Source organism: Streptomyces sp. NPDC020807 (assembly GCF_040641575.1).
In the GTDB taxonomy this organism is placed as follows: domain Bacteria; phylum Actinomycetota; class Actinomycetes; order Streptomycetales; family Streptomycetaceae; genus Streptomyces.
Genome location: NZ_JBFADU010000026.1, coordinates 1 through 90,147 on the forward strand (window position 1 = coordinate 1; position 90,147 = coordinate 90,147).

Sequence of the window (90,147 nt, forward strand, 5' to 3'; positions counted from 1 at the left end):
GGCGCCTGCCCTCCGGGCAGACGACGCCACTTTCGACACACTCCCTAGGGCCCCGCCGCACGGAAAGGCGTGGCCGCGCGTCCGGCGCGGTGCGAGAATCGTGCGCTTCCCGATCCACGTCCGCGTCCCGGAGGTCCCATGGACATCGTCCCGCTGCTGCCGCTGACCACGCCCCGGTTGTCGCTGCGGCGGTTCACCCCCGGCGACGCCGACGACCTGTACGCCTACCAGGGCCTGCCGAGCGTGGCGCGCTACCTGTACCGGCCCGCGCACACGCGCGAGCGCAGCGAGCAGGTCGCCGCCGAGCGCGCGACGCAGGGGGCCTGGCGCGCCGACGGGGACAAGCTGGCGCTCGCCGTGTGCCGGCGCGGCGAGCCCGGCCTCCTCGGGGAGGTGTCGCTCTCCCTGGCCGACGCCCGCGCCGCCCAGGCCGAGATCGGCTGGACCCTCGACCCGCGCCACGAGGGACACGGCTACGCGACCGAGGCGGCCCTGACCCTGGCCCGGTTCGCCTTCGCCGAGCTGGGCGTGCACCGCCTCTACGCGCGCCTCGACGTGGAGAACACCGGATCCGTGGGGGTCTGCGAACGCCTCGGCATGCGCCGGGAGGCGCACCTGGTCGAGAACGACCTGGACGGCGACCGCTGGGGCAGCGAGTACATCTACGCGGCCCTGGCCTCGGACCTCGACGGACGCGGCCGCGATCCGCGAGCGACGGCCCGGCGAACCGTGCACGGCGCATGAAGAACGTGTGACACGGTCGCCGGGCCGCCCGGCGCCCCCCCTTCACCCCTCCCCCGGGTCAGTCGAGCCAGATCGCGCGGACCCGGCCGAGCGGGTCCTCGGAGACGGCGGACTCCGTGTTCCAGACCATCGTGGAGCGCTTCTCCGCCGTGTAGCGCGGCCAGTCGGCGCCGGGGTCCTGATCCGTCACGAAGGCGACCCAGGCCCGGTGCACGGCGTCGGCGAGGGCCTGCGGCGGCGCCTCCCCGGCGGCGGCCGTGACGCCCTCGGTGCCGAGCACGTCGAAGGCGAAGGGGACGTCGAGGCAGTGGAACGAGATGCCCGTGGCCGGGGACCGCCAGGCGAACTCGTACAGCCAGGTGGGCTGCCGCCGGGCGGCGCGGGCGTCCGCGAGGGCCAGGTTCGGGGCGCGGAAGGTGACGTCGGTGAGCGCCTGGCCGAAGAGCAGGGCCTCGTCGGTCTCCGCGTACGCCTTCGTGAACGCGTCGATCCGCTCCGAGCCGAGGCCGAGCCCGCCGAGCACCAGCGGCACCGGCACGCCCTCGGGCGCGGGGATCATCGCGAACTCGTGCTCGGTGAAGCCGAGCATGACCGGGACGCCGTCGCCCGCGCCGCCGGTGGCGAGGGCCTCCGCGACCGGCTCGGGGATGAGGTCGCCGTCGGCGAAGGGGGCGAGGGCCAGCATCGGCGGCAGGCCCTCGCGGTCGGGGCCGTCCTCGGCCAGGCGGTCCTGGAGCGCGAGGACCTCCTCGTCGCTCAGGTCCCGCAGCGCGGCCGCGGTCGCGGGAACGCCGGTCCGGGAGGTGAGGAGCCGGGAGGCGGCGAGGGCGACCTCGGGGCCGTCGGGGCGGAGGATCGCGCCGGAGACGGAGATGACGCCGCGGAAGAGGTCGCGGGCGGAGGGGACGGCGAGGAGGGTCTGCACGGCGCCGCCGCCGGCCGACTGGCCCGCGATGGTGACCTTGGCGGGGTCGCCGCCGAAGGCCGCGATGTTGTCGCGGACCCATTCCAGGGCGGCGATCCAGTCGCGCACGCCGCGGTTGTCGGGGGCGTCCTCCAGGTGCAGGAAGCCCTCGATGCCGAGCCGGTAGCCGAGCGAGACGACGATGACGCCGTCCCGGTTGAAGGCGGCGCCGTCGTACCAGGGGCTGGCGGCGGAGCCGGCCACGTAGCCGCCGCCGTGGATCCACACGAGGACGGGGAGCGGGACCCGCGGCGCGGTGTCCGGGGTGAAGACGTTGAGGTTGAGGACGCCGTCGCCCGGGATGGTCGGCTCGGGGATGATCACGACCTCGCCGAAGGGGCGGCGCTGGGCGGTCGGGCCGTACGCGGTGGCGTCGAGCGGCTCGGTCCACGGCTCCGGCGCAACGGGCGCGGCGAACCGGAGGTCGCCGACGGGCGGCTGCGCGTACGGGATGCCCAGGAAGCGGAGACTGCCGTCGGCACGGCGTTCGCCGCGGACGGGCCCTCGGGTGGTGGTGACGGTGGTGCTCATGGGCGCTGCTCCTTCTGGGCGGGCGGGGCGGCACGCGGCCGGGCCGGACAGGAGCGTGTCACCCGTCGCTGACACGTGTCAATCCTCGTCGTCACCGACCCGGTCACAGCCCCGGCCGCGGCCCGGTCACCCGCCCTGTCGCCGGCCCTGTCGCTCCTGGCGGCGCCAGGGCAGGAGTAGCGGCGTGACCAGCAGCAGACCCCCCGCGAGGCCGATCGCACCCCGGAGACCGACGAGCCCCGCGAGACCTCCCCACAGGGCGGTCAGCCCCGCCGTGGCCGCCTTGCCCGAGACGGACCAGGCGGTGAGGGTGCGGGCGACGAGACCGGCCTCGGTGAGACGCAGGCGGTGGGCGGCGAAGACCGGGTTGAAGACGCCGATGCAGGTGACCAGCGCGAACTGGACGCCCATGACGAGGAGGAGACCGGCGGGGCCGGGCCGGACGAGGACCAGCCCGACCGGCCAGCACACGCGCAGCGCCCCCGCGACGAGGAGCACCCGCCGTCGCCCGAACCTCTCGACGAGCCCCGGTGCGAGGCGCGCTCCGAGGAGCCCGCCGAGACAGGGGACCGCGAAGGCGAGCCCGTACAGCCACGGCGCGAAGCCGAGGGGCCCGAGCATGAGGACGGCGAGCAGCGGGGCGGTGGCCATGATCAGGCCGTTGACGAGGAGGGTGTGGAGGAAGAGGGGCCGGAGAAGGGGGTGGCGGAGGATGTGCCGCCATCCCTCGGAGAGGGGGCGGGGGCGGACGGGTCCGCGGACGGGCGCGGGCGCGTGTACGGCCACGGGCGCGTGTACGGCCACGGGCACGGGCCGTGGCTCCCGGTGGCGTACCGCTCGCAGGCTCGCCGCCGACAGCAGGTAGCTCACGGCGTCGGCGGTCACCGTGGCGACGGGGCCGAGGAGCTGGATCAGGACGCCGCCCAGCGGCGGCCCGACGACGGTCGCGGTCCAGGTCGTCGACTCCAGGCGGGCCTGGGCGGTGACCATGGCCTCCGGCCTGACGAGGCCCTTCAGGTACGCGCCGGTCGCCGCGCCGAAGGTGATGTCGGCGGCCGCGACGACCACCGAGACGACGAGGAGCTGCGCGAGCCCGAGCCGGCCGAAGGCGTACGCGGCGGGGACGCTCACCAGCGCCGCACACCGCACCAGATCCGCCGCGATCATCACCGGCCGCTTGCGGCGGAACTCCACCCACGGCCCGAGCGGCACCGCGACCGCCGCGCCGACCGCCGCGCCCGCGGCTGCAAGCGAGGCGACCTCGGGGGCGCCCGCGTGGAGGACGGTGATCGCGAGGAGCGGGAAGGCGCTGAACGCGAGTCCCGTGCCGAGCGCGCTCGCCGCGCAGGCCGCCCAGACCCACCCGAAGTCACGCCCCGGGGACGGCCGTCCGCCGCGCGCCATGTCCGTACTCCTTCTCCGCCGCTCCCCCGCCCGCCACGGCGACCACCGCCACGACCCCGCCCGCACGACGGCGACGCGCGGAACAACCGCGCGTCGCCTCCTCCATCCAAGCGACTGCTGCACACCGGGAGCAAACAACCGAAAGTCACCGGTCCGACAACCATCAGTTGTGGGACTACGCTCGGCGTCGTGGACCCAGAAGCCGTACGCACCTTCCTCGCCGTCCTCGAGTCGGGCCGCTTCCGGGACGCGGCCGACGAGCTGGGGATCACCCAGCAGGCCGTGTCCAAGCGCGTCGCCGCACTGGAGAAGGAGCTCGGGGTACGCCTCCTCGCCCGCAGCCCGCGGCACGCGGAGGCGACGATCGACGGGCAGGCCTTCCTGCCGCACGCCCGCGCCTTCCTCCAGGCCGAGGCGCGGGCGCTCGCCTCCGTACGGCCCGGGAGCCGGGCGCTGCGGGTGGACGTGATCGGGCGGCGGCTCGCGACGGCCACGCTGCTCCGGGGGTTCCACCAGGCACACCCCGAGACGGAGCTCGACGTCGTGACGCTCTTCGACGCCGACACGGCCGTCGCCGCGCTGCGCGCCGGGACGATCGACGCGTCCTTCCGCGCGGTCACCATGCCGGGGCGACGGCTTCCCGAGGACATCGGGGTCCTCCCCGTCCTCGACGAACCCCTCCACCTCCTCACCGGCCCCGGCCACGCGCTGGCGTCGGCCCGCTCCGTCCCCCTCGCCCGGCTCGCGGGCCACCGGATCTGGGTGCCGGGGATCGCGAGCGGCACGGAGTGGGCGGCCTACTACGCCGACCTGTCCGACGAGTTCGGTTTGACGATCGAGGTGACGGGCCCGGACTTCGGCACCGAACCGCTCCTCGACACCGTCGCGGACTCCCCCGACCTCGCGACGCTCGTCGGCGAGGGAACCCGTCTGGTCTGGCCCGACTCCCACGGCCTGCGGCGCGTCCCCGTGACCGACCCGACGCCGGTCTACCCGCACTCGCTGCTCTGGTCGACCGGCAACCCGCACCCGGGCCTCCTCGCCCTCCGCGAGCACCTCGCCGCCACGGCGGCGCCCCCGGCCCCGGGCACCTGGGCGCCGTCCTGGTCGCGCCCTAGACTCGGGGACACCGACGGCTTCGGGGCAGGAGGCACCGCATGAGGTGGAACGGGGACACCGCGGTGGGCGTACTCGTCGTGCTCACCAGCGTGGGCCTCATCGTGACGGGCATCGTCGACAAGGGCCGCGGCGTACGCCCCTTCGCGGCGAAACGCGCGCGGGCCGCCACGGCGCGCGCCTACGCCCGTGACCTCCGGCGCGCCGCCGACACCGCCATCGCGACCGCCCGTCGCGCGGCGGGCGAGGGCGAGCCGGCGATCGTGACGGTCGACGCGGTGGTCCGGCTGACGCGCGAGCGCTACGGCCACGACGACGTCGACCCCGCCCACGCGGCCGCCGCCCTCCGCCGCAGCTTCGTCCACGGCGACTGCGCCGCCGACTGCGTGACGGACGCCTTCGCCGCAGGGCCGTCCGGCTCCTGACCCGCGATCCCTCCCGACCTGGGGGAACGCGGGAAACCAGTTATCGTCCGCCGATGTCAACGATCAAGCATTTCCAAGTGACCTTCGACTGCGCGGAGCCCGCGCGGCTCGCCGCCTTCTGGTGCGAGGTGCTGGGGTACGTCCTGCCTCCGGTCCCGGAGCGCTTCGCCTCGTGGGAGGAGTACCACGCCACGCTGCCGCCCGAGGACGAGGTCTACTTCGCCTGCACCGACCCCTCGGGCGTGGCCCCGCGTCTGCTCTTCCAGCGCGTTCCCGAGGGCAAGGTCGTCAAGAACCGGGTGCATCTCGACGTGCGCGCCGCCACCGGGCTCGTGGGCGACGAGCGCCTCGCCACCCTGGAGGCCGAGTGCGCACGGCTGACGGCGCTCGGCGGGAAGCACGTGCTGACGCAGCGCGCCGACGGCGTGAACGAGTCGTGCATCACGATGCAGGACATCGAGGGCAACGAGTTCTGCCTCGCCTGATCCCCCGACGAGGCGGCGGAACCGCCCGGCGGGGAGAGAGGCGGAGTCGTCTCCGCCCTCCCCGCCTCGCCCGTCCCTCACTCGTTCAGGGCGACCTCACGGATCAGCGGCTCGAACTCCCGCCGCACGTAGGTGTCGTACGGTGCCGTCAGGGCGCCGTCGATCACGCGGCGGACCCGGCGTTCCGCCGCGAAGCCCTTGAGCGCCGCACGCGTCTCCCGGTCCACGCCGCCTCCGATGATCAGCACCGCGAACTCCTCGGCTTCCAGCAGCCGCCGGGCCTCCTCGTCGCTGTGCACCCCCTCCGCGTCGAAGCCGTCCGCGCGCAGCGTGGCCACCACGTCCGTCACCCTGGCGGGCGTCCTTCCCAGCACCAGCGTCCTCATGACCGTTCCTTCCGAGTACGTCGCCATCGGCACACCCGAACCTAGAAGCTCAACCGGACTTGAGGTCAACCCGGCTCGGCCCGGCCCGGCCCGGCTCGGCCCGGCCCGGCTCAGCCGCGCTCCTCCAGATCGGCCCCGTCGCGGAACCGGAAGCCGAGGGCGTCGACGAGGGTCAGGACGAGGTCTTCCGCCAGCGGGTCGGCCCGCGCGGTGAGTGCCGCTCGCAGCGCCTCCGGGTCCGGGGCCACGCCGGCCTGCCGGCACCAGGCCGTCGCCCGTGCCGTCACCTCCGTCGGGTCGCCGATCCACTCCTCGGGGAGGCCGTAGTCGCGGGCCGTCCCCGGGGGCAGGGCGCACTGCCAGGACGGGGCGCCGTCGGGAGTCGCCGCCTGGATCGTGGCGAAGTCGCTGTCCACCACGTGGGCGACCAGGGCGGGGGCGCCCGTCTCCCGGAGGAGCGAGGACGGCGGGTCCGAGAGCGGGTACGCGCGGAGGAGTTGCCAGTCCCCGTCGCGCGCCCACCAGGTCGGCACGGCCTCCCAGGCCCGTACCGCCGCGAGCTCCGTCAGCGGTCGGTCCGCCCGTGCCACGAGGAAGGTTCCCGAGAATCCCACGCCCGTCACCGTATCCGGGGCGGGGTCGTGCGCCCTGGACCGGCCCGGTGACACGGGCGGCGCCGAACGAGTGGAATCGGCGCGGCCGGAGGCGTAGGCGAGCGGGCAGCGGGGGTCCGGGTGGTGGTCTGGCCGCCGCCACCCGCACCCCCACCTCCCCGGCCCCACCCCCGTACCGGAAGGCGCGTCTCCGCATGCGACGTATCCCCACCCGACGACTTTTCGCCGCGACGCTCCTCCTGGCGTCCGTCCTCGCCCCGACGGCCGTAGCCCCCGCCCCGGCGGTGCACGCGGCGGCTGTCGGAGCGGGCCTCGCCCGGGCCGGCGACGACGACTGTCCGCCCGGCGGCCTCGGGGCCGAGACGGAGGCCAGGCTCGACCGGACCGTCGAGGAGGTGCGCGCCCAGGCCGGCATCCCCGGTCTCGTCGTCGGCATCTGGATGCCGGGCAGGGGGAGTTACGTCCGGGCGGCCGGCGTCGCCGACAAGGCGACCGGCGAGCCGATGGACGCCGGCTCGTACGTGCGGATCGGCAGCGAGACCAAGACGTTCACCGTGACCGCGCTGCTCCAGCTCGTCGACGACGGGCGGGTCGGGCTCGACGACCCGATCGCGAAGTACGTGCACGGCGTCCGCGACGGGCACCACATCACGCTCCGGCACCTCGCCGAGATGCGCAGCGGCCTCTTCCCGTACACCTCCGACCCCGGCTTCATCCACGACCTCCTCAGCGACCCCCGGCGGTCCTTCGAGCCGGAGGAGCTGATCGCGTACGGCATGAAGCACCGGAACACCTTCAAGCCGGGCGCGAAGTTCGAGTACTCCAACTCCAACCTCGTCCTGCTCGGCATGGTGATCGAGCGGGTGACGGGGCAGCGGCTCCAGGACGTCATCCGCAACCGGGTGCTCCGCCCGTCGCACCTCTTCCACACGCTGTTCCCCGAGGGATCGGAGTTCCCCGAGCCGCACCCGCGCGGTTACACCAAGCAGACGCTCAGCGGCGCGGTCGCGGACTCCACCGACTGGAACCCCAGCTGGGCCTGGGCCGCCGGGGCGATGATCTCCGACCTCCAGGACCTGCGGCACTGGGCGAAGGTCCTCGCCACCGGCGAGCTCCTCAGCCCCGAGACCCAGGAGCAGCGCCTCAGGACGCTGCCGACCGGCATCCCCGGAACGAGCTACGGCCTCGGGATCTTCGAGACGGAGGGCTGGATCGGGCACAACGGCTCGCTGCCCGGGTACGAGACGGTGACCGTCTACCTGCCCTCGCAGAAGGCCACCCTGGTCGTCATGCTCAACACGGACATCCCCACCGCGACCACCCCGGAGCCGTCGACGCTCGTCGCCCGGGCCGTCACCCGGATCATCACCCCGGACAACGTCTACGACGGCCGCACCACCTCGTGAGATCATCCGACGATGAGCGACGACGGTGAGACGGCCAGGGGCGGCGACGGCGACGGCGAGCTCGATGTCAGTGCTCTCGCCATCAACGTGACGATCCCGCAGGAGCTCCGCTGGACGGACACCCGCCGCGGTGAGGTCTTCGAGCTGCTGACGCTCAACGTGCGTCTCCTTCCCGACGGCCGTCTCGCCACCAAGGCGTACGGCCGTCCGGTCGGCAGCGGACGGGGCGGGTACGTCTCCTTCCCCGTGCCCGACGCCCCGGAGCTCGCCGCCCTCGTCGAGGGGGCGGCCACCCGGGCCGCCGCGCTGTGGGCGGCCCATCGCGGCCTCGCCTGAGGGCCGTTACGCGCTCCGCTCCTCGCCGGGTCTCAGCGACAGCTGCGCGCCGAGTTCCTCGAAGCCCAGCGCGGCGGCGACCCGGCGGGAGGCCGGAGGGCGGGCCCGCCACTGCGGGAGCAGGTCGGCCGCAAGGGCGTGGGCGACGGCCGCCGACGCCACCGTCCGCGCCAGTCCGCGGCCCCGCGCCGCCGGGGCGGTCAGCACGCTGAGGTGGGCGGTCCGCCGCGGCCACAGCCGGTAACCGGCGGCGGCCACCGGCTCGCCGTCCTCGCGGAGGACGAAGGCCGGTGACGTGATGTCGTCCAGGGCGGCCTCTCCCGCGTCGTCCGGGCCCGCCGCTCGTTCGAGTGCCCTCAGGGAGGGATGGCCGGCCGGTACGTGCTCCACGGCCGCGGCCGCGGCCGCCGACGCCGGGCGGAAGCCCTCCGGGGAGGCGTACGCCAGCGTCGCCGGCCCGAGCACCTCCGTCACGGACAGCCGCCCCGCGTACAGCGCGGCGTCCACCGCCGCCTCCGCCGGGCGGCCCCGCAGGGCCTCGCGCACGCGCGCCGCCGTGCGCGCGTCCGGCGCCGTGACCAGGGCGGTCCCGCCGAGGGTCACCGCGCCGATCCATCCGGGCGGGCACAGCCGTGACGCCGCCGCGACCACGACGGTCGCCCCGTCGCGCGGCGGGAACCTCCCGGTGAGCCCGGCCAGCTCCTCCCACAGCCGCCGGGCCTCCGGCAGGGGCGAGGTCACCGGAGGTCGTCCGGCACCGGCGTCCCCTGGTGGTAGTACATGCGCAGCGGTCCGTCGGCCGGGCCGTCCGGATCCCGCCGCCAGATCGAGCTGCGGCGGACCAGACGGCCGTCCTTGACCGTCTCGAACCGGACGTGCACGAGGCCGGGCGCGAGCAGGACGCCGGTGACCGGGCCGGGCTCGTACCGGGTGCCCTCCGCCGCGTCTCCGGCGATCGCGGGGAGGACGTCGAGCATGGCCCCGTACGTCCAGTGGCGGCCCGAGGCTCCGACCTCCTCGAACTCCGGGTCGAAGAGCGGCAGCGCGAGCTCGCGGGAGGCGCGCACCGCCGGCTCCAGGAGGCGCAGTTCGCCCGCGACGGCCTCGGCGACGTCGGGGTGAAGGGTCTCGTCCTGTGCGTTCATGGACCTTTCATACATGACCGATCAGAGGCCTGACCAGGGATTATCTGTCAGGTCCGCGCGTCTCTCCTCCCCTCGTTCGGCGGCCCCGGTACGGAACGAGCGGTGGCGTCCGGGGCGCGGCGGGCGTTCACGCGGACACCGCCCCGGCGGGCAGCGGGTCGGGCCGGGTCCGGCGCCGTACGGGCACGGGTACGGGGTCGGGCGCGGCGGCGAGCAGCGCGCGGGTGTACGGATTCCGGGGGTTCTCGCACACCTCGTCCGCCGTGCCGGTCTCCACGATCCTGCCGTCGTGCATGACGGCGATCCGGTGGCTGACCTGTCGGACGACGGCCAGGTCGTGGGCGATGAAGACGAGCGCGAGACCCAGGTCGCGCTGGAGGTCGGTGAGCAGGCCGACGATCTGCGCCTGCACGGAGACGTCGAGCGCCGAGACGGGTTCGTCCCAGACGAGGACGGACGGCCGGCCCGCGCCACCGCCGCCCCCCGGCGAGGGGCGGCGGGGCACGGGCCGGGGGTCACGTCCCGGTCGTCACGAGCCGGGGGCCTGGGCGTAGTCCCCGAAACCGACCCAGTCGAGGGCCACGCACCGCTCGTCGCCGAGCACCCAGGCGTCATGGCCGGGCTGGACCTCCATGAAGTCGCCCGCGCCGAACTCGACGGTCTCCCCGTCGTCCATGACGACCTTCATCCGGCCGCTGACGACGTACCCGACGTGCGAGGCCTGGCAGCTGTCCGTGCCGACGATCGGTTTCACGTGCTTGGACCACTGCCAGCCCGGTTCGAACACCGCGCGGCCGACCGCGCCGCGCGCGCCGTTGAGCAGGTCGAGCCTGCCCTTTCCGTCCTCGAAGGGACGGGTCTCGTCCGCTGAATCGAAGCTCTTTCTGACGATGCCGGCCATCATGCTCTCCCGGCGTGGAGGAGTCGGGCCCCGAGTCCTCTTCCAGGCTACGCCGAACGGGGCGAGCGGTCCGCCCGAGCGCGAGGGGAAGATCCCTTTTCCTTTTGGCGGGTCCCCGCATATCCGCGCGATGATTTCTGTCAGTTTCGACCATGGGACAGACCTACACATAAAGGCCAGATAAGCGCACAATGAAGCAGCGGTACCGGAATACCGCACTGCGGTCGCATACGCATGACGCCAGAAGGAGGCGAGTCGTATGGCCGACGTCTCTCACCGTCCTGGTGATATCGCGGGACACCCCGACGCGTCGGAAATGCGGGACCGTTACGCCCGCGTTCTCCAGACCCGAGGCGTGGCGGCGGTCGAGGAACTCGTGATCCTCGCCGGACTGTACGCCGCGATCTCCGCGTGGACGGTTCACTTCTCCGCAGCCCGCCCCGAACTCGCCCTCACCAACCTGGTCGTCGGACTCTCGATCGCGGCCCTCGGGTTGTGCATGTCGATGGCTCCGGAGCGGTCTCAGGACCTGAACTTCGTCGTGCTGCTCCTGGGCGCCTGGCTCATCGTCGCCCCGTGGGTGGTCTCGCGGAACCCCGACACCGGAACGATCCTGAGCAACGTGATCACCGGCGCGTGCGTCTGCCTGTTCTCCCTCACGGCCGGCGGACTGCTCATGAGCAAGAGAAGGACGTGACGTTCTGATCCCTCCCGCAACAGCGGCATCTCCCATCCCTGGGATGCCGCTGTTCGCCGTCGCGCGTCGAAGAACGGCCGCCGCCGCACAACTGTTGCCCTCGCGGCGGTTTCGGCGGTCCGGTTCTGCGCAAAACTCCCTCCACGGGACCTCACGGAACAAGATCCCGCGCAAGGGCCGCTCGCTGACCATTCCCATTCCTCGGGGGGAAAAGTGAACTGGTACTTCGACGTTCTCAGGAGATACGCCGACTTCGGCGGACGCGCGCGCCGCAAAGAGTACTGGATGTACGCCCTCTTCACCTTCATCGTGACGCTCGTCCTCGGAATCATCGATTTCGCACTCGAGACGTACCCGCTGCTCGTCGGGATCTACTCCCTGGCGACCTTCCTGCCGACCCTCGGCGTGACGGTCCGCCGCCTGCACGACACCGGCCGCTCGGGCTGGTGGTACCTGATCTCCCTCGTCCCCTTCGTGGGCTTCATCGTCCTGCTCGTCCTCACGGTCCTGGAGGGCGACTCGCACGTGAACGCGTACGGCCCCGACCCCAAGGCCGCGTGACGCGTAGCCGATCCAGGCGGGAGCTCGCATAGAGCCGGTACGGCGCATTTCGCCGTACCGGCTTGTGCGTGGCGGCGCACGACCGCCTTCCCCGGCCGCCCCTAGCCTCGGCCCGAACGGCACCAACGAGGGGCGGTACCACCCGTGAACTGGCACATCCACGACTACCGCGAGAGCGATCTCGCCGCCGTCGTCCATCTCATCGACACCACGGCCGAGCTCGGCCAGGAGTCCGTCTTCTCGCTCGCCGAGTGCATCGGGGCCCTCACCACCCGTCAGCCGGCGGTCGTCGCCGTCCACCAGGGCGCCCCGATCGGCGCCGCGCTCGCCTGCGTCTCCGGCGAGCGGGCCTGGGTGATGCGGGTCGCGATCTCGTCGGCGTGGCGCGGCCGCGGCCTCGCCAGCGCGCTGCTGGTGGAGTTGGAGCGCCGGCTCGTGGCCGCCCGGGTCGGCCGGATCGCGTACGTCCTGCCGGAGGAGGAGCTGCTCGGCGAGGGCCTGCTCAACGCCGGGTACACCCGCCGGCCGGCGGTCGCCTACTTCGAGAAGGTGGAGCCGCTGCACGGTCCCGCGGCCGGGCTCCTCGACGACCTCGGCGGGCGGCTCCTGCCGGGCGACCTGTGGGCGAAGGTCGCCGGGATGGAACGCGAGAAGGACCTCATCGAGCGCCGGGTGGTCCTTCCGCTGGCCGAGCCCGAGCGGGCCACCCGGCACGGTGTGCGTCCGCCGCGCGCCGTCTGCCTCTTCGGCCCGCCCGGCACCGGCAAGACGACCTTCGCGCGGGGCATCGCCTCCCGCCTGGGCTGGCCGTTCGTGGAGATCCTGCCGTCCCGCCTCGCCGACGAGGGGAACCTCGCCGCCGCCCTGCGGTCCGCGTTCGCCAGGATCGCCGAGCTGGAGCGGGTCCTCGTCTTCATCGACGAGGTCGAGGAGATCGCGCCCGTCCGCACGGAGCCCGCGCAGCCCGGCGGGATGCACGGCGTGACCAACGAACTCCTCAAGCTGATACCGGGGTTCAGGGAGCGGGACGAGCGGCTGCTCGTCTGCGCGACGAACTCGATCCGCTCCCTCGACCCGGCGTTCCTGCGCCCGGGCCGCTTCGACTACCTCATCCCGATCGGCACGCCGGACAAGGCCGCCCGCGCGGCGATCTGGGCCCGCTACACGGAGGGACGCCCGGAGGTGGACATCGACGAACTCGTGCTGGCGAGCGACCAGTTCACTCCGGCGGACATCGAGCACGCGGCCCGCATCGCGGCCCAGGCGTCCTTCGAACGCGACCTGGTCGCGGTGGGCGGCCGGGGCGCCGACGACCCCACGCCCGGCGCGAGCACGGCCGACTACCTGGCGGCCATCGGCCAGTGCCGGCCGACGGTGACCCCCGAGATGGTCGAGCAGTTCGCCTCGGACATCACCACGCACGCCCGGACCTGAGGGCGAACTCCGCGCGCGCGGAGTCCAGTTCGGCCAGGTCGGGAGGCTGGGCTCCGGCACGGGAGACGGTGACGGCGGCCGCCGCTCCCGCCCGCCGCAGTACTTCCGCGAGGCAGGCGCCCCCGAGCTCTCCGAGTTCCGCCCTCCCCCGCCCTGCGAGGGTGTCGAGTACGGCCGACATGAACGAGTCGCCCGCCCCGACGGTGTCCGCGACCGTGACGGCCGGCGCGTCCGCGCGCACGGTCTCCCGCCGGGTGACGGCCAGCGACCCGTCCCCGCCCCGGGTGACCAGGACGAGTGCGGGACCGAGCCCGAGCCAGTGCTCCGCGACCGCGTCCGGGCTCTCCCCCGGGTACAGCCAGGCGAGGTCCTCGTCGCTCGCCTTCACCAGGTCACTGAGGGCGACGCACCGCTCGACACGTGCGACCGCCGCCCCGTGCTCGCCCATGAGCGCGGGCCGCACGTTGGGGTCGTAGCTGACCGTGGCCCGGTCGCGCAGCGTCTCGGTCACGGCGAGCACGGCCGTGGCGCCGGGCTCGGTGACGGCCGCGACCGACCCGATGTGGACGTGGGCCGGGGCGGGGGCGTAGGGCGTCGGGCCCACTTCCCACGTCCAGGCGATGTCGAAGGTGTACGTGGCCTGGCCCCGCTCGTCGAGGCCCACGACCGCCGACGGGGTGCGCGCGGGCACGCCCCCGACCTCCACCCGTACGCCCGCGCCCTCCAGGTGGTCGGCGATGAGCCGTCCCGTCGGGTCGTCGGCGAGCTGGGTGAGCAGGGTGACGTCCCGGCCGAGGCGGGCGAGGCCGTAGGCCACGTTGGCGGGGCTGCCGCCGGCGTGGACGCGGTCGGCGGCACCGGACCCGGCGGGGGCGCGGACGATGTCGGCGACGCACTCGCCGATCACCAGGAAGGACATGGGCCAGCACTCCTCGGCAGGGCGGTCGACCGGAAGATCGTACGCCGGGCCCGCGTCGGCCCCCGTCAGGTCCGGTGCCCCCGTCAGGTCCGGTGCCCCCGGTAGAGCACCTGGCGGGCCTCGTACTCCACGAACGAGTCGGCGTGGTCCAGGCCGACGGCCTCCAGGAGGCGGCGCGAGCGGGTGTTCGCCTCCTGGGTGACGGCGACGACGCTCGGTACGTCCTCCAGGACGCGGGCCACGACGGCGGCGACGGCCTCGCGGGCGTAGCCGCTCCCCCAGTGTTCGGGCAGGAACTGGTACGAGACCTCCGTCTCGCCGTTCCGGGCCTCCGGTTCGGCGGAGACGAGGCCGAGCAGGACGCCGTCGCCGGCCCGGGTCACGGCGTGGAATCCGGGGGCCCCGACGATGCGGCGCCGCCGGATGCGGATGACGGACTCGATGACCGGGCCGCCGAGGTGGCGGCGCACCTCGGGGTCGGTCCACAGCCGGGTGACGGCGTCGAGGTCGGCGCTCCGGACGGGCCGCAGGAGGAGGCGCGCGGTCTCGATCGACGCGGTCTGGGCGGGGGGTACGGGCACGCCCCCGATCATCTCAGGCACGAGGACGGGGCGTGCGCCGGTGCGGTCGCCCCTGTGTCGCGCGGGGTCAGTGGCGCCGCGGACCGCCGCCGCGGGCGACTCCGGCCAGGCTGCGCAGGGCGAGGCCCGCGGCGATCAGGGTCATCGTGGCGACGACGAGGCAGAGGACGGTGAGGGGGGACATGCCGCCCCCGGTCGAGGCGAGGGTGGCTCCGGTGCCGCCGACCGCTGCGGCTCCGACGGGCTTGCCGTACATGGCGTTCTTCCTTCCGGTGAAAAGGCGTGGGGGTGGGGGTGGGGGGGCGGGCGCTCAGGTGGCGACCCAGCGCTCCTGGCGTCGCAGGACGAGGTCGACGAGCGACTTGACGAAGACCAGCTGCCGGAAGATGTCGTACAGGAGCTCCGGTACGAGCGGGGCGGCGAGCAGGACGGCCTTGCGGCCCGCCCTGCGGACGGTCAGCGTCCGTTCCGTGACGAAGATCAGGGTGATGGCGGTCCAGAAGAGCGAGAAGCCCGTCCAGCCGATGGTGACGAGGACGATCGTGGTGACGGTGATGAAGAGGCTCAGGGCGAGGAAGCCGATCCCGAGCATCAGCTGCTGGCCGAAGTACGGCAGGGTGACGCGGGTCAGCCCGTAGTCGCGCAGGTTCTCCAGGGCTCCGCGCTGCCAGCGCATGCGCTGGTGCCAGAGCTTGGGGAGGGTCGGCATGACCTCGGTGACGAGCCAGCAGCCGTCGGGAGAGACCGTGCGGTGGCCGAGGGTCTTGACGGCCTTGGTGATCTCGTCGTCCTCGGTGAGGGAGGCGAGGCTGTAGTAGCCGTCGCCGCCGCCGATCCGCCCGGCCCTGCGCGCCTCGCGGACCTCGCGGAGGACACCGGTGCGGAAGACGGTTCCGGTGCCGGTGAGGACGACGGCCTTGTTGCCCTTGCGGTGGATCTCCAGGGCGTAGCGCTCGTACTCCATGCGCTGGAGGAGGCCGAGGAGGCCGCCGCCCTCCTCGCCGAAGAAGATCCCGCCGACGGCGCCGACGGTCCCGTCCTCGTCGAGGGCGTTCACGGCGCAGCGGACGAAGCCCGGGTTGAGGACGGTGTCGGCGTCCTGGACGAGGAGCAGGGCGTCGCCGGGGAGCTCGTCGAGGAGCTGGGGCAGGGCCTGGTTGAGCGCCCCGGCCTTCTTGTCGCTGTTGCCGGTGGTCACGAAGACCTCGACGCCGACGCGCTCCGCGATCTCTGCGGTGAGGTCCGTGCAGTTGTCGGCGACGACGACGATGCGGTCGGGACGGAGGGTCTGGCGGTAGAGCCCGGCCAGGGTGGCGACGATCCCCTGCTGCTCGTTGTGGGCCGGTACGACCGCCACCAGTTCCATCGCCGTGTCCCTCCGCCGATTCCGATTGCCTCGGTCCCGACGGTCCCGCCGCTGCGTTGCGGGGCCGGTGCGGGACGGGTGCGGCGGCGTTGCAGGTGGGGAGAGCGCGGCTTTCGCCGGAGGGCGGGGTGGCGAACGGCGGCGGGAGCCCAGGACCAAGGTCCCGGGCTCCCCGGGACCGAGGTCAGTCCTCGATGGGGCGGTACCGGTAGCCGACCCCCCGGATGCTGGAGATGCCGGTCCGGCCGCCGGTGACGGCGGCGATCTTGCGGCGCAGGCGCAGGACCGTGTACTTCACCCGGCGCGGGTCCGCGTTCTCGTTCTCGCCCCACACGAGGCCGAGCAGCTGCCCGTGGGTGAAGACCTGCCCGGGGCGCGAGACGAGGGTGGTGAGGAGGTCGAACTCCAGCGGCGAGAGGTCCAGCGGCCGGCCGTCCGCGTACGCCCGGTGGGCCGTGCGGTCGACGGAGACCCGCTGCGGCTCGGCGTCTCCGGGCCTGTCGGCGACGCGTGCCCCGTCAGGAGGCAGGAGGCGGCGGAAGCGGGCGGCGACGCGGGGCATCCCCTGTTCGCGGGAGAGGGCGTACGTGAGGTAGTCGTCGGCCCCCGACCGGTAGGCGCGGGCCGCGTCGACCTCGATGTAGACGGGGGCGGTCACGACGATGGGCATGTGGTGGGCCTCGGCGCGGAGGTTCCGGAGCAGCTGCCAGGAGTCGCAGTCGGGCAGTTCCAGGCTGAGGACCACCCCCTGCGGCTCGCGCTCGCGCAGCGCGCGGTACGTGGAGGGGCCGTCGACGGTCTGCCGCACCTCGTACCCGCGCTCCCGCAGCATGCCGCCGACCTCGTCCACGACCCGGGGGTCCGTGAGGGCGAAGAGGATGAGAGGCCGGGTGCGACCACCCGCACCCGGCACGACAGAGAGCGACATATCTGGACAATAGGTCCTGATGGTCCGCGGTGGCGGTTACCCGCAGGTTCTACCGGTCACCGGGACGGCCGGTCGCGCCCCGCGGTCGCGCCCCGCGGTCGCGCCCCGCGGTCGCGCCCCGCGGTCGCGCCCTGGCGTCACGTGGCCGCGAGCGCCTCCCTGACCGACGCCCAGTCCGGGGCCGTCGGCGCGAAGGACTCCCGCGCCGTGCCGACGTCCTTGTAGCCGCTCGACGTCATCACGCACACCACCGGACCGTCGGTCTCGCGCGGGCCGTGGGCCCGCAGGCCGGCGAGGCCGGCCGCCGAGGAGGTCTCGCACCAGAGGCCGCGGGCCGCCAGCTCCTCGCGCGCCGCGCGCATCTGCTCGTCGGTGACCGTACGGGCCGCGCCCCCGGTCGACCGGACGGCGACGACGCCCCGGTAGCTGTTCACGGCGCAGTCGATGGCGTAGGCGGTGGTCGGCGCGACGGGGACCCGCGCGGCGGGCCGGCCCGTACGGAGGGCCTCGGTGAGCGCTCCCGCCGCGGCGGGCTCGGCCGCGTACATCCGGGGCACCGCGTCGGTCACGCCGAGCCGCGCCAGCTCCTGGAAGCCCTTGGCGACACCGAAGAGCAACTCGCCGTATCCCGTGGGCAGATGGACGGCGGCGGGCGCCCGGCCGAGCGTGAGGGCGATCTCGTACGCGAGGGTCTTGTACCCCTCGGGGCCGAAGGGGTGCCCCGTGTGGGCGCTGTCGGTGACGCTGCTGACGGCCTGGTATCCGAGCTCGGCGACGATCCGGCGCATGAGCGGGCGGACGGCCTCCTGCGGCACGGTCAGCACGGTCGCCCCGTACGCGCGCAGGTGGGAGGCGACGGCCGGCGGGGCGTCCGGGGAGGTGAAGACCGCGCAGGGCAGTCCGGCGCGGGCCGCGTAGGCGGCGGCCGCGGCTCCGTGGTTGCCGGAGGAGGAGACGACGACGCCGCGCGCGCCGGAGGCGACGGCGGCGCTGACGGCGACCCTGTTGAGCCGGTCCTTGTGGCTCCACGTGGGGTTGCGGGACTCGTCCTTGACCCAGACGCCGTCGCCGAGCTCGACGAGCGGCGTGTTCCCCTCGCCGAGGCCGGGGGCCGCGAGCGGCGGGAGCAGCGGCGCCCAGCGGTCGAGCCCGTGCGCGGCGGGGCGCGCGAAGAGGTCGGCGGGGACCTCGTCGTAGGCGTAGTCGACGTCGAGGGGGTAGGCGACGGCCCCGGTGGAGGTGACGGGGCAGCCCTCGGTGAGCGGTGGCCAGAGGGGGTGGCGCACGGAGGGATCGGCGAGCGAACGCTGGGCCGTGGCGAGCGAACGCGGGGCTGCGGCAGGCGGGGTCACCCCCGAACCGTAACGCGACGCGCCACGCCCTGTCCGATAATCGCCGCGCCCAAGGCATATGCCAGAAGCACCACCGGATCGAGTGTTGCCAAACCTCTTACGGCCCGTCCCGGGCTGTGCGACAGTCGTACGCGGGGCATCCTTTCCCATCAGGCCGCGCCTCGCCCGTATCGGAGTACGCCATGCCGTCCCACCCGTTCGCGGACCATCCCGCCCAGCCGCCGGAACCCGGCGCCGTGGACGCGTTGATCACGCAGACCCGCCGCCTGCGCGGCGAGGTGGACGCCGTGCGCCGCGACACGTCGGCACACGAGGACGACCCCCAGCGACGCTGGCAGCGCGCCCTCTGCGACCTCGCCGTACACCAACTCGACGCCCTCGGAACCCACTTGGGGCAGTTGCGGATCGGCACTCCGGAGGCGGGCACGGGCGGCGCCGCCCACGGCACCGCGGCCCGCACCGGATCACTGCTCTCCCGTGTCGGCAGCGCCGAGTGGAACCTCCTCACCGACGAGGCCAGTTGGTCCGACGAGCTCTTCGACCTCTTCGGGCGCCCTCGCGAGAAGGGCCCGATGACGCTCGACGAGCTCCCGTCGATGGTCCACTCCGACGACCACCCCTTGCTCCAGGCGATGGTGACGGACTGCCTGATCGACGGGAAGCCGATCGACGGCGAGTTCCGGATCACCCGCGCGGACGGCCTGGCCCGCACGGTCCACATGACCGGCGAGCCCGTCCTCGACGCGGACGGCTGCACCGCCTCCATGTGGGCCGTCTTACGGGACGTGAGCGAGCTGCGGCGCAGCGAGCGGGCGGTCCGCGACACCCGGGACACCCTGGAGCGCAGCCGGCAGCACCGGCAGACCGAGCGCCGGGTCGCCGTCGAGCTCCAGGAAGCCGTGCTGCCCCCCTGGCGCGGCTCGCTCCGCTTCGCCCACGACGGCCCGGCGCCGCTCGACGTGGCGGCCCGCTACCTGCCGGCCGCCGGCCCCGGCCTGATCGGCGGCGACTGGTACGACGCCCTCGCCCTCCCCGGGGGCGACGCCCTCCTCACGGTCGGCGACCTGACCGGCCACGGTGTCGCCGCGACCTCCTCCATGGCCATGCTCGTCGGCGCCCTGCGCGGCATGGCCGTGGCCGGGATCAGGCCCGGCGCCCTGATGGGCCACCTGAACCGGCTCCTGGACGCCTCCGCCCAGCCCGCCCTCGGCAGCGCGATGTGCTGCCGCTACGACCCGGTCGCCCAGACCCTGACGTGGGCACAGGCGGGACACCCCGCTCCCCTCCTCTTCCGCGGCGGGACGGGGACCGCCCTGCGGCGGCCCGAGGGCGTGCTCCTCGGGGCGACGGCCGACGGAGGGTACGGCGAGACCGTGACCCGGCTCCTCCCCGGCGACGTGCTCGTCCTGCACACCGACGGGTTGACGCGCGGCAGCGGCACGCTCGACGACACGGGGACGCGACGCCTGCTCGCCCTGGGACCCCGCCTCGCCGCGGCGAGGGACGCGCGCGAAGGGGTGCGCGTCGTGGTCGAGGAGTTCGGTGAAGGGCCGCGCGAGGACGACGCCTGCGTGATGGTGGCCCGCGTCGGGAAGTGACGTTCCGCGTCCGGCGCTGACGTTCCGCCGGGGCCGCCGTGAGGCGGCCCCTCAGGCCTGTCCGGTCCTGGGGCTCGTGACGGGCGACTTGGTGAGGGCCAGCGCGATCTGCTCGCGCAGCTCCCCCATCCTCGCGTCCCCGGCGTACGGCCCGGTCAGGCCGTACATCACCTCCAGGCGGTGCCACGTCCGGTGCGACGAGGTCTCCCCCATCGCGCCGAGCGCCTCCCGCGCGTACCGCTCCGCCTGCTCCAGGTCGCCGCCGATGAAGCAGGCGGACGCCATCGAGATGTAGTCGAAGAGCCGTGAGCGGTTGTGGCCGTCCTTGCGCAGGTCGAGGGCGATCTTCGCGTGCCGCTGCGCGGGGAGCGCGGCGGCGGCGTCGTGGTCGGCGAGGGTGCGGTAGGCGAGGGCCTGCATGCCGTGCAGGTCGGCCTCGTCGAAGTGCTGCATCCAGCCCGGCGTCTCCTGGTCCCTGCGGTCGGAGACGAAGAACTCCTCCGCCTGGCCCAGGGTCCGCCGCATCGCCTGGCCGCGCCCCATCGAGGCCTGCGCCCAGGCCTCGATGGTGGCGAGCATGGCCTGCGTGCGGGGCAGCATTCCCTCGCCTGCACCGGACTTGGCGAGCTGCATGAGGTCGAGCGCCTCGTCGGGCTTGCCCAGGTGCACCATCTGGCGCGCGGCCCGGGAGAGGGCCTCGCCGGCGCGCGGGCGGTCGCCCTGCTCGCGGGCGGCGTGGGCGGCGATGACGAAGTACTTCTGTGCGGTGGGTTCGAGGCCGACGTCGTGGGACATCCAGCCCGCCAGGACCGCCAGGTTGGCGGCGACGCCCCACAGCCGCTGCTGGAGGTCGTTGGGGTGGCGGTAGGCGAGCATGCCGCCCACCTCGTTGAGCTGTCCCACGACCGCCTTGCGCTGGAGGCCGCCGCCCCGCTGGGCGTCCCAGGCGCGGAACACCTCCACCGAGTACTCCAGCGCCTCGATCTCCTCCGACCCGATGGGGGCGGCCTCGTAGCGGTCGAACCCGGCGGGGTCGGCGTGGAGGGGATCGGTGGTGCGCTGCGGGGTGGTCTTGCGCGTGGGGTCGGTCTGCAGCCAGTCGGTCATACTGCTGCTGAGTGCGGAGCCGGCGGCGAGCACGGCACCCGCGCCCACCAGGCCGCGTCGGTTGAGCATGAGGTCCATTCCCGTGAATTCGGTGAGGACCGCAGCCGTACGGTCGGGAGGCCACGGCAGACCGTCAGGGTTGTCTTCCTTCCTGACGTCCTGCCGCTTTCCGGCGCGCCCGTGTCGTACGAACCCGAGGTCCTCGATGGTCACGACACGGCCGAGTCGCTCGGTGAACAGCGCTGCCAACACCCGGGGGACGGGATCGCGCGGGGTCTCGCCCCGGTCGATCCACCGCCGCACCCGCGAGGTGTCCGTCGCCAGCTGGGGGTGGCCCATGGCCGCCGCCTGCCGGTTGACGAGTCTCGCGAGTTCGCCCTTGGACCAGCCGGCCAGGCCGAACAGGTCTGCCAGGCGGGTGTTGGTGTGTCCGGTCACGTCTAAGCCCCCAGGTTCTCGGCTGAGTTGACAGTAACCCCCTGTCATAGGGCTGGCGACTATTCGCCAGGGTTCGCCAGGGTGCGCCCGATGTTCCGCCACCCGCGCGCGGGTGTCAGGTAGGTATGCGCCACCCCGTCCCGCCGAACCGGCCCTCATTCCCCAGGGTGCGGACCGGGGGCGGGCGGGGCGACGCACGCGACTTGTCGGACCACGAAGGGATCTGTTTCCTCCATGTACACAGCATCGTCCTCCGTGTCCGCCCCGCCCCGGCCGCAGAGCGGCTTCGTCCCGGCGGGTGCCGGGCCGTACCTCGCCCCCTCACCGCAGGCCGTACGGCCCCGGCGCTGGGCGGGCGGCACCGGTACGCAGCCGGTCAGCGGAAGAATCGACCTGTCGGGTCCGCAGGGGGCGCAGCTGAAGCGGGCCATCGCCTCGGTCCACCGGATCTGCCCCGAGTTCCAGCCGGTCCAGGTGCTGCGGCGCAGCGGCCGCTCCGTCCTCATCGTCGGGACGACCGGACGCACGACGGCGGTGGCGAAGTGTTTACTGGACCACTCTCCCGCCTGGGTCGAGCGGTTCCGGCACGAAATAGCGTCCTACCGCTCCTTCGTCCGTCACCGTCCGCCGGTGCGGGCGCCGCGGCTCATCGCCGCGGACCCGGAGGCCTGCACGCTGGTGATCGAGCGCATGCCCGGGCGGGCGGCGGCGCTCTCGCGCCACCCCGTCGAGGCCCCGCCGCGGGCGGACGTGCGGGCGGCGCTCGGGGCGGTGGCCCGGCTCAACGCCTGGCGGCCGCCGGCCGGGACCTTCGACGCGCCGCTCGACTACGGGACGCGGATCGCGCGCTACCACGAGCTCGGTCTCTTCACCGACCGGGACCGGGACGACCTGCAGAAGCTCATGCACGGACTGGCGCACGCCGGCGGCCGTCAGGGCATGGGGCAGTTCTGCCACGGTGACGCGCTGCTCTCCAACATCCTGCTCTCCCCCACGGGCCCGGTCCTCGTCGACTGGGAGCACGCCGGGTGGTACCTGCCCGGCTACGACCTGGCGACGCTGTGGGCGGTGCTCGGGGACGCGCCGATGGCGCGCCGTCAGATCGCCCAGCTCGCCCAGCAGGCGGGCCCGGCCTCCCGGGACGCCTTCCTGGTGAACCTGATGATCGTGCTGACGCGGGAGATCCGTACGTACGAGACGGCCGTGCAGCGCACGATCAAGGAGGCCCCGCCGGCCGGGACGGTCCCGGTCCCCTCCGGGACGCTCGCGCCCGGCGAGGAGCAGCGCCTGCTGCTGCGGCGGCTGCACGACGACTGCGCGATGGCCCGGCGGGCCGTGCGCGCGGCGGTCGGGACGCGCTGAGGGGCGTACCGGGCGGAAACCCACGGGGGGTGGCGCGCCGCGCGCCCGGTGCCGACACACCGGGACGCGGCGCTCCGTCGTGTCCGGCCCCGACCGCCGCCCGCACGGCCCCGGCCGGCGGTGGTGGCGGTCCCTGAGCACGGCCATTGGTCCACTCCATTGACGCGTCCCAGGCCCGGGAACCGTCACCGCGAAACTCGCCCCGGCCCTCGTTCGGACCCTCCTGACGTGCGAACTTCCGCACTGGCAGGCGTGATTGACGGATGCTCCGGGAGCCGATACCCCTGTACGGGTTCGGTCCCGCACGCCCCCGTGTCACCCCCCGCCCCTGGAGGCTGCCTTGCTCCGTCCCGCGTCCCGCAGACGTACGCCGCCGAACCGAGTCCCGAGGGCGGTCGGCGCGGCGGCCTGTGCCGCCCTGCTCCTGCCGCTCCTGTCCGCTGCGCCGTCGGCCGTCGCCGACGAGCCGGACGCCGCCACCCTCCAGGGGCAGTTCGCGCGCGCCGCCGCGCGCCACGGCGTGCCGGAGAGCGTGCTGCTCGCCGTCTCGTACCTCCAGTCCCGCTGGGACGCGCACGGCGGCGCGCCGAGCGTGACCGGCGGGTACGGGCCGATGCACCTCACGGACGCCGTGACGGCGCTCGCGGGAGCCGCCCCGCACCACTCGGAGGGGGTGGAGGACGCGCGCGGTGACGAGGCGCGCGGCGGCAGGGTCGCGGCGGAGGCCGCCGTGCCCGCGCCGGAGGCGCTGCCCGCCCGGCACCGGACCCTGGAGCGGGCGTCGGCGCTCTCCGGGATCCCGGCGGACGAGCTGCGGACGGGGACGGCCGCGAACATCGAGGGCGGGGCGGCGCTGCTCGCCGCCGCGCAGCGGGAGGCGGGCCTCCCGGCGAGCACGGACCCGGCCGACTGGTACGGGGCCGTGGCGCGCTACTCGGGCGCCGACGACACGGCGACGGCCACGACGTACGCGAACGACGTCTTCGACGTGATCAGGACGGGCGAGTCCCGGACGACCGACAGCGGCCAGCGGGTCACGCTCCCCGCCTCCCCGGCCGTGGCGCCCGCCACCGGGCAGGTCGGCGCCCTCGGCCTGCGCCCGCCCGCGGGCGGCCCCGTGGAGTGTCCGCGGTCGGTGGCGTGCGAGTGGATCCCGGCGCCGTACGAGGAGTTCGGCGACGGCGACTACGGCAACCACGACAAGGCGGACCGGCCCGCGTCCCAGTCGATCGACTACATCGTCATCCACGACACCGAGGCGACCTGGGACGTCACGCTGAAGCTGGTGCAGGACCCGACGTACGTGTCGTGGCAGTACTCGCTCCGCTCCTCGGACGGCCACATCGCGCAGCACCTGCCGCTGAAGGACGTCGGCTGGCACGCGGGCAACTGGTACGTGAACGCCAAGTCGGTGGGCCTGGAGCACGAGGGCTTCCTGACCTCGCCGGACGCCTGGTACACGGAGGCGATGTACCGGACGTCGGCGCGTCTCGTGCGCCACCTCGCGGCGCGGTACGGCATCCCGCTGGACCGGCAGCACGTCCTGGGGCACGACAACGTGCCGGGGACGGTGGCCTCGACGATCCGGGGCATGCACACGGACCCGGGCCCGTACTGGGACTGGGCGCACTACTTCCGGCTGCTCGGCCGTCCGATCACACCGAGCGCGGGACCGGCGGCCGGCGTGGTGACGATCCGGCCGGACTACGGCTCGAACCGGCCGGTGTACACCGGCTGCGTGACGGCCGGCGAGGCGTGTGCGCCGCACGGGAGCGGGGCGGTGCGCCTGCACACCGCGCCGAGCGCCGACGCGCCCCTGGTGAAGGACATCGGCCTGCGGCCGGGCGGGCAGGACTCGACGACCGGCGTCAACGACACCGGGGCGCGCGCCTCGACGGGGCAGAGCTTCGCCGTGGCGGAGCGCAGCGGCGACTGGACGGCGATCTGGTACCTGGGGCAGAAGGCGTGGTTCCGCAACCCGGCGGCGGAGCCGACGGCGGTCAACGCGCGCGGCCTGGTACTGACGCCCCGGGCGGGGCTCGCGGAGGTGCCGGTGTACGGGCGGGCCTATCCGGAGGCCTCGGCCTATCCGGCGGCCGTGCCGGTGCAGGCGGTGTCCCCGTACCCGTACAAGGTGAAGGCGGGTCAGCGGTACGTGGTGGGCGGCCGCACCCCGGGCGAGTACTACTTCGCTCCGGTGTTCGACAGCAGTGGCCATCGCGTCGTCCGGGGCCAGGAGGAGTACTACCAGATCCAGTTCGGCCATCGCGTGGCCTTCGTGAAGGCCGCTGACGTGGTGGTTTCCGCCTCCTGACGATCGACTGGCCGGAAGTCGCGGGGTGGTGCCGGAGGAGCGGTCCGGCACCACCCCGCTGGCGTTCATACGACTATTACGGAGATCGCGTGCGCGCCACGGGCGAGGGGTAAGGCTGGGCCGGTCATCGCACCAGCCCACCGCCCCAGCTCGTCGGAAGGCCCCTCAGGAAATGCCACAGCCCTTCGTTATGCCGGATTTCTATGTCCCGTATCCGGCACGGCTCAACCCCCATGTGGAGGCCGCCCGCACGCACACGCGCGCGTGGGCCCGCGCGATGGGGATGCTGGAGGGCTCCGGCGTCTGGGAGGAGCACGACCTCGACTCCCACGACTACGCGCTCCTCTGCGCCTACACCCACCCCGACTGCGACGAGGAGGCCCTGAACCTCGTCACCGACTGGTACACGTGGGTCTTCTTCTTCGACGACCACTTCCTGGAGATCTTCAAGCGCACCCAGGACCGCGCGGGCAGCAAGGCCTACCTCGACCGGCTGCCGCTGTTCATGCCGGCGGATCCCGTGGCCGGGATGCCCGAGCCCACCAACCCCGTCGAGGCCGGACTCGCCGACCTCTGGCGCCGGACCGTCCCGTCGATGTCCGACGCCTGGCGCGCCCGGTTCTCCGAGGCGACCGAGCACCTCCTCTACGAGTCCCTCTGGGAGCTCGACAACATCAACGACGGCCGGGTCGCCAACCCCCTCGAGTACATCGAGATGCGCCGCAAGGTGGGCGGCGCGCCCTGGTCCGCCGGGCTCGTCGAGTACGCGGCCGGCGCCGAGGTCCCCGAACAGGTCGCCCACTCCCGGCCGCTCCGCGTCCTCAGGGACGCCTTCTCGGACGCCGTCCACCTGCGCAACGACCTCTTCTCGTACCAGCGCGAGGTCGAGGACGAGGGGGAGAACAGCAACGGCGTCCTCGTCCTGGAGAGGTTCCTCGGCTGCACCACGCAGGAGGCTGCGGAGGCCGTCAACGACCTGCTGACCTCACGGCTCCAGCAGTTCGAGAACACCGCCCTCACCGAGGTGCCGCTGCTCGCCGCCGCGCACGGCCTGGACCCGGCCGAGATCGCGGCGATCGCGGCGTACGCGAAGGGGCTCCAGGACTGGCAGTCCGGCGGCCACGAGTGGCACATGCGCTCCAGCCGGTACATGAACGAGGGCATGGTGGGCGGGTCAGCCCCGTCCTCCCCGTCCTCCCCGTTCGACGGGATCATCGGCACCTCTGCGCTCGACATCAGGAACCTCTTCGGACGCCCGGCGGCGGCCCGGCGGCGGAGCCTGACCCACGTGCCGCACCAGCACGTCGGGCCCTCCCTGCTGCCCGACTTCGAGCTGCCGTACCCGCTGACGCTCAGCCCGCACCGCGCCGAGGCGCGCCGGATCTCGCTCGACTGGGCCGAGTCGATGGGGCTGCTCGACGACCTCTGGGACCGGCCGCTCGCGGAGGGCTTCGACCTGGCGCTCTGCTCGGCCGGACTCGACCCGGACGCCACCCTGGAGGAGCTCGTCCTCAGCGCCGAGTGGCTGACCTGGGGGACGTACGGCGACGACTACTACCCCGCCGTCTTCGGACGCGCCCGGAACCTGGCGGGCGCCATGGAGCAGACGGAGCGCTTCAAGGCCTGCATGCCGGTCGACGACCCCGCCTCGGGCGCCGCGCTCGCCGTGAACCCGATGGAGCGCTCGCTCGCCGACCTGTGGGACCGCACCACGGCCCCCATGGCGCCGGAGGCCCGCGCCCAGCTGCGGGCGGCGCTCGACGCGATGCTCGACGCCTGGATGTGGGAGCTCCACAACCAGGCCCAGCACCGCGTGCCCGACCCGGTCGACTACGTCGAGATGCGGCGCAGCACCTTCGGTTCGGAGCTGACCATGCTCATGAGCCGCCTGCGGCAGGGCTCGTCACTGCCTCCGGAGATCTACCGGACGGGGACCGTGCGCGCTCTGGAGAACGCGGTCATGGACTACGGGGCGCTCATCAACGACCTCTTCTCGTACCAGAAGGAGGTCGAGGTCGAGGGCGAGGTGCACAACGGGGTGCTCGTGCTGCAGAAGTTCTTCGACTGCGACTACCCGACGGCGATGGCCATGGTCCACGACCTGATGAAGGGCAGGCTGCGCCAGTACGAGCACCTGAAGGAGCGTGAGCTCCCGCTGCTGTACGAGGAGTTCGGCCTCGACGTGACCGGACGGGCCGCGTTCGCCGCGTACCTGCGGGAGCTGGAGGACTGGCTGGCGGGCATCCTGCACTGGCACCGCAACGTCCGCCGGTACGGCGCGGAGGACGTCCGCGCGGGCAGCGGCACCCCGCTGCTCGGCCGGGGTCCGACGGGGCTCGGCACCTCGGCGGCGCGGCTCACGGAGCTGCTCGGCGCCCGCTGACGAACGGCACCGGGCCCCGGGAGGATCTCCCGGGGCCCGGCTCTGGTCCGTCCGTCCGTCGCGTCAGTCGCGTCGGACGCCGCGCAGCTCGTCGAGCTCGCGGCGGTCGCGCTTGGTGGGGCGGCCGGCGCCCCGGTCGCGTACGGCCGCGACGGCGACGTGCTCGCGGGGCGGCGGGGGCGGGCTGTTGTCCACGTACGCCTCGGCCGCGACCGGCGGGCCGACGCGCTTGGTGTGGAGCTCCCTGACCTCGACGATCCGCTCGCGTCCGCCGTGGAGGACGCGGACCTCGTCGCCGGGCTTCACCGGCTGCGCGGGTTTGGCCCGCTCGCCGTTGACCTTGACGTGCCCGGCGCGGCAGGCCGCCGCGGCCTGGGCGCGGGTCTTGGTGAGACGGACCGACCAGATCCAGCTGTCGACGCGCGCGGCCATCGGACCCCCGCCCTCCCGTCAGCCCTGCTGGAAGAGCTCGGCGGGCAGCGGCTTGAGCAGCGCGTACAGGTCGTCGGTGATCGGCCGGTCCCAACTGGCGATCGTCACGAGGACGTTGTCGCTGCGGTCGAACTGGACGCAGGAGATGCGGCTCTCGGAGAGCTTGAGGCGGCGGACGATGAGGAGGTTGTCCCCCTGCATGACCGGCACGTCCTCGGTGTCGAGGACGTCGACCGGCTCGTCGTTCTCCAGGGCGGCGAGGAGCTGGGCCACCTCGAAGGGGATCTGCCCGTCGGCGAGCTCGCGCGCCGGGGAACCCTCGGGGAGGTTGCCGATGATCATCGCGGGGCCACGGCCGCCGAACAGGTCGTAGCGGAGGAACACGCCCTGGCAGGAGCCGTCGGGCGCGGGCAGCAGACCGGCGCCGAGATTGCCGGGCCAGTCCCCCGGGTCCATGGCCAGGACATCGAAGTCCGGGCCCGCGGGTGTGGCGGCGCTGCGGCGGCGGAGGAAGGACATACGGCCATGGTACGTGGCCGGGCGCGGGATGCGGCGCGCCGGGCGCCCTCCTCGCGTCAGCCCTGTTCGCCGGGGGCGCCGGCGCCCCGGCCGCCCGGATCGCCGGTGTGCCGCAGGGCCTCGGCGAGGCCGGTGCGGTCGGTGCCCAGTTTGCGGTAGACGGCCGAGAGGAGACGGCTCACGGCGACCGGGGCGAGCCCCAGGTCGGCCGCCACGTCCCGGTCGCGGACGGTGAGCTCGGCGGCCCGCCGCTCACGTGCGGTGAGCGTGTCCGTACCGGCGGGGTGGAGGGGGCGCGGGCGGAGTCCGGCGGCGGCGAGCTCGGCGCGGGCCTCCTCGACGAGGCCGTCGGCGCCGCAGTCCTGGGCGGCCTCCAGGCCCCGGTGGAGCTGCTCGGCGGCCTCACCGGCGCGGTCGGTGCGGCGGAGCGCGGCGCCGAGGGCGACGAGGGCGCGGGCGAGTTCGTACGCGGCGGGTGACCGGTCGAGCCAGTCGACGGACTCCTCCAGGAGCTTCACGCGCTCGGCGGGCTCCGCGACCCCGGCGAGGACGCGGAGCGCCGCGCCGACCGTGGAGGGCGCGCCGTACTGGCGTGCGCGGGCGACGGCGTCCTCGGCGGTCCGGCGGGCCCGCTCGGGCGCGGTGGCCGCCTCGGCGGCGGCGAGGTGGAGCTGCCAGGGGCACCAGGCGGGGTTCCGCATGCCGCGCGGGTCGAGGCGGCGGCCGACGGCGGCGAGCTCGGCGGCGGCCTCGTCGTTCCGGCCCCGGGCGAGGAGCAGTTCGGCGTGGACGGTCTGCGAGTCGGGGAAGGTGACGGCGGCGGGGAAGGGCTCGCCGAAGTCGTGGGCGCCGGCGATGCGGTGGGCTTCCTCGACCCGGCCACGGGCGAGGAGCACCTCGATGGTGACGCCGACCGCGTACCACTCGGCGGGGGTGCGGGGGCCGACGCGTTCGGCGAGGCGCAGTCCGGCACGGACGAAGTCCTCGGCCTCGACGAGCCGGCCGCGGCGGTAGCGGATGTAGCCGAGGAGGGTGTACGCGAAGGAGAGGTGGGCGCCGCGCCAGCCCTGGCGTTCGAACTCGGCGGTTCCGGCGGCGAAGAGCTCCTCGGCGCGGCCGGGGCGGTCGGCGTAGAGGAAGGTGAGGGCGGTGAGGACCGGGACCTCGAAGCCCCGGCTCTCGTCGGCCCAGCTCAGGCCGCCTTCCAGGGCGCGTTCGGCGTGCCGTACGGCGACGGCGGAGGGTTCGGCCCTGAGGGTGGCGTCCCAGGCGCGGAGGCCGATGACGTACCGCTCGGTGAGGTCGCGGCCGGTGAGCCGGTCGGCGAGTGCGGCGAGGCGCCGCGAGCGGGCGGGCGAGTCGGGCTCGTCGGCGCGGAACGCGTCCCACATGAACTTCTCCGCGCGCATCCGGAGGCGGCTGCGGGCGTCGTCGGTCCGTTCGGCCTCCCGGCCGAGGAGCTCGGACGCCTCGACGAGCCGGTCGCTGTGGGCGAGGACCTGGGAGAGCCGGTAGACGATGCCGTGGCGCAGGGCCGGGTCGGTGACCGGCTCCTCCAGGGCGGCGCGGAGGTGGTTGACGGTGGTGGCGGGCTCGGTGAGGAGGGAGGCGCAGCCGAGCTCGAAGAGGACCCCGGCCCGCTCCTCGTCGGCGGGCGGCTCGCGCAGGGCGCGGGCGAGGTAGCGGCGGGCCGCGTCGGGGGCGCCCGCGCGGAGGTTCTCCCGGGCGGCGGCGCGGAGCTGCCCGACGGCCCACGCGTCGCCCTCGGGGTGCGTCTCCAGGAGGTGGCGCGCGGCGGCGGTGGGGCCGAGCCCGGCGTCGACGGCGCACCAGGCGGCCTGACCGTGGAGGGCGACGCGCATCCCGGCGGGGATGGAGCGGTACAGGGTGGTGGCGATGAGGGGGTGGACGAACTCCAGGGTGTCGGGCGGGGTGTCGGGCCTGAGGCCGCGCGCGGCGTCGGGCGCCGCTTCGGCGCCGGGGCCGGGGTGGGGCGGTTCGGCGAGGACGCGGGCCTCGCGCAGGCGGGCGGTGCAGTCGGCGACGGCGTCCGCGCCGAGTCCCGCGAGGGCGCCGGCGATCTGGGGCGAGATCTCGGTCCCGAGGACGGCGCAGGCCCAGGCGAGGCGGACGGTGGCGGGGCCGAGGCGTTCGAGGCGGCTGACGAGGCCGCTTCCCTTGAGGGCGGCGGCGAGGTCGCGCAGTTCACCGGCCCGGTCCTCGACGGGGGCGAGGCCCTGCGCGCGGACCTTGGCGGCGAGCTCGACGGCTTCGAAGGGGTTCCCCGAGGTCACCGCCCATGCCTCGCGGCAGAAGGCGTCGTCGGCGTCGGAGCCGACGCGGTCGCGGACCAGACGGGCGATGGCCGCCGGGGTGAGCGGGTCGAGCCCGACGGCCGGCCTGCCGGACCGTCTCCCGGTGAACTCGGCCGCCGATTCCGGGAGTTCGTCGGGCCGGTAGGCGACGACGAGGAGCATGGGCAGTTCCTCGGCGCGGGGCGCGATGGCGGCGAGCCAGCCGAGGGACTCGGGGTCGGCCCAGTGGGCGTCGTCGAGGACGACGACGAGCGGCGCGCCGCGGACGGCGAGGTGGGTCAGGACCCAGTCGAGTCCGTCGCGCAGTCCCTGCGGGTCGGGCGGGGCGCCCGGGCCGGCGGCGCGCAGTCCGAGGGCGGGGCCGACGATCTCGTACCAGGAACCGAGCCGCTCGCGGAGCTCGGCGTCGGAGGCGTGGGCCAGGCGGGGCTGGAGGAGCTGCCGGGCCACGTGGAAGGCGACCCGCCGCTCCTGTTCGCCGCCGCGCGCGGAGAGCACGGCGCAGCCGTGTGCGGCGGCGCGGCGGCGGATCTCGGCGAGCAGGGTGGTCTTGCCGAGCCCGGCGGGCGCGGCGAAGGCGAGGACGCCGCCGCGGCGCGGGGCGGGCGGATGGGGTCGGGCCTCGGCGGGTCCGGGACCGCCGTCCCCGTCGCGGACGGCGACGAGACGGGCACCGCCGGACGCGGGGGCGGGGACGGACGGTACGGAGCCGCCGGGCGAGGCCTCGTCGGGGCCGAGGAGGAGGCCGAGCGCCTCGTCGGCGGCGGCCAGCGCGGTCTCGCGCTCGAAGAGGCCGAGGCCCCGCTGCCCGGGTCTGCGGTCCGTACGTGCCACGCTCCACCCCCACGCCGGGGGCGCGCGCCCGGCGCACAGGCTGGCAACTCCGGGCGGGAGGCCCCGCGAAGGCCTCAGCGTACGCCCGGAGGGCACGCGTGTGACCCTCAATCGGCGAAGCGGTCCGCGGAGGTGGCGGAGACGTCCGCGGGAGGGAACCCGTGCCGGGGGCGCCACGTCACAGGTGGAGCGAACACAGCGAGCGGCAGGAGACGACGGACATGACCTCGACCACCCGCGCCACCGGGAGGGCCACGGCACGGCGCCGCGCCGCCGCGGGCGTTCTCGCCGCCTGCCTCGTACTGGCTCTGTCGGCGTGCGGCGGCGCCGCCGCGCCTCCGGCCGCGGACAAGGTCCTGGGTGAGGCCAACCCGTCGGGCGAATGCCCGGCGGTGAGGGCCGACCGCACGGTCGACTCGATCGTGAGCCGCACACGCCCGTTCGGCCTGCCCACGCTCGTCGAGTTCGCCCGCGACGACCACGTCGTCAACGTGATCAGCGGGACGGTGACCGCCACCCGGGTGCAGGTCATGGAGCCGGGAGCGTCCGTCGTGACGATCCTGACGGTCGCCGTGGAGCGGCAGCGGGAGACGGGGAGGCCGACGACCGTCACCGTGCGGGAGAACGGAGGGATCGCCACGCTCGCGCAGGTGCGCAGCGGGTTCGAGGGCAAGGGGTTCCCGGAGCCGAGCGAGGAAGAGCTGGCCGAGACGACGGCGCACCGCATCGACGGCATCGAGCTCTCGTGCGTGGGCGAGCGGGTCCTCGTCGTGGTGGCCGACGACACCGCCACCCAGAAGAAGCAGGGCGCCTACAGCTCCCTGGTCCGGCTCGTACGCAAGGGGAACTCCCCCACGTACACCTGGCCCGGCAAGGCCCCGAACCCGAAGTGGGAGCGGACGGTCGACATCGAGTCCCTCATGTGAGCCGGTGGGCCGGAGTCCCGTCGCACGGGCTCCGGCCCACCCCCGTCCGTCACGCTCAGGACGCGGGCGGGGTGTCCCCCACGAGCCACATCGCGAAGAACTGCGCCCCGCCGCCGTACGCGTGCCCCAGGGCCCGGCGTGCGCCGTCGACCTGGTGCTCGCCCGCCTGTCCCCGTACCTGGAGCGCGGCCTCGGCGAAACGGATCATGCCGGAGGCGCCGATGGGGTTGGTGGAGAGGACGCCGCCGGAGGGGTTCACGGGCAGGTCGCCGTCGAGTTCGGTGACGCCCGCCTCGGTGAGCTTCCAGCCCTCGCCCTCCTCGGCGAATCCGAGGTTCTCCAGCCACATGGGCTCGTACCAGGAGAACGGCACGTACATCTCGACCGCGTCGATCTGCCGCCGGGGGTCGGTGATCCCGGCCTGCCGGTAGACGTCGGCGGCGCAGTCCCGGCCCGCCCGCGGCGAGACGAAGTCCTTGCCCGCGAAGAGCGTGGGCTCGCTGCGCATCGCTCCGCCGTGCACCCAGGCCGGCGGCCGGGGCGAACGGGCCGCGCCCTCGCGGTCGGTGAGGACCATGGCGCAGGCGCCGTCCGAGGACGGGCAGGTCTCCGAGTACCTGATCGGGTCCCAGAGCATCGGGGACGCCTGGACCTTCTCCAGGGTCAGGTCGTGCTCGTGGAGGTGGGCGTACGGGTTCTTGAGCGCGTTGCGCCGGTCCTTGTACGCGACGAGGGAGCCGATCGCGTCGGGGGCGCCGGTGCGGCGCATGTACGCGCGCACGTGCGGGGCGAAGAAGCCGCCCGCGCCCGCGAGCAGCGGCTGCTGGAAGGGGACGGGCAGCGAGAGGCCCCACATGGCGTTGGACTCGGACTGCTTCTCGAAGGCGAGGGTGAGGACGGTCCGGTGCACGCGCGAGGAGACCAGGTTGGCGGCGACCAGTGCGGTGGAGCCGCCCACCGAACCGGCGGTGTGGACGCGGAGCATGGGCTTGCCGACCGCGCCGAGGGCGTCGGCGAGGTAGAGCTCCGGCATCATGACGCCCTCGAAGAAGTCGGGGGCCTTGCCGATGACGACGGCGTCGACGTCCGCCCAGGTGAGCTGGGCGTCCTCCAGGGCGCGGACGGCGGCCTCGCGGACGAGTCCGGCGATGGACACGTCCCGGCGGGCGGCGACGTGCTTGGTCTGGCCGATGCCGACGACGGCCACGGGCTCCTTACCGGACATGCGGCTCTCCTTCCAGGACGGCGACCAGGTTCTGCTGGAGGCAGGGGCCGGAGGTGGCGTGGGCGAGGGCGCGGTCGGACTCCCCGCGGTGGATGCGGGCGGCGGCCTCGCCGAGGCGGATGAGGCCGGCGGCCATGACGGGGTTGGCGGCGAGGGCGCCGCCGGACGGGTTGACGGTGACGGTCTCGTCCAGGCCGAGGGCCTTGGCGAGCACGACCTCCTGGGAGGTGAAGGGCGCGTGCAGTTCGGCGGTGTCGACGGGCCGTTCGAACGCCCCGGCCCGCTCGGCGGCGAGCCGCGTGGAGGGCGAGTCGGTGAGGTCGCGGACGCCGAGGGAGTGGGCCTCGATCCGGTGGTCCATGCCCCGGATCCAGGCCGGCCGCTCGCACAGCTCGCGGGCCCGGTCGCCGGCGGCGAGGATGACGGCGGCGGCGCCGTCGCCGATGGGCGGGCAGTCGCCGGTGCGGAGCGGCTGGACGACGTACTCGCCCTGCGGGCGGGCGCCCGGCAGCTGGGCGTGCGGGTTGGCCGAGGCGTCCGCGCGGCTGCGGGCCGCGATGGCGGCGAGGGCGGGCTCGTCGGTGTGGCCGGCGTCGACGAGGGCCTGCGCCTGGAGGGCGGCGAGGGCGACCGAGTCGGGCCAGAGCGGGGCGACGTAGTACGGGTCGAGCTGACGGGTGAGGACGTCGCGGACGGAGCCGGGCGAGGACTTCCCGTACGAGTAGACGAGCGCGGTGTCGGCCTCGCCGGTGAGGATCTTCACCCAGGCCTCGTACAGCGCCCAGGCGCCGTCCGTCTCGACGTGCGACTCGGAGATCGGCGGCCAGGCGCCGACGCCGTCGAGCGCCATCGTGAACGAGAAGGCGCGGCCGGCGAGGTAGTCGGAGGAGCCGGAGCAGGTGAAGCCGATGTCGGAGGTCTTCAGGCCGGTCTGCCGGAGCACGTCGTGGAGGACCGGCATGACCATCTCGACCTCGGAGAGGTCGTCAGTGCGGCGGAGGTGGTCGCTCTGCGCGAAGGCGACGATGGCCACGTCGCGGTTCATAGCAGCTCCTTGTACGTGTCGTAGTCGGCGTCGGGTTCGCCGCAGGGCCGGTAGTGGTCGGGGTAGCGCCCGTCCTCGCTCCACACGGGCTCGACGCGCAGGCCCATGCGGACCTGGTCGTACGGGATGCCGCCGATGCGGCCGTGGAGGGCGAGCCCCGCGCCGTCGAGGGCGATGTGGGCGTAGACGTACGGGACCTCGATGTCGAGGTTCTTCGCCTTGATGTTGACGATGCAGAAGGTGGTGACCGTGCCGCGCGGTCCGACCTCGACCTGGTCGGTGGTGGCGACGCCGCAGGTGGGGCAGGCGCCGCGGGGCGGGACGTACACCTTCGCGCAGGAGGGGCAGCGCTCGCCGACGGTGCGCCGCTCGGAGAGGCCGTGGAGGTAGCGGGTCTGGGCGCGGCCCGGGCTGTACGTGTAGTCGAGGCGGGCCTCGGCGACGATGCCGGTGACGGGGTCGTCACCGAACAGGCCGTCGTGCGCGGCGGGTTCGGGGTTGCCCGCGTCGCCGTCGTACGGCTCGAAGCACGCGATGTCCGTGATCGCGCCGGTCCGTTCGGCGGCCCAGCGGACGCGGACCCGCTGCCCGGTGCGGACGGCGTCCGGGCCGGGGGCGTCGAGGGCGTGCAGGAGGGCGGTGTCGGCGCCGTCGAGCCGGACGAGGACCCAGGCGAAGGGGGTCGCGAGGGGCTGCCCGGGGCGGGGCTCCGGGTTCCAGGCCCAGGTGGTGACGGTGCCGGTCCCGCCGACCTCGACGAGGTCGCGGAGCTCGGCGGCGGTGACGGGGTCGTACTCGACGGGCGGGACGAGCACGTCGCCCGACTCGGTGCGGACGCCGAGGAGGGTGCGCTCGCGGAGTCCGGTGAGGAAGGCGGACTGGACGGGGCCGAGGGAGCGGGTGAAGGGGAACTCGACGACGAGGGGGGCGCGGAGGACTTCCGGCGGTGGGGTGGGGGCCATCGTGGGCTGCTCCTTGGTGGGTGGGTGAGTGGATGCGCGGGCGGGTGCGGGGGCCCCGAGTCCGGAGGCGCGAGTCCGGAGGCGCGAGCCCGGGGGCGCGAGCCCGGGGGCGCGAGCCCGGGGGCGCGAGCCCGGGGGCCGCTGAGGCGGGGCCTTCACCCCACCCCGCCCTTCCCGAAACCGGGGGCAGCCGCCGGACCCCGTACGGCCCGACGGCCCTGCCCTCGAACGCCGGGCGGGCTGAGCTCGCAGCGGGGGGTCCTCACTCCCGCCGGTACACCGCCGGCCGCTTCTCCGCGAACGCCCGCGCCCCCTCCTTCGCGTCCGCCGTGTCGAAGATCGGCCACCCCCGCTTCAGCTCCGCCGCGAGCCCCTCCGTCTCCGTCATCTCCGCCGTCTCGTAGACGGACGCCTTCACGGCCTCGACGGCCAGCGGCCCGCACGCGTTGACGCGTTCGGCGATCTCGAGGGCCGCGTCCAGGGCCGTGCCGTCGGGGACGACACGGCCGACGAGGCCGATCCGGGCCGCCTCGTCGGCGGAGTACGGACGGCCGGTGAGGAGCATCTCCAGGGCGTGGGTGCGCGCGATCTGCCGGGGCAGGCGGACGGTGGAGCCGCCGATGGGGAAGAGGCCCCGCCTGACCTCGAAGAGCCCGAACGTCGCGGACGCGCCCGCGACGCGGATGTCGGTGCCCTGGAGGATCTCCGTACCGCCGGCGACGCAGTACCCCTCGACCGCCGCGATGACCGGCTTGCGCGGGCGGTGGTGGCGGAGCATCGCCTTCCAGTGCAGGTCGGGGTCGGCCTTCAGCCGTTCGCGGTACCCCTCGCCCTCCATTCCCTTGCCGGCGAGTGCCTTGAGGTCCATGCCTGCGCAGAACGCCCCGCCCGCCCCGGTGAGGACGACGGAGCGGATGCCGTCGTCGGCGTCGGCTTCCAGCCAGCCGTCGTACAGGCCGACCAGCATCGGCAGCGAGAGGGCGTTCTTGGCGTCGGGCCGGTTCAAGGTGAGGACGAGCGTGGCGCCTTCGCGCCGTACGTCGAGGTGTTCGGTGCCACCCATGGGGTCTCCCGTCTCCAGTTCTGGAACAGGTTGCAGGAGTGGGGGGTCCAGTTCAATAGTTTTCTGACACTCAGTCAGATTCTTCTGCGCACCCCCTTCCCCCCACCGCCCGTCGGCGCTCTAATGACCGCCACGTCAGTGAACCGGGGTCAGGAGGAACGGTGGAGTACAACCTTGCCGACCTGTTCGAATCGGTGGTCGACGTGGTCCCGGACCGCGAGGCGCTGGTCTACGTCGACCACCCGGGCACGGGTGAGGAACGCCGGCTGACCTACGCCGAGCTCGACGCCGCCGCCAACGCCCTCGCCCACCACCTCGTCGAGGCCGGCATCGGGCCCGGCGAGCACCTCGGCATCCACCTGTACAACGGCATCGAGTACCTCCAGACCGTCCTCGCCTGCCTCAAGGCCCGGATCGTTCCGGTCAACGTGAACTACCGCTACGTCGAGGAGGAGCTGGTCTACCTCTACCGGGACGCCGACCTCACCGCGCTCGTCTTCGACGCCGAGTTCACGGAACGGGTCGCGGCCGCCCTCCCGCGCACCGAGAAGCTGCGGCACCTCGTGCGGGTGGGGACCCCGCCCGAGGGCGCCCCCGCCCTCGACTGCGTGCCGTTCACCGAGGCCGAGGCCTCCGGCTCCCGCGAGCGGGGCTTCGGCCCGCGCTCCGCCGACGACCTCTTCATCATCTACACCGGCGGCACCACCGGCATGCCGAAGGGCGTCCTGTGGCGCCAGGAGGACCTGTTCTTCGCGGGCCTCTTCGGCGGGGACCCCTCGGGCGAGCCGGTGAAGCGCCCGGAGGAGCTGGCCGAGCGGGTCGCCGCGGGCGGTGCCGGCATCACCTTCTTCCCCGCGCCGCCGCTGATGCACGGCACCTCCCTGCTGATGGCGTTCATCGCCTTCGACTACGGCCAGCGGGTCGTCCTGCACCGCAAGTACGTGCCGGAGGAGGTCCTGCGCACCCTGGAGAAGGAGAAGGTCTCCAGCCTCTCGCTGGTCGGTGACGCGATGCTCCGCCCGCTCGTGGACGCCCTCGCCGGCCCGCAGAAGGACACCGACCTGTCGAACCTCTTCAGTCTGTCGTCCTCCGGGGCGATCATGTCGGAGACCGTACGGGCGCAGCTCCAGGGGCTCATGCCGAACGTGCTGCTCCTCAACAACTTCGGCTCCACCGAATCCGGTTCCAACGGCCGCGCGACCGACGACTCGGGCCCGGCGAAGGGGTTCCGGCTGCACGTCAACGAGCGCACCCAGGTCGTCGACCCGGCCACGTACGAGCCGGTCGCGACGGGCGAGATCGGCCGCCTCGCCCAGCGCGGCCACGTGCCCCTCGGCTACTACAACGACCCCGGGAAGACCGCCGAGACCTTCTTCCAGAAGGACGGCGTGCGGTGGGTGCTGCTCGGTGACATGGCGACCGTCGACGAGGAGGGCATCGTCACGGTCCTCGGCCGCGGCTCCCAGTGCATCAACACGGGCGGCGAGAAGGTCTACCCGGAGGAGGTGGAGCAGGCGCTCAAGTCCCACCCCGACGTGTACGACGCCCTGGTCGCCGGTGTCCCCGACGCCCGCTGGGGCAACCACGTCGCCGCCGTAGTCCAACTCCGCCCGGACGCGCCGCCGATGGACCTGGACGCCCTCCAGGCCCACTGCCGCACCCACCTCGCCGGCTACAAGATCCCCCGCCAACTGGTCCTGGCCGACGCCATCCAGCGCTCCCCCAGCGGCAAGGCGGACTACCGCTGGGCCCGCACGGTGGCGGTGGAGGCGGACCGGGACGGCGCGTGACCGCCCGGTGCCGCGGGACCCGGCGGGGCCTGGTCCCGCCCGGCGCATCACGGCCGGGGGCTCAGATCCGCCGGACAGGCCCTAGCCGAGCCCGAACTCGCGGAGCGCGGACAGGAACGCGGCCGGGTCCGCCTCGTGGATCGTGTGCCCGGCCGGGATCGTGACCAGCCGGGCGTGCGGGATCCGCTCCGCCAGCTCCGCCAGCCGGTCCTGCGGGACGTGGCTGGTCGGGCCGCCGGCGAGGACGAGGGCCGGGGAGGTGATCCGGTGGGCGTCCGCGCGCCACGCCGGGTCGGGGGTGTTCAGCTCGGCGTCGGTGGTCGTGACGACCTCCCAGTCGCACGGCGGCGGGGTGTCGGGGCGGGCCGCCACCGGGCGGGGCGGGTCCAGGGGGACGAAGGCCGGGGGCTCCTCCAGGACGAGGCGGCCGATCAGGTCCGGTTCCCGCTGGGCCAGGAGGTATGCGGCTCCGCCGCCCATGGAGTGGGCGACGACCGTGGCGCCGCCGAGGCCGAGTGCGCGCAGGAAGCCGCCGAGTTCGTCGCGGAAGTCGGCGAAGCCGTAGCCGCCCGTGCGGTCGCTGAGTCCGTGGCCGCGCAGGTCGGGGACGTACACCCGGTGGTGCTCGGCGAGCGCCTCGGCGATCCCCCGCCAGCCCGCGCCGTTCTCGCCGCGGCCGTGGACCAGGACCACGGGCGGGGCCGCGGACTCGGAGCCGTACACACGGTAGGCGAGGCGTACGCCGTTCACGGCGAGCGTGCGGATCTCGGGGTCGAGGAAGGCGGTGACCTCGCGGACGAAGGTCTCGGGGTCGTCGATCCACGGGAAGTGGGAGGCTCCGGGGAGCGTGCGCTGTTCGGCGTGCGGGAAGCGGGCCGCCTGCTCCGCCGCGTGGGCGGGGGTGGGCCCGGCGTCGTACTCCCCCGCCAGGACGAGGACGGGCGCCGTGAGCGCGGCGAGCGCGCGGCGGGTCTCGTCCGGGGTGTAGGCGCCCTCGCCGTGGAAGGCGGCGGCGGCCCGCCCGTTCGTCTCCCCGGCTCCGCGCGCCGCGTGCGCCCTGGCCCCCTCGTCCCAGCGGCCGTACGCGAACGGCGCAGTGATCTCCAGGACGCGCGCCTGCGGGGTGTCGTCGTCGATCGCGTCGAGCTCGGCGCGGGCCTTCGCGTACCACGGTTCCCCGGCGAAGATCTCGACGGAGGCGTCCCACTCCTCGTCGGTGGTGGTGATCCCGAGCGCGCGGGCGAGGGAGGTGACGAGGACGAGGGAGCGGACCCGCTCGGGGTGGGCGGCGGCGTAGAGCGTCGCCAGGTTGCCCCCGGCGGAGTGGCCGAGGAGGTCGATCCGGTCCAGGCCGAGGTGGGCGCGGAGCGCCTCGACGTCCTCCACCTGCCGGTCGCAGCGGTACGTGGCGGGGTCGGCGGGCTCCGCGCTCGCCCCGGTCCCCCGGAGGTCGAGCAGGACGAGGGCGCGGTGGGCGGCGAGCCCGCCGAGGTCCCCGAGGTACGCGGCCTCGCGCATCGGACCGCCGGGCAGGCAGATCAGCGGATCCCCCGTACCCTCGCCCAGGGTCCGGTAGGCGAGGGGGGTCCCGTCGTACGTGGTGAAGTGCGGCATGCGGTCGATCCTCCCCCGCGCCCGATGATCTTCGCCATCGGGTTTCCCGGAGAGCGCGATACGGTGGGCGGACCGTCCCCGACATGCGAAGGAACCGTTCCGCCGTGCCCGAGACCCGGGAAATCGCCCTCGTCGGCGACTGCGCCAACTGCTTCGGTCTGTGCTGTGTGGCGCTCCCCTTCGCGAAGTCGGCCGACTTCGCCGTGAACAAGTCCTCGGGCGAGCCCTGCCGGAACCTCCGGGAGGACTTCCGCTGCGGCATCCACACGAGGCTGCGGCCGAGCGGTTTCCAGGGCTGCACCGTGTACGACTGCTTCGGCGCAGGCCAGCGGGTCTCGCAGGTGACGTTCGGCGGGGTGTCCTGGCGGGAGGCTCCGGAGACGGCCCGGCAGATGTACGAGGTCTTCCCGGTCGTCCGCCAGCTCCACGAGCTGCTCCGGTACCTCGGCGAGGCCCTCGACCGGCCCGCCGCGCGCCCGCTCGCGGGCGATCTGCGAGCCGCGTACGACCGGGTCGAGGCGCTGACCGGCGGGACGCCCGACGCGCTGGAGGAGCTCGACGTGACTCCCGTACGGGCCCAGGTGAACCCCCTCCTGCTGCGGACGAGCGAGCTGGTCCGGGCGACGGCCGGCGGGAAGCCGCAGAGCCGTCGCGGGGCCGACCTGATCGGCAAGCGGATGCGCGGCGCGAAGCTGCGGGGCGCCGACCTGCGCGGTGCGCTCCTGATCGCCGCCGACCTGTCGGGGGCCGACCTGACGCTGACCGACCTCATCGGCGCGGACCTGCGGGACGCGGACCTGTCGCGGGCGGACCTGACCGGTGCGCTGTTCCTCACGCAGCCTCAGCTGAACTCGGCGCGCGGCGACGCGGCGACCCGTCTCCCGGAGGGCTTCGCGCGTCCCGCGCACTGGACGGCTTAGGGCGTGTCCGGCGGATCATGGCCGGGGTCGCGGGGCGTTCACGCCCTGGGGGCCACCGTGCGGTGGTGGCTCGGCCGTGTCCCGTACACGCGCTTGAACGCCACGCTCAGGCCGAACGCGCTGCGGTACCCGACCCGTCGGGCCACCGTCTCCACCGTGGCGTCGCTGCGGGCGAGCAGGTCTGCGGCGAGGCCGAGGCGCCAGCCGGTCAGGTAGGTCATGGGCGGTTCGCCGACCAGGTCGGTGAACCGGCGGGCGAGGGTGGCGCGGGAGACGCCGGTCGCCCCGGCCAGTTCGCCGACGGTCCACGGGTGCGCGGGCCGGTCGTGGAGCAGGCGGAGGGCGCGGCCGACGACGGGGTCGCCGAGCGCCCGGTACCAGGCCGGCGGATCGGTGTCCGGGCGGGAGAACCACTCCCGCAGCGTGGAGAGCAGCAGCAGGTCGAGGAGCCTGTCGAGGACGGCCTGCTGTCCGGGTTCGTCGCGGCCGATCTCCAGGTCGGTGAGGCCGAGGACCGGGCCGAGCCCGCCGTGGCGGTCGTCGTCCCGGCGGACGACGAGGACGCGGGGAAGGCCGCCGAGCAGGCGCTCGGACACCCGGCCGTCGACCTGGTAGCTGCCGGTGAGCAGGACGTTCGGGCCGTCGAGGCCGTCCGGGCCGTTCCCGCAGGTGCGGGGGCCGAGGTGGACGCCGTCGTCGAGGGGTTCCCCGTCGGCGGTGGTGCATCCGTCGCGGTGGGCGACGTAGAACGGGGCCGCCGTGGCGCGGGCGTCGTCGGCGACGGTGAACGGTTCGGTCCCGGAGACGACCGCGACGTCGCCGCGGCCGAGCTCGACCGGATCGGCGTCGCCGGGGACGAGCCAGCCCGAGCCGCGCAGCATGGTGACGGCGGAGACGGGGGTGCCGACGGCGAACCGGACCGACCAGGGCGCGGTCACGATGTTCCGGCTGAACAGGGCGCCGTCGGACCGTACTTCGTGGAGGAGGCTCGCGAGGGGGTCCATCCCTCCGAGCCTAGGGGGTGTCTCGCCGACACACCTCTGGACGCTCGGACATCGATCTGAGCGGATCTGCCATTCCGCCGCTCATCCGGTCCCCGTTGGATGGAGGACATGACGACGACACGGACACAGCGGAACGAGATCCTGGTCCTGGGGGGCTCGGGCAAGACGGGACGGCGGGTGACCTCCCTGCTACGGCACCGCGGTCACGAGGTGCGGGCGGCGTCCCGGGGCGCCTCGGGCCCCGCCCGCTTCGACTGGCACGACGAGAACACCTGGGAGCCGGTGCTCGACGGCGTCGGCGCGGCCTATCTGGTCGACTCGCTCCGCGAGGACGCGGACGTGTCGATGGCCGCGTTCGCGAAGCTCGCGGCGGAGCGCGGGGTGGAGCGCCTGGTGCTGCTGTCCCACCGCGGCTGGGTGCCGGCCGAGGGTGAGGAGAAGCTGCCCTGCGAGCGCGCGGTGCGGGAGTCGGGCGCGGAGTGGACGCTCCTCAAGCCGGCGTGGTTCACGCAGAACTTCAGCGAGGAGGGCTACTTCCGGCGGCAGCTGCTGGACGGCGAGCTCGTCCTCCCTGCGGGGGACGGGCTCGAACCCTTCGTCGACGCCGACGACATCGCGGAGGTCGCCGTGGCCGCCCTCACCGGGTCCGGGCATGCCGGGGAGGCCTACGAGCTGTCCGGGCCCGACCTGCTGAGCATGGGCGCCGTCGCGGAGCTGATCGCCCGCGCCACCGGCCGGGACGTCGCCTACCGGCCCGTCTCGCCGCCCGAGTTCACCGCCTTCGGCGAGGCCCACGGCCTGCCCGGGGACTTCGTCGAGCTCCTGAACCTGCTCTTCGGCTGGATCAGGGAGAACCGGTTCGCCGAGCTCGCCGACGGCGTGCAGCGCGCGCTCGGCCGTGAGCCCCGGGGCTTCGCCGACTACGTGCGGCGGACCGCCGTCACCGGCGTCTGGCACGGCTGATCAGGAGTACACGTACGGCGTCGTCGTCGACAGGGTCACGAAGCCGAGGCGCTGGAGGATCGGGCGGCTGGTCTCGGCCGCGTCGACCTGGACGTACCGGTGGCCGCGTTCCGCCGCGATGCGGGCGCGGTGGGCGACGAGGGCGCGGTAGAGGCCGCGTCCGCGCCAGGCCTCGACCGTGCCGCCGCCCCAGAGGCCGGCGAAGTCGGTGCCGGGGACGAGTTCGAGGCGGGCCGCGCTGACGGGTTCGCCGTCGGCGAGGGCGACGACGGCGGTGACGGTGTCGGGGTCGGCGGCGAGCCGGTCGAGGAGCTGGCGGCCGATGTGCGAGCTGTCCTTGCCGAAGGCCCGGTCGTGGACCTCGACCACCTGGCGTACGCCGGCCTCGTCGGTGACCGCGCGCAGCTCGACGCCCTCGGGGAGCGGTACGTGCTCCGCGACGGCGGAGGCCTCGTGGGCGAGGAGGGTCTCGGAGTCCTCGGCGACGAAGCCCGCCGCGAGGAGCCGCTCGGCGAGGTCGGCGGGGCCGTCGTGCCCGTACAGCTTCCACTCGAAGGCCAGTCCCCTGGCCTCGTAGTGGGCGATCTGCTCGGCGATGGCCGCGTCGGCCCGTGAGCCGGCGTCGGCGCCCTGGGCGGCATGGGCGGCGTCGGCATCGTGGTCGACGTGGGCGTCGAGGCCGGACCAGAGCACGCCGTTCCAGGCGTGCGCGGGTCCGGTCTGCCGGACGACGTCGCCGACGCGCTCGACCCGGCAGCCGGGGCCGTCGGGGCGGGCGTCGCGGCGCAGCTGGCGGTCGTACAGGTCACGAAGTGAAGTGGGTTCCATTGCGCCCACTCCAGCACCCCGTCCGCTCACCGCCAACTGGTTTTTCACCAGGTGACGGGCAGGGCGACCGGTCCGCGGTTGACGCTTCCCCGCCGCCATCCGACGCTTTCCGGATCGGTGGCGAGGGCCAGGCCGGGGAAGCGTGCGAGCACCGTGGAGAGCATCACCTCGGCTTCCATGCGGGCGAGTTGGGCTCCCGCGCAGTAGTGGGCGCCGGCCCCGAAGGCGAGGTGCGGGGCCTCGTCGCGGTCGAGGTCGAGCCGGTCGGGGTCGGTGTAGACGGCGGGGTCCCGGTTGGCGGCCGGGTAGAAGACGTGGACGGCCTCGCCCTCCCGGACGGTGACGCCGCCGATCTCGACGTCCGCGGTGGCGACGCGGGGCATGCCGACGCCGTTGCGCTGCGGGATGTAGCGGAGGAGTTCGTCGACGGCCCGGGGCAGGCGGTCGGGGTCGGCGCGGAGCTTCGCCGTCTGCTCGGGGTGGACGAGGAGCACGTACACCATGGTGGCCACGATGTTCCGTACGGCGTCGAGGCCGTTGAGGGTGAGCATGACGGACATCGAGACGAGCTCGGGGGTGCTGATGCCGCCGGCGGCGCGGGCGGCGGCGAGCTCGCTCACCAGGTCGTCGCCCGGGTGCCGGGCGCGGTGGCGGGCGAGGTCGGCGAAGTACCCGGCGATCTCCTTCTTGACGGACTCGCCCTCGGGGAGGGTGGTGTCGTGGGAGAGGAGTCCGGCGCGCCAGCGTTCGACGCGGTCGAGGTCGGCGGCGGGGACGCCGAGGAGGCCGACGATGACGGAGGCGGCGAGCGGGCCGACGAACGTCTCGGCGAGGTCGGCGGGCGGGCCCGCATCGAGGGTGCGCAGGGCGAGGCGGTCGGCCTCGCGCCGGGTGTGCTCGCGCAGGGCGGTCATGCGGCGGCGGCCGAAGGTGGGGGCGATGAGCTTGCGGAGCCGGGTGTGGTCGGGCGGGTCCGCGCGTCCCACGCCGCCGGCGGGGGCGAGGGTGTGCGGGGTCGTGCTGGTGATGGGGCGGCCGACGGTGAGGGCGCGGCTCAGGCGCGGGTCGGAGGCGACCCGTCGCACGTCCTCGTAGCGGGTCACGAGCCAGGCGTGACCCTCGCCGTGGGCGAGGCGGACACGGGCGACGGGTTCCTCGCGCAGGAGCCGGTGGGGGAAGGGGTCGAAGGCGGTGCCGGGGAGCGCGGTCACGGCCCAGTCGTGGACGACCGGGCCGTGGTTCTCTGGGCTGCTCATGGCGTGGGGGTCGTCTCCTGGCGGACACCGGTGTCGTGCCGGAGGGGGGTGATCTGGTCGATGTCGTACCGGATCCGGAGCCGTGCGACGGCCTCGTGGTCGACGTCCCCGCCGGGTCCCGCCGCGGCGAGGATCTCCATGAGTTCCTCGAAGTACCGCTCGTGGTCGGGCGGTGGGGAGGCCTGGAAGAGCATGCGGACGGGGTCGCCGGTCGGGTTGGCGAAGGCGTGCGGGCAGCCGGGCGGGACGAGGATCAGCGTGCCGGGGGTGGCGCGGACGGCGCGCTGTCCCGAGGCCGACTCCCAGTCGCGCCAGCTGTCCCTGGTGCGGACGAGCGGTTCGAAGGCGAGGACGTCGAGTTCGCCGTCCAGGACGTAGAAGAGCTCCTCGCTGTGGCCGTGGGCGTGGGCGCCGACGTCGAAGCCGGGCGGGACGAGGACCTCGAAGGTGGAGGCGGTACGGGAGTGCTCGCCGGTCACCTTGAAGGTGACGTGCTGGGCGGCGGAGGCGACGACCTTGCCGTGGCCGGGAGGCACGACGAGGCCGCCGCGCGGGCCGATGGCGGTGACGGTCATGGCGTACGGGCTCCTCTCACCAGGTGACGGGCAGGGTCTCGGGGCCCCGGATGAGGGCGCCGCGCTGCCAGCGGAGCTCCTCCTCGGGGACGGCGAGGCGGAGGTCGGGGAAGCGGGTCCAGAGGGACTCGACGAGGATCTCGGACTCGATGCGGGCGAGGGCGGAGCCGGGGCAGTAGTGGGGTCCGTGGCCGAAGGCGACGTGGGGGTTGTACTCCCGGTCGAAGTCGAGCCGTTCGGGCGCGGGGAAGACCTCGGGGTCGCGGTTGGCGGTGAGGTAGGACACGTAGACCGGGTCTCCGGCGGGGATGGTGACGCCGCCGACCTCGACGTCCTCGGTCGCGATGCGGGAGAGGCCGACGGCGTTGCGGTGCGGGATGTAGCGGAGGAGTTCGTCGACGGCCTGCGGGACCAGCGCGGGTTCCGCGCGGAGGCGGGCGAGGTGCTCGGGGTGGGTGAGGAGCGCGTACACCATGTTGGCGCTGTTGTTGCGGACGGCGTGGGCGCCGCCGATCTGGATGAGGACGGCGAGTCCGACGGCCTCGTGCTCGGTGAGGGTCTCCTCGTCGACGGCGTCGGCGAGGACGGCGACGAGTGTCTCCCTGCCGGTGCCGTGGCTGCGGCCGATGAGCTCGGTGAAGTACGCGCCCATCTCGGCCTTGGCCCGCTCGCTGGCCTCGCGGCCGGCGGCGGCCGAGATGATGGTGTCGGACCAGCGGGCCATGAGCGGCTGGTCCTCCTCGGGCACGCCCATGAGCTCGCTGACCATGGCGAGCGGGAAGGGGCGGTTGACCAGCTCCATGAGGTCGGCGGGGGCGCCGTGTTCCTCGACGCGGTCGAGGAGCCGGTCCATGACGTCCTGGGCGTGGTCGCGCAGCGCGTTCAGGGCGCGGGCGCTGAAGGCGCGGGCGACGACGCGCCGCATGCGGGTGTGGTCGGGCGGGTCGGCGAAGCCGACGGCGCCTTCCATGGGGATGAAGTGGGGGGCGACGCGGGTGATGGAGCGGCCCCAGACGGCCTGGCGGCTGAAGCGGGGGTCGACGGAGACGAACTTGACGTCCTCGTAGCGGGTGACGAGCCAGGCGTACCCCTCGCCGTTGGGCATGCGGACCCGGCTCACGGGGTCCTCGTGGAGCAGCTTGGCGAGCAGCGGGTCGAAGTCGAGGCCGGTGAGGTCGGGGACGGCCCAGAAGTGGACCTGGGGGGTGTCCTCGGTGTCGGCGGTGTCGGTGACGGTGGCAGGCATGTCCACACTTCTGTCCCTTTTCGGCGCGGGCCGCACGCCGTCGCGGCCCGACTCGCCCGAATGCGCCGGGAAAGGTGCTCCGTACCTCTTGCCAAACCCCCGGTTCGAGCGGATTTACTGACCCGCAGCGGATCAACCGAATGATCGGTTGGTGTAGAGGCCAGGGACGAGGGAGCGGCACATGCCGGATCTGAGCGATCTGCTCGACAGCGGCGAACGGCTCGACCGCGAGGAGCTCGCGGCGCTCCAGCTGGAGCGCCTGCGCGCGACCCTCCGGCACGCGTACGAGAACGTGCCCTTCTACCGGCGGTCCTTCGACGCCGCCGGCCTCTCCCCCGACGACTGCCGCACCCTCGCGGACCTGGCCCGTTTCCCCTTCACCGCCAAGTCCGACCTGCGCGACCACTACCCCTTCGGCATGTTCGCCGTCGACCGGTCGGAGATCCGGCGCGTGCACGCCTCCAGCGGCACCACGGGCCGGCCGACGGTCGTCGGCTACACCGAGAACGACCTCTCCGTGTGGGCCGACGTGGTGGCCCGCTCGCTGCGCGCCGCCGGGGCGCGGCCGGGTCACAGGGTCCATGTGGCGTACGGCTACGGCCTGTTCACCGGCGGCCTCGGCGCGCACTACGGCGCCGAGCGCCTCGGCTGTACGGTGATCCCCGCCTCGGGCGGCATGACGGCCCGCCAGGTGCGGCTGATCCAGGACTTCGAGCCCGAGATCATCATGGTCACCCCCTCGTACATGCTCACGCTCCTCGACGAGTTCGAGCGGCAGGGCGTGGACCCGCGCTCGACCTCCCTGAAGGTGGGCGTCTTCGGCGCCGAGCCGTGGACGGAGGCGATGCGCACGGAGATCGAGGAGCGGTTCGCGATCGACGCGGTCGACATCTACGGCCTGTCGGAGGTGATCGGCCCCGGCGTGGCGCAGGAGTGCGTGGAGACGAAGGACGGCCTGCACATCTGGGAGGACCACTTCTACCCGGAGGTCGTGGACCCCTTCACCGGCGAGGTGCTGCCCGACGGCCAGGAGGGCGAGCTGGTCTTCACCTCGCTCACCAAGGAGGCCATGCCGGTCGTCCGCTACCGGACCCGCGACCTGACCCGGCTGCTTCCCGGGACCGCGCGCGTCTTCCGGCGCATGGAGAAGGTGACGGGTCGCAGCGACGACATGATCATCCTGCGCGGGGTGAACCTCTTCCCCACCCAGGTGGAGGAGATCGTCCTCCGGACGCCGGCCGTCGCCCCGCACTTCCAGCTCCGCCTCACCCGCGAGGGCCGGCTCGACGCCCTGACCGTACGGGCGGAGGCGCGTCCGGACGCGACGGGCGCGGAGCGCGAGGAGGCCGCCCGGGCCGTCGCGGCGGCGGTCAAGGACGGCATCGGCGTCTCCGTCGGGGTCGAGGTGGTCGACCCCGGGACCCTGGAGCGCTCGGTCGGCAAGATCAGACGGATCGTGGACCTCCGCGGCGCGTAGCCTGGAGGGAGGAGGTGGTTGCAATGCTGTCTGACTCCCCCATCGCCGCGATCATCCCGGTCAACGACATGACCCGGGCCAAGCGCTTCTACTCCGAGACCCTCGGCCTCCCGCTCACCAGGGAATCGGCCGAGGACACCCGGTACGAGTGCGGGGGCACCACGATCGGACTCTACGAGACCCCCTACGGCGGCCAGGCCGACCACACCCTGGCGAGCTGGAAGGTCGCCGACCTCGACGCCGAGATGAAGGAGCTCCGCTCCAAGGGCGTCACGTTCGAGGAGTACGACCTTCCGGGCATCAAGACGGTCGACGGCGTGGTCGAATCGGACACCATGCGCGGCGCCTGGTTCAAGGACAGTGAGGGCAACATCCTCTGCGTCGTGCAGGAGCTGGGAGGCTGACGGCTCACCGGTTCCCGAAGCGGTCCCGCAGCTCGCGCTTGAGGATCTTGCCGCTGGCGTTACGGGGCAGCGCCTCGACGAAGTGGACCCGCTTCGGGGCCTTGAAGCGGGCGAGCTTCTCCCGTGCGTGGGCGAGGAGTTCGGCCTCCGTGACGTCCCCGCGCGGGACGACGACGGCGGTGACCGCCTCGATCCACCGCTCGTCGGGGAGGCCGACGACGGCCACCTCGGCGACCCCGCCGTGGGTGTAGAGGGCGTCCTCGACCTGGCGTGAGGCGACGAGGACGCCGCCCGAGTTGATGACGTCCTTCACCCGGTCGACGATGGTGAGGTAGCCCTCGGCGTCGCGGACGGCGAGGTCACCGGAGTGGAACCAGCCGCCCCGGAAGGCCTCCGCGCTCTCCTCCGGCTTTCCCCAGTACCCGTCGCACAGCTGCGGCGAACGGTAGACGATCTCGCCGGGGGTGCCGTCGGGCACGTCCACGCCCTTCTCGTCGACGACCCGCGCCTCGACGTGCCGGACGGGACGGCCGCAGGAGTCCATCCGGCCCTCGTGCTCGTCGGGGCCGAGGACGGTGGCGAGGGGGCCGATCTCGGACTGCCCGAAGCAGTTGGAGAAGCGGAGCCCGGGCAGCCGGGCCCGCAGGCGCTCCAGGACGGGTACGGGCATGATCGAGGCCCCGTAGAAGGCCTTGCGCAGCGCGGACAGGTCGCGGGCCGCGAACTCGGGGTGGTTGGCGAGGGCGATCCAGACGGTCGGAGGGGCGAAGAAGCTGTCCGCGCGCCCCGCCTCGACCAGGTCGAAGAGCCCGGCCGGGTCGGGGGCCCCGACGATCGTGTTCTCGGCGCCGACGGCGAGGTACGGCAGCAGGAAGACGTGCATCTGCGCCGAGTGGTAGAGCGGCAGCGCGTGCACCGGCCGGTCGTCCTCGGTGAGGTCGAGGGCCTCGACGGCGCTCGCGTACTCGTGGACGAGCGCGCGGTGGGACATCACGGCGCCCTTCGGGAGGGCGGTCGTGCCCGAGGTGTAGAGCAGCTGGACGCAGTCGCGGGGGTCGGTGTCGTACGCCTCCGCCGCCGCGTCCGGGTCCGTTTCCGCGGCCGCGACCGCGATCGCGTCGAGGAACGACCCGGGCGCGTCCCGCAGGGGCCTGACGGCGAATCCGTCGGGGACGCGGCCGCCGAGGGCGGGGTCCGCGAGGACGAGCGAGGCGCCGGACTGCTCCAGGAGGTACGTGAGGTCCTCGCCGGTCAGGTGGTGGTTGACGGGCACGTGGACGAGGCCGGCGCGCGAGCAGGCGAGGAACGCGATCAGGTAGGCGTCGGAGTTGTGGCCGTAGGCGGCGACGCGGGCCCCCGGGGGCAGGCCGTGGCCGTGGCGCGGCTCCCGCAGGACGGCCGCGGCGGCGGAGACGGCCGCGTCGAGCTCGGCGTACGTCCAGGCGCGGTCCGCGTACCGGACGGCGGTCCGGTCGGGGACGCGCCGGGCGCTCGTGCGCAGGACGCCGTCGACGGTGCTGCTGAGGAGTCGTTCCATGCCGGTGATCCTCAGGGGCGCCGGGCCGGGGGTCAAGTACCGTGCACCAGCGCGTACATGCTCCGACCTCGGATACCGAACGGGATGTTGACAAGGGGGGTGTGCGGCTGCGTGCATGGTCCGACCCGCAGTGCTCCACCGTCCGTTGGGAGTCACCTTGCACCTTGGTACCCGTCTCAAACGCCTGGCGCTCACCGGCGCGGCCCTCGCCGCGGTCGTCGCCACCCTGCCCGGTGCGGCGGCGGCCGACTCCGGCGACCGGGACGACCTGGGCCGACACCCCTCCGACCGCGGCCTGTCGGCCGTCATCAGGTACACCGAGTACGGCATCCCGCACATCGTGGCGCGCGACTACGCGAACCTGGGGTTCGGCACGGGCTGGGCGCAGGCCGCAGACCAGGTGTGCGTGCTCGCCGACGGCTTCCTGACCGTCAACGGCGAACGCTCGCGGTACTTCGGCCCCGCGGCCGCCCCCGACGGCTCGCTCTCCTCGGCCACCACGAACCTCTCCAGCGACCTGTTCTTCCGCGGCGTCAAGGACGCCGGGACCGTCGAAGGGCTGCTCGCGACCCCGGCCCCGGCGGGCCCGAGCGGGGACCTCAAGGAGCTGATGCGCGGCTGGGCGGCCGGCTACAACGCCTGGCTGCGGAAGAACCGGGTGACCGACCCCGCCTGCGCGGGCGCCGACTGGGTCCGGCCGGTGACCGCCCTCGACGTGGCCCGTCGCGGGTTCGCGGTCTCGGTCCTCGGCGGACAGGGGCGGGCGGCCGACGGCATCACGACGGCGAAGCCGCCGACGACGGCCGCGCCGGCCGCGGCCCCCGCACCCGACCCCGCCCGCACGGCAGAGGCCGCCCGCGAGCTGTTCTCCGCCGAGAACGCCACGATGGGTTCCAACGCCGTCGCGTTCTCCGGCACCACCACGGCGAACGGCCGCGGCCTCCTCCTCGGCAACCCCCACTACCCGTGGCACGGCGGCCGCCGCTTCTGGCAGTCGCAGCAGACCATCCCGGGCGAGCTGAACGTCTCCGGCGCCTCGCTGCTCGGCACCACCGTCGTCAACATCGGTTTCAACGACAAGGTGGCCTGGAGCCACACCGTCGCGACCGGAGTCCCGCTCAACCTGCACCAGTTGGCGCTCGTGCCCGGCGACCCGACCGCCTACCTGGTGGACGGTGCCCCCGAGCGGATGACCCCGCGGACGGTGACCGTGCCGGTCAAGGGCGGCGGGACCGTCACCCGTACGCAGTGGTGGACGCGGTACGGCCCCGTCGTCGGCGGCCTCGGGGCGCAGCTCCCGCTGCCGTGGACGACCACCACGGCGTACGCGCTGAACGACCCCAACGCGGCCAACCTGCGCGGCTCCGACACCGCGCTCGGCTTCGCGCGGTCGCGCTCCACGGACGACGTAGCGGAGACGCTGCGGCGCACCCAGGGTCTGCCCTGGGTCAACACGATCGCGGCGGACTCCGACGGGCGGTCGTACTTCAGCCAGTCGCAGGTGCTCCCCCGGATCACCGACGAGCTCGACCGGCGCTGCTCGACCCCGCTCGGCAGGGCGACCTACCCGGCCTCGGGCGTCGCCGTCCTCGACGGCTCGCGCGGCGACTGCGCGCTCGGCTCGGACCCGGACGCGGTCCAGCCGGGCACCTTCGGGCCCGCGCGGATGCCGGTGCTCCGGGACACGCCGTACGTCGAGAACTCCAACGACAGCGCCTGGCTGACCAACGCCGACCGGCCGCTCACCGGTTACGAGCGGATCTTCGGGACGATCGGGAGCCAGCGGTCGCTGCGCACCCGGGGCGGCGTCGAGGACGTGACGGCGATGGCCGGGCGCGGCGGGCTGACGGTGGCGGACCTCCAGCGGCAGCAGTTCGCGAACCGGGTGCCCGCCGGTGACCTGGCGGCGGCCGACGTGGCGGCGGCCTGCCCGGCCGCTCTTCCGGACGACCCGGAGGCGTGCCGGGTGCTCGTCGGCTGGGACCGGACGGTGAACGCGGACAGCAGGGGCGCCCTGCTCTTCGACCGTTTCTGGCGGAGGTTCACCGAGGCGGTCAAGCCGGCCGACCAGTGGAGGGTGCCGTTCTCGGCGGCCGACCCGGTCCATACCCCGCACAGCGTGAACACGGCGGCGCCTGGCTTCGCGAAGGCCCTCGCGGACGCGGTGGCGGAGCTGCGGGCGGCGGGCATCCCGCTCGACGCGCCGCTGGGCGCCCACCAGTTCGTCGTGCGCGGCGGGGAACGCGTCCCGGTGAGCGGCGGGACGGAGTCCCTGGGCGTCTGGAACAAGACGGAGCCCGTGTGGAACGCGGCGGGCGGCGGCTACGTCGAGGTCGCCCACGGGACGAGCCACGTGCAGGCGGTGGGCTGGGACGGCAGTCGGTGCCCGGTGGCGCGCACCCTGCTCTCGTACTCCCAGTCCTCGAACCCGGCCTCGCCCCACTACGGCGACCAGACGCGTCTGTACTCCGCCGGGCGCTGGGTGACCTCGCGCTTCTGCGAGAAGGACATCATGCGCTCGCCGGCGCTGAGGGTGGTGGTCGTCAGGCCCTGACGGCCGGGGCGATCCGGTAGAAGGCCGCCGCGTTGTCGTGGAGCACCGCGTCGGCGTGGCGGTCCGCCGTGTCCGCGAGGAGGTCGAGGTCGGCGTCGGCGAAGGGGCGGCGGGCGCGGGTGGACGGCAGGTCCGAACCGGCCATCAGGGCGGTGGGGTCGGCGTCCAGGATCGCCCGGACGGTCGCCGGGACGTCCAGGTCCACCCGGCCGAAGCCGGTCGCCTTCACCCGTACGCCCCTCTCGACCAGGGCGAGGAGGTGCGGCAGTCCTTCCGCGTGCAGGCCGAGGTGGTCGATGCTGACGGAGGGCAGCGCGGCCAGGGTGCCGGCCAGGTCGGGCAGGTCGCGGGCGTCGACGTACAGCTCGGTGTGCATTCCGGCGAGGTCGTGGACGCGGCGGGCCAGTGTCTCCAGGTGCGCGGCGTCCGCCGAGCCGCCCCGCCGGAGGTTGAACCGGACGCCGCGCACCCCGCCCTCGGCGAGCCGGACGACGTCCTCGTCGGGGAGGTCGTGCGGGATCTGGGTGACGCCGACGAAGCCCGGTCCGAGCCGCGCGAGCGCGGCGAGCAGGTAGCCCTGGTCGAAGCGCTGGAAGGAGCCGGAAACGACCGCACCGCCGACGACGCGCAGCGCGGCGGTGCGCTGCCGGTAGTCGTCGACGGTGAACTCCCCCGGCAGGAAGCCGTCGTTCTCGTACAGCGGGAAGCGGTGGTCGACCACGTGGAAGTGGGCGTCGAAGAAGGGGCGGCGGTCGGTCATCCGGCCAGTCTGCCCCCGGCCGGCCCGGTCAGGGGCTGAACGACAGGAACACGAAGGCGGCGAAGATGGCGAGGTGGACGCCGCCCTGGAGGAGCGTGGCACGGCCGGGCACCACGGTCAGGGCGCTCACCACTCCGGTGAGGGCGAGCAGCACCATGTGGAGCGCGCCGAGGCCGAGCACGAGGGGGCCGGAGAGCCAGATCGACGCGAGTGCGATCGCCGGGATGGTCAGGCCGATGCTGGCGATGGCGGAGCCGTACGCGAGGTTGAGGCTGGTCTGTACGCGGTCCCGGCGGGCGGCGCGGACCGCCGCGAGGGTCTCGGGGAGCAGGACGAGGAGGGCGATGACGACGCCGACGACCGCCTTCGGCAGGCCGGCGGACTGGACGCCGTCCTCGATGGTCGGCGAGATCAGCTTGGCGTTGCCGACGACGGCGACGAGGGCGAGGAGGAGCAGGCCGAGGCTGGCCCAGGTCTCGCGGTCGCCCGGCGGGTCGGCGTGGTCGTCCTCGGACTCCTGGCCCGGGCGCTCCACGGGGAGGAAGTAGTCGCGGTGCCGGACGGTCTGGACGGCGACGAAGACCCCGTAGAGACAGATCGAGGCGACGGCGGCGAAGGCGAGCTGGGCGGGGGAGAACTCCGGCCCCTGGTGGCTCGTGGTGAAGGTCGGCAGGACGAGGGTCATCGTCGCGAGGGTGCAGACGGTGGCGAGGGCGCCGCCGGAGCCCTCGGCGTTGAAGACGGCGGTGCGGTTGCGGAGCGCGGCGACGAGGAGGGAGAGGCCGACGATGCCGTTGCAGGTGATCATGACGGCGGCGAAGACGGTGTCGCGGGCGTAGGTCGCGGTCTTCTCGCCGCCGCCCGCCATGAGGCTGACGATCAGTCCGACCTCGATGACGGTGACGGCGACGGCGAGGACGAGCGAGCCGTAGGGCTCGCCGACGCGGTGCGCGATGACCTCGGCGTGGTGGACGGCGGCGAGCACGGCGGCGATGAGACAGGCCGCGATGAGGACGACGGCGAAGCCCGGGAGGTCGCGCCCCCAGGCCACGCCGAGGGCAAGGGCGGCCACCACCGGCCCCCAGGTGGTCCACTGCCGTGTCAATGTCGCCGTGCTCGAACTCATGGTTCGCATACTGCCACATAGGGCAGTTTGGGCCGTTTCGCCACCGGGGCATGGGTGGCGGGCCGGTGGCGAAACGGTGGCTGCGTCAGAGCGGCCGCTCGTGGCCCTCCCAGTACGGGTCGCGCAAACGGCGCTTGTAGAGCTTGCCGTTGGGGTCGCGGGGCATGGTCGCGACGAAGTCGACGGACTTCGGGCGCTTGAAGCCGGCGAGCCGGTCGGCGCTGTGGGCGAGGATCGCGGCGGCGAGCTCGGGCCCCGGCTCGTACCCCTCGGCCGCCTCGACGACCGCCTTGACCTCCTCGCCCCAGTCGGCGTGCGGGATGCCGAAGGCGGCGGCGTCGGCGACGGCCGGGTGGGCGAGGAGCGCGGCCTCGATCTCGGCCGGGTAGATGTTGACCCCACCGGAGATGATCATGTCGATCTTGCGGTCGCGGAGGAAGAGGTAGCCGTCCTCGTCGAGGACGCCGAGGTCTCCGACGGTGAAGAAGTCCCCGATGCGGTTCTTGGCGGTCTTCGCCTCGTCCTTGTGGTAGCGGAAGCCGCCGGTGTTCATCTTCAGGTAGACGGTGCCGAGTTCGCCGGGCGGCAGCCGCTTGCCGTCGTCGTCGAAGACGGCGAGCTCGCTGATGGGCCAGGCGCGGCCGACGGTGCCGGGCTTCTTCAGCCACTCCTCGGCGGTGGCGAAGGCGCCGCCGCCCTCGCTGGCCGCGTAGTACTCCTCCACACAGCGGCCCCACCACTCGATCATGGCCCGCTTGACGTGCTCGGGGCAGGGTGCGGCCCCGTGGATGGCGTGGCGCATCGAGCTCACGTCGTACCGCTCGCGCACCTCCTCGGGGAGGGCGAGCAGGCGGTGGAACTGGGTGGGGACCATGTGCGTGTGGGTGCAGGCGTACCGGTCGATGAGCCGCAGCATCTCCTCCGGCGCCCAGCGGTCCATCAGGACGAGCGGGTGGCCGATGTGGAGGGCGGCGGCGGCGAACTGGAGGACGGCCGTGTGGTAGAGCGGCGAGCAGACGAGGTGGACGTTCCCCTCGCCGGGCCGGATGCCGAAGATGCCGAGGAAACCGCCGAGGGGGGTCTCCTCGGGGAGCCTGCCGGGCAGCGGACGGCGGATGCCGCGGGGGCGGCCCGTGGTGCCCGAGGTGTAGTTCATGACCCAGCCGAGCGTGCGGTCGGCGGGGGCGGAACCGTCCTGGCCGTCGAGGAGTTCGCCGTACGGGCGGAAGCCCGGGATCGACCCGACGGCGTAGCGGCCGGCCGCGTCGAGTCCGGCCTCGTCGGCGGCGAGCCCGGCGGCCTCGGCGAAGCGCTCGTGGGCGATGAGGACCTTGGCGCCGGAGTCGGCGACGATCCAGGCGATCTCGGGGCCGACGAAGTGGTGGTTGACGGGGACGAGGTAGAACCCGGCCTGGGTGGCGGCGAGATGGGCCGTGAAGAACTCGGGCCCGTTGGGCAGGACGACGGCGAAGGCGTCGCCGCGCTCCAGGCCCGCCGCGCGCAGGCCGTGGACGAGGCGGTTGGCCGCGGTGTGCAGCCGGCCGGCCGTCCACTCCTCGCCGTCGGGCGCGACCAGGACCGTACGGCCCGGGTCGGCGGCGGCCTGGGCCCAGAATCCGGCGGGGGCCGCCTGGCTCGCTGATGCTGCGGTCACTGCTCGCTCCGTCCGGCGATGCGGTTGATGCGGTCGACGGCCTTCTCGAAGCCGCGCGTGAGCTCGTCGACGACCTCCTGGACGCTGCGCTCGGAGTTCATGCGCCCGACGATCTGGCCGACGGGGGTGCCGAGCAGCGGCTCGACCTCGTACTTCTGGATACGGGAGACGGCCTCGGCGACCAGGAGCCCCTGGAGCGGCATCGGGAGCGCGCCGGGGCCCGACGGGTCGTCCCAGGCGTCGGTCCACTCCGTGCGGAGCTGCCGGGCGGGCTTGCCGGTGAGCGCCCGGGAGCGGACGGTGTCACCGGATCCGGCGGCGAGGAGCTTGGCGGTGAGGGCGCGGGAGTGGAGCTCGGCCTCGGTGGTGGTGAGCCAGAGCGAACCGAGCCAGACGCCCTGGGCGCCGAGGGCGAGTCCGGCGGCGATCTGCTCGCCGCTGCCGATGCCGCCGGCGGCGAGGACCGGGAGCGGGGAGACGGCCTCGACGACCTCGGGCGTGAGGACCATGGAGGCGATCTCGCCGGTGTGGCCGCCGGCCTCGTACCCCTGGGCGACGACGATGTCGATGCCCGCCTCGGCGTGGTGGCGGGCGTGGCGGGCGCTTCCGGCGAGTGCCGCGACGAGGACGCCGTGGTCGTGGGCGCGGGCGACGACGTCCGGCGGCGGGGAGCCCAGGGCGTTGGCGAGCAGTTTGATCGGGTAGTCGAAGGCCACGTCGAGCTGGCTGCGGGCGACCTGCTCCATCCAGCCGGTGATCCGCCAGCCGGAGGCCTCGCCCTCGGCGAGCTCGGGCACGCCGTGCTTGGCGAGGGTCGCGCGGACGTACGCGCGGTGCTCCTCGGGGATCATGGCCTCGATCTCGGCCTCGGTGACCCCTTCGACCGCCTTCTTCGCGGGCATCACGACGTCGAGGCCGTAGGGCAGCCCGTCCGTGTGCTCCTGCATCCAGTCGAGGTCCCGGGCGAGGTCGTCGGGCGCGGTGTAGCGGACCGCGCCGAGTACTCCGAATCCGCCGGCCCTGGTGAGGGCTGCGGCCACCGCGGGGAAGGGCGTGAAGCCGAAGATGGCGTGCTCGATCCCCAGTGTGCGACTCAGCTCCGTCTTCATGGGCGGCAGGATGCCGCAGCGGCGCGGTGGAGGGAAGAGATTTTCTGATGCTGCGTCAGATTATTCGATTTTCCCCGCGCTCCGGGATGGGGAAGGGTGGGCGTGGGACACGGAGGCGGAATCGGCGGGAGGTACGGGTGTGACGCGGCGGACGAGAACCCTGCGGTACGGCTCCGCCGAGGAGGCCGGGCTGCTCCCGGCCCACCTGGAGCGGCTCGTCACGGAGGCGGAACGCTTCCTCGGGCCCTCGCCCACCCACCCCTGGTACGCGGGAGCCGTGCTGCTCGCGGGGCGCGGGGACACGGTGGCGCTGCACCGGGCGATCGGCTGGGCGGTGCGGTACGCGGCGTACGACGAGGGGACGGACACGGGCGTCGAGCTGCCGCCGGAGCGGCGGGTCCCGATGACCGCCGACACCGTCTTCGACCTGGCGTCGGTGTCGAAGCTGTTCACGGCGGTGCTCGCGGTGCAGCAGATCGAGCGCGGGGCCCTGGACCTGGAGGCGCGGGTCACCGCGTACCTGCCGGAGTTCGGGGGCGGCGGGAAGCACGAGGTCACGGTCCGTCAGCTGCTGACGCACACCTCGGGGTTCCGGGCGTGGATCCCGCTGTACGAGGCGCCGACACGGGAGGGGAAGCTGAGGCTGCTGTGGGAGGAGGTCCCGGTGCACGCGCCGGGCTCGGCGTACGTCTACTCCGACCTGAACCTCTTCGCTCTTCAGCTGATCCTGGAGGAGATCACCGCTCGCGGTCTGGACGACCTGCTCCACGACGAGATCACCGCTCCGCTCGGGATGCGCCGCACGCGTTTCCGTCCACCGCTCTCGTGGCGGCCGGAGATCGCCGCCACCGAGGACGCCCGGCCTCCCTGGTCGGGACTGGACCGGGGCATGGTGCGGGGCGAGGTCCACGACGAGAACGCCCACGGCCTCGACGGGGTCGCCGGCCACGCCGGGGTCTTCTCCTGCGCCTGGGACCTCGCGATCCTCGCCCGCACCCTCCTCGACGACGGGGCCCACGGCCCGGCCCGCATCCTCTCCCCCGCCTCCGTCGAGCTCATGTTCACCAACGCCAACGCCGCCTTCCCCGGCGACGCCCACGGCCTCGGCTTCGAACTCGACCAGCGCTGGTACATGGGCGCCCTCGCCACCCCGCGCTCGGCCGGCCACACCGGCTTCACCGGAACCAGCCTCGTCCTCGACCCGACCACCGACACCTTCCTGGTCGTCCTCGGCAACTCCGTCCACCCCGTGCGCTCCTGGCGCTCCGGCTCCGCGCCGCGGGTCGCCGCCGCCGACGCCCTGGCCCGGGCCGTACCGGTGCGGTCGGAGCGGAGCCGTACGGCCACCCCCTGGTTCTCCGGGATGGCCCGGGACACCACCGCCCTCCTCACTCTCCCCCGGGTGCCCGGGGCCACCCGGCTGAACTGCGCGCTGTGGTGGGACACGGCGGCCGGGGACGCGGTGGCGCTCGAAGTCTCCGCGGACGGCGGGGAGTCGTGGCGGCCGGTGCCCTTCACGACCGTACGCCCGGGGGCGCGGCCGACCCCGCACCCGTCGGGCACGGTCGGCGGCTGGTCGGAGCGGGTCTGGTACGGGGTGGACGCACCGCTCGGTGGGACGCACCCGGGTCCCGTACGGCTCCGCTGGCGGTACACGACCGGCGGGCGGTACGTCGGGCGCGGGGTGTACGTCGACGGGCTGCGGCTCCTGAACGCGGCCGGGCGGCCGGTCTTCGACGACGACCGGCCGACGGACGGATCACGCGTCGAGGCGGCGGGCTGGACCCGCTCGGGGGACTGACGGAGCCCGGGAGCGACCGGGGTTTGAGACCGAGCGGGGTCCGGGACCGACCGGGGTCCGGGGGTCAGACGGCCGGCTCCGCCGCCCTGCGCAGGGCGGCGAGGACCGGGCTGATCAGGGGGTGCTCCTCGGCCCCCCGGCGGACGGCCGCGAAGACCCGGCGCGTCGGCGCGACCCCGTCCACCGGCCGGATCTCGACGCCGGAGAGGTCCGTCCCGCGCAGCGCCGAACGCGGCACGAGGGCCACCCCCGCGCCGGCCGTCGCGAGGGCGACGACGGCCCTGAAGTCGTCGGAGACGTGCGCGAAGGTCGGCGCGAACCCGGCGTACTCGCAGGCCAGGACGGTCACGTCGTGGCAGGGGTTGCCGGTGGACTGGCCGATCCAGGTGTCCTTGGCGAGGTCGCCGAGCGCGATGCGCTCGTCCCCGGCGAGGGGGTGCCCCTGGGGCAGGATCGCGTCGAACGGCTCGGCGTAGAGCGGGAGACGGGTGAGGCGGGCGTCGTCCTCGCCGGGCGCGCCCCGGTACTCGACGGCGACCGCCACGTCGACCTGCCGGTCGAGGACCATGAGCAGGCTCTCGTCGCCCTCCGCGTCCCTGACCCGCACCCGGATGCCGGGCGCGGACTCGGCGAGCGCGCGGATGGCGGGGGCGACCACGAGGCCGATGCCGGTGGCGAAGGCGGCGACCGTGACCGTGCCGGCGTCACCGGAGCCGTACGCGGCGAGTTCGGACTCGGCCCGCTCCAGCTGGGCGAGGACGGCGTTGGCGTGGCTGAGGAGGATCTCCCCGGCCGGGGTGAGACGGGCGCCGCGCGCGCTGCGGTCGACGAGCCGGTGACCCGTCTCCTGCTCCAGGGCGGCGAGCTGCTGGGAGACGGCGGAGGGGGTGAGATACAGCGCGGCGGCCGCCGCCGTGACCGTACGGTGGTCGGCCACCGCTCGGAGGATGTGCAACCGCCGCGCTTCGATCATGTTCCTATTTTCGCAGGCGCCGGGGCCTGCTCCCGCCTCAGCCCTGGAGGGCGGCGCGGGCGTCGACGAAGGCGTCGACGGCCCGGTTCACGTCCTCCGTGGAGTGCGCGGCGGAGAGCTGCACGCGGATGCGGGCCTGGCCCTGCGGCACGACGGGGTACGAGAAGCCGATCACGTACACGCCGCGCTCCAGGAGCAGTTCGGCCATGCGGCCGGCGACGGCGGCGTCGCCGATCATGACGGGGGCGATGGCGTGGTCGCCGGGGAGGATGTCGAAGCCCTCCTCGGTCATGCGGGAGCGGAAGAGCGCCGTGTTGGCGTTCAGGCGCTCGCGCAGGTCGCCGGCGGACTCCAGGAGGTCGAGGACCTTGAGGGAGGCGGCGGCGATGACCGGGGCGAGGGTGTTCGAGAAGAGGTACGGGCGCGAGCGCTGGCGCAGCAGGGCGACGATCTCGGCGCGGGCCGCGACGTAGCCGCCGGAGGCGCCGCCGAGGGCCTTGCCGAGGGTGCCGGTGATGATGTCGACGCGGTCCATGACGCCGTGCAGCTCGGGGGTGCCGCGGCCGCCGGGGCCGACGAAGCCGACGGCGTGCGAGTCGTCGACCATGACCATGGCGTCGTACTGCTCGGCGAGGTCGCAGATCTCGTCGAGCGGCGCGACGTAGCCGTCCATGGAGAAGACGCCGTCGGTGACGATCAGCTTGCGGCGGGCGCCGCCCTCGACGGCGGCCTTGAGCTGCTGCTCCAGGTCGGCCATGTCGCGGTTGGCGTAGCGGAAGCGGCGGGCCTTGGAGAGGCGGATGCCGTCGATGATCGAGGCGTGGTTGAGGGCGTCGGAGATGACGGCGTCCTCGGGGCCGAGGATCGTCTCGAAGACGCCGCCGTTGGCGTCGAAGCAGGAGGAGTAGAGGATCGTGTCCTCCTGGCCGAGGAAGGAGGACAGGCGCGCCTCCAGCTCCTTGTGGACCTCCTGCGTGCCGCAGATGAAGCGGACGGACGCCATGCCGTAGCCCCAGCGGTCGAGCGCCTCGTGGGCGGCGGCGACGATCTCGGGGTTGTCGGCGAGGCCGAGGTAGTTGTTGGCGCAGAAGTTGAGGACCTCGCCCGGGCGGCCGCCCGAGGTGACGGCGACGGTGGCCGACTGCGGGGTGCCGATGACGCGCTCGGGCTTGTGCAGCCCGGCCTCGCGGATCTCGTCGAGGGTGGTGCGGATGTCGTCGCGTACGGAATCGAACATGGGTCAGGCTCCCGCAGTCCAGTCGAGGATGATCTTGCCGCTCTTGCCCGAGGCCGCGTCGTCGAAGGCGGCCTCGAAGTCGGTGTAGTCGTACCGGCCGGTGATGACGGGGCTGAGGTCGAGGCCCGCCTCCAGGAGCACCGACATCGCGTACCAGGTCTCGAACATCTCGCGGCCGTAGATGCCCTTGACCGTGATCATGGAGGTGACGATCTTCGCCCAGTCGACGGCGAAGTCCTCGCTGGGCAGGCCCAGCATGGCGATCTTGCCGCCGTTGGTCATGTTGGCGACCATGTCCCGCATCGCGTGCGGGTTGCCCGACATCTCCAGGCCGACGTCGAAGCCCTCCTTGAGACCGAGGGTGCGCTGGCCGTCGGCGATGGTCTGCTCGGCGACGTTGAGGGCGAGGGAGACGCCCGTCTTGCGGGCCAGGGCGAGGCGCTCCTCGCTGACGTCGGTGATGACGACGTTGCGCGCGCCGGCGTGCTTGGCGACGGCGGCGGCCATGATGCCGATCGGGCCGGCGCCGGTGACGAGGACGTCCTCGCCGACGAGCGGGAAGGAGAGGGCCGTGTGCACGGCGTTGCCGAAGGGGTCGAAGATCGCGGCGACGTCGAGGTCGACGGGGACGCGGTGGACCCACACGTTGGAGGCGGGCAGCGCGACGTACTCGGCGAACGCGCCGTCGCGGCCGACGCCGAGGCCGATGGTGGCGCGGCAGAGGTGGCGGCGCCCGGCGAGACAGTTGCGGCACTTGCCGCAGACGAGGTGGCCCTCGCCGCTGACCAGGTCGCCGACGGCGATGTCGGCGACGTCACGGCCGACGGAGACGACCTCGCCGACGAACTCGTGACCGATCGTCAGCGGGGTCGCGATCGTCTTCTGCGCCCAGCCGTCCCACGAGCGGATGTGCAGGTCGGTGCCGCAGATGCCGGTCCGCTTGACCTTGATGAGCACGTCCCCGGGGCCGGTCTCCGGCTCGGGCACGTCCGTGAGCCAGAGTCCCGGCTCCGACTTCAGCTTGACCAGCGCCTTCAATGCAACGGCTCCCGACGTGCGTGTCCTGTGATGTGCGGGTGCGGGCACGGTTCAGCGCCCAAGATCCCTGGAACAAAATCTTCCGTACGTCGCGCTCGCGGTCCATCGAGGATTTCTTAAGCGCGCTCGCAGATCAGCTTCACACCCGCGGCGGGAGGCCGCCACGCGTCAGCGTCCGAGCACCGCCATGGCCGCGTTGTGGCCGGGGATGCCGCTGACGCCGCCGCCGCGGACGGCACCGGCCCCGCAGAGGAGGACGTTGGCGTGGGCGGTCTCGACCCCCCAGCGCCCGGCCCCCTCCTCCCGGTACGGGAAGGAGAGGTCGCGGTGGAAGATGTGGCCGCCGGGGAGCCTCAGGTCGCGTTCGAGGTCGAGCGGGGTCCTGGCCTCGACGCAGGGGCGGCCGTCCGCGTCGACGGCGAGGCAGTCGGCGACCGGCTCGTCGAGGTGGGCGTCGAGCTGGGCGAGGGTCGCCTCGAGGAGCGCGGCGCGGGCCCCGTCGTTGTCGGCGGCGAAGAGCCGGGCCGGGGCGTGGAGCCCGAAGAGGGTGAGGGTCTGGTGCCCGGTGGCGGCGAGCTCGGGCCCGAGGATGGTCGGGTCGGTCAGGGAGTGGCAGTAGATCTCCGAGGGCGGGGCGGTGGGGAGGTGCCCGGCGGCGGCCTCGGCGTGGGCGGCGGCCAGCTGCCCGTACCCCTCGGCGATGTGGAAGGTCCCGGCGAAGGCCTCGCGGGGGTCGACGGACCGGTCCCGGAGCCTCGGGAGCCGGGTCAGCAGCATGTTCACCTTCAGCTGCGCGCCTTCGGGCGGGGGCGGCGGCGCCTCGCCGAGCAGGACGGCGAGCTCCTGCGGGGAGGCGTTGACGAGCACCCGTGCGGCCTCCACGCAGCCCTCCGTGTCGGCGGTCCGGTAGGAGACGGCGGCGCGTGCCCCGTCGGTCTCGATCCGCGTGACCTCGTGCCCGGTGAGGATGCGGGCACCGGCGGCGCGGGCGGCGTCCGCGAGGGCGTCGGTGAGGGCGCCCATGCCGCCGACGGGGACGTCCCAGTCCCCGGTGCCGCCGCCGATCACGTGGTAGAGGAAGCAGCGGTTCTGGAGCAGCGTCGGATCGTGGGCGTCGGCGAACGTGCCGATGAGGGCGTCGGTGAGGACGACCCCCCTCACCAGGTCGTCGGCGAAGGTCCGCTCGACGGCGACGCCGAGCGGTTCCTCGAAGAGCATCCGCCAGGTCGCGTCGTCGCCGACCCGGTCACGGAGCCCGTCGCGCGTGGGCAGCGGCTCGGTGAGCGTGGGAAAGATCCGCCGGGCGGCCTCGGCGGTACGCCCGTAGAACGCCTGCCACGCCTCGTACTCCCGGTCGGACCCGGTGATCGCGGCGAAGGAGGCCCGCGTCCGCTCGGGGTCCCCGCCGACGAGAAGTCCGCCGTCACCCTTCGGGGTGTACGAGGAGACGGACCGCTTCCGTACGGCGAACCGCAGCCCGAGCTCCCGCACGATCTTCTCCGGGAGCAGCGAGACGAGGTACGAGTACCGGGAGAGCCGGGCGTCGACCCCGGCGAACGGCCGCGCGGACACGGCGGCCCCACCGGTGTGCCCGAGCCGCTCCAGGACGAGGACGGACCGTCCGGCCCGTGCCAGATAGGCGGCTGCGACGAGGCCGTTGTGCCCGCCTCCGACGATCACGACGTCGTACGGGCGGAGCGCGCCGGGGGCGCCGGAGTGCGGGGCGGGAGCGGTCATGGCTCATGCTCACACGGCGCGAGGGTCCGAGGAAGAGGCCGGAGCCACCGCACCCCCGCGACCGTGCACTCGACGTGAATGAATATCTGCCTCCGCGAACCGAGAATTTGACGACCCTCGCGGGGAGAGTATTTGCCTTGTCGCACAGAACGGGGCGATATTCACACATAGGCACCCCACGGCGTGCTACCGTCGATATCGGTTGCCGTTTTGGTGACCACGAAATTTTGGGCATCTCTTTTTCTTCTCATGCGATTTCCATGACGAAGAGAGATGCCACGCAAAGGAGAAACAGTATGGCTGCTGGCACCGTGAAGTGGTTCAACGCGGAAAAGGGCTTCGGCTTCATCGAGCAGGAGGGTGGCGGCCCCGACGTCTTCGCCCACTACTCGAACATCGCCACCCAGGGCTTCCGCGAACTGCTCGAAGGCCAGAAGGTCACGTTCGACATCGCGCAGGGCCAGAAGGGCCCGACGGCGGAGAACATCGTTCCCGCCTGACGCTGACGCGCCATTCGTAGCTGGGGTCCGCATCCTTCGGGATGCGGACCCCAGCTATTCGCGTTCCCAGGTGGCGTTTTTCCGGCGCGCGAATTCGCCTCAGTTGTCGGAGTAGCTGAAGTCGCCCATGGTCCAGGCACTGACGTCCGCGATCGCGACGCGGTACATCCCGCCCGTCTCGGGAATCCCCACCACGCCCTGAAGGATGCGGGCCACGTGGAAGTGCAGGTGGGTGGGCGGCCCGTCACCGCGCGGCACGGCGGTGAAGACGGCGGAGAACTCGCCCAGTCGGGCCGAGTCCGTCAGGACCTCCGACACCCGCTGCCGCCACACGGCCTCGGGAGCCAGTCGGCCGGTGATGACGGCACCACCGGTGACCACGGTCAGGGACATCTGATTGCTCTGCCCGGACTCCACCAGTGCGGCGACATCAACGAGCAGCTCGTCAGGCTTCGACATGGGAGCCGATTCTATTCGCCGAGCGGCCGGCGGACGAGAAGGGATCCGCCGGCCCTTCCCCGGCGCCGGCCGCCCCGCAGCGCCCTGGACCGGCCGCGGAGGACTACCTCCGGCCTCCGCGCACAAAAATCTGTCGCGGCCGGAGTAGACATTGGGTCGCGGCGTGGCTATGGTTTCTCACGTAACCCAACGAGACACATGGGCCCGGCAGACACGAACTGCCGGGCAGCGACACCCAAGGCAAGTCAGCAGGACGGTCCGGTGGTGGAGTTCCGAAGCCATGGCTGTCGTAGGACGGCGACGGGACTGACGACCGGACCGGGTGGCCCGCGGTGATCAGGGGCCGCCACGGACGGGACCGCTGTCATGGCAGTGGCGGTACCCGTGAGCGCAGTACGCAGTACCCGTTGGAACGCAGTCGATCCCGATGGCGAGGTGGTCTCCGGTCAAGCAATCGCGATCCCCGCGTGCCCGACAGCATCTCGGTCGGGTCGGCGGAAACAGAAGGCCGGTGCGGTATCAGGACCGGCAGATGGTGTAGTAGTTCTTCGGGGCCCTGGTGCCAGTACTGGCACCAGGGCCCCTCGACGTGTTCACCAGAGAGGTGCAAGTGACAGCGGACGACTCCTACGACCGTTTCGACGACGACGACTACCCCGCCTACACGATGGGCCGGGCCGCCGAGATGACCGGCACCACCCAGGGGTTCCTGCGCGCCCTCGGCGAAGCGCGCCTCATCACCCCGCTGCGGTCCAGCGGCGGCCACCGCCGTTACTCGCGCTACCAGCTGCGCATCGCCGCCCGCGCCAGGGAGCTCGTCGACCAGGGCACCCCCATCGAGGCCGCCTGTCGGATCATCATCCTCGAGGACCAGCTCGAAGAAGCCCAGCGCATCAACGCCGAGTACCGCCGCGCCGCCGAGTCGTCCTCGCCCCCGCCGGCCGCCGACTGAGCCGAGGGGCCCCGCTCCCGGACGGCGCCGGTAGGGGATGATCATGCGATGACCGAGATCATCCTGATGTCCGATCCGCGCGTGGCCGCGATACCCGTTGCCGAGTGCGGGGAGCCCCTCGTGGACCTCCGCGCCGACGGGCGCCTGGCCGTCGACCCGCGCAAGGAGGACGCCGACGGCGCCTTCTCGCACCTGCGCGCGGGCGTGGTCGAGCGGCTGGTGAAGGCGCAGGCCCTGCTGCCGGCCGGGGTGCGGCTGCTGTTCGTCGAGGGGTACCGGCCGCCGTCGCTCCAGCGGGCGTACTTCGAGGAGTACGCGGACGAGCTGCGGGCGCTGCACCCGGAGTGGTCGGCGGAGGAGATCCGTACGGCCGCGAGCCGGTACGTGTCCCCGCCGGAGATCGCGCCGCACAGTGCGGGCTCGGCCGTCGACCTGACGCTCGTCGGAGACGACGGGGTCGAACGGGACCTGGGGACCCGGATGAACGCCGGGCCGGAGGAGAGCGACGGCGCCTGCTACACCGGGGCGGCGAACGTGAGCGCGGAGGCCCGTGCACACCGGGAGCTGCTCGGTTCCGTCCTGGCCGCCGCCGGGTTCGTCAACTACCCGACGGAGTGGTGGCACTGGTCCTACGGTGACCGGTACTGGGCGCTCGCCACGGGGGCGAGCGCCGCGCTCTACGGACCCAAGGAGCTCGCCGCGGGCGGCTGACCGCCGGTCACGGGACCGGGCGGGCCCCCTGGCAGCGCGCCTCGTCGGCCAGGGCCGCGAGGGTGTCCGGGTGGTCGGGTCCCAGGACCCGGATCCGGGCCGCGGCGACGTCCTGGTACGCCGCCAGGGCCTCGGAGGCGCGGCCGAGGCGCTCCAGGGCCACGGCCGTCTCCCGGTGGCTCGCGAGGGTGTCCGGGTGGTCGGGGCCCAGGACGCGCTCCCGGAGGGAGCGGACGCTCTCGGACTCGTCGAGCGCCTCCGCCCAGCGCCCGAGGCGGCCGAGGTTGACCGCGAGGGCGTGGCGGGCGCGGAGGGTCTCGGGGCCGTCGGAGCCCTGCACGCGCGTGCGGGCCGCGACGACGTCCCGGCAGACGGCCAGGGCGTCCGCCGCCCGGCCGAGGCGGCCGAGGCAGACACCCGTCTCGTACCGCGCGGCCAGCGTGTCGGGGTGCTCGTCGCCGAGCGCGGCGGCGCGCGCGTCGGCGACCGCCCGGTAGTGGCGGAGCGCCTCCTCGCCACGGCCGAGCCGCGCCAGCGTGAAGGCGACCTCGTGGCGCGTCACGAGCGTGTCCGGGTGCCCCTCGCCGAGCAGTCTGGCCCGGGCCTCCGCGACCTCGTGCGCCGTACGGTACGACTCGTCCAGCCGGCCGAGGCGGCCGAGCGTGAAGGCGAGGTTGTGGCGGCAGCGCAGGGTGTCCGGGTGGTCGGCCCCGACCGTGCGCTCGCGGGCGGCGAGCACCTCCACGTACACCTCGTACGCCTCCGCGTGCCGGCCGAGGCGGCCGAGCGCGTACGCACGCTCCTGGCGCGCGGCGAGCGTGTCGGGGTGGTCGTCGCCGAGGACGCGCGCGCGTCCCCCGGCGACCCGTTCGAAGACGGCGAGCGCCTCGGCGGGGCGGTCGAGCCGGGCGAGGGCGAAGCCGACCTCGTACCGGCTGGACAGGGTGTCCGGGTGGTCCTCGCCGAGCGCACGGGCGCGGTGGTCGGCGACGGACCGGTGGACCGACTCGGCCTCGCCCCAGCGGTCGAGGCGGCCGAGGCCGATCCCGGCGCGGTGGCGTCCGGCGAGGACGGCGAGGAGTTCCGCCGAGGGGCTGAGCGCGGGGGCGGAAGCCGGGGCCGGGATCTCGGAGGCGAGGGAGCTCGCGTCCGAGGCGTGCCGGGCGGTGGTCCACTCGGTGGTGAGGACGGCGGCGACCGGGTCCTGGAGCGCGGGGCGGGCCGACGCGGCCAGGGCGGAGGGGCGGAGACCGCCGCGCATGTCCCGGGCCCACGCGGGCGCGGGCGCGGCGGGGGGTGTGGGCGTGGCCGGGGGCGTCGTGTGCGTGGTTGAGGGCGTGTGCGTGGCCGCGGGGGCGGCCGAGGACGCGTGCTGCGCCCCGGGCACGTCGGGGACCGGGTAGGGAGCGGTGGGCGCGAGCCCGGCGCCCGCGCCTTCGGCCGCCGGGTCGTACGGCTGCCGCGGGGCGGGCGGCACGTGCGGGCCGACCCGGCCCGAGACGATCCGGCGGCGCAGGTCGCCCGCGTCGGCCGGCCGCTCGGCGGGCGTCTTGGCGAGCAGGTCGACGACGAGCCGGTCGAAGTACGGCGGCAGCTCTGCGCGGTGGGCGCGCGGCGGGCTCGGCACCGTGTCCCGGTGGCCGATGAGGATGGCCCAGGAGTCGCCGAGGTCGAACGGCGGCGCTCCGGTGGCCAGTTCGTACAGCACGCAACCCAGCGAGTAGAGGTCGCTGCGGTGGTCGACCTCGCCGCCCCCGATCTGTTCCGGCGACATGTAGTGCGGGGTGCCCATGGCGATGCCGGTGCCGGTGAGCTTGGAGGTGAAGCTCATGTCGGTGCCGAGGCGCGCTATCCCGAAGTCGCAGATCTTCACCGTCCCGTCGTGGAGCCGCATGATGTTCGCCGGCTTCAGGTCGCGGTGCACGATGCCCTGCCGGTGCGTGTACGCGAGGGCGTCGGCGACCTGGTCGGCGATCTCGACGACGTCCTGGACGGGCAGCGGGTTCCGCGGGTCGGCCGCGAGGAGCTGGCTGAGGTTGCGGCCCTCCAGGAGCTCCATCACGAGGAAGAGCACGCCGTCGTACTCGCCGAAGTCGTGGACGACGGTGATGCCCCGGTGCTGGAGCGCGGCGGCGACGCGCGCCTCGCGCCGGAAGCGCTCGCGGACCACCGTGAGGAACTGGGGATCGTGCTGCGGGCCGAGCGGCTTCAGGCACTTCACGGCGACCCGGCGGCCGAGCGCCTCGTCCGTGGCACGCCAGACCTCGCCCATGCCCCCGCGGCCGATGACCTCGTCCAGGCGGTACCGGCCCTGGATCAGCCTGGTCTCCCCCATCGTGTGCAGTCGCCCCCGTCGTTTCCTTATGTTCCCCCGACATGTCCAGTATGGCCGCCGCCACTGACAGTGGGTACGGGCAGGGCACGTGTCAGCGACCGGAAGCGCCCTTGCGGGTGTGCGCCCGGGTGTCCTCTCCCGCCTCGGCGCGCGGGCCGAGGTTCGCGTACGGGTCGGGACGGGCGCCGGGGCCGAGCCGGTCCATCGCGCGGAGGATGTGCCGGGGCGGCAGCCTCCAGCGGAGCCTGGCCGGGACGCAGCGCAGGAGGTTGGCCGTGGCGACCAACCGGTGGGTGACGGTGTCGTCGTCGGGCGCGGGGGTGCCGTAGAGCGCGTGGGCGTACGGGGGCAGGGTGTCGTAGGCGAGCGCCGCCACGCGCCGCCAGATCACCTCGCGCGCCGGTACCAGGACGGGTTTGACCGGCGGGCGGCGGAGGAAGTCCTCGACGGTCCGCGCGTCGGGGCCGCCGGCGAGCCGGGGGCGTATCTCCTCGAAGTAGGCGTCGAGTGCGGCCACGGAAGCCGGGGCCGCGTCCGGGTCGAGGCCGACGAGCCGGGCGGAGACGCGGTGCTCGTCGACGTACCGGTCCGCCTGCGCGTCGGTCATCGGGACGCCGGAGCGGCGGGCCACGGAGAGGTACGAGTCGACCTCGGCGCAGTGGACCCAGAGCAGGAGCCCGGGGTCGTCCACGCCGAGCAGCCGGTGGATCTTCCGGACGCGGGCGCCCGCCGCCTCGGCCGCCGCCGCGGTGCCGTAGCTGAGGGTGCCGACGAAGCTCGCGGTCCGCAGGAGACGGCCCCAGGGGTCCTCGCGGAAAGTGCTGTTGATCATGATCCCGCGCACGGCGACGGGGTGGAGGGCCTGGAGCCACAGGGCCCTGACGCCGGCGATCCACATCACCGGGTCGCCGTGCAGCTGCCAGGTGACGGATCCGGGGCCGAAGAGTCCGGGGTCGGGAACGGCGGGTCCGGGGTCGGGAACGGCGGGTCCGGGGTCGGCGTCCTGCCTCATGCCGCTCAGGCTACGCCGGAAGCACCGCCTCCGAACCAGGCGGGAGCGGACCGGACGAAAACGCCGGGCACGCGTGCGCGTGCCCGGCGTTTCCCACCCGTCAGGCCGGTTTGCCGGGCCCGTTCCTCAGACCGCCTCGGCCGCCTCTCCGTCCCCGCCCGCCCCGCCCTTCTGGATGGTGCAGTGCAGCGAGTCGTCGATGACGTCCGCCACGATCGTGTCCCCGGGTCCGGCCTCGCCGCCGAGCAGCAGGGACGCCACCCGGTTGTCCAGCTCCCGCTGGATCGTGCGGCGCAGCGGGCGGGCGCCGAAGGCCGGCTGGTAGCCGTGCGCGACGAGGAGCTTCTTCGCCGCCTCGGTGACCTCCAGGGTCAGGCCCTGGGCGTGTACGCGGTGCTTGCTCCGGTCGAGGAGGTTCTCCAGGATCTCCGACAGGTCCTCCTCGGTGAGGCTGTGGAAGACGATGATGTCGTCGATGCGGTTGAGGAACTCGGGCAGGAACTTCTGCCGCAGGTCCTGCATCAGCTCGTCCTTGAGCTCGGCCGCGTCGCCCTCGTGGGCGAGGATCCGCTGGGCGCCGATGTTGGACGTCATGATGACGACGCAGTGCCGGAAGTCGACCGTGCGGCCCTGGCCGTCGGTGAGTCGGCCGTCGTCGAGGATCTGGAGCAGCGTGTTGAAGACGTCGGGGTGGCCCTTCTCCACCTCGTCGAAGAGGACCACGCTGTACGGCTGACGGCGGACCTTCTCGGTGAGCTGGCCGGCCTCCTCGTAACCGACGTATCCGGGAGGCGCGCCGACGAGCCGGGCGACCGTGTGCTTCTCCTGGAACTCGCTCATGTCGAACCGGATCATCCGGTCCTCGTCGCCGAAGAGGAGCTCGGCGAGGGTCTTGGCGAGTTCGGTCTTGCCGACGCCGGTGGGGCCGAGGAAGAGGAAGGAGCCGACGGGGCGGTTCGGGTCGCCCATGCCGGCGCGGTTGCGGCGGACGGCCTCGGAGACGGCGGTGACGGCCTCCTCCTGGCCGACGATGCGCGCGTGCATCTCCGCCTCCAGCCTGAGCAGCTTCTCCTTCTCTCCGGCGGTCAGCTGGGCGACGGGGATGCCGGTGCGGCGGGAGACGATCTCGGCGATGTCGGCGGCGGTGACGGAGACGACGCCCTCGCGGCGCTCCTCGATGCCGGCGAGTTCGCCCTCGACCTCGGCGATCCGCCGCTTCAGGTCGGCGGCCTTGTCGAACTCCTCGCCCGCGACGGCTTCGTCCTTCTCCCGGCGGAGCTTGGCGAGGCGGTCCTCGCGGCTGACCACCTCGGTGGAGCGGCCGGCGCCGCGGAGCCGTACGCGCGCGCCCGCCTGGTCCATGAGGTCGATGGCCTTGTCGGGCAGGAAGCGGTCGCTGATGTACCGGTCGGAGAGCTCGGCCGCCGCCGTCAGGGCTCCGTCGGCGAACCGGACCCGGTGGTGGGCCTCGTACGCGTCCCGGAGCCCTTCGAGGATCTGGACGGTCTCCTCGACGGTGGGTTCGGGGACGAGGACGGGCTGGAAGCGGCGTTCGAGGGCGGCGTCCTTCTCGACGTACTTGCGGTACTCGTCGATCGTCGTCGCGCCGACGACGTGCAGCTCCCCGCGCGCGAGGGCGGGTTTGAGCATGTTGCCCGCGTCCATGGAGCCGTCGCCGGTGGCTCCGGCGCCGACGACGGTGTGGAGTTCGTCGATGAAGAGGATGATCTCGCCCTCGGAGTTCTGGACGTCCTCGATGACCTTCTTGAGGCGTTCCTCGAACTGGCCGCGGTACTGGGCTCCCGCGACCATGCCGGACATGTCGAGCGAGACGACCCGCTTGTCCTTGAGGGTGTCGGGCACCTCGCCCGCGACGATCCGCTGGGCGAGGCCCTCGACGATGGCGGTCTTGCCGACGCCGGGCTCACCGATGAGGACGGGGTTGTTCTTGGAGCGGCGGGAGAGGATCTCGACGGTCTGCTCGATCTCGTCGGCGCGGCCGACGACCGGGTCGAGCCTGCCCGCCCGCGCCTCCTCGGTCAGGTCGCGGCCGAACTCGTCGAGGGTGGTGGCGGGCTGCTGTCCCTGCTTCCCGGCCGCGGGCGGGGCGTCGCCGCGGACTGCCTGGCCGGCGACCTCGCGCATTCTGGACACGTCGACGTCCTCGGCGCGCAGGAACCGTCCGGCGCCCGAGTCGGCGTCGCCCAGCAGCGCGCCGAGGATGTGCTCGGGGCCGATGTAGGAGACTCCGGCGGCCTGGGAGGTGGCGTGGGCGAGGGCGAGGGTCCGCTTGGCCGCCGGGGTGAGGCCGGGCTCGGCGGAGGGTTCGTCGGACTCCCTCGGCAGCGCCTTCTCGATCTCGGCGGCGAGCCCGGCCGGGTCGACGCCCGCCCGGGCGAGGAGCCGCCGGGAGGGGTCCACCTGGGTGGTGGCCCAGAGCAGGTGCTCGGTGTCGAGGTCGGTGGTGCCGTCCTCGGCGGCCCTGCGGGCGGCCAGGTTGAGCAGTTCGCGTGACGACTCGGTCAGCAGCCGTCCGATGGGCACGCGCTGCACCGCCGGCGGCGACGAGGCGGGCGACATCCCGAAGAACCGGTTCAGCAGGTCGCTGAACGGGTCGGACGAACCGAAGGGTGAACCGAACGCCATCGACATGACGGACTCCAGACGCGCAGCGGAAGGGCCCCCTCCGCCACGAGAACCCGCCGGAGCGTGCGCCGCAAGCGCAGGCGTGCGGCCGGCGGCGGGGTCCGCGTCGCGCCGAAGGGCCGCCTTCCAGGCGCTGTTGTCAGAGGGCTGTGCCAGAGTGGATCATGACTGAGTCCCGACAGGAGCGGAGAATCACTCATGCGCGTCAAAGCCCTCGACCACCTGGTCCTCAACGTGACCGACGTCGAAAAGGCCCTGGAGTTCTACATCGGCTCTCTCGGCCTCGAGCCCGAGCGCGTCGAGCAGTGGCGTGAGGGCAAGGTGCCGTTCCCGTCCGTGCGCATCGACGAGACCACCGTCATCGACCTGTTCTCGCGTCCGCGCGGCGAGTCCAACGTGGACCACATATGCCTGGTCGTGGACCCGCTGGACTGGCAGGAGGTCATCGACACCGGCGAGTTCGACGTCATCGAGGGCCCGGTCCCGCGCTGGGGCGCGCGAGGCTCGGCGCAGTCGGTGTACGTGAAGGACCCGGACGGCAACACGGTCGAGCTGCGCTGGTACCCGCAGGACGTCACCGAGGGCTGAGCCCGGCCCGCCGGGATCCGTCCGGCCGGGCCCCACGAGGCCCTGCCGGGGCCCCGTCCGGCCCCGCGGCTCCGCGCACCCGGCTCCACGGCGGGACGTCCACCGCCCGCCGCCCCGCCCCCGTGCGGGGCGGCGGGCGATCGCGCATGCTCGGAGCAGGGAAAGGGGCCGCCATGTCCTGGCTCGTGACGCCGCTCGGCGCCCTCCTGGTGCTGCTCGTCCTGCGGGACGTCTTCCACACGTTGTGGCACCCGACCCGGCACGGCGGCCTGAGCAGACTGATCATGCGGGCCGTGTGGCGGCTCTCCGCGCACCGCGGCGCCCGGTGGCGCCCGGCGGGCCTCGCCGGGCCGCTCGGCATGATCCTGGTGGTGGTCGCCTGGGCGGTGACGGTGGCCGTGGGGTGGGCGCTCGTGTACTGGCCCCGCATGCCCGGGGACTTCTCGTACGCGGACGGGCTCACGCCCTCCGATCACGCGGGCCCGCTCGACGCCCTGTACCTCTCGCTGGTCACCCTGGCCACGCTCGGCCTGGGCGACATCGCGCCCACGGCGGGCTGGCTGCGCGTCCTGGCACCCGTCGAGGCCCTCGTGGGCTTCGTGCTGCTCTCGGCGACCGTGGCGTGGATCCTGGGGATCTACCCGGCGCTAGCCCGCCGCAGGACGCTCGCCCTGCGCCTCTCGCACCTGCGCGACAGCCGGGCCACGACCGGGGCCCTGGACTCCGCCGGCGGGGCGGCCGTCCTCGACGGGCTCGCCGCCGGGCTCGCCACCCTCACCGTCGACTTCCTCCAGTACGCGGAGTCGTACTACTTCCACGACGCCGACGAGGACACGGCGCTGCCCCGCCGGCTCGGGTACGCCCTGGGCCTCGCCGACCGCGCCGCCGAGGCCGGCCACCCGGACGTCCGCCTCTCCGCCTCCGTCCTGCGCCGGGCCCTCGACGACCTCGCCGCCGTCCTCGACGAGCGCTTCCTGCGGACCGGCGGGGGAACCGGGCAGGTCTTCGCGGCGTACGCCCGCGACCACGGGCATCCGTGGTCGGACGAGGGCCCTCCCCCGGGCGCGGGGGACGGGTCCTGACCTACGCGACTCCCGCGGCCCCCGCGGCCCCCGCGACGCCCGCCGCCTCCGTGGCGATCCGGTCGAACTGGGCGCCCATCGCCTCGGCGAGCGCCTTGGCGGCGGACAGCGGCCGGACCATGACCATGAAGTCGTCGATCTTCCCCTCCTCGTCGAAATGGAGGAAGTCGCAGCCCTGGATCTCCCGCCCGCCCACGGTGGCGGTGAAGACGAGGGCGTGGTCGCGGCCGTCCGGGTCCGCGATCTCCCGGACGTAGGTGAAGTCCTCGCAGACCCTGATCACCCCGCGCAGGATCGCGGCGGTGATGGCCTTGCCCGCGTAGGGCGAGAAGGCGACGGGGCTGGTGAAGACGACGTCCTCGGCGAGGAGCGCCTCGATGGCGGCCTCGTCTCGGTCCTCGACGGCCTGGCGGAACGGATGCACGACATCACCTGTATTCAACTAATTGACTAGGTGTGTCGGAGGCTATGCCGCCGCCCGGGGGCTGTCCACCCCTCCCCCGGTGCGGCCGGCGTCCGCCCCCGGCCGCTCAGCGGCGCACCCGGGGCATGCCGAGGCCGATCCACGAGATGATCTCGCGCTGGATCTCGTTGTTGCCGCCGCCGAAGGTGAAGATGACGGCGGAGCGGTAGCCGCGTTCCAGTTCGCCGTGGAGGACGGCGCCCTTCGAGCCCTCCTTGAGTGCGCCCGCCGAGCCGACGACCTCCATGAGGGCCGCGTACGCGTCGCGGCGGGCCTCGGAGCCGTACACCTTGACGGCGGAGGCGTCCTGGGGGGTGAGGGTGCCGTTCTGGACGGCGTTCACCATCTGCCAGTTGAGGAGCTTCATCGCGTCGAGGCGGGCGTGGGTGCGGGCCAGGGAGCGGCGGACCCACGGGAGGTCGAGGACGCGGCGGCCGTCGGCGAGCCCGGTGTCGGCGGCCCAGCGCCGGACGTCGTGGAGGGCGCGGATGGCCATCGTGCCGTGCGCCGCGAGGGTGACGCGCTCGTGGTTGAGCTGGTTGGTGATGAGCCGCCAGCCCTTGTTCTCCTCGCCGACCCGGTTCGAGGCCGGGACGCGCACGTCGTCGTAGTAGCTGGCCGTCGTGTCGTGCGAGGCGAGGGTGTTGATGATGGTGCACGAGTAGCCGGGGTCGCTCGTGGGGACCAGGAGCATGGTAATGCCCTTGTGGGGCGGGGCGTCCGGGTCGGTGCGGACCGCGAGCCAGACCCAGTCGGCCGTGTCGCCGTTGGTCGTCCAGATCTTCTGCCCGTTGACCGTGTAGTGACCGGTGTCCAGGTCCCCTTCCCGCACCGCGCGGGTCTTCAGGGCGGCCAGGTCGGTGCCCGCGTCGGGCTCGCTGTAGCCGATGGCGAAGTCGATCTCCCCGGAGAGGATCCGGGGCAGGAAGAAGGCCTTCTGCTCCTCGGTGCCGTACCGCATGATCGTCGGCCCGACCGTGTTGAGGGCCATGAGCGGCAGGGGCACGCCGGCCTGGGCGGCCTCGTCGAAGAAGATGAACTGCTCCATGGGGGTGAGGCCGCGCCCCCCGTACTCGGCGGGCCAGCCGACCCCGAGCCAGCCGTCGGTGCCGAGGCGGCGCACGGTCTCGCGGTAGAAGAGCTTCTGCGCGGCCGGGTCCTCGTACCGCGTGTGGACGTCCTCCGGGACGAGTTCGGCGAAGTACGCCCGCAGCTCGGCGCGCAGACGGTTCTGCTCGGACGTGTACTCGAGGTGCATGCGGGCCTCCCGTGGCGGCGTCCTGCGACGGCGGCCACGGTAGAACGTGTTCCATAAATGCGGAAGCCCCCGGATGCCGTACGGCTCCGGGGGCTCTCCCGCGTCGTCTGTCCGCCGGTTCGTCCGGCTAGGGCAGGAGCTCCTCCAGCGCTGCCCGGCCCCGCTCCGCGATGCGGCGTTCGGCCCAGGCCAGGTTCTTCGGGTTCACGTCCCGCCCGGAGGCGAGGACCACGTCCTCCGCCGTGAAGGCGCCGCCCTCGGAACCGGAGTGGAGCGCCCGGTCGGGCGTCGGGAGGTCGTCCCGGGACGTCTTGTCGGGCTCAGCGTTCATGCCGCCTCCTACGTGTTCTTCCGACACCCGCCATTCTCGTGTCGGGCCCGCCGGAGCGCATCCGGGACGGCCCGCGGGAGGGACGCCACGCGGCGAACTCGCGCCACGCCGTGTCACCGCCATGGCGTCCGAGGGGTGCGGGTTCGACAATGGGGACGATGACCGATGACGACCGGCTGACGCGCACTGGCGAGATCGGGCCCGCCGAGCGGCTCGCCATGAACCGGACCGGCAGCTTCGACTGGGATCTCGACACGGGCACCATCGATGTCGACGACGCCGGGCTGCTGGTCTTCGGGCTGTCCTCCGACGCCTACGACGGGCGCCCCGAGACGCTCGTCGCCCGTCTGGCCCCCGAGGAACGGACCCGGCTCGACGCCATCGTCCGGGAGGCCGTCCGGGGCGGCTCCGTCTCCTACACCGCCCACTTCCCCATCCCGCAGGCCGACGGGTCCCCCCACTGGACGCACGTCCAGGCCCGGATCCTGCGCACGGCCGAGGGGCGGGCACAGCGGATCGTCGGGATCGTCCGGGACACGACCGCCGAGGTGACGCACTCCGCCTTCCTCCTGGAGCTGGAGAGGCGCCGCGAGGTGCAGACGAGCATCGTCGAGCGCACCACGAACGCGCTCTCGCGCGCGGTGACCGTCGACGACGTGACCGCCGCCCTCACCGGGCCCGGCGGACTCGCCCGGCTCGGCGCGGACGGGCTCGCCCTCGGCCTCGTCGAGAACGGCTCGCTGAACGTGATCGCGCTCAGCGGCGAGTCCCTCGACGTGCTGAACGACTTCCGCACCCGGCGGCTCGACCGGGGGCTCCCGCTGGCCGAGACGGTGCTGAGCGGCCGGCCGCGCTTCGTCTCCTCGTTCGCCTCGCTCGGCCGGGATTTCCCCGAGCTCGCCCCGTACCTCACGCGGCTCGAGTTCCGGTCGGCCTGCTACCTGCCGCTGGTCGCGCAGGCCCGCTCGCTCGGCGGGATGGCGCTGTTCTACCGGGGCAGGTCCTCCTTCAACGCCGACGAGCGGAACCTCGCGCTCGGCCTCGCCGCGATCGTCGCCCAGTCCCTCCAGCGGGCGATCCTCTTCGACGAGGAGCGGGAGCTCGCGACCGGGCTCCAGGCGACGATGCTGCCCCGCCGGATCCCGGAGATCACCGGCGGCGAGATCGCCGTCCGCTACCACGCGGCCTGGAGCGGCCGGCAGGTCGGCGGCGACTGGTACGACGTGATCTCGCTGCCCCGGGGCCGGGTCGGGATCGTCGTCGGCGACGTCCAGGGGCACGACACGCACGCCGCCGCCATCATGGGCCAGCTGCGGATCGCGCTCAGGGCGTACGCGGGCGAGGGACACGCCCCCTCGACCGTCCTCGCCCGGGCCTCCCGCTTCCTCGCCGAACTCGACACGAACCGCTTCGCGACCTGCACGTACGCGCAGGTGGACCTGACCAGCGGCACCCTGCGCGCGGTACGGGCCGGACACCTCGGCCCGCTCATCCGGCACAACGACGGCCGGGTCGGGCGGCCGAACCTGCGCGGCGGGCTGCCGCTGGGGCTCGCGACGGTCTTCGGCGACGAGGAGTTCCCCGAGACGCGCCTCGACCTCGTGCCCGGCGAGACGCTCGTCCTGTGCACCGACGGGCTCGTGGAGCAGCCGGGATCCGACATCGCGACCGGACTCGACGCGCTCGCGGAGGCGATCCGCAGCGGCCCGCCGCAGGCGGAGGCGCTCGCCGACCACCTCTCCGAGCGGCTGTGGGAGCGGTGGGGTTCCGGCGACGACGTGGCGCTCCTCGTGCTGCGCCGCACCCCGGACCCGGGCACACCCCGGGCGCCCCGCATCCACCAGTACATCCACCAGGCCGATCCGCAGGGCCTCTCGGACGCGCGGGCGGCCGTGGGGCAGGCGCTGCGGGACTGGGGCCTGCCGGAGCTGTCGGACGACGCCGAGCTCCTCACGGGCGAGCTGCTCGTCAACGTGCTGCTGCACACGGAGGGCGGCGCCGTCCTCACCCTGGAGGTGCTGCCCGAGCCGGTGCGGCGGGTCCGGCTCTCCGTGCAGGACCGTTCCAGCGCCTGGCCCCGTCGGCGTACCCCCGGGGAGGCGGCCACCTCGGGCCGCGGACTGCTGCTGCTCGACGCGCTGGCGTCGCGCTGGGGCGTGGAGCCGCGGGGCGAGGGCAAGGCGGTGTGGTGCGAGATCGGACCGGAGCCGGCGGTCGCGGACGTGGCCTCCGGCGGCAGGTGAGGAGACCGCCGTGGACCCCGTGGCCGCGCTCAACCGGATCGCCTTCCTCCTGGAGCGCGCGCAGGCGCCCGGATACCGCGCGCGTGCCTTCCGCACCGCCGCGACCGCCCTCGCCGCCCTCCCGGACGGCGAGGCCTCGCGGCGCGCGGCGGCCGGCACCCTGGAGGCGGTGAAGGGGATCGGCCCGAAGACGGCGGCGGTGGTCCGCGAGGCGCTGGAGGGCCGGGTGCCGGAGTACCTGGCGCACCTGGAGGCCGAGACGGAGGAGAGCCTCGGGCCCGGCACGCCGGACGGCGGCGGTGCCGGTACGGCCCTGAGGGCGGCGCTGCGCGGCGACTGCCACCTGCACTCCGACTGGTCGGACGGCGGCGCGACGATCGAGGACATGGGCCGCACGGCGGCGGCGATCGGCCACGACTGGGCGGTGCTGACCGATCACTCCCCGCGGCTGACGGTGGCCCGCGGCCTCTCCCCCGACCGGCTGCGCCAGCAGCTCGACGTGGTGGCGCGGCTCAACGAGGAGTGGGCGCCGTTCCGGCTGCTCACCGGGATCGAGTGCGACATCCTCGACGACGGTTCGCTCGACCAGGAGCCCGAGCTGCTCGACCGGCTCGACCTGGTCGTGGGCTCGGTGCACTCGAAGCTGCGGATGGACGCGCGGTCGATGACCCGCCGTCTGGAACGGGCCGTCCGCGACCCGCTGATGGACGTGCTCGGGCACTGCACGGGCCGGCTCGTCGCCGGCGGGCGGCTGCGGCCCGCGTCGGAGTTCGACGCCGAGCGGGTCTTCGCGGCCTGCGCGGAGGCGGGGACGGCGGTGGAGATCAACAGCCGTCCGGAACGCCTCGATCCGCCGCGCGCGCTGCTGCGGCTCGCGGTGGAGGCGGGGACGTACTTCGCGATCGACACGGACGCGCACGCCCCGGGCCAGCTGGAGTGGCAGATCATCGGCTGCGCGCGGGCGGAGGAGTGCGGGGTGCCGGAGGACCGCGTGATCAACACCTGGCCGGCGGAGCGGTTGCTGGAGTGGGCCGCGTCCTGAGCGGCCTCGACGACCCCGCCGCCACGGGTCAGGCGCGCTGCCAGACCGTCGTCGCGTTGCAGAACTCGCGGATGCCGTGGCCGGCGAGCTCGCGTCCGTACCCCGAGCGCTTGATACCGCCGAACGGGAGCGCCGGGTGGGAGGCGGTCATGCCGTTGACGAAGACGCCGCCGGCCTCCAGGTCGCGGACGAAGAAGGCGATGTCCTCGTCCTTGCGGGTCCACACGTTGGAACTGAGGCCGAACGGGGAGTCGTTGGCGACGGTCACGGCCTCCTCGATGTCGCGCACCGGGTAGACGGTGGCGACGGGGCCGAAGGTCTCCTCCTGGTGGACGCGCATCGCGGGGGTGATGCCGGTGAGGACGGTGGGGCGGTAGTACCAGCCGTTCGCGAGCTCGGGCTCCTCCGGCCGGCGTCCGCCGCACAGGACGGTCGCGCCCTTGCGCACGGCGTCGTCGACCAGGGCCTCCAGGTCGGCGCGGCCCTGCTCGGTGGCGAGGGGGCCGACGTCGGTGGACTCGTCGAGGGGGTCGCCGACGGTGAGCGCGTTCATGGCCGCGGTGAAGCGCTCGGCGAAGTCGTCGTACACGTCCTGGTGGACGATGAACCGCTTGGCGGCGATGCAGGACTGACCGTTGTTCTGCACGCGCGCGGTGACGGCCGTCTTCACCGCCCTTACGACGTCGGCGGAGGGCATGACGATGTACGGGTCGCTGCCGCCGAGCTCCAGGACGGTCTTCTTGATCTCGTCGCCGGCGACGGCGGCGACGGCACGGCCCGCGGGTTCGCTGCCGGTGAGGGTGGCGGCGACGACCCGGCGGTCGCGCAGGACGGCCTCGACGTCGCGGGAGCCGATCAGGAGGGTCTGGAAGCAGCCGTCCGGGTACCCGGCGCGGCGGAACAGGTCACCGAGGTAGAGGGCGGTCCTCGGCACGTTGGAGGCGTGCTTGAGGAGGCCCGTGTTGCCCGCCATCAGCGCGGGCGCGGCGAAGCGGATGACCTGCCAGAGCGGGAAGTTCCACGGCATGACGGCGAGGATCGGGCCGAGGGGCCGGTAGTGGACGCGGGCGGTGTCCGCGCCGGAGTCCTGCACGTCGCTCTCGGCGGGGTGCTCGTCGGCGAGCAGGCGCTCGGCGTTGGCCGCGTACCACCGCATGGCCTTGGCGCACTTGGCGGCCTCGGCGCGGGCGGCGGCGAGCGGCTTGCCCATCTCCAGGGTCATGGTGCGGGCGATGTCGTCGCCGTCCTCGTCGAGGAGGGCGGCGGCGGCCCGCAGGAGCCGGGCGCGCTCGGCGAAGGTGGTGGTGCGGTACTGGCGGAACGCCGCGTGAGCGGCGGCCACGCGCCGCTCGACCTCCTCGGGCCCGTGCGCCTCGTAGGTGCGCAGCGTCTCGCCCGTCGCGGGGTTCACGGATGCGATGCCCATGCCGCTTCTCCTCCTGGCCCGGGGCCGTCCGGCCCCCACGGGAAACCTCCCGCGCCGGGCGCGCGGGCGCAACAGGTGCGGGGCGGTGGGGTGACCGCCCCGCCGCCATCCCGGCGTCAGGCGGTGAGCCAGTCCAGGGCGCCGCCGAGGTGCGCGCGGAAGGAGGGGTCCTCGTACGCCTCCGCCGCGTGCCCGAGCGCGGTGAAGAGGAAGCGTCCCCGGTCGACGGCGCGGCACCAGACGAGCGGGTGGTCGTCGCCGTGCGTGCCGCCCTCGTACGAGGACTCGTCGACGCGCGCCAGGACGTGCACGCCCGCCGCACGCGGCGGCGACGTGAAGTCGTACCACTCGTCGGTCCACTCCAGGACGGCCGGGAGCGGCGCCGTCGCCGGGTGCCCGGGGTCCTCGACGAGGACCCTGCCGGGCTGGAGGGCGGGGTGTCCGGCGAAGCGCGTGCCGAGGAGCTCGCCGTAGAACGGCCAGTCGGGTTCGGCGTTGGCCGCCGCGTGGACGGCGAGGAGCGCGCCGCCGCCCCGCAGGTACGCCTCGAAGGCGGTACGGCCCCCGGGGGTCAGGACGGTGCCGGTCGTGGAGAGCAGGACGACGGCGGGACGGCCGGCGAGTCCCTCGGGGGTGAACGCGCCGGGGTCGTCGGTGACGTCGGCCCTCCAGCCCCGCTCGCGCGCGAGACCGGCGAGGGCGGCGGCCGCGGCGAGGAGGGAGTCGTGGCGGTAGCCCGCGGTGCGGGTGTAGATCAGGACACCGGCGGTGGGCACGCGGCGAGCTCCCGGTCGGTCGTGTCGATTGCGGCGGTCGTAGCGGTCGTGGCAGTCGTGGCGGCGGGGAACGCGGAGGGGACGGCGGCGGCACGGGGGCGTTCCCCGCCCTGGACCGTAGCCAAGGACGTCGTCCGGCCACAACGGCACGGGCTCCCCGGGCTCCCGAAAACGCCGTGCCACGCGCGCGCGCCCTCGGGCACACTGCCCCGATGACACCTCTTCACGATCACGGCCGCCGCGCACTCGCGCACGTCGCCGACCGTTCCACCGGCGGGGCGGTCGACCCCGGGCTGCGGGTCACGCTCAACTTCCACCCGCACTTCCTCGACCGGCTCGCCGAGGACGGCGTCTACCGCTCGCAGTTCGTCACCGGGACCGGCAACGGCGGGCTGACCGCGGTGCCGGGCGGGGACCGGTGGCGGTGGGAGAGCCGGATGTTCGGCGGCGTGTACGACGAGGCGCCCGCGGACACCCGACCGGTGTACGGGGCCCTGAACTACGACCGCCGCCCCTTCGGCGCCGCGCCCCGCTTCGGCTCGGCGCACCTGCGGCTCACGGCCGAGGCGGTGGAGCGGACGTCGTTCTGCTACCCGGACAGCTTCCTGGAGCCCACCGACTTCGGCGTCGCCTCCCGCATGCGGCTCGTCGCCCTCGCCGCGGCCGACGGCGCGGACCCGCTCGACGACTACGTCGAGGCGCAGGTCCACGGGCCCGTCGTCATCGGCCGCGACGTGGAGGCGCTGGTCCTCGACCCCAGCCACCGGGGCACGGAGGTCGAGAAGGCGGCCCTGCGGCTCGGCTGCCCCGTGGAGTGGCACGGCGGATTCCGGCTCTCCGTCGAGGAGCTGCGCCTGAGGCCGGACTACCGCGGTCCGGAGTACGTGGAGCTCGGCGCCCGGATCGCCGTCGGCGGGTTCCTCGACGCCCGCATCGTGCAGGAGGCGGCGGAATCAGGGGCGTACGACCCGCAGGCCGTGAAGCGGGTCTGGCACTACCTGGCCCGGTTCGGCGCGCCCAGCCGGCGGGTCGAGGCCTCGAGGAGCGGGGCCAGGAACTCCCGCTCCAGGGTGCCGGGCGGCAGCGCCTCCGGCTCGACGTAGCTCTGCGCGAGACCGCCCTCCCGCAGGGCGACGACCAGGCGGGCGAACCGGTCGGCGTCCACGGTCAGTTCCCGCCCGGCCCGGCGCAGGACCAGGGTCAGCCCGCGGGCGATCTCGGCGCGCAGCCGCTCGTCGTGGCGGGCGAGCACCCAGGCCGTCTGCGGGTCGCGGATGGCGCGCAGGGTGAACTCGGTGGTCACCACGTACCAGTCCCGCTCGTCCGGTTCGATCCGGGCGGCGAGCTCCGCGATCCGCGGCAGCGTGCACTCCTCGGGCGTCAGCGCGTCGATCGCCTCCGAGAGCCGGCGCACGATCCGCTCGCTGTGCTCGTCGAACAGGGCGAGGAAGAGCTCGTCCTTGCCGGCGAAGTTCGAGTAGTACGCGCCCCGCGTGTAGCCGGCGCGCTCGCAGATCTGCTCGATCGTCGCCGCGTGGAAACCGTGCTCGGCGAAGACCTCCAGGGCGGCCTTCAGGAGCGCCGCTCGGGTCTGGGGCCGGCGCCTGGCGACGCCCGGGGCACCTCTCGGCACGGCTGGGACTCCTCGGTGGTCGTGGAACGGACACCCACCTTACCGACGGCCGCTTCCCGGGCGCGGGCCACCGTCGGCGGATAAAATTCACCCATGGGAGAGCGGCCCGTCGCGCCCGCCGCGCCCGCCCTGGTCCTCGAGATCGACGGGGACGCGACCCTCATGCACCCGGGCCGTGTCTATCGCATCGGACGTGACCCCACCAGCGACATCGTGCTCGCGGACGCCCGCGCGTCCTGGCACCACGCCCTGCTCCGTACCGTCGCGGGGCACTGGGACCTGGAGGACGAAGGCAGTACGAACGGGACCTACGCGAACGGTCTGCGGGTGGCGGGGTCCCGGGAGACGGGCTCCCGGCCCGTCGGTCCCGGGACGGTCGTGCGGTTCGGGCATCCGGAGGACGGACCGAGAGCGGTGCTCTCGGCTCCGGTGGCGCGCCCGCTTCCTCCGGAGGCTCCGGTCGTGCCCGAGCCCCCGGTGGAGGACGTGCCGGTGGAGGAGGTTCCGGTGACCGCCGTGGACGTCCCGGAGACCCCGGTGATCCAGGAGCCGGGGGCCCCGGTGGTCCCCGTGGCCCCCGTGGCCCCGGCTCCCGCCCCCGACCCCGAGCCCCCGCCACCCGCACCGTCCCCGCTGCCCTCGTCCTCCCCCTCCCCCACGCCCGCACCCGCACCCGCAGCCAGGCCCGCGCCCCTGCGCCCTCCCTCCGTCTCCCACCCCGCCGCCACCGGCACCTTCCGCGAGCCGACCTCCGTCCACCCTCTGCCCGCCCACAGCGTCCGGATCGGCCGGTCCCCCGACAACGACGTCGTCGTCGCCGACCTCGTCGTCTCCCGTCACCACGCCGAGCTACGGGCCGAGCCCGACGGCACGTACCGCATCCGGGACCTCGGGAGCCACAACGGCACCTTCCTCAACGGCGCGCCCGTCGTCGACGCGCGCGTGACGCCCGACGACATCGTCGGCATCGGCCGCAGCGCGTTCTGCCTCATCGGCGGCCGCCTCGTCGAGTTCACCGACACCGGCGAGGTCTCCCTCGACGTGCAGGAGCTCGCCGTCACCGTCGACCACGGGCGGAAGACGCTCCTCGACGGCGTCTCCTTCCCCGTCGGCCAGAAGTGCCTGCTCGCCGTCGTCGGCCCCTCCGGCGCCGGGAAGTCGACGCTCCTCGGCGCCCTGACCGGCCAACGCCCGGCCGACCGCGGCACGGTGCTCTACGACGGCCGCGACCTGTACCGGGACTACGCCGAGCTGCGCCAGCGCATCGGCCTCGTCCCGCAGGACGACATCCTGCACCTCCAGCTCACCGTCCGCCGGGCCCTCTCGTACGCGGCCGAGCTCCGCTTCCCCGAGGACACCGCCCCCGCCGAGCGCCGGGCACGCGTCGACGAGGTGATCCGCGAGCTCGGGCTCGTCGAGCGGGCCGACCAGCCGATCCACAGCCTCTCCGGCGGCCAGCGCAAGCGGGTCAGCGTCGCCCTCGAACTGCTCACCAAGCCCTCGCTGCTCTTCCTCGACGAGCCGACCTCCGGCCTCGACCCCGGCATGGACCGGTCCGTGATGCACATGCTGCGCGGGCTCGCGGACGACGGGCGCACGGTCGTCGTCGTCACCCACAGCGTCCTCAGCCTGGACGTCTGCGACCGGCTGCTCGTCCTCGCGCCCGGAGGCAAGGTGGCCTACTACGGGCCGCCCGCCGACACGCTCGACTTCTTCGGGTACGCCCAGTGGCCGGAGGCCTTCGAGGCGTTCGAGACCGAACGGGACCGCGACTGGGCCGCGCAGTACCGTTCCTCCCGCTTCCACCGCCGGTACGTCGAGGACGCCACGCAACGCCCCTTCGTGCCCGTCGCGGGCCCCCTCGGCGACGCCCCCGCGCCTCCGCAGCGCGAGCCGGGGCCGCCGCCGAAGGCCCAGAGCTGGGGATCGCAGCTGCGGACCCTGGTGCGCCGGTACGCCGCCGCGCTCGCCGCCGACCGGACCTTCCTCGCGATCATGATCGCGCTGCCGTTCGTCATGGGCGCGATGGCCAGGGCGCTGTCCGAGGGCAGCCTCAACCCCGAGTCGACCATGAACGTCCTGCTCATCCTCTGCGTGGGCGGGGTTCTGACGGGCGCGGCGAACGCCGTGCGCGAGCTGGTCAAGGAGCGCTCGATCTACCGGCGCGAGAGAGCCGTCGGCCTGTCCCGCTCCGCCTACCTCTCCTCCAAGGTCGTCGTCCTCGGACTGATCACGGTCGTGCAGGCGGTGGTCCTGACCCTGGTCGCCCTCGTCGGCGTCCCGCTCAACGTGCCCGACGGCAAGGGCGTCCTCCTGCCGCCGCTCGTGGAGATCACGCTCGCCGTCGCGCTCCTCGCCTTCACCGCGATGATGCTCGGCCTCCTCGTCTCGGCGGTGGTCCGCAAGGAGGAGGTGACGATGCCGCTGCTCGTCCTCCTCGCGATCGTGCAGGTGGTGTTCTGCGGCGCGCTGCTCTCCGTGCGCGGTACGCCGGTCCTGGAGCAGCTGGCCTGGCTGGTGCCCTCGCGGTGGGCGTTCGCGGCGATGGGTGCGACGATCGACATCGGGAAGGTCGCGCCCGGCCCGAAGACCGACGATCCGCTGATGCGGCACACGGCGGAGGCGTGGCTGTTCGACATGGGCATGCTGGTGGTGCTCTGTCTCGTCCTCGGCTTCGTCGTGGCGCGGCTGCTGCGCCGCCACGAGCCCGTCGTGATGCGGAGGTAGGCCGTGAGCGTCCCCGTACCGGAGTACGTGCCGGACTTCCGGCCCACCCATGTCGTACCGCGCGACGGCCTGCCCGCCTGGGAGGCGCCCGACCCGGCGCTGCCGGCGGCGCCGCTCGACGCGTTCCTGCCCGTGCGGCTGACCGAGCGGGCCGGGGACTGGGGGCGGATCCTCTGTTCGAACGGCTGGTCGGCGTGGGTGGACGCGCGGCTGCTCGTCTCCGTGCCCGACGATCCCCCGGCGGCGGGCCGGCCGATGGCGAGGACGGCCGACCCGCGGCCGCTGATCGCCCGCGCCGAGGACGCGCTCGGCCGGTACCGGCGGGCGGCCGAGGAGTTGGGCGCGGGCCGCTCGGACGGCGAGGGCTTCCGGCTGCGGACGCGGGGGCTGCGGGTCGGGATGGTCGTCGACGGGGAGTCGGTGTGGCTGTACGACGCCGAGCACGAGCGCTGGGTGTACTGCGACGGGCTCGGGCTCAGTACGTACGCGGCCTCGGCGGCGCCCTCGGTGGCGGCGCCGCCGACGGCGGTGGTCCACGCCCCGACCGCGGTGGCACAGGCCGCGCCGGGCGCCCCTCCGGGAGACTCGCCCGGGGCGCCCGGTCCTTCCGAGCCCGCCGTTCCTCCCGCCGCCGCCCCGGCCGCCTCCCCCGCATCCGCGCCCGCCGCGTACGAGCCGACCCAGGTGGTGCCGCAGGTGCCGGACCCGGCCGCGGCGGCCGGGCCGCCGCCGACGCAGGTCGTCGAGCGGCTGCCCGGCCCGCACTGCGAGAAGAACGGTGAGCGCTGATGGCGGGCGGCGGGACGCGCGGGGACGCGGACATCCCGGCGGGCCGCCCCTCGGGGCTCGTGGGCAAGGAGATCGCAGGGTACCGCGTGGAGGGCGAGATCGGGCGCGGCGGCATGGCAGTCGTCTACCGGGCCCGGGACCTGCGCCTCGACCGTACGGTCGCGCTGAAGCTGCTGGCCCCGGAGCTGGCCCGCAACGACACCTTCCGGAAGCGGTTCGCGCACGAGTCGCGGGTGGCCGCCTCGATCGACCACCCGAACATCGTGCCGGTCTTCGGGGCCGGCGAGACGGAGGGCGTCCTGTACATCGCCATGCGGTTCGTGCCCGGGCAGGACCTGGTGGCGCTGCTGGACCGCGAGGGGCCGCTCGCGCCCCCGAAGGCGGGGCGGATCGCCGTACAGGTCGCCTCGGCCCTGGACGCGGCGCACGCCCACGACCTGGTGCACCGGGACGTGAAGCCCGGCAACATCCTCGTCGACGAGGGCACCGACGGCGACCATCCCGAGCACGTCTACCTCACGGACTTCGGGCTGACGAAGAAGTCGCTGTCGCTGACCGGGTTCACGACGGTCGGGGAGTTCGTCGGGACGCTCGACTACGTGGCGCCGGAGCAGATCTCCGGGAAGCCGGTGGACGGCCGGTGCGACGTGTACAGCCTGGCGTGCGTGGTCTTCGAGACGCTGGCGGGGGCGCCCCCGTTCCGCCGCGACACGGACTACGCGGTGATGTGGGCCCAGCAGTACGACCCGCCGCCCCCGCTCTCCGAGCTGCGGCCGGGGCTGCCGGCGGCGGCGGACGCGGTGTTCGCGAAGGCGCTGGCGAAGTCGCCGGAGGAGCGGTACGGGACGTGCCTGGAGTTCGTGACGAGGCTGCGGGCCGCGCTCACGGAGGCGGGGGCGTCGGGCGGCGGGTCCGGACCCGCCGGGGCGGACCGGCCGAGTGCCCGGCGGCCAGGTCCGCCGCCGGAGCCGCCCGCGTGGGCCCGGGCGGTCTTCCGGGAGCTGTGAGGGCCGTCGGACGTCGGAAGCGCCGGCCGCCGTCAGCCGTGAGGGCCGTCGTCCGTCAGCGGCGCGGTCGGGCCCTGGCGGGCTCGGTGTCGGCCCCGACCTCGCCCTTGCGGTGGACGCGGGTGGCGAGGAGCGCTCCGACGAGTCCCGTCGCCAGGCCCCAGAGGAGGGCGAGCCCGACCGTCTTCCAGACGTCCGGCCTGAGCACCACCTGACCGCCCAGCGAGGCGAGGTCGCCGATGCCGAGGATCGAGAGCCCGAAGCGGGCCTCGACGAGGGTGAGCGGGGTGACGACCAGCATGGTCACGGCGAAGGCGACGCCCATGCGCAGGGAGTGCTGCCAGAGCCGGGTCCTGGCCGGGGAGCGGACGGCGGCGCCGAACGCGGCGGCGAGCAGGAGGACGGCGGCGACGGGCAGCAGCCACCAGGCCCGGCCGTCCTGTGCGGCGAGGGACGACAGGTCGACGGTCGAGAGCTCCGCCGCCGTGCCGCCCTCGCCTCCGCGCGCGCGGAGGACGGCGTCGAGGACCTGTGGCATGGGGAGGCCGAACGGGCCTTCGACGGTGCCCTGCCAGGAGCCGCCGATGCCGACGCCGAGGGCGAGCCAGGTGATGTTGGGCAGGCCGAGCAGGAGGACGGCGAGGGTCTCCGCCGCGTGGCCCCTGGTCGCCGCGACGACGAGGCCGATGACGAGGCCGACGGCCACGTACGCGAGGAGGAGCAGGAGCATCGCGTGGGCGGCGGGCCTGACGGGCTCGTGGAAGCGCACGAGTCGGGCGGGGAGCGGGGTCTTGCGGGAGACGAGCAGGGCGACGACGAGGACGCCGAGGATCCACAGCAGCCCGTAGAAGAGCGTGGGGCCGAGGTCGGTGCGGAATCCCACGGTGGGGTTCGCGGCGTCCAGGAGGTCCCCGAAGAGGTCGCCGAGGGTGTCACCGGACTCCTGCGCGGTGTCGCCGCCGAGGGTGAGGGGGAAGTCGTGCCGGGCGAGGGCGGAGAGGCCCGCGAGGCCCGCCAGCCAGAGGACGACGGTGGCGGCGGCGCGGAGCAGGAGTTCGCGTCCGCCGGCCACGGCGTGGTGGCGCAGGGGGCGGAGGAAGCAGAAGCCGGTGACGAGGGCGCCCACCAGGGTCACGGAGAGCGGCATCGCGGTCAGTTCCGCCTGGGTGCCCGCGAGGGCCCCGGCGTCCCCGGCCAGGTCGATCTTCCCGCCCGTGGCCATGACCACGACGGCCGCGAGGACGGCGGCGAAGCCGTCCGGCAGGTCGGCGGCGCCCGCGGCCCAGAGGCCGAGACCGGCGACGACGCCCATGGCGGCGTATCCGGCGAACACCGCCGCCAGGGCCTGGACTCCGACGCGGAGAGTGCTCACCCTGCCCACGCTAGTACGGTCGACGGCCGCCCGCAGGGCGGTCGGGAGCCGTCCGCACCGCGCTCGGGGGCCGTCCCGCTCGCGGGTGGGAGCCGTCCGCTTGCGGGTGGGTACCCTTCCGCGCGCACAATGAGCGCGGAACGGAAGAAAGGGAACAAACATGACTTCCCACCCCCCGTCCGGCTCGTCGGGCCCCCCGTCCGGCCCGTCACCGGGCCAGTCGTCCGGCTCCGCGCCGGGCGCTCCGTCCGGCCCTGCCTCCGGGCCCCCGTCCGGACCCCCTTCGATCCCGCCCTCGGGGCCCCCGTCGGGCCCGCTCTCGGGCCGCGGCACCAGCCCCGGCGCCGCCGGACCCCCACCGCCCCCCGGGCCGC

The 90,147-nt window shown here is 73.9% G+C and carries 79 protein-coding genes and 1 pseudogene; 32 read left to right on the top strand and 48 right to left on the bottom strand.

All coding sequences use genetic code 11. From position 1 onward, the window contains the following. The first annotated feature begins 138 nt into the window (after positions 1 to 138). Complete coding sequence (locus AB0G79_RS27820) at positions 139 to 744, top strand: GNAT family N-acetyltransferase (protein ID WP_360811106.1); 606 nt, start codon at positions 139 to 141, stop codon at positions 742 to 744. 58 nt (positions 745 to 802) lie between these two features. Here the strand turns inward: AB0G79_RS27820 and AB0G79_RS27825 are convergent, their stop codons facing one another. Continuing rightward, positions 803 to 2,239, bottom strand: a complete 1,437-nt coding sequence (locus tag AB0G79_RS27825; RefSeq protein WP_360811108.1) for a carboxylesterase family protein — start codon at positions 2,237 to 2,239, stop codon at positions 803 to 805. Positions 2,240 to 2,365: 126 nt separating this feature from the next. Beyond that, complete coding sequence (locus tag AB0G79_RS27830) at positions 2,366 to 3,643, bottom strand: MFS transporter (protein WP_360811110.1); 1,278 nt, start codon at positions 3,641 to 3,643, stop codon at positions 2,366 to 2,368. A gap of 189 nt (positions 3,644 to 3,832) precedes the next feature. On the opposite strand from AB0G79_RS27830, the gene AB0G79_RS27835 reads away from it, so the two are divergent. The 3 genes from AB0G79_RS27835 to AB0G79_RS27845 are packed head-to-tail and all read left to right on the top strand — an operon-like array spanning position 3,833 to position 5,669. Continuing rightward, complete coding sequence (locus AB0G79_RS27835; RefSeq protein ID WP_360811112.1) at positions 3,833 to 4,804, top strand: LysR family transcriptional regulator; 972 nt, start codon at positions 3,833 to 3,835, stop codon at positions 4,802 to 4,804. Then, on the top strand, positions 4,801 to 5,184 hold the full coding sequence (locus tag AB0G79_RS27840; protein ID WP_360811114.1) for a hypothetical protein: 384 nt from the start codon (positions 4,801 to 4,803) through the stop codon (positions 5,182 to 5,184). Before AB0G79_RS27835 ends, AB0G79_RS27840 begins: the two co-directional genes overlap by 4 nt. A gap of 53 nt (positions 5,185 to 5,237) precedes the next feature. Continuing rightward, positions 5,238 to 5,669 carry a VOC family protein gene (locus tag AB0G79_RS27845; RefSeq protein WP_360811116.1) on the top strand — a complete coding sequence of 144 codons (432 nt, stop codon included), beginning with the start codon at positions 5,238 to 5,240 and terminating at the stop codon, positions 5,667 to 5,669. A 77-nt stretch (positions 5,670 to 5,746) separates the two neighbouring features. Here AB0G79_RS27845 and AB0G79_RS27850 read toward each other — a convergent pair whose 3' ends face one another. After that, positions 5,747 to 6,055, bottom strand: coding sequence for a hypothetical protein (locus AB0G79_RS27850; protein WP_360811118.1), 309 nt, complete (start codon positions 6,053 to 6,055; stop codon positions 5,747 to 5,749). Positions 6,056 to 6,165: 110 nt separating this feature from the next. Continuing rightward, positions 6,166 to 6,669, bottom strand: a complete 504-nt coding sequence (locus tag AB0G79_RS27855) for a hypothetical protein (protein ID WP_360811120.1) — start codon at positions 6,667 to 6,669, stop codon at positions 6,166 to 6,168. A gap of 194 nt (positions 6,670 to 6,863) precedes the next feature. On the opposite strand from AB0G79_RS27855, the gene AB0G79_RS27860 reads away from it, so the two are divergent. Together AB0G79_RS27860 and AB0G79_RS27865 are read left to right on the top strand one after the other, a co-directional pair. Continuing rightward, positions 6,864 to 8,075, top strand: coding sequence for a serine hydrolase domain-containing protein (locus AB0G79_RS27860; RefSeq protein ID WP_360811122.1), 1,212 nt, complete (start codon positions 6,864 to 6,866; stop codon positions 8,073 to 8,075). A gap of 12 nt (positions 8,076 to 8,087) precedes the next feature. Further along, entirely contained in the window at positions 8,088 to 8,411 is a 324-nt protein-coding gene (locus AB0G79_RS27865) for a hypothetical protein (RefSeq protein WP_360811124.1), read from the top strand. 6 nt (positions 8,412 to 8,417) lie between these two features. Here AB0G79_RS27865 and AB0G79_RS27870 read toward each other — a convergent pair whose 3' ends face one another. From AB0G79_RS27870 to AB0G79_RS27885, 4 genes and pseudogenes are all read right to left on the bottom strand, one after another. Continuing rightward, positions 8,418 to 9,152 (bottom strand): GNAT family N-acetyltransferase, encoded by a 735-nt coding sequence (locus AB0G79_RS27870; protein ID WP_360811126.1) that lies wholly within the window; start codon positions 9,150 to 9,152, stop codon positions 8,418 to 8,420. After that, a complete protein-coding gene (locus tag AB0G79_RS27875; protein WP_360811128.1) occupies positions 9,149 to 9,556 on the bottom strand; it encodes a DUF4440 domain-containing protein in 408 nt (135 codons plus the stop codon). The genes AB0G79_RS27870 and AB0G79_RS27875 overlap by 4 nt, the downstream gene beginning before the upstream one ends. A gap of 127 nt (positions 9,557 to 9,683) precedes the next feature. Further along, a pseudogene (locus AB0G79_RS27880) lies at positions 9,684 to 10,016 on the bottom strand (ABC transporter ATP-binding protein); the annotation flags it as partial. A 69-nt stretch (positions 10,017 to 10,085) separates the two neighbouring features. Continuing rightward, positions 10,086 to 10,457, bottom strand: a complete 372-nt coding sequence (locus AB0G79_RS27885) for a cupin domain-containing protein (protein WP_360811255.1) — start codon at positions 10,455 to 10,457, stop codon at positions 10,086 to 10,088. A gap of 259 nt (positions 10,458 to 10,716) precedes the next feature. Here AB0G79_RS27885 and AB0G79_RS27890 point away from each other — a divergent pair, with 259 nt between their 5' ends. From AB0G79_RS27890 to AB0G79_RS27900, 3 genes are all read left to right on the top strand, one after another. After that, entirely contained in the window at positions 10,717 to 11,154 is a 438-nt protein-coding gene (locus AB0G79_RS27890; protein WP_360811130.1) for an SPW repeat protein, read from the top strand. 213 nt (positions 11,155 to 11,367) lie between these two features. Continuing rightward, on the top strand, positions 11,368 to 11,715 hold the full coding sequence (locus AB0G79_RS27895) for a DUF805 domain-containing protein (RefSeq protein ID WP_360811132.1): 348 nt from the start codon (positions 11,368 to 11,370) through the stop codon (positions 11,713 to 11,715). A 144-nt stretch (positions 11,716 to 11,859) separates the two neighbouring features. After that, positions 11,860 to 13,149, top strand: a complete 1,290-nt coding sequence (locus tag AB0G79_RS27900) for a bifunctional GNAT family N-acetyltransferase/ATP-binding protein (protein WP_360811134.1) — start codon at positions 11,860 to 11,862, stop codon at positions 13,147 to 13,149. Here the strand turns inward: AB0G79_RS27900 and AB0G79_RS27905 are convergent. The 6 genes from AB0G79_RS27905 to AB0G79_RS27930 all read right to left on the bottom strand — a co-directional run bounded on the left by AB0G79_RS27905 (position 13,127) and on the right by AB0G79_RS27930 (position 18,295). Further along, positions 13,127 to 14,068 carry a carbohydrate kinase gene (locus tag AB0G79_RS27905; RefSeq protein WP_360811136.1) on the bottom strand — a complete coding sequence of 314 codons (942 nt, stop codon included), beginning with the start codon at positions 14,066 to 14,068 and terminating at the stop codon, positions 13,127 to 13,129. The genes AB0G79_RS27900 and AB0G79_RS27905 overlap by 23 nt on opposite strands. Positions 14,069 to 14,151: 83 nt before the next feature. After that, positions 14,152 to 14,649, bottom strand: coding sequence for a GNAT family N-acetyltransferase (locus AB0G79_RS27910; RefSeq protein WP_360811138.1), 498 nt, complete (start codon positions 14,647 to 14,649; stop codon positions 14,152 to 14,154). Positions 14,650 to 14,716: 67 nt separating this feature from the next. Next, positions 14,717 to 14,905, bottom strand: coding sequence for a hypothetical protein (locus AB0G79_RS27915; RefSeq protein WP_360811140.1), 189 nt, complete (start codon positions 14,903 to 14,905; stop codon positions 14,717 to 14,719). 54 nt (positions 14,906 to 14,959) lie between these two features. Next, on the bottom strand, positions 14,960 to 16,015 hold the full coding sequence (locus tag AB0G79_RS27920; protein ID WP_360811142.1) for a glycosyltransferase family 2 protein: 1,056 nt from the start codon (positions 16,013 to 16,015) through the stop codon (positions 14,960 to 14,962). A 184-nt stretch (positions 16,016 to 16,199) separates the two neighbouring features. Then, entirely contained in the window at positions 16,200 to 16,943 is a 744-nt protein-coding gene (locus tag AB0G79_RS27925; RefSeq protein WP_360811144.1) for a response regulator transcription factor, read from the bottom strand. A gap of 137 nt (positions 16,944 to 17,080) precedes the next feature. Beyond that, positions 17,081 to 18,295: a pyridoxal-phosphate dependent enzyme gene (locus AB0G79_RS27930; RefSeq protein WP_360811146.1), complete on the bottom strand. Its 1,215-nt coding sequence runs from the start codon at positions 18,293 to 18,295 to the stop codon at positions 17,081 to 17,083. 182 nt (positions 18,296 to 18,477) lie between these two features. On the opposite strand from AB0G79_RS27930, the gene AB0G79_RS27935 reads away from it, so the two are divergent. Then, positions 18,478 to 19,893, top strand: a complete 1,416-nt coding sequence (locus AB0G79_RS27935; protein WP_360811148.1) for a SpoIIE family protein phosphatase — start codon at positions 18,478 to 18,480, stop codon at positions 19,891 to 19,893. A gap of 51 nt (positions 19,894 to 19,944) precedes the next feature. Here AB0G79_RS27935 and AB0G79_RS27940 read toward each other — a convergent pair whose 3' ends face one another. After that, a complete protein-coding gene (locus AB0G79_RS27940) occupies positions 19,945 to 21,438 on the bottom strand; it encodes a hypothetical protein (RefSeq protein WP_360811150.1) in 1,494 nt (497 codons plus the stop codon). 234 nt (positions 21,439 to 21,672) lie between these two features. Here AB0G79_RS27940 and AB0G79_RS27945 point away from each other — a divergent pair, with 234 nt between their 5' ends. From AB0G79_RS27945 to AB0G79_RS27955, 3 genes are all read left to right on the top strand, one after another. Continuing rightward, on the top strand, positions 21,673 to 22,800 hold the full coding sequence (locus tag AB0G79_RS27945; protein WP_360811152.1) for an aminoglycoside phosphotransferase family protein: 1,128 nt from the start codon (positions 21,673 to 21,675) through the stop codon (positions 22,798 to 22,800). A gap of 340 nt (positions 22,801 to 23,140) precedes the next feature. Continuing rightward, on the top strand, positions 23,141 to 25,114 hold the full coding sequence (locus tag AB0G79_RS27950) for a peptidoglycan recognition family protein (protein ID WP_360811154.1): 1,974 nt from the start codon (positions 23,141 to 23,143) through the stop codon (positions 25,112 to 25,114). 172 nt (positions 25,115 to 25,286) lie between these two features. Continuing rightward, positions 25,287 to 27,497, top strand: a complete 2,211-nt coding sequence (locus AB0G79_RS27955) for a germacradienol/geosmin synthase (protein WP_360811156.1) — start codon at positions 25,287 to 25,289, stop codon at positions 27,495 to 27,497. Positions 27,498 to 27,560: 63 nt separating this feature from the next. On the opposite strand, the gene AB0G79_RS27960 is transcribed toward AB0G79_RS27955, so the two are convergent. From AB0G79_RS27960 to AB0G79_RS27970, 3 genes are read right to left on the bottom strand one after another with little or no spacing between them, the layout of a single operon-like run. Further along, on the bottom strand, positions 27,561 to 27,929 hold the full coding sequence (locus AB0G79_RS27960) for a S4 domain-containing protein (RefSeq protein WP_360811158.1): 369 nt from the start codon (positions 27,927 to 27,929) through the stop codon (positions 27,561 to 27,563). Positions 27,930 to 27,947: 18 nt separating this feature from the next. Beyond that, positions 27,948 to 28,448 carry a hypothetical protein gene (locus AB0G79_RS27965; RefSeq protein WP_360811160.1) on the bottom strand — a complete coding sequence of 167 codons (501 nt, stop codon included), beginning with the start codon at positions 28,446 to 28,448 and terminating at the stop codon, positions 27,948 to 27,950. Between the two features lie 56 nt (positions 28,449 to 28,504). Then, on the bottom strand, positions 28,505 to 31,597 hold the full coding sequence (locus AB0G79_RS27970) for an AAA family ATPase (protein WP_360811162.1): 3,093 nt from the start codon (positions 31,595 to 31,597) through the stop codon (positions 28,505 to 28,507). 221 nt (positions 31,598 to 31,818) lie between these two features. Between AB0G79_RS27970 and AB0G79_RS27975 the strand changes: the two genes are divergently transcribed. After that, positions 31,819 to 32,523 carry a hypothetical protein gene (locus AB0G79_RS27975; RefSeq protein ID WP_360811164.1) on the top strand — a complete coding sequence of 235 codons (705 nt, stop codon included), beginning with the start codon at positions 31,819 to 31,821 and terminating at the stop codon, positions 32,521 to 32,523. 55 nt (positions 32,524 to 32,578) lie between these two features. Here the strand turns inward: AB0G79_RS27975 and AB0G79_RS27980 are convergent, their stop codons facing one another. From AB0G79_RS27980 to AB0G79_RS27995, 4 genes are all read right to left on the bottom strand, one after another. Further along, positions 32,579 to 33,748, bottom strand: a complete 1,170-nt coding sequence (locus AB0G79_RS27980; protein WP_360811166.1) for a thiolase domain-containing protein — start codon at positions 33,746 to 33,748, stop codon at positions 32,579 to 32,581. Next, positions 33,738 to 34,793: a thiolase domain-containing protein gene (locus tag AB0G79_RS27985; protein WP_360811168.1), complete on the bottom strand. Its 1,056-nt coding sequence runs from the start codon at positions 34,791 to 34,793 to the stop codon at positions 33,738 to 33,740. The genes AB0G79_RS27980 and AB0G79_RS27985 overlap by 11 nt, the downstream gene beginning before the upstream one ends. Then, positions 34,790 to 35,755: an OB-fold domain-containing protein gene (locus tag AB0G79_RS27990; protein ID WP_360811170.1), complete on the bottom strand. Its 966-nt coding sequence runs from the start codon at positions 35,753 to 35,755 to the stop codon at positions 34,790 to 34,792. The genes AB0G79_RS27985 and AB0G79_RS27990 overlap by 4 nt, the downstream gene beginning before the upstream one ends. 262 nt (positions 35,756 to 36,017) lie before the next feature. Continuing rightward, a complete protein-coding gene (locus tag AB0G79_RS27995; protein WP_360811172.1) occupies positions 36,018 to 36,818 on the bottom strand; it encodes a crotonase/enoyl-CoA hydratase family protein in 801 nt (266 codons plus the stop codon). Positions 36,819 to 36,979: 161 nt separating this feature from the next. Between AB0G79_RS27995 and AB0G79_RS28000 the strand changes: the two genes are divergently transcribed. Beyond that, complete coding sequence (locus AB0G79_RS28000) at positions 36,980 to 38,608, top strand: acyl-CoA synthetase (RefSeq protein WP_360811174.1); 1,629 nt, start codon at positions 36,980 to 36,982, stop codon at positions 38,606 to 38,608. 81 nt (positions 38,609 to 38,689) lie between these two features. Here the strand turns inward: AB0G79_RS28000 and AB0G79_RS28005 are convergent, their stop codons facing one another. Further along, on the bottom strand, positions 38,690 to 40,222 hold the full coding sequence (locus AB0G79_RS28005; RefSeq protein WP_360811176.1) for an alpha/beta hydrolase: 1,533 nt from the start codon (positions 40,220 to 40,222) through the stop codon (positions 38,690 to 38,692). Between the two features lie 83 nt (positions 40,223 to 40,305). Here AB0G79_RS28005 and AB0G79_RS28010 point away from each other — a divergent pair, with 83 nt between their 5' ends. Next, positions 40,306 to 41,142, top strand: a complete 837-nt coding sequence (locus AB0G79_RS28010) for a pentapeptide repeat-containing protein (protein ID WP_360811178.1) — start codon at positions 40,306 to 40,308, stop codon at positions 41,140 to 41,142. Between the two features lie 38 nt (positions 41,143 to 41,180). Here the strand turns inward: AB0G79_RS28010 and AB0G79_RS28015 are convergent, their stop codons facing one another. Further along, the gene (locus AB0G79_RS28015) at positions 41,181 to 42,146 is read right to left on the bottom strand and encodes an AraC family transcriptional regulator (RefSeq protein WP_360811180.1); all 966 of its coding nucleotides are present in this window, start codon (positions 42,144 to 42,146) and stop codon (positions 41,181 to 41,183) included. 108 nt (positions 42,147 to 42,254) lie between these two features. Here AB0G79_RS28015 and AB0G79_RS28020 point away from each other — a divergent pair, with 108 nt between their 5' ends. Continuing rightward, positions 42,255 to 43,109, top strand: coding sequence for an NAD(P)H-binding protein (locus tag AB0G79_RS28020; RefSeq protein WP_360811182.1), 855 nt, complete (start codon positions 42,255 to 42,257; stop codon positions 43,107 to 43,109). On the opposite strand, the gene AB0G79_RS28025 is transcribed toward AB0G79_RS28020, so the two are convergent. Genes AB0G79_RS28025 through AB0G79_RS28040 form a run of 4 tightly spaced genes read right to left on the bottom strand, consistent with a single transcriptional unit; the run spans position 43,110 to position 47,014 of the window. Further along, positions 43,110 to 43,937, bottom strand: a complete 828-nt coding sequence (locus AB0G79_RS28025) for a GNAT family N-acetyltransferase (protein ID WP_360811184.1) — start codon at positions 43,935 to 43,937, stop codon at positions 43,110 to 43,112. A gap of 44 nt (positions 43,938 to 43,981) precedes the next feature. Continuing rightward, entirely contained in the window at positions 43,982 to 45,193 is a 1,212-nt protein-coding gene (locus tag AB0G79_RS28030; RefSeq protein WP_360811186.1) for a cytochrome P450, read from the bottom strand. Continuing rightward, the gene (locus tag AB0G79_RS28035) at positions 45,190 to 45,768 is read right to left on the bottom strand and encodes a cupin domain-containing protein (protein WP_360811188.1); all 579 of its coding nucleotides are present in this window, start codon (positions 45,766 to 45,768) and stop codon (positions 45,190 to 45,192) included. Before AB0G79_RS28035 ends, AB0G79_RS28030 begins: the two co-directional genes overlap by 4 nt. Positions 45,769 to 45,784: 16 nt before the next feature. Beyond that, complete coding sequence (locus tag AB0G79_RS28040; RefSeq protein ID WP_360811190.1) at positions 45,785 to 47,014, bottom strand: cytochrome P450; 1,230 nt, start codon at positions 47,012 to 47,014, stop codon at positions 45,785 to 45,787. A 190-nt stretch (positions 47,015 to 47,204) separates the two neighbouring features. Between AB0G79_RS28040 and paaK the strand changes: the two genes are divergently transcribed. After that, entirely contained in the window at positions 47,205 to 48,491 is a 1,287-nt protein-coding gene (gene paaK / locus AB0G79_RS28045; RefSeq protein ID WP_360811257.1) for a phenylacetate--CoA ligase PaaK, read from the top strand. A gap of 23 nt (positions 48,492 to 48,514) precedes the next feature. Then, entirely contained in the window at positions 48,515 to 48,895 is a 381-nt protein-coding gene (locus AB0G79_RS28050; RefSeq protein WP_360811192.1) for a VOC family protein, read from the top strand. Positions 48,896 to 48,899: 4 nt separating this feature from the next. On the opposite strand, the gene AB0G79_RS28055 is transcribed toward AB0G79_RS28050, so the two are convergent. Continuing rightward, positions 48,900 to 50,432 (bottom strand): fatty acyl-CoA synthetase, encoded by a 1,533-nt coding sequence (locus tag AB0G79_RS28055; RefSeq protein WP_360811194.1) that lies wholly within the window; start codon positions 50,430 to 50,432, stop codon positions 48,900 to 48,902. 157 nt (positions 50,433 to 50,589) lie between these two features. On the opposite strand from AB0G79_RS28055, the gene AB0G79_RS28060 reads away from it, so the two are divergent. Further along, entirely contained in the window at positions 50,590 to 52,986 is a 2,397-nt protein-coding gene (locus AB0G79_RS28060; protein WP_360811196.1) for a penicillin acylase family protein, read from the top strand. On the opposite strand, the gene AB0G79_RS28065 is transcribed toward AB0G79_RS28060, so the two are convergent. The 4 genes from AB0G79_RS28065 to AB0G79_RS28080 form a co-directional block, all read right to left on the bottom strand. After that, entirely contained in the window at positions 52,976 to 53,746 is a 771-nt protein-coding gene (locus AB0G79_RS28065; RefSeq protein ID WP_360811198.1) for an amidohydrolase family protein, read from the bottom strand. The genes AB0G79_RS28060 and AB0G79_RS28065 overlap by 11 nt on opposite strands. A gap of 28 nt (positions 53,747 to 53,774) precedes the next feature. Then, a complete protein-coding gene (locus AB0G79_RS28070) occupies positions 53,775 to 54,872 on the bottom strand; it encodes an ionic transporter y4hA (protein ID WP_360811200.1) in 1,098 nt (365 codons plus the stop codon). An 85-nt stretch (positions 54,873 to 54,957) separates the two neighbouring features. Beyond that, positions 54,958 to 56,526, bottom strand: a complete 1,569-nt coding sequence (locus AB0G79_RS28075; protein ID WP_360811202.1) for an acyl-CoA synthetase — start codon at positions 56,524 to 56,526, stop codon at positions 54,958 to 54,960. Beyond that, complete coding sequence (locus tag AB0G79_RS28080; RefSeq protein WP_360811204.1) at positions 56,523 to 57,635, bottom strand: nitronate monooxygenase family protein; 1,113 nt, start codon at positions 57,633 to 57,635, stop codon at positions 56,523 to 56,525. Before AB0G79_RS28080 ends, AB0G79_RS28075 begins: the two co-directional genes overlap by 4 nt. A 67-nt stretch (positions 57,636 to 57,702) precedes the next feature. Between AB0G79_RS28080 and AB0G79_RS28085 the strand changes: the two genes are divergently transcribed. After that, positions 57,703 to 59,436, top strand: coding sequence for a serine hydrolase domain-containing protein (locus AB0G79_RS28085; RefSeq protein ID WP_360811259.1), 1,734 nt, complete (start codon positions 57,703 to 57,705; stop codon positions 59,434 to 59,436). Between the two features lie 64 nt (positions 59,437 to 59,500). Here AB0G79_RS28085 and AB0G79_RS28090 read toward each other — a convergent pair whose 3' ends face one another. From AB0G79_RS28090 to AB0G79_RS28105, 4 genes are all read right to left on the bottom strand, one after another. Next, on the bottom strand, positions 59,501 to 60,409 hold the full coding sequence (locus AB0G79_RS28090) for a LysR family transcriptional regulator (protein WP_360811206.1): 909 nt from the start codon (positions 60,407 to 60,409) through the stop codon (positions 59,501 to 59,503). A gap of 37 nt (positions 60,410 to 60,446) precedes the next feature. Beyond that, positions 60,447 to 61,646 carry a glycine C-acetyltransferase gene (locus AB0G79_RS28095; protein ID WP_360811208.1) on the bottom strand — a complete coding sequence of 400 codons (1,200 nt, stop codon included), beginning with the start codon at positions 61,644 to 61,646 and terminating at the stop codon, positions 60,447 to 60,449. Positions 61,647 to 61,649: 3 nt separating this feature from the next. Next, entirely contained in the window at positions 61,650 to 62,684 is a 1,035-nt protein-coding gene (gene tdh, locus AB0G79_RS28100) for an L-threonine 3-dehydrogenase (RefSeq protein WP_360811210.1), read from the bottom strand. 168 nt (positions 62,685 to 62,852) lie between these two features. Then, entirely contained in the window at positions 62,853 to 64,421 is a 1,569-nt protein-coding gene (locus AB0G79_RS28105; protein WP_360811212.1) for an NAD(P)/FAD-dependent oxidoreductase, read from the bottom strand. A 296-nt stretch (positions 64,422 to 64,717) separates the two neighbouring features. Between AB0G79_RS28105 and AB0G79_RS28110 the strand changes: the two genes are divergently transcribed. Beyond that, a complete protein-coding gene (locus AB0G79_RS28110; protein WP_360811213.1) occupies positions 64,718 to 64,921 on the top strand; it encodes a cold-shock protein in 204 nt (67 codons plus the stop codon). A gap of 99 nt (positions 64,922 to 65,020) precedes the next feature. Here AB0G79_RS28110 and AB0G79_RS28115 read toward each other — a convergent pair whose 3' ends face one another. Continuing rightward, positions 65,021 to 65,380 (bottom strand): hypothetical protein, encoded by a 360-nt coding sequence (locus AB0G79_RS28115; protein WP_360811215.1) that lies wholly within the window; start codon positions 65,378 to 65,380, stop codon positions 65,021 to 65,023. A gap of 610 nt (positions 65,381 to 65,990) precedes the next feature. On the opposite strand from AB0G79_RS28115, the gene AB0G79_RS28120 reads away from it, so the two are divergent. Together AB0G79_RS28120 and AB0G79_RS28125 are read left to right on the top strand one after the other, a co-directional pair. After that, positions 65,991 to 66,332, top strand: coding sequence for a MerR family transcriptional regulator (locus tag AB0G79_RS28120; RefSeq protein WP_360811217.1), 342 nt, complete (start codon positions 65,991 to 65,993; stop codon positions 66,330 to 66,332). A gap of 48 nt (positions 66,333 to 66,380) precedes the next feature. Next, positions 66,381 to 67,043 (top strand): M15 family metallopeptidase, encoded by a 663-nt coding sequence (locus AB0G79_RS28125; RefSeq protein WP_360811218.1) that lies wholly within the window; start codon positions 66,381 to 66,383, stop codon positions 67,041 to 67,043. Between the two features lie 7 nt (positions 67,044 to 67,050). Here AB0G79_RS28125 and AB0G79_RS28130 read toward each other — a convergent pair whose 3' ends face one another. The 3 genes from AB0G79_RS28130 to AB0G79_RS28140 form a co-directional block, all read right to left on the bottom strand. Further along, complete coding sequence (locus AB0G79_RS28130) at positions 67,051 to 69,378, bottom strand: serine/threonine-protein kinase (RefSeq protein WP_360811220.1); 2,328 nt, start codon at positions 69,376 to 69,378, stop codon at positions 67,051 to 67,053. 91 nt (positions 69,379 to 69,469) lie between these two features. Next, a complete protein-coding gene (locus AB0G79_RS28135) occupies positions 69,470 to 70,390 on the bottom strand; it encodes an oxygenase MpaB family protein (RefSeq protein ID WP_360811222.1) in 921 nt (306 codons plus the stop codon). A 126-nt stretch (positions 70,391 to 70,516) separates the two neighbouring features. Further along, on the bottom strand, positions 70,517 to 73,042 hold the full coding sequence (locus AB0G79_RS28140) for an AAA family ATPase (RefSeq protein ID WP_360811224.1): 2,526 nt from the start codon (positions 73,040 to 73,042) through the stop codon (positions 70,517 to 70,519). 192 nt (positions 73,043 to 73,234) lie between these two features. Here AB0G79_RS28140 and AB0G79_RS28145 point away from each other — a divergent pair, with 192 nt between their 5' ends. Both AB0G79_RS28145 and AB0G79_RS28150 read left to right on the top strand, forming a co-directional pair. Continuing rightward, positions 73,235 to 73,624, top strand: coding sequence for a VOC family protein (locus tag AB0G79_RS28145; RefSeq protein WP_360811226.1), 390 nt, complete (start codon positions 73,235 to 73,237; stop codon positions 73,622 to 73,624). A 173-nt stretch (positions 73,625 to 73,797) separates the two neighbouring features. After that, entirely contained in the window at positions 73,798 to 74,706 is a 909-nt protein-coding gene (locus AB0G79_RS28150) for a potassium channel family protein (RefSeq protein WP_360811228.1), read from the top strand. Position 74,707: 1 nt separating this feature from the next. On the opposite strand, the gene AB0G79_RS28155 is transcribed toward AB0G79_RS28150, so the two are convergent. The 3 genes from AB0G79_RS28155 to AB0G79_RS28165 form a co-directional block, all read right to left on the bottom strand. Continuing rightward, on the bottom strand, positions 74,708 to 75,130 hold the full coding sequence (locus tag AB0G79_RS28155) for a nuclear transport factor 2 family protein (RefSeq protein ID WP_360811230.1): 423 nt from the start codon (positions 75,128 to 75,130) through the stop codon (positions 74,708 to 74,710). A 106-nt stretch (positions 75,131 to 75,236) separates the two neighbouring features. Then, positions 75,237 to 76,427 (bottom strand): acyl-CoA dehydrogenase family protein, encoded by a 1,191-nt coding sequence (locus AB0G79_RS28160; RefSeq protein WP_360811232.1) that lies wholly within the window; start codon positions 76,425 to 76,427, stop codon positions 75,237 to 75,239. A gap of 127 nt (positions 76,428 to 76,554) precedes the next feature. Further along, positions 76,555 to 76,758 carry a hypothetical protein gene (locus AB0G79_RS28165; RefSeq protein ID WP_360811234.1) on the bottom strand — a complete coding sequence of 68 codons (204 nt, stop codon included), beginning with the start codon at positions 76,756 to 76,758 and terminating at the stop codon, positions 76,555 to 76,557. A 158-nt stretch (positions 76,759 to 76,916) separates the two neighbouring features. On the opposite strand from AB0G79_RS28165, the gene AB0G79_RS28170 reads away from it, so the two are divergent. Next, positions 76,917 to 79,001 carry a SpoIIE family protein phosphatase gene (locus AB0G79_RS28170; RefSeq protein WP_360811236.1) on the top strand — a complete coding sequence of 695 codons (2,085 nt, stop codon included), beginning with the start codon at positions 76,917 to 76,919 and terminating at the stop codon, positions 78,999 to 79,001. A 10-nt stretch (positions 79,002 to 79,011) separates the two neighbouring features. Next, positions 79,012 to 80,043, top strand: coding sequence for a PHP domain-containing protein (locus AB0G79_RS28175; RefSeq protein ID WP_360811238.1), 1,032 nt, complete (start codon positions 79,012 to 79,014; stop codon positions 80,041 to 80,043). 28 nt (positions 80,044 to 80,071) lie between these two features. Here the strand turns inward: AB0G79_RS28175 and AB0G79_RS28180 are convergent, their stop codons facing one another. Next, positions 80,072 to 81,469, bottom strand: coding sequence for an NADP-dependent succinic semialdehyde dehydrogenase (locus AB0G79_RS28180; protein WP_360811240.1), 1,398 nt, complete (start codon positions 81,467 to 81,469; stop codon positions 80,072 to 80,074). Between the two features lie 116 nt (positions 81,470 to 81,585). Continuing rightward, positions 81,586 to 82,245, bottom strand: a complete 660-nt coding sequence (locus AB0G79_RS28185; protein ID WP_360811242.1) for a ThuA domain-containing protein — start codon at positions 82,243 to 82,245, stop codon at positions 81,586 to 81,588. Between the two features lie 212 nt (positions 82,246 to 82,457). Here AB0G79_RS28185 and AB0G79_RS28190 point away from each other — a divergent pair, with 212 nt between their 5' ends. Then, complete coding sequence (locus AB0G79_RS28190) at positions 82,458 to 83,348, top strand: DUF3626 domain-containing protein (RefSeq protein ID WP_360811244.1); 891 nt, start codon at positions 82,458 to 82,460, stop codon at positions 83,346 to 83,348. On the opposite strand, the gene AB0G79_RS28195 is transcribed toward AB0G79_RS28190, so the two are convergent. Beyond that, positions 83,240 to 83,878, bottom strand: a complete 639-nt coding sequence (locus tag AB0G79_RS28195; RefSeq protein WP_360811245.1) for a helix-turn-helix domain-containing protein — start codon at positions 83,876 to 83,878, stop codon at positions 83,240 to 83,242. The genes AB0G79_RS28190 and AB0G79_RS28195 overlap by 109 nt on opposite strands. Before the next feature lie 93 nt (positions 83,879 to 83,971). On the opposite strand from AB0G79_RS28195, the gene AB0G79_RS28200 reads away from it, so the two are divergent. The 3 genes from AB0G79_RS28200 to AB0G79_RS28210 are packed head-to-tail and all read left to right on the top strand — an operon-like array spanning position 83,972 to position 88,401. Next, positions 83,972 to 86,605 carry an FHA domain-containing protein gene (locus AB0G79_RS28200; RefSeq protein ID WP_360811247.1) on the top strand — a complete coding sequence of 878 codons (2,634 nt, stop codon included), beginning with the start codon at positions 83,972 to 83,974 and terminating at the stop codon, positions 86,603 to 86,605. 3 nt (positions 86,606 to 86,608) lie between these two features. Continuing rightward, the gene (locus AB0G79_RS28205; protein ID WP_360811249.1) at positions 86,609 to 87,394 is read left to right on the top strand and encodes a hypothetical protein; all 786 of its coding nucleotides are present in this window, start codon (positions 86,609 to 86,611) and stop codon (positions 87,392 to 87,394) included. Then, positions 87,394 to 88,401: a serine/threonine-protein kinase gene (locus AB0G79_RS28210; protein ID WP_360811251.1), complete on the top strand. Its 1,008-nt coding sequence runs from the start codon at positions 87,394 to 87,396 to the stop codon at positions 88,399 to 88,401. Before AB0G79_RS28205 ends, AB0G79_RS28210 begins: the two co-directional genes overlap by 1 nt. A gap of 55 nt (positions 88,402 to 88,456) precedes the next feature. On the opposite strand, the gene AB0G79_RS28215 is transcribed toward AB0G79_RS28210, so the two are convergent. After that, on the bottom strand, positions 88,457 to 89,773 hold the full coding sequence (locus AB0G79_RS28215; protein ID WP_360811253.1) for a streptophobe family protein: 1,317 nt from the start codon (positions 89,771 to 89,773) through the stop codon (positions 88,457 to 88,459). Between the last annotated feature and the right edge of the window lie 374 nt (positions 89,774 to 90,147).

Coding starts and splice junctions, on each gene's coding strand:
- AB0G79_RS28065 (WP_360811198.1), bottom strand. CDS start 53,746: ATGACCGACCGCCGCCCCTTCTTCGACGCCCACTTCCACGTGGTCGAC.
- AB0G79_RS28150 (WP_360811228.1), top strand. CDS start 73,798: ATGTCCTGGCTCGTGACGCCGCTCGGCGCCCTCCTGGTGCTGCTCGTC.
- AB0G79_RS27840 (WP_360811114.1), top strand. CDS start 4,801: ATGAGGTGGAACGGGGACACCGCGGTGGGCGTACTCGTCGTGCTCACC.
- AB0G79_RS28055 (WP_360811194.1), bottom strand. CDS start 50,432: ATGGAACGACTCCTCAGCAGCACCGTCGACGGCGTCCTGCGCACGAGC.
- AB0G79_RS28005 (WP_360811176.1), bottom strand. CDS start 40,222: ATGCCGCACTTCACCACGTACGACGGGACCCCCCTCGCCTACCGGACC.
- AB0G79_RS28020 (WP_360811182.1), top strand. CDS start 42,255: ATGACGACGACACGGACACAGCGGAACGAGATCCTGGTCCTGGGGGGC.
- AB0G79_RS28145 (WP_360811226.1), top strand. CDS start 73,235: ATGCGCGTCAAAGCCCTCGACCACCTGGTCCTCAACGTGACCGACGTC.
- AB0G79_RS27975 (WP_360811164.1), top strand. CDS start 31,819: ATGACCTCGACCACCCGCGCCACCGGGAGGGCCACGGCACGGCGCCGC.
- AB0G79_RS27845 (WP_360811116.1), top strand. CDS start 5,238: ATGTCAACGATCAAGCATTTCCAAGTGACCTTCGACTGCGCGGAGCCC.
- AB0G79_RS28040 (WP_360811190.1), bottom strand. CDS start 47,014: ATGCCTGCCACCGTCACCGACACCGCCGACACCGAGGACACCCCCCAG.
- AB0G79_RS28110 (WP_360811213.1), top strand. CDS start 64,718: ATGGCTGCTGGCACCGTGAAGTGGTTCAACGCGGAAAAGGGCTTCGGC.
- AB0G79_RS27885 (WP_360811255.1), bottom strand. CDS start 10,457: ATGGCCGGCATCGTCAGAAAGAGCTTCGATTCAGCGGACGAGACCCGT.
- AB0G79_RS28035 (WP_360811188.1), bottom strand. CDS start 45,768: ATGACCGTCACCGCCATCGGCCCGCGCGGCGGCCTCGTCGTGCCTCCC.
- AB0G79_RS27830 (WP_360811110.1), bottom strand. CDS start 3,643: ATGGCGCGCGGCGGACGGCCGTCCCCGGGGCGTGACTTCGGGTGGGTC.
- AB0G79_RS28115 (WP_360811215.1), bottom strand. CDS start 65,380: ATGTCGAAGCCTGACGAGCTGCTCGTTGATGTCGCCGCACTGGTGGAG.
- AB0G79_RS28200 (WP_360811247.1), top strand. CDS start 83,972: ATGGGAGAGCGGCCCGTCGCGCCCGCCGCGCCCGCCCTGGTCCTCGAG.
- AB0G79_RS28070 (WP_360811200.1), bottom strand. CDS start 54,872: ATGAGTTCGAGCACGGCGACATTGACACGGCAGTGGACCACCTGGGGG.
- AB0G79_RS28190 (WP_360811244.1), top strand. CDS start 82,458: ATGACACCTCTTCACGATCACGGCCGCCGCGCACTCGCGCACGTCGCC.
- AB0G79_RS28095 (WP_360811208.1), bottom strand. CDS start 61,646: ATGTTCGATTCCGTACGCGACGACATCCGCACCACCCTCGACGAGATC.
- AB0G79_RS28130 (WP_360811220.1), bottom strand. CDS start 69,378: ATGGGGGAGACCAGGCTGATCCAGGGCCGGTACCGCCTGGACGAGGTC.
- AB0G79_RS27935 (WP_360811148.1), top strand. CDS start 18,478: ATGCCGTCCCACCCGTTCGCGGACCATCCCGCCCAGCCGCCGGAACCC.
- AB0G79_RS27875 (WP_360811128.1), bottom strand. CDS start 9,556: ATGAACGCACAGGACGAGACCCTTCACCCCGACGTCGCCGAGGCCGTC.
- AB0G79_RS28180 (WP_360811240.1), bottom strand. CDS start 81,469: ATGGGCATCGCATCCGTGAACCCCGCGACGGGCGAGACGCTGCGCACC.
- AB0G79_RS28025 (WP_360811184.1), bottom strand. CDS start 43,937: ATGGAACCCACTTCACTTCGTGACCTGTACGACCGCCAGCTGCGCCGC.
- AB0G79_RS27920 (WP_360811142.1), bottom strand. CDS start 16,015: ATGGAACTGGTGGCGGTCGTACCGGCCCACAACGAGCAGCAGGGGATC.
- AB0G79_RS27820 (WP_360811106.1), top strand. CDS start 139: ATGGACATCGTCCCGCTGCTGCCGCTGACCACGCCCCGGTTGTCGCTG.
- AB0G79_RS28135 (WP_360811222.1), bottom strand. CDS start 70,390: ATGAGGCAGGACGCCGACCCCGGACCCGCCGTTCCCGACCCCGGACCC.
- AB0G79_RS28125 (WP_360811218.1), top strand. CDS start 66,381: ATGACCGAGATCATCCTGATGTCCGATCCGCGCGTGGCCGCGATACCC.
- AB0G79_RS28160 (WP_360811232.1), bottom strand. CDS start 76,427: ATGCACCTCGAGTACACGTCCGAGCAGAACCGTCTGCGCGCCGAGCTG.
- AB0G79_RS27925 (WP_360811144.1), bottom strand. CDS start 16,943: ATGTCGCTCTCTGTCGTGCCGGGTGCGGGTGGTCGCACCCGGCCTCTC.
- AB0G79_RS28165 (WP_360811234.1), bottom strand. CDS start 76,758: ATGAACGCTGAGCCCGACAAGACGTCCCGGGACGACCTCCCGACGCCC.
- AB0G79_RS27890 (WP_360811130.1), top strand. CDS start 10,717: ATGGCCGACGTCTCTCACCGTCCTGGTGATATCGCGGGACACCCCGAC.
- AB0G79_RS28010 (WP_360811178.1), top strand. CDS start 40,306: ATGCGAAGGAACCGTTCCGCCGTGCCCGAGACCCGGGAAATCGCCCTC.
- AB0G79_RS28090 (WP_360811206.1), bottom strand. CDS start 60,409: ATGATCGAAGCGCGGCGGTTGCACATCCTCCGAGCGGTGGCCGACCAC.
- AB0G79_RS28080 (WP_360811204.1), bottom strand. CDS start 57,635: ATGAAGACGGAGCTGAGTCGCACACTGGGGATCGAGCACGCCATCTTC.
- AB0G79_RS27960 (WP_360811158.1), bottom strand. CDS start 27,929: ATGGCCGCGCGCGTCGACAGCTGGATCTGGTCGGTCCGTCTCACCAAG.
- AB0G79_RS27995 (WP_360811172.1), bottom strand. CDS start 36,818: ATGGGTGGCACCGAACACCTCGACGTACGGCGCGAAGGCGCCACGCTC.
- AB0G79_RS27850 (WP_360811118.1), bottom strand. CDS start 6,055: ATGAGGACGCTGGTGCTGGGAAGGACGCCCGCCAGGGTGACGGACGTG.
- AB0G79_RS27945 (WP_360811152.1), top strand. CDS start 21,673: ATGTACACAGCATCGTCCTCCGTGTCCGCCCCGCCCCGGCCGCAGAGC.
- AB0G79_RS27955 (WP_360811156.1), top strand. CDS start 25,287: ATGCCACAGCCCTTCGTTATGCCGGATTTCTATGTCCCGTATCCGGCA.
- AB0G79_RS28015 (WP_360811180.1), bottom strand. CDS start 42,146: ATGGACCCCCTCGCGAGCCTCCTCCACGAAGTACGGTCCGACGGCGCC.
- AB0G79_RS27980 (WP_360811166.1), bottom strand. CDS start 33,748: ATGTCCGGTAAGGAGCCCGTGGCCGTCGTCGGCATCGGCCAGACCAAG.
- AB0G79_RS27825 (WP_360811108.1), bottom strand. CDS start 2,239: ATGAGCACCACCGTCACCACCACCCGAGGGCCCGTCCGCGGCGAACGC.
- AB0G79_RS28170 (WP_360811236.1), top strand. CDS start 76,917: ATGACCGATGACGACCGGCTGACGCGCACTGGCGAGATCGGGCCCGCC.
- AB0G79_RS28140 (WP_360811224.1), bottom strand. CDS start 73,042: ATGTCGATGGCGTTCGGTTCACCCTTCGGTTCGTCCGACCCGTTCAGC.
- AB0G79_RS28210 (WP_360811251.1), top strand. CDS start 87,394: ATGGCGGGCGGCGGGACGCGCGGGGACGCGGACATCCCGGCGGGCCGC.
- AB0G79_RS27915 (WP_360811140.1), bottom strand. CDS start 14,905: ATGTACGGCAAGCCCGTCGGAGCCGCAGCGGTCGGCGGCACCGGAGCC.
- AB0G79_RS27905 (WP_360811136.1), bottom strand. CDS start 14,068: ATGTCCTTCCTGGTGATCGGCGAGTGCGTCGCCGACATCGTCCGCGCC.
- AB0G79_RS27965 (WP_360811160.1), bottom strand. CDS start 28,448: ATGTCCTTCCTCCGCCGCCGCAGCGCCGCCACACCCGCGGGCCCGGAC.
- AB0G79_RS27860 (WP_360811122.1), top strand. CDS start 6,864: ATGCGACGTATCCCCACCCGACGACTTTTCGCCGCGACGCTCCTCCTG.
- AB0G79_RS28030 (WP_360811186.1), bottom strand. CDS start 45,193: ATGAGCAGCCCAGAGAACCACGGCCCGGTCGTCCACGACTGGGCCGTG.
- AB0G79_RS27990 (WP_360811170.1), bottom strand. CDS start 35,755: ATGGCCCCCACCCCACCGCCGGAAGTCCTCCGCGCCCCCCTCGTCGTC.
- AB0G79_RS27865 (WP_360811124.1), top strand. CDS start 8,088: ATGAGCGACGACGGTGAGACGGCCAGGGGCGGCGACGGCGACGGCGAG.
- AB0G79_RS28050 (WP_360811192.1), top strand. CDS start 48,515: ATGCTGTCTGACTCCCCCATCGCCGCGATCATCCCGGTCAACGACATG.
- AB0G79_RS28105 (WP_360811212.1), bottom strand. CDS start 64,421: ATGACCGCTCCCGCCCCGCACTCCGGCGCCCCCGGCGCGCTCCGCCCG.
- AB0G79_RS27985 (WP_360811168.1), bottom strand. CDS start 34,793: ATGAACCGCGACGTGGCCATCGTCGCCTTCGCGCAGAGCGACCACCTC.